At 73.6% G+C, this 113,996-nt stretch carries 91 protein-coding genes, 1 other RNA gene and 6 pseudogenes (2 of these 98 only partly in view); 49 read left to right on the top strand and 49 right to left on the bottom strand.

Going from position 1 to position 113,996, the window contains the following annotated elements; translation table 11 throughout:
- Positions 1 to 1,132, top strand: partial view of an NAD+ synthase gene (locus Sm713_RS17675; RefSeq protein ID WP_212910564.1) — the 3' portion only. 623 nt of this gene lie to the left of the window's left edge; 1,132 of the gene's 1,755 nt are visible here — the last part of the coding sequence; the start codon falls outside the window, past its left edge; its stop codon occupies positions 1,130 to 1,132.
- A gap of 417 nt (positions 1,133 to 1,549) precedes the next feature.
- On the opposite strand, the gene Sm713_RS17670 is transcribed toward Sm713_RS17675, so the two are convergent.
- Positions 1,550 to 2,632, bottom strand: coding sequence for an aldo/keto reductase (locus tag Sm713_RS17670; RefSeq protein ID WP_212910563.1), 1,083 nt, complete (start codon positions 2,630 to 2,632; stop codon positions 1,550 to 1,552).
- A gap of 162 nt (positions 2,633 to 2,794) precedes the next feature.
- Here Sm713_RS17670 and Sm713_RS17665 point away from each other — a divergent pair, with 162 nt between their 5' ends.
- Entirely contained in the window at positions 2,795 to 3,784 is a 990-nt protein-coding gene (locus tag Sm713_RS17665) for an AraC family transcriptional regulator (protein ID WP_249416348.1), read from the top strand.
- A 130-nt stretch (positions 3,785 to 3,914) separates the two neighbouring features.
- Here Sm713_RS17665 and panB read toward each other — a convergent pair whose 3' ends face one another.
- Positions 3,915 to 4,799, bottom strand: a complete 885-nt coding sequence (gene panB / locus Sm713_RS17660; protein ID WP_212910561.1) for a 3-methyl-2-oxobutanoate hydroxymethyltransferase — start codon at positions 4,797 to 4,799, stop codon at positions 3,915 to 3,917.
- Positions 4,800 to 5,129: 330 nt separating this feature from the next.
- On the opposite strand from panB, the pseudogene Sm713_RS17655 reads away from it, so the two are divergent.
- From Sm713_RS17655 to Sm713_RS17640, 4 genes and pseudogenes are all read left to right on the top strand, one after another.
- Positions 5,130 to 5,477: pseudogene (locus tag Sm713_RS17655) on the top strand (MFS transporter); the annotation flags it as partial.
- Between the two features lie 502 nt (positions 5,478 to 5,979).
- Positions 5,980 to 6,914 (top strand): annotated as a pseudogene (locus tag Sm713_RS17650) (endonuclease/exonuclease/phosphatase family protein); the annotation flags it as partial.
- A gap of 416 nt (positions 6,915 to 7,330) precedes the next feature.
- A complete protein-coding gene (locus tag Sm713_RS17645) occupies positions 7,331 to 8,350 on the top strand; it encodes an ATP-binding cassette domain-containing protein (protein ID WP_212910559.1) in 1,020 nt (339 codons plus the stop codon).
- On the top strand, positions 8,347 to 9,162 hold the full coding sequence (locus tag Sm713_RS17640) for an ABC transporter permease (protein WP_212910558.1): 816 nt from the start codon (positions 8,347 to 8,349) through the stop codon (positions 9,160 to 9,162). Before Sm713_RS17645 ends, Sm713_RS17640 begins: the two co-directional genes overlap by 4 nt.
- Before the next feature lie 103 nt (positions 9,163 to 9,265).
- On the opposite strand, the gene Sm713_RS17635 is transcribed toward Sm713_RS17640, so the two are convergent.
- Entirely contained in the window at positions 9,266 to 12,769 is a 3,504-nt protein-coding gene (locus Sm713_RS17635) for a BTAD domain-containing putative transcriptional regulator (protein ID WP_249416347.1), read from the bottom strand.
- 301 nt (positions 12,770 to 13,070) lie between these two features.
- Here Sm713_RS17635 and Sm713_RS17630 point away from each other — a divergent pair, with 301 nt between their 5' ends.
- A complete protein-coding gene (locus Sm713_RS17630) occupies positions 13,071 to 13,880 on the top strand; it encodes a site-2 protease family protein (RefSeq protein ID WP_212910556.1) in 810 nt (269 codons plus the stop codon).
- A gap of 52 nt (positions 13,881 to 13,932) precedes the next feature.
- Here Sm713_RS17630 and Sm713_RS17625 read toward each other — a convergent pair whose 3' ends face one another.
- The 3 genes from Sm713_RS17625 to Sm713_RS17615 all read right to left on the bottom strand — a co-directional run bounded on the left by Sm713_RS17625 (position 13,933) and on the right by Sm713_RS17615 (position 15,487).
- Positions 13,933 to 14,139: a hypothetical protein gene (locus tag Sm713_RS17625; protein ID WP_212910555.1), complete on the bottom strand. Its 207-nt coding sequence runs from the start codon at positions 14,137 to 14,139 to the stop codon at positions 13,933 to 13,935.
- Positions 14,140 to 14,278: 139 nt separating this feature from the next.
- Positions 14,279 to 15,007 (bottom strand): NADPH-dependent F420 reductase, encoded by a 729-nt coding sequence (gene npdG / locus Sm713_RS17620; protein ID WP_212910554.1) that lies wholly within the window; start codon positions 15,005 to 15,007, stop codon positions 14,279 to 14,281.
- Between the two features lie 270 nt (positions 15,008 to 15,277).
- Positions 15,278 to 15,487 carry a hypothetical protein gene (locus tag Sm713_RS17615; RefSeq protein WP_212910553.1) on the bottom strand — a complete coding sequence of 70 codons (210 nt, stop codon included), beginning with the start codon at positions 15,485 to 15,487 and terminating at the stop codon, positions 15,278 to 15,280.
- A 103-nt stretch (positions 15,488 to 15,590) separates the two neighbouring features.
- Here Sm713_RS17615 and map point away from each other — a divergent pair, with 103 nt between their 5' ends.
- On the top strand, positions 15,591 to 16,448 hold the full coding sequence (gene map / locus Sm713_RS17610; RefSeq protein WP_212910552.1) for a type I methionyl aminopeptidase: 858 nt from the start codon (positions 15,591 to 15,593) through the stop codon (positions 16,446 to 16,448).
- Positions 16,449 to 16,790: 342 nt separating this feature from the next.
- Here the strand turns inward: map and Sm713_RS17605 are convergent, their stop codons facing one another.
- The 4 genes from Sm713_RS17605 to Sm713_RS17590 all read right to left on the bottom strand — a co-directional run bounded on the left by Sm713_RS17605 (position 16,791) and on the right by Sm713_RS17590 (position 20,139).
- On the bottom strand, positions 16,791 to 18,248 hold the full coding sequence (locus Sm713_RS17605) for a SulP family inorganic anion transporter (RefSeq protein WP_212910551.1): 1,458 nt from the start codon (positions 18,246 to 18,248) through the stop codon (positions 16,791 to 16,793).
- Positions 18,245 to 18,430, bottom strand: coding sequence for a hypothetical protein (locus tag Sm713_RS17600; RefSeq protein WP_212910550.1), 186 nt, complete (start codon positions 18,428 to 18,430; stop codon positions 18,245 to 18,247). The genes Sm713_RS17605 and Sm713_RS17600 overlap by 4 nt, the downstream gene beginning before the upstream one ends.
- 321 nt (positions 18,431 to 18,751) lie before the next feature.
- The gene (locus tag Sm713_RS17595; RefSeq protein WP_212910549.1) at positions 18,752 to 19,285 is read right to left on the bottom strand and encodes a hypothetical protein; all 534 of its coding nucleotides are present in this window, start codon (positions 19,283 to 19,285) and stop codon (positions 18,752 to 18,754) included.
- A gap of 74 nt (positions 19,286 to 19,359) precedes the next feature.
- On the bottom strand, positions 19,360 to 20,139 hold the full coding sequence (locus Sm713_RS17590; protein WP_249416346.1) for a PhzF family phenazine biosynthesis protein: 780 nt from the start codon (positions 20,137 to 20,139) through the stop codon (positions 19,360 to 19,362).
- 326 nt (positions 20,140 to 20,465) lie between these two features.
- Between Sm713_RS17590 and efeO the strand changes: the two genes are divergently transcribed.
- From efeO to Sm713_RS17570, 4 genes are all read left to right on the top strand, one after another.
- Positions 20,466 to 21,611, top strand: coding sequence for an iron uptake system protein EfeO (gene efeO / locus Sm713_RS17585; RefSeq protein ID WP_212910547.1), 1,146 nt, complete (start codon positions 20,466 to 20,468; stop codon positions 21,609 to 21,611).
- Between the two features lie 104 nt (positions 21,612 to 21,715).
- Positions 21,716 to 23,056 (top strand): iron uptake transporter deferrochelatase/peroxidase subunit, encoded by a 1,341-nt coding sequence (gene efeB / locus Sm713_RS17580; protein WP_212910546.1) that lies wholly within the window; start codon positions 21,716 to 21,718, stop codon positions 23,054 to 23,056.
- A 19-nt stretch (positions 23,057 to 23,075) separates the two neighbouring features.
- A complete protein-coding gene (efeU, locus tag Sm713_RS17575; protein ID WP_212910545.1) occupies positions 23,076 to 24,059 on the top strand; it encodes an iron uptake transporter permease EfeU in 984 nt (327 codons plus the stop codon).
- Positions 24,010 to 24,924, top strand: a complete 915-nt coding sequence (locus tag Sm713_RS17570) for a hypothetical protein (protein ID WP_308293168.1) — start codon at positions 24,010 to 24,012, stop codon at positions 24,922 to 24,924. The genes efeU and Sm713_RS17570 overlap by 50 nt, the downstream gene beginning before the upstream one ends.
- Positions 24,925 to 25,264: 340 nt before the next feature.
- On the opposite strand, the gene Sm713_RS17565 is transcribed toward Sm713_RS17570, so the two are convergent.
- The 4 genes from Sm713_RS17565 to Sm713_RS17550 form a co-directional block, all read right to left on the bottom strand.
- Positions 25,265 to 25,981 (bottom strand): bifunctional DNA primase/polymerase, encoded by a 717-nt coding sequence (locus tag Sm713_RS17565; protein ID WP_212910543.1) that lies wholly within the window; start codon positions 25,979 to 25,981, stop codon positions 25,265 to 25,267.
- Between the two features lie 149 nt (positions 25,982 to 26,130).
- Positions 26,131 to 26,832, bottom strand: coding sequence for a TetR/AcrR family transcriptional regulator (locus tag Sm713_RS17560; RefSeq protein WP_212910542.1), 702 nt, complete (start codon positions 26,830 to 26,832; stop codon positions 26,131 to 26,133).
- A 236-nt stretch (positions 26,833 to 27,068) separates the two neighbouring features.
- On the bottom strand, positions 27,069 to 28,142 hold the full coding sequence (locus tag Sm713_RS17555) for a B12-binding domain-containing protein (RefSeq protein WP_212910541.1): 1,074 nt from the start codon (positions 28,140 to 28,142) through the stop codon (positions 27,069 to 27,071).
- The gene (locus Sm713_RS17550) at positions 28,139 to 29,863 is read right to left on the bottom strand and encodes a PP2C family protein-serine/threonine phosphatase (protein ID WP_212910540.1); all 1,725 of its coding nucleotides are present in this window, start codon (positions 29,861 to 29,863) and stop codon (positions 28,139 to 28,141) included. Before Sm713_RS17550 ends, Sm713_RS17555 begins: the two co-directional genes overlap by 4 nt.
- A 248-nt stretch (positions 29,864 to 30,111) precedes the next feature.
- Here Sm713_RS17550 and ddaH point away from each other — a divergent pair, with 248 nt between their 5' ends.
- Positions 30,112 to 30,966 (top strand): dimethylargininase, encoded by an 855-nt coding sequence (gene ddaH, locus Sm713_RS17545; RefSeq protein ID WP_374195997.1) that lies wholly within the window; start codon positions 30,112 to 30,114, stop codon positions 30,964 to 30,966.
- A gap of 311 nt (positions 30,967 to 31,277) precedes the next feature.
- Here the strand turns inward: ddaH and Sm713_RS17540 are convergent, their stop codons facing one another.
- The 3 genes from Sm713_RS17540 to Sm713_RS17530 all read right to left on the bottom strand — a co-directional run bounded on the left by Sm713_RS17540 (position 31,278) and on the right by Sm713_RS17530 (position 35,035).
- The gene (locus Sm713_RS17540; RefSeq protein ID WP_212910539.1) at positions 31,278 to 32,276 is read right to left on the bottom strand and encodes a small ribosomal subunit Rsm22 family protein; all 999 of its coding nucleotides are present in this window, start codon (positions 32,274 to 32,276) and stop codon (positions 31,278 to 31,280) included.
- A gap of 120 nt (positions 32,277 to 32,396) precedes the next feature.
- Positions 32,397 to 33,458, bottom strand: a complete 1,062-nt coding sequence (locus Sm713_RS17535) for a serine hydrolase (protein ID WP_212910538.1) — start codon at positions 33,456 to 33,458, stop codon at positions 32,397 to 32,399.
- 65 nt (positions 33,459 to 33,523) lie between these two features.
- The gene (locus Sm713_RS17530; RefSeq protein WP_212910537.1) at positions 33,524 to 35,035 is read right to left on the bottom strand and encodes a multidrug effflux MFS transporter; all 1,512 of its coding nucleotides are present in this window, start codon (positions 35,033 to 35,035) and stop codon (positions 33,524 to 33,526) included.
- Between the two features lie 192 nt (positions 35,036 to 35,227).
- Between Sm713_RS17530 and Sm713_RS17525 the strand changes: the two genes are divergently transcribed.
- The 3 genes from Sm713_RS17525 to Sm713_RS17515 all read left to right on the top strand — a co-directional run bounded on the left by Sm713_RS17525 (position 35,228) and on the right by Sm713_RS17515 (position 37,908).
- Entirely contained in the window at positions 35,228 to 36,226 is a 999-nt protein-coding gene (locus tag Sm713_RS17525) for a Gfo/Idh/MocA family protein (RefSeq protein ID WP_249416345.1), read from the top strand.
- 219 nt (positions 36,227 to 36,445) lie between these two features.
- On the top strand, positions 36,446 to 37,210 hold the full coding sequence (locus tag Sm713_RS17520; RefSeq protein WP_212910535.1) for an SDR family oxidoreductase: 765 nt from the start codon (positions 36,446 to 36,448) through the stop codon (positions 37,208 to 37,210).
- Between the two features lie 149 nt (positions 37,211 to 37,359).
- Positions 37,360 to 37,908, top strand: a complete 549-nt coding sequence (locus Sm713_RS17515; protein WP_212910534.1) for a DoxX family protein — start codon at positions 37,360 to 37,362, stop codon at positions 37,906 to 37,908.
- 205 nt (positions 37,909 to 38,113) lie between these two features.
- Here the strand turns inward: Sm713_RS17515 and Sm713_RS17510 are convergent, their stop codons facing one another.
- Together Sm713_RS17510 and Sm713_RS17505 are read right to left on the bottom strand one after the other, a co-directional pair.
- Positions 38,114 to 38,665 (bottom strand): GNAT family N-acetyltransferase, encoded by a 552-nt coding sequence (locus Sm713_RS17510; protein WP_212910533.1) that lies wholly within the window; start codon positions 38,663 to 38,665, stop codon positions 38,114 to 38,116.
- Between the two features lie 100 nt (positions 38,666 to 38,765).
- On the bottom strand, positions 38,766 to 39,200 hold the full coding sequence (locus Sm713_RS17505) for an NUDIX domain-containing protein (protein ID WP_212910532.1): 435 nt from the start codon (positions 39,198 to 39,200) through the stop codon (positions 38,766 to 38,768).
- 467 nt (positions 39,201 to 39,667) lie between these two features.
- On the opposite strand from Sm713_RS17505, the gene Sm713_RS17500 reads away from it, so the two are divergent.
- From Sm713_RS17500 to Sm713_RS17490, 3 genes are all read left to right on the top strand, one after another.
- Entirely contained in the window at positions 39,668 to 40,354 is a 687-nt protein-coding gene (locus Sm713_RS17500; protein WP_212912074.1) for a response regulator, read from the top strand.
- A gap of 139 nt (positions 40,355 to 40,493) precedes the next feature.
- The gene (locus Sm713_RS17495; protein WP_212910531.1) at positions 40,494 to 43,037 is read left to right on the top strand and encodes an ATP-binding protein; all 2,544 of its coding nucleotides are present in this window, start codon (positions 40,494 to 40,496) and stop codon (positions 43,035 to 43,037) included.
- Between the two features lie 388 nt (positions 43,038 to 43,425).
- Positions 43,426 to 46,059 carry a glycoside hydrolase family 3 C-terminal domain-containing protein gene (locus Sm713_RS17490; protein WP_212910530.1) on the top strand — a complete coding sequence of 878 codons (2,634 nt, stop codon included), beginning with the start codon at positions 43,426 to 43,428 and terminating at the stop codon, positions 46,057 to 46,059.
- Between the two features lie 213 nt (positions 46,060 to 46,272).
- Here the strand turns inward: Sm713_RS17490 and Sm713_RS17485 are convergent, their stop codons facing one another.
- The 5 genes from Sm713_RS17485 to Sm713_RS17465 all read right to left on the bottom strand — a co-directional run bounded on the left by Sm713_RS17485 (position 46,273) and on the right by Sm713_RS17465 (position 51,005).
- Positions 46,273 to 46,623, bottom strand: a complete 351-nt coding sequence (locus Sm713_RS17485; protein ID WP_212910529.1) for a VOC family protein — start codon at positions 46,621 to 46,623, stop codon at positions 46,273 to 46,275.
- A 213-nt stretch (positions 46,624 to 46,836) separates the two neighbouring features.
- Positions 46,837 to 47,220 (bottom strand): DUF6256 family protein, encoded by a 384-nt coding sequence (locus tag Sm713_RS17480; protein ID WP_212910528.1) that lies wholly within the window; start codon positions 47,218 to 47,220, stop codon positions 46,837 to 46,839.
- A 40-nt stretch (positions 47,221 to 47,260) separates the two neighbouring features.
- Positions 47,261 to 47,488 carry a DUF6186 family protein gene (locus Sm713_RS17475; RefSeq protein WP_212910527.1) on the bottom strand — a complete coding sequence of 76 codons (228 nt, stop codon included), beginning with the start codon at positions 47,486 to 47,488 and terminating at the stop codon, positions 47,261 to 47,263.
- Between the two features lie 417 nt (positions 47,489 to 47,905).
- A complete protein-coding gene (locus Sm713_RS17470) occupies positions 47,906 to 49,663 on the bottom strand; it encodes a discoidin domain-containing protein (protein WP_212910526.1) in 1,758 nt (585 codons plus the stop codon).
- Positions 49,664 to 49,880: 217 nt separating this feature from the next.
- Positions 49,881 to 51,005, bottom strand: a complete 1,125-nt coding sequence (locus Sm713_RS17465; protein WP_212910525.1) for a DUF1996 domain-containing protein — start codon at positions 51,003 to 51,005, stop codon at positions 49,881 to 49,883.
- Between the two features lie 277 nt (positions 51,006 to 51,282).
- Here Sm713_RS17465 and Sm713_RS17460 point away from each other — a divergent pair, with 277 nt between their 5' ends.
- A complete protein-coding gene (locus Sm713_RS17460; protein ID WP_212910524.1) occupies positions 51,283 to 52,209 on the top strand; it encodes an aminoglycoside phosphotransferase family protein in 927 nt (308 codons plus the stop codon).
- Between the two features lie 107 nt (positions 52,210 to 52,316).
- On the opposite strand, the gene Sm713_RS17455 is transcribed toward Sm713_RS17460, so the two are convergent.
- Positions 52,317 to 53,246, bottom strand: a complete 930-nt coding sequence (locus Sm713_RS17455; protein ID WP_212910523.1) for a DMT family transporter — start codon at positions 53,244 to 53,246, stop codon at positions 52,317 to 52,319.
- Between the two features lie 98 nt (positions 53,247 to 53,344).
- Between Sm713_RS17455 and Sm713_RS17450 the strand changes: the two genes are divergently transcribed.
- Positions 53,345 to 54,175, top strand: a complete 831-nt coding sequence (locus Sm713_RS17450; protein WP_212910522.1) for a LysR family transcriptional regulator — start codon at positions 53,345 to 53,347, stop codon at positions 54,173 to 54,175.
- Positions 54,176 to 54,369: 194 nt separating this feature from the next.
- Here the strand turns inward: Sm713_RS17450 and Sm713_RS17445 are convergent, their stop codons facing one another.
- Positions 54,370 to 55,443 carry an alkene reductase gene (locus Sm713_RS17445; protein WP_212910521.1) on the bottom strand — a complete coding sequence of 358 codons (1,074 nt, stop codon included), beginning with the start codon at positions 55,441 to 55,443 and terminating at the stop codon, positions 54,370 to 54,372.
- Between the two features lie 116 nt (positions 55,444 to 55,559).
- Here Sm713_RS17445 and Sm713_RS17440 point away from each other — a divergent pair, with 116 nt between their 5' ends.
- A complete protein-coding gene (locus Sm713_RS17440) occupies positions 55,560 to 55,937 on the top strand; it encodes a MerR family transcriptional regulator (RefSeq protein WP_212910520.1) in 378 nt (125 codons plus the stop codon).
- Between the two features lie 154 nt (positions 55,938 to 56,091).
- On the opposite strand, the gene Sm713_RS17435 is transcribed toward Sm713_RS17440, so the two are convergent.
- From Sm713_RS17435 to Sm713_RS17425, 3 genes are all read right to left on the bottom strand, one after another.
- Positions 56,092 to 56,988, bottom strand: coding sequence for a virginiamycin B lyase (locus Sm713_RS17435; RefSeq protein ID WP_212910519.1), 897 nt, complete (start codon positions 56,986 to 56,988; stop codon positions 56,092 to 56,094).
- 131 nt (positions 56,989 to 57,119) lie between these two features.
- Positions 57,120 to 57,698, bottom strand: a complete 579-nt coding sequence (locus Sm713_RS17430) for a TIGR03086 family metal-binding protein (protein ID WP_212910518.1) — start codon at positions 57,696 to 57,698, stop codon at positions 57,120 to 57,122.
- 58 nt (positions 57,699 to 57,756) lie between these two features.
- Entirely contained in the window at positions 57,757 to 58,482 is a 726-nt protein-coding gene (locus Sm713_RS17425) for an SDR family oxidoreductase (RefSeq protein WP_212910517.1), read from the bottom strand.
- A 104-nt stretch (positions 58,483 to 58,586) separates the two neighbouring features.
- Between Sm713_RS17425 and Sm713_RS17420 the strand changes: the two genes are divergently transcribed.
- From Sm713_RS17420 to Sm713_RS17410, 3 genes and pseudogenes are all read left to right on the top strand, one after another.
- Complete coding sequence (locus Sm713_RS17420) at positions 58,587 to 59,177, top strand: TetR/AcrR family transcriptional regulator (RefSeq protein WP_212910516.1); 591 nt, start codon at positions 58,587 to 58,589, stop codon at positions 59,175 to 59,177.
- Positions 59,178 to 59,283: 106 nt separating this feature from the next.
- Positions 59,284 to 59,679 (top strand): annotated as a pseudogene (locus Sm713_RS17415) (transposase family protein); the annotation flags it as partial.
- Position 59,680: 1 nt separating this feature from the next.
- A pseudogene (locus Sm713_RS17410) lies at positions 59,681 to 59,863 on the top strand (TerD family protein); the annotation flags it as partial.
- Positions 59,864 to 60,159: 296 nt separating this feature from the next.
- On the opposite strand, the gene Sm713_RS17405 reads toward Sm713_RS17410, so the two are convergent.
- From Sm713_RS17405 to Sm713_RS17395, 3 genes are read right to left on the bottom strand one after another with little or no spacing between them, the layout of a single operon-like run.
- Complete coding sequence (locus Sm713_RS17405) at positions 60,160 to 62,367, bottom strand: xanthine dehydrogenase family protein molybdopterin-binding subunit (RefSeq protein ID WP_212910515.1); 2,208 nt, start codon at positions 62,365 to 62,367, stop codon at positions 60,160 to 60,162.
- Positions 62,364 to 63,377, bottom strand: a complete 1,014-nt coding sequence (locus Sm713_RS17400) for a xanthine dehydrogenase family protein subunit M (RefSeq protein WP_212910514.1) — start codon at positions 63,375 to 63,377, stop codon at positions 62,364 to 62,366. The genes Sm713_RS17405 and Sm713_RS17400 overlap by 4 nt, the downstream gene beginning before the upstream one ends.
- On the bottom strand, positions 63,374 to 63,871 hold the full coding sequence (locus tag Sm713_RS17395; RefSeq protein ID WP_212910513.1) for a (2Fe-2S)-binding protein: 498 nt from the start codon (positions 63,869 to 63,871) through the stop codon (positions 63,374 to 63,376). Before Sm713_RS17395 ends, Sm713_RS17400 begins: the two co-directional genes overlap by 4 nt.
- Positions 63,872 to 64,195: 324 nt before the next feature.
- On the opposite strand from Sm713_RS17395, the gene Sm713_RS17390 reads away from it, so the two are divergent.
- Complete coding sequence (locus Sm713_RS17390) at positions 64,196 to 64,864, top strand: dienelactone hydrolase family protein (protein WP_212910512.1); 669 nt, start codon at positions 64,196 to 64,198, stop codon at positions 64,862 to 64,864.
- Positions 64,865 to 65,013: 149 nt separating this feature from the next.
- Here Sm713_RS17390 and Sm713_RS17385 read toward each other — a convergent pair whose 3' ends face one another.
- Positions 65,014 to 65,328, bottom strand: a complete 315-nt coding sequence (locus tag Sm713_RS17385; RefSeq protein WP_212910511.1) for a hypothetical protein — start codon at positions 65,326 to 65,328, stop codon at positions 65,014 to 65,016.
- Between the two features lie 159 nt (positions 65,329 to 65,487).
- On the opposite strand from Sm713_RS17385, the gene Sm713_RS17380 reads away from it, so the two are divergent.
- Together Sm713_RS17380 and Sm713_RS17375 are read left to right on the top strand one after the other, a co-directional pair.
- Entirely contained in the window at positions 65,488 to 66,363 is an 876-nt protein-coding gene (locus Sm713_RS17380) for a helix-turn-helix transcriptional regulator (RefSeq protein WP_212910510.1), read from the top strand.
- A gap of 199 nt (positions 66,364 to 66,562) precedes the next feature.
- Positions 66,563 to 67,390, top strand: coding sequence for an SAM-dependent methyltransferase (locus tag Sm713_RS17375; RefSeq protein WP_212910509.1), 828 nt, complete (start codon positions 66,563 to 66,565; stop codon positions 67,388 to 67,390).
- A gap of 234 nt (positions 67,391 to 67,624) precedes the next feature.
- On the opposite strand, the pseudogene Sm713_RS17370 reads toward Sm713_RS17375, so the two are convergent.
- Positions 67,625 to 69,653: pseudogene (locus Sm713_RS17370) on the bottom strand (glycoside hydrolase family 6 protein).
- 486 nt (positions 69,654 to 70,139) lie between these two features.
- Here Sm713_RS17370 and htpG point away from each other — a divergent pair.
- From htpG to Sm713_RS17355, 3 genes are all read left to right on the top strand, one after another.
- Complete coding sequence (gene htpG, locus Sm713_RS17365; RefSeq protein ID WP_212912073.1) at positions 70,140 to 72,074, top strand: molecular chaperone HtpG; 1,935 nt, start codon at positions 70,140 to 70,142, stop codon at positions 72,072 to 72,074.
- 741 nt (positions 72,075 to 72,815) lie between these two features.
- Positions 72,816 to 74,024: a cell wall metabolism sensor histidine kinase WalK gene (locus Sm713_RS17360; protein ID WP_212910508.1), complete on the top strand. Its 1,209-nt coding sequence runs from the start codon at positions 72,816 to 72,818 to the stop codon at positions 74,022 to 74,024.
- A 251-nt stretch (positions 74,025 to 74,275) separates the two neighbouring features.
- Complete coding sequence (locus Sm713_RS17355) at positions 74,276 to 74,482, top strand: hypothetical protein (protein ID WP_212910507.1); 207 nt, start codon at positions 74,276 to 74,278, stop codon at positions 74,480 to 74,482.
- Between the two features lie 123 nt (positions 74,483 to 74,605).
- Here Sm713_RS17355 and Sm713_RS17350 read toward each other — a convergent pair whose 3' ends face one another.
- Both Sm713_RS17350 and Sm713_RS17345 read right to left on the bottom strand, forming a co-directional pair.
- Positions 74,606 to 74,848: a hypothetical protein gene (locus tag Sm713_RS17350; protein WP_212910506.1), complete on the bottom strand. Its 243-nt coding sequence runs from the start codon at positions 74,846 to 74,848 to the stop codon at positions 74,606 to 74,608.
- Between the two features lie 86 nt (positions 74,849 to 74,934).
- Positions 74,935 to 75,186, bottom strand: a complete 252-nt coding sequence (locus tag Sm713_RS17345) for a DUF397 domain-containing protein (protein WP_212910505.1) — start codon at positions 75,184 to 75,186, stop codon at positions 74,935 to 74,937.
- Positions 75,187 to 75,699: 513 nt separating this feature from the next.
- Between Sm713_RS17345 and Sm713_RS17340 the strand changes: the two genes are divergently transcribed.
- The 5 genes from Sm713_RS17340 to rnpB all read left to right on the top strand — a co-directional run bounded on the left by Sm713_RS17340 (position 75,700) and on the right by rnpB (position 81,414).
- Entirely contained in the window at positions 75,700 to 76,179 is a 480-nt protein-coding gene (locus Sm713_RS17340; protein ID WP_212910504.1) for an ATP-binding protein, read from the top strand.
- A gap of 415 nt (positions 76,180 to 76,594) precedes the next feature.
- On the top strand, positions 76,595 to 77,707 hold the full coding sequence (locus tag Sm713_RS17335; RefSeq protein WP_212910503.1) for an NAD(P)/FAD-dependent oxidoreductase: 1,113 nt from the start codon (positions 76,595 to 76,597) through the stop codon (positions 77,705 to 77,707).
- Between the two features lie 362 nt (positions 77,708 to 78,069).
- Positions 78,070 to 79,875, top strand: a complete 1,806-nt coding sequence (locus Sm713_RS40465) for an ABC-F family ATP-binding cassette domain-containing protein (RefSeq protein ID WP_249416344.1) — start codon at positions 78,070 to 78,072, stop codon at positions 79,873 to 79,875.
- Positions 79,876 to 79,983: 108 nt separating this feature from the next.
- Positions 79,984 to 80,985: a DMT family transporter gene (locus Sm713_RS17325; protein WP_212910502.1), complete on the top strand. Its 1,002-nt coding sequence runs from the start codon at positions 79,984 to 79,986 to the stop codon at positions 80,983 to 80,985.
- An 18-nt stretch (positions 80,986 to 81,003) separates the two neighbouring features.
- Positions 81,004 to 81,414: RNase P RNA component class A (gene rnpB, locus Sm713_RS17320), an RNA gene on the top strand.
- A 165-nt stretch (positions 81,415 to 81,579) separates the two neighbouring features.
- Here rnpB and Sm713_RS17315 read toward each other — a convergent pair.
- Genes Sm713_RS17315 through Sm713_RS17305 form a run of 3 tightly spaced genes read right to left on the bottom strand, consistent with a single transcriptional unit; the run spans position 81,580 to position 87,277 of the window.
- Positions 81,580 to 85,956: a trypsin-like peptidase domain-containing protein gene (locus Sm713_RS17315; protein WP_212910501.1), complete on the bottom strand. Its 4,377-nt coding sequence runs from the start codon at positions 85,954 to 85,956 to the stop codon at positions 81,580 to 81,582.
- On the bottom strand, positions 85,953 to 86,258 hold the full coding sequence (locus Sm713_RS17310; protein ID WP_212910500.1) for a trypco2 family protein: 306 nt from the start codon (positions 86,256 to 86,258) through the stop codon (positions 85,953 to 85,955). The genes Sm713_RS17315 and Sm713_RS17310 overlap by 4 nt, the downstream gene beginning before the upstream one ends.
- Complete coding sequence (locus Sm713_RS17305; protein WP_212910499.1) at positions 86,255 to 87,277, bottom strand: MFS transporter; 1,023 nt, start codon at positions 87,275 to 87,277, stop codon at positions 86,255 to 86,257. Before Sm713_RS17305 ends, Sm713_RS17310 begins: the two co-directional genes overlap by 4 nt.
- Here Sm713_RS17305 and Sm713_RS17300 point away from each other — a divergent pair.
- Positions 87,225 to 88,871 (top strand): CocE/NonD family hydrolase, encoded by a 1,647-nt coding sequence (locus tag Sm713_RS17300; RefSeq protein ID WP_212910498.1) that lies wholly within the window; start codon positions 87,225 to 87,227, stop codon positions 88,869 to 88,871. The two genes, Sm713_RS17305 and Sm713_RS17300, sit on opposite strands and share 53 nt — an antisense overlap.
- 216 nt (positions 88,872 to 89,087) lie before the next feature.
- On the opposite strand, the gene merB is transcribed toward Sm713_RS17300, so the two are convergent.
- The gene (gene merB, locus Sm713_RS17295; protein WP_212910497.1) at positions 89,088 to 89,795 is read right to left on the bottom strand and encodes an organomercurial lyase; all 708 of its coding nucleotides are present in this window, start codon (positions 89,793 to 89,795) and stop codon (positions 89,088 to 89,090) included.
- Positions 89,796 to 89,906: 111 nt separating this feature from the next.
- Here merB and Sm713_RS17290 point away from each other — a divergent pair, with 111 nt between their 5' ends.
- Positions 89,907 to 90,752, top strand: coding sequence for an AraC family transcriptional regulator (locus Sm713_RS17290; RefSeq protein WP_212910496.1), 846 nt, complete (start codon positions 89,907 to 89,909; stop codon positions 90,750 to 90,752).
- 310 nt (positions 90,753 to 91,062) lie between these two features.
- Here Sm713_RS17290 and Sm713_RS17285 read toward each other — a convergent pair whose 3' ends face one another.
- A complete protein-coding gene (locus Sm713_RS17285) occupies positions 91,063 to 91,506 on the bottom strand; it encodes a hypothetical protein (protein ID WP_212910495.1) in 444 nt (147 codons plus the stop codon).
- A gap of 191 nt (positions 91,507 to 91,697) precedes the next feature.
- Here Sm713_RS17285 and Sm713_RS17280 point away from each other — a divergent pair, with 191 nt between their 5' ends.
- On the top strand, positions 91,698 to 96,149 hold the full coding sequence (locus Sm713_RS17280) for a cation-translocating P-type ATPase (RefSeq protein WP_212910494.1): 4,452 nt from the start codon (positions 91,698 to 91,700) through the stop codon (positions 96,147 to 96,149).
- Between the two features lie 45 nt (positions 96,150 to 96,194).
- Here the strand turns inward: Sm713_RS17280 and Sm713_RS17275 are convergent, their stop codons facing one another.
- Complete coding sequence (locus Sm713_RS17275; protein WP_212912072.1) at positions 96,195 to 97,112, bottom strand: AraC family transcriptional regulator; 918 nt, start codon at positions 97,110 to 97,112, stop codon at positions 96,195 to 96,197.
- A 327-nt stretch (positions 97,113 to 97,439) separates the two neighbouring features.
- The gene (locus Sm713_RS17270; protein WP_212910493.1) at positions 97,440 to 98,018 is read right to left on the bottom strand and encodes a Uma2 family endonuclease; all 579 of its coding nucleotides are present in this window, start codon (positions 98,016 to 98,018) and stop codon (positions 97,440 to 97,442) included.
- 227 nt (positions 98,019 to 98,245) lie between these two features.
- Here Sm713_RS17270 and yaaA point away from each other — a divergent pair, with 227 nt between their 5' ends.
- The gene (gene yaaA, locus Sm713_RS17265) at positions 98,246 to 99,046 is read left to right on the top strand and encodes a peroxide stress protein YaaA (protein ID WP_212910492.1); all 801 of its coding nucleotides are present in this window, start codon (positions 98,246 to 98,248) and stop codon (positions 99,044 to 99,046) included.
- A 469-nt stretch (positions 99,047 to 99,515) separates the two neighbouring features.
- A complete protein-coding gene (locus Sm713_RS17260; RefSeq protein ID WP_212910491.1) occupies positions 99,516 to 100,244 on the top strand; it encodes a hypothetical protein in 729 nt (242 codons plus the stop codon).
- Positions 100,245 to 100,332: 88 nt separating this feature from the next.
- Here the strand turns inward: Sm713_RS17260 and Sm713_RS17255 are convergent, their stop codons facing one another.
- Positions 100,333 to 100,974, bottom strand: a complete 642-nt coding sequence (locus tag Sm713_RS17255) for a bifunctional 4-hydroxy-2-oxoglutarate aldolase/2-dehydro-3-deoxy-phosphogluconate aldolase (protein WP_212910490.1) — start codon at positions 100,972 to 100,974, stop codon at positions 100,333 to 100,335.
- Positions 100,975 to 101,078: 104 nt separating this feature from the next.
- Entirely contained in the window at positions 101,079 to 101,651 is a 573-nt protein-coding gene (locus Sm713_RS17250) for a TetR/AcrR family transcriptional regulator (protein ID WP_212910489.1), read from the bottom strand.
- A 265-nt stretch (positions 101,652 to 101,916) separates the two neighbouring features.
- On the opposite strand from Sm713_RS17250, the gene Sm713_RS17245 reads away from it, so the two are divergent.
- Entirely contained in the window at positions 101,917 to 103,032 is a 1,116-nt protein-coding gene (locus Sm713_RS17245; RefSeq protein WP_249416343.1) for a LacI family DNA-binding transcriptional regulator, read from the top strand.
- Positions 103,033 to 103,253: 221 nt separating this feature from the next.
- On the opposite strand, the gene Sm713_RS17240 is transcribed toward Sm713_RS17245, so the two are convergent.
- Positions 103,254 to 104,162 (bottom strand): SDR family oxidoreductase, encoded by a 909-nt coding sequence (locus Sm713_RS17240; RefSeq protein WP_212910488.1) that lies wholly within the window; start codon positions 104,160 to 104,162, stop codon positions 103,254 to 103,256.
- 110 nt (positions 104,163 to 104,272) lie between these two features.
- Between Sm713_RS17240 and Sm713_RS17235 the strand changes: the two genes are divergently transcribed.
- Positions 104,273 to 104,905, top strand: a complete 633-nt coding sequence (locus Sm713_RS17235) for a TetR/AcrR family transcriptional regulator (protein WP_212910487.1) — start codon at positions 104,273 to 104,275, stop codon at positions 104,903 to 104,905.
- Between the two features lie 102 nt (positions 104,906 to 105,007).
- Here the strand turns inward: Sm713_RS17235 and Sm713_RS17230 are convergent, their stop codons facing one another.
- From Sm713_RS17230 to Sm713_RS17220, 3 genes are all read right to left on the bottom strand, one after another.
- Complete coding sequence (locus Sm713_RS17230) at positions 105,008 to 106,417, bottom strand: bifunctional RNase H/acid phosphatase (RefSeq protein ID WP_212910486.1); 1,410 nt, start codon at positions 106,415 to 106,417, stop codon at positions 105,008 to 105,010.
- A gap of 85 nt (positions 106,418 to 106,502) precedes the next feature.
- Complete coding sequence (locus tag Sm713_RS17225; protein WP_212912071.1) at positions 106,503 to 107,246, bottom strand: zinc ribbon domain-containing protein; 744 nt, start codon at positions 107,244 to 107,246, stop codon at positions 106,503 to 106,505.
- Complete coding sequence (locus Sm713_RS17220; protein ID WP_212910485.1) at positions 107,243 to 108,154, bottom strand: Nif3-like dinuclear metal center hexameric protein; 912 nt, start codon at positions 108,152 to 108,154, stop codon at positions 107,243 to 107,245. The genes Sm713_RS17225 and Sm713_RS17220 overlap by 4 nt, the downstream gene beginning before the upstream one ends.
- Positions 108,155 to 108,416: 262 nt before the next feature.
- Here Sm713_RS17220 and Sm713_RS41695 point away from each other — a divergent pair, with 262 nt between their 5' ends.
- The 6 genes and pseudogenes from Sm713_RS41695 to Sm713_RS17190 all read left to right on the top strand — a co-directional run.
- Positions 108,417 to 110,237 carry a hypothetical protein gene (locus Sm713_RS41695; RefSeq protein ID WP_212910484.1) on the top strand — a complete coding sequence of 607 codons (1,821 nt, stop codon included), beginning with the start codon at positions 108,417 to 108,419 and terminating at the stop codon, positions 110,235 to 110,237.
- Between the two features lie 47 nt (positions 110,238 to 110,284).
- Positions 110,285 to 110,461, top strand: coding sequence for a hypothetical protein (locus Sm713_RS17210; protein ID WP_212910483.1), 177 nt, complete (start codon positions 110,285 to 110,287; stop codon positions 110,459 to 110,461).
- Positions 110,462 to 110,680: 219 nt separating this feature from the next.
- Positions 110,681 to 111,541: pseudogene (locus Sm713_RS17205) on the top strand (ATP-binding cassette domain-containing protein); the annotation flags it as partial.
- 257 nt (positions 111,542 to 111,798) lie between these two features.
- A complete protein-coding gene (locus Sm713_RS17200; protein ID WP_212910482.1) occupies positions 111,799 to 112,518 on the top strand; it encodes an ABC transporter permease in 720 nt (239 codons plus the stop codon).
- Positions 112,519 to 112,651: 133 nt separating this feature from the next.
- Positions 112,652 to 113,929, top strand: a complete 1,278-nt coding sequence (locus tag Sm713_RS17195; RefSeq protein ID WP_249416342.1) for a sensor histidine kinase — start codon at positions 112,652 to 112,654, stop codon at positions 113,927 to 113,929.
- On the top strand, positions 113,926 to 113,996 hold the 5' end (the start) of the coding sequence (locus tag Sm713_RS17190) for a DUF1990 family protein (RefSeq protein WP_249416341.1). 718 nt of this gene lie beyond the right edge of the window; the window shows 71 of its 789 coding nt (coding positions 1–71); its start codon is at positions 113,926 to 113,928; its stop codon lies beyond the right edge, outside the window. Before Sm713_RS17195 ends, Sm713_RS17190 begins: the two co-directional genes overlap by 4 nt.

Below are 113,996 nucleotides of genomic sequence, written 5' to 3'. Positions count from 1 at the left end.
GGAGGCCGGCTGCACCACGGCGTACCTGGCCATGATCGGCGGGCAGGACGAGCTGGTCTACGACGGCGACTCGATCGTCGTGGACCGCGACGGCTCGGTGATCGCCCGTGCCCCGCAGTTCGCGGAGGGCTGCGTGGTGCTCGACCTGGACCTGCCGGCCGCGGCCCCGGAGCCGCCGTCGGGCGTCGTCGACGACGGTCTGCGCATCGACCACGTCACGCTGTCGGCCGACCCCCTCCCGCCGTACCCGGCCGAGCTGGACGGCGGGTACGCCGAGCGGCTCGACGACGACGAGGAGGTGTACTCGGCCCTGGTGGTCGGGCTGCGCGCGTATGTCGCGAAGAACGGCTTCCGGTCCGTGCTGATCGGGCTCTCCGGCGGCATCGACTCGGCGCTCACCGCGGCCATCGCCTGCGACGCGCTCGGTGCGGAGCACGTGTACGGGGTGTCGATGCCGTCGAAGTACTCCTCGGAGCACTCGCGCGCCGACGCGGCCGAGCTGGCGCGGCGGACCGGGCTCGACTTCCGCACGGTCTCGATCGAGCCGATGTTCGACGCGTACATGTCGTCGGTGGAGCTGTCCGGTCTCGCCGAGGAGAACCTCCAGGCGCGGCTGCGCGGCACGCTCCTGATGTCGATCTCCAACCAGGAGGGCCAGATCGTGCTGGCCCCCGGCAACAAGTCCGAGCTGGCCGTCGGCTACTCCACGCTGTACGGCGACGCGGTGGGGGCGTACGGGCCGATCAAGGACGTCTACAAGACCGCGGTGTTCCGGCTGGCCGAGTGGCGCAACCGCGCGGCACGGGAGCGGGGCCAGACGCCGCCGATCCCGGAGAACTCGATCAGCAAGCCGCCGAGCGCGGAGCTGCGGCCCGGGCAGGTCGACACGGACTCGCTGCCGGACTACCCCGTGCTGGACGCGATCCTGGACCTCTACGTGGACCACGACCGGGGGGCGGACGAGATCGTGGCGGCCGGGTTCGAGGCGGAGCTGGTGGAGCGGACGCTGCGGATGGTGGATCGGGCCGAGTACAAGCGGCGGCAGTATCCGCCGGGTACGAAGATCTCCGCGAAGGGATTCGGGAAGGATCGGCGGCTGCCGATCACCAGCCACTGGCGAGAGTCCGCGTAGCGGTCCAGCCGGAACGGCCCGGGGTGCCCCCGGGGTCGGCGTCGGCCAGGCCGCGGCTCGGGCTTTTCGCGCAGCTCCCCGCGCCCCTGTTCTCGGGCGCTTCGCGCCACCACGGGGGGCTACTCCCGGCGGCACACCTCAGGCACGTCGTGGCTGGTCGCGCAGTTCCCCGCGCCCCTTATAGGGCGGGGCTGCGCCCCGATAGGGGCGCGGGGAACTGCGCGAGCAACCAGCACCCACCGGTGGCCAGGCGAAGCACCGCAAGGGGCAGACGCCGATGGCCCGCCGCAGGCGAGTCTTCAAGGGGCGCGGGGAACCGCGCGAGCAACCACCACCCACCGGTGGCCAGGCGAAGGACCGCAACGGGTAGGCGCCGGTGGCCCGCCGCAGGCGAATTGCGGCGTGCCCCCGGCGGGCTCAGTACCGGACGTCGCTCTGGAGGAGCGGTGGATACACGCCCGACCCCACCCCGTCCACCGTCGCCCCGGCGAACTGCAACATCGCGCGCTGCGCACCATGCATCGGCGCCGGATAGTCCAGCTCCGGCGCCGACACCTCGTCGAGCCGCCGCAGGTGCTCGGGCCCGAGGGTCACCTCCAGCGCCGCGAGGTTGCCCTCCAGGTGCGCCACGCGCCGCGCGCCGAGGATGGGCACGACCGTGCCGGGCCGGGCGCGCAGCCACGCGAGGGCCACGGCCGCGGAGGTGGTGCCCAGCTCGCCGGCGACCGCGTCGAGCTCCTCGATGACGGCGAACTCCGCCTCGTTCGGTCCGCCGACGAACGCCGTCCGGGCGGAGTCGGCGACCTCGGCACCGCGCCGGTACTTGCCGGACAGGAAGCCGTTCTTCAGCGGGCTCCACGGCACCAGCGCCATGCCCTGGTCGAGGGCGAGGGGCGCGAGCTCGCCCTCGACGGTGCGGGCTAGCAGCGAGTACTCGACCTGGAGCGCGATCAGCGGTGTCCAGCCCTTCAGGAGCGCCGTCGTCTGGGCCTGGGCGGTGAACCAGGCGGGCGTGTTCGAGAACCCCACGTAGCGGATCTTGCCGGCCGTGACGAGGTCGTCGAGGGTGCGCAGGGTCTCCTCCACGGGCGTGTGGCGGTCCCAGTTGTGCAGCCAGTACAGGTCCAGGTGGTCGGTGCGCAGCCGGCGCAGGCTCTCGTGGAGCTGGGCGATGATCGAGCCGCGCCCGGCGCCGCCGCCGTTGGGGTCGCCGGGGAAGAGGTTGAAGAAGAACTTCGACGCCAGCACCACGCGGTCCCGCAGTCCGGGGCGGGCGGTGAAGTAGTCGCCGAGGATGCTCTCGGAGTGGCCGTTGGTGTAGAAGTTGGCGGTGTCGACGAAGTTCCCGCCCTGGTCCAGGTAGGTGCCGAGGATCTTCTCCGACTCCGCCACGCTGCACCCGGCGCCCCCGGGGTCCTCCCCGAAGGTCATCGCGCCGAGGGCGAACGGGCTGACCCGCAGCCCCGACCTGCCCAGGGTGACGTAGTGATCGAGTGGCATGAGCCCGCCTTCCGGATGTCCTGTGCCGTAGCCGTCCCCGCCATGCAAACGCGGGCGGGGCCCCGGGAGGTAGGCCGATCCGCGCCGGCTCTTGCACGATCCTGCCGCACCCGCCCGGATCGGACTTGCCGGAGAGGCCCCGCGAGTGCTTCCGTGAGGTGTGTGGACACCACGGACCGGCACACCACCGACCGGCACGCAGCCGACCGGCTCCTCGGCGAGCTCCGCGCTCTGATCGCGGCGCATGCCCGCCCGGACCTGACGACGCCCGTCGAGGGCCTGCTCCTGTCGAGGGTGGAGACCTCGGAGCCGGACCACTCACTGACCGATCCCCTGCTGGTCGTGATGGCCCAGGGGGCCAAGCACCTGATGCTCGGCGCCCAGGCGTACGAGTACCGGGCGGGGCAGTGCCTCGTCGTCACCACCGGCCTGCCGGTCACCGGCAACTTCGTCGGCGCCGCCCCCGAGCACCCGGCGCTGGGCCTGGGCCTCGTGCTGCGCCCGGCCGCCATCGCCCCGCTGCTGCTCCAGGCGCCCCCGGACCGGGCCGCGGGAGCGTCACGCCCGGCCACCGGGCTGCCCGCGATCGCCACCGGGCAGGCCGAGCCCGACCTGCTCGACGCCGTGACCCGCTTGGTGCGGCTGCTCGACCACCCCGCCGACGCCCCCGTGCTGGCGCCGATGATCGAGCGCGAGATCCTCTGGCGGCTGCTCACGGGACCGTACGGCGGCATGGTCCGCCAGATCGGCCTGGCCGACAGCAATCTGACCCACGTCAGCCGGGCCATCGGGTGGATCCGCGAGAACTACGCCGAGCCGGTGCGCATCGAGGACCTCGCCTCCCTCGCGGCGATGAGCACGTCGGCGTTCCACCGGCACTTCCGGGCCGTCACCACCCTGAGCCCGTTGCAGTTCGTCAAGCAGATCCGCCTCCAGGAGGCCCGCTCGCTCCTCGTCGCCCGGGCGGACGACGTCGCCGGTGTCGGGCACCTCGTCGGATACGACAACCCGTCGCAGTTCACCCGCGAGTACCGCCGCCTGTTCGGCGCCCCGCCGGGCCGCGACGCCGCCCGCCTGCGCGCCGCGGGCCTGGAGGCGTCTCCGGCGCCCTCAGGGCCGTGGGGAGCGGGCACCGTCCGGCGGCTGCCCTGAGCCGTGGGCACGGCCGCACGCGCCGCGGCCGCGAACGGCGCCCGGAGAGCCGAGACGGCGGCAGCCCGCCGACGGGGGAAGATCGACGGGCTGCCGTGGTACCGCAGTGGCTTGCCGGAAGGGCGGTGCGTCAGTGCACGGCGTGTTCCTCCGCCGGGAACGCCCCACCCACCACATCCTCGGCGAAGGCCTGGGCCGCGTTCGACATGACACCCCGCAGATCCGCGTACTGCTTCACGAACCGCGGCATCTTCCCGGGCGTCAGGCCGAGCATGTCGGTCCATACCAGGACCTGCGCGTCGCACTCGGCCCCGGCCCCGATGCCCACCGTGGGAATGTGCAGCACGCGGGTCACCTCGGCCGCCAGCTCGGCCGGCACCAGCTCCAGCACGACCGCGAACGCGCCCGCGTCCTGTACGGCCTTGGCGTCCCGGAGCAGTTGCTGCGCCGCTTCCTCGCCGCGGCCCTGCACGCGGTAGCCCATGGTGTTGACGGACTGGGGGGTCAGCCCGACGTGTGCCATGACCGGGATGCCGGACTCGACCAGCAGCTCGATCTGGCGGTGCGAGCGCTCGCCGCCCTCCAGCTTCACGGCGCCCACGCCGGCCTCCTTCACCAGCCGCATGGCGCTGCGCAGGGCCTGCGTCGGCCCCTCCTGGTAGGTGCCGAAGGGCAGGTCGGCGACGATCATGGCGCGGCTGGTGCCGCGCACCACGGCGGCCGAGAGCATGGTCATCTCGTCGAGGGTGACCGGGACGGTCGTCTCGTAGCCGAGGTGGCAGTTGCCCATCGAGTCGCCGACGAGCATGACCGGGATGCCGGCCTCGTCGAAGACGGACGCGGTCATCGCGTCGTAGGCGGTGAGCATCGGCCACTTCTCGCCGCGCTCCTTGGCCGTGGTGATGTCGCGCACGGTGATACGGCGTGTGCCCTTGCCGCCGTACAGCGCCTTGCTGCTGTCGGACTTCGGCCCGTCGACCGGGCCGGGCTTCTGGGCAGCCGGATTCTGCGTCATCGCAACTGCTCCTTCTGTCATCTCGAAGCGCCCTTTCGGCGTCTCCGGACCACCACCATGGTGGCACCTCGTGCCGACGGCCGACCAGACCCCGGCCCCGTCCCACGGAGGGACACGTGTCACATCCGGCTCACGGGCCGAACGACCCTGATCCACCGGTGGGCCGAAGCCCGCCGGCACAAGCCGGAAAAGCGCCGAAAACAGAACGGAGCCGGTCGCGAAAGTCCATAATCTGACCGCATGACGACTCCTTCCGGTCCTGCTCCTTCCGGTGCCGCCCCTGGCATACCGGAAGCCGTGCACCGGCGGCGCTGGGCGATCCTGGCCGTCCGCCAGGTCGGCGGGGCCCTCGGCATCGCGGTGCTGGGCTCGGTGCTGTCCACCGTCTACCGGTCGGGCATCGACGGCAGGCTCACCGTGCTGCCGGCCGGGATGCGGCACGCGGCGGGCGAGCCCATCGAGGCGACGCTCGGCGCCGCCGCGGCCCTCGGGCCGCGCGGCAGGGCGCTGGTCGGCCCCGCGGACGACTCGTTCCTGCACGCCATGCACACCACGGCGATGTGCGGGGCGGGCGTGGCACTGCTCGGCGCCCTGGTCACCGCGCTCTTCCTGCCCCGCCGGGGCACCGCGAGCCCCGGCGGCCGGCCCGCGCCGGAACCCGTCACCGCGGAGCAGTGAGGACCCGGTGGGACGCCGACCGGGCGGGGCCAGGCGCACGGCGGGACCGGACGCCGCCGCGTCCGCCGCGGCGCCGCCCGGCCGCGCCGGCCCCTCGTCTCACCCGCCCGGAGGAGCGCGCTCGGAGCGTCTCGGTCCCGTGCGGGACCGGTGCGCGTCGCGTCACGGACCATCCGTCCGAGCCCGCCCCGGAACCCCGTCCTGGGGCGGGCTCGTCCTGGATCCCGTACGGACGTTTGCCTCCCGTGCCCGACACCGCTGCCCCGGGCGGGACATGGCGCGCGGGACGGGGTGGGCGAAACGGTCCGGAACAGGACCCCGGCGATGGGCACCACAGGGCGGAAGCGGCCCCGGTGATCGCCTAGGGTCGTGGAAGCAGGATGGTCTGCAAGCAGGTAGTGAGGCGAGGGAATGGCGCGGGCGTACGTGACGGAGACGGGCAGAGAAGCGGCGGACGGACGGCACGGGTCACGCATCCGGCGCGTGGCCGGCGGCTGGCGACTCGGCGGCCCGGCCGGCATGTGGCGCCGCGGGCTGGTCCTCGCCGCGCTGGCGGTGGTCCTCGCGCTGGTGATGCTGCTGCACTCGCGCATCCCCAACACCATCGGCAACTTCGGCAGCCTCACGGAGACGTTCCTGCCGTGGTTCGGCCTCATCGTGCTGCTGCTGCTCGCCGGCGCGCTCGTCCGCAGGTCGGTGACCGCGCTGATCGCGCTGGCGCTGCCGGTGGCGGTGTGGCTCCACCTGTTCGGCGGCCTGCTCCCCCACCGGACCGGTACCGGCGGCGATCTGACGGTGGCCACGCACAACGTCAACGCCGGCAACCCCGACCCGTCCGGCACCGCCCGCGACGTGGCCGCCTCCGGTGCGGACGTGGTGGCCCTGGAGGAGCTGACGACGACCGCCCTTCCGGTGTACGAGAAGGCGCTCTCCCGGACGTACCCGCACCACGTCGTGCAGGGCACCGTCGCGCTGTGGAGCAAGTACCCGCTGAGCGGCACCGAGCCGGTGGACATCAAGCTCGGCTGGACGCGGGCACTGCGCACGACCATCGCCTCGCCCGCGGGGCCGGTCGCCGTCTACGTGGCCCACCTGCCGTCGGTGCGGGTCAAGGTGAACTCCGGTTTCACCGCGAGCGAGCGGGACCAGAGCGCGAACGCGCTCGGCGAGGCCATCGCCCACGAGCCGCTGAAACGGGTGGTGCTGCTCGGGGACCTCAACGGCACCATGAACGACCGGGCCCTGACGGGCGTGACCGCCCAGATGCGCTCCACCCAGGGCGCCGCCGGGGACGGCTTCGGCTTCAGCTGGCCGTCGTCGTTCCCGATGGCCCGGATCGACCAGATCATGGTCAAGGACGTCACCCCGGTCCGCTCCTGGACCCTCCCCCGCACGCCCAGCGACCACTTGCCCATCGCGGCGACGCTGGAGCTCTGAGCCCGGCGCCCGGCGCCCTCAAGAGAGGCGCGAAGCGCCTGCAAAGGGGCGCGGGGAACTGCGCGAACAGCCACGACGAAACCCGCGGCGAACGAACCACAGCCTCGGGCACGACGCGTAAAAGGGGCGCGAAGCGCCTGATCAGGGGCGCGGGGAACTGCGCGAGCAACCACGACGAAACCCGCGGCGAACGAACCACAGACCGGGGCACAACCCGCAAAGGGGCGCGGAGCTGTGTCCAGATGCCGCTCCGCCGCGTGGGCGCAAAGAACCACCACGAAACCCGCACCGAACCACCGACCCGAACCACCCTCCGTCGCCGGCAGGCCGCAGGCCATAGGCGAACTGTCGGCAACCCGCACCGCCTGTCGGTGCGATGTAGGTGTTCTGTCGGCGCCGGATGGCACCTTGACCGCATGACACCCAACGACACAAGCCCGGGCGGCCGCAACGCCGTCATCACCGTGCGGGGGCTGGTCAAGCACTACGGCGAGACCAAGGCCCTGGACGGCGTGGACCTGGACGTCGCCGAGGGCACCGTCCTCGGCGTGCTCGGCCCGAACGGCGCCGGCAAGACCACCCTCGTACGCGTCCTGTCCACCCTGATCGTGCCGGACGCCGGCACCGCCACCGTCGCCGGCCTCGACGCCGTGCACCAGCCCCGCCGGCTCCGCCGGGTGATCGGCCTCACCGGCCAGTACGCCTCGGTGGACGAGAAGCTCTCCGGCCGCGAGAACCTCTACATGATCGGCCGCCTGCTCGACCTGTCCCGGGCCGCGGCCCGGCAGCGCGCGGAGGAGCTGCTGGAGCGCTTCTCCCTCACCGAGGCCGCCAAGCGCCCCGCGGGGACCTACTCCGGCGGCATGCGCCGCCGTCTCGACCTGGCCGCCTCCATGATCGGCCGGCCCGCGGTGCTCTACCTGGACGAGCCCACCACCGGCCTCGACCCGCGCACCCGGAACGAGGTCTGGGCGGAGGTGAAGCGGATGGTCGGCACCGGCGTCACCGTGCTGCTCACCACCCAGTACATGGAGGAGGCCGAGCAACTGGCCGGCGAGCTCGCCGTGATGGACCGCGGCCGGGTCGTCGCCGGCGGCCGGATCGACGACCTCAAGGCCAAGGTGGGCGGCCGCACCCTGCGGATCAGGCCCGCCGACCCGCTCCAGCTGCGCCCGATGGCCCAGGAGCTGGACGAGTTCGGTCTGACCGGCCCCGGCCGGGCCACCGTGGACACCGACACGGGCACGGTGCTCGTGCCGATCCTCAGCGACGACCAGCTCACCGCCGTCGTCGGCTCGCTCTCCGAACGGGGCATCGCGCTGGCCTCGATCAACACCGAACTCCCCACCCTGGACGAGGTGTTCCTCTCCCTCACCGGTCACAAGGCCACCGTGGCCGAGGACCCCGCGCCCGCCCTTCTGGAGGCCGCCGTATGACCACCGCAGTGCTCACCTCCCCCGCCCAGCCCGAGGGCCGCATCGGGCTCCGCGCCCACCTGCGCCACACCGGCGCCCTGGTCCGCCGGAACCTGCTGTGGATCCGGCAGGACCCGGAGTCGATGTTCGACGCCGTGCTCATGCCGATCGTCTTCACGCTCCTCTTCGTCTTCGTCTTCGGCGGCGCGATCGCCGGCAAGGGCAACCAGGACGAGTACGTCAGATACGTGGTGCCGGGCCTGATGGCCATGATGGGCATGAACCTCGCCATGGGCGTGGGCACCGGCTTCAACCAGGACTTCCAGACCGGTGTGATGGACCGCTTCCGGTCGCTGCCGATCGCCCGCTCCTCGGTGCTGATCGCCAAGATCGTCGTCGAGATCGGCCGGATGCTGGTGGCCACGGCCATCCTGCTGGCCGTCGGCTTCATCCTGGGACTCTCGGTCTCCAGCGTGCCGGGGCTGTTCGCGGCGATCGGCCTCGCCCTGGTCTTCGGCTCCTCCATCATGTGGATCTTCCTCACCATGGGCGTGGTGATGAAGAACGCCCAGGCCATCCAGGGAATGGGATTCCTCGTCCTGATGCCTCTCCAGTTCGGTTCCTCGATCTTCGCGCCGACGGCGTCCATGCCGGGCTGGCTCCAGGCGTTCACCGACTACAACCCGCTGTCGTCGCTGGCCGACGCCGCGCGGGGCCTGATGAACAGCGGCGCGCCCGTCGGCCACGACGTGCTGGTGACCCTGATCTGGTCGGTGGTCATCACGGTGGTGGCGGCGCCGATCGCCATCCACAAGTTCCGCACCAAGAGCTGACGCCGCCGTGTCCGGCACCCGCGCGGCCCGTCGCCGCCCCGGCCGCCGGGGCCCTGGCCGGGGCACCGGCACGGCCGGCGCCCTCAGCGTCCCCCGGCGGAACTCAGAGCAGGGCGGTGGCCTCCTCCAGCGAGAGGCCGCCGCCCTCGGCGTACGCCGCCTCGTACTCCTCGTCACCGAGCAGGGCGCGCACCCCGGTCTCGACCCGTGCCGTGGCCTCCCGCTCCAGCGCGGACGGCCGGTGACCGGGCGGCAGCTGCCGGCCGGCGGCACCCAGCAGCCGGGCGGCGTCCCGGGCGCGGGCACCGCCGTCCAGCTCCGAGAGTGCGACGGCGCCGTTGGTCAGGAAGGCCGAGGGCATCTGCGGCGCCACCATGAGCGACAGCGGGTCGAGGCAGCGGTCGATGGTCTGCCGGGTGATGCGCAGGCCCTCCGCGTAGTTGCCGTCCTGCATCTCCAGCCAGGCATGGATGGCCGCCATCAGCCCGTCGAAGACCACCATCCCCGTGATGCCGAAGCTCTCGCGCAGCAGCCGCATCAGCTCGCGTGCCTCGGCGACCCGGCCGGTGCGGCCCAGCAGCGTGGCGAGGAAGAGCCGCGCCGCCGGTAGCGCGTCGCGCCCCCCGTGGTGGCCGAGGTCGGCCACCCCCCGCAGCAGTTCCTCGCCGCGGTCCTCCTCGCCCAGCTCGATCAGCGCGTTGGCGATCCGCACGTCGAGCACCAGGCTCTGCGAGCGGGCGCCGAGCTGCTCCGTGCGGGACTTCGCCGCCTGGTAGTCCTCGACGGCGCCGGCGAAGTCGCCGATGCGCTCCCGGGCCTCCGCACGCGCGGAGAGCGCCTCGGCCGTGCCCCAGGAGTCGCCGAGATCGGCGAAGACGGCCAGCGCCTCGTCGGCGTCGCGGGAGGCGACGCCGGCCAGGTCGCCGCGGTTGGCCCGCAGGTTGGCCCGCATCTGGAGGGCCATCGCCAGCTCCCACCGGTAGCCGAGATCGCGGCAGGTGCGGACCATCTCGTCGAGCACCTGGTGCAGCTTCTCCACGTCCTTGGTGAGGATCACCGCGTAGAACCAGAGACTGCCGGGCGGGCGGCACACCTGCGGGAGTCCGGGTCGGTACACCTTTCCGATGGCACTCAGCTTCGCCCTCGCCTCGGGCGTCTGCCAGCTCTGCATCTCCATGTCCATACAGGCCATGTGGATCAGGTGCGCCTCGCGCCGGGCCTCCTGGAGGACCTCGCCGGACATCGGCGGCGGGGCGTCGGTGCACCGTTCGGCGACCGGCGGGGCGGGCTCGGCCGGCTCGGCGAACGGGTCGGGCCCGAGGCCGATCACGGCCAGGGACCAGTTCCGGGCCTCGTGCCGCAGGTCCTGTATCTGCCAGTACCAGCAGAGCGACAGCACCAGGCAGAGCGCCTCCTGCTCGTCCCGGGCCGCGACGGTGGTGCGCAGGGCGGTGCGGAGGTTCTCGTAGTCGTCGGTGAGCGCCCGGATCGCGGCCATCTGGCCGGAGCCGCGTAGCAACGGGTCGGTGGTGCGGGCCAGTTCGCGGAAGTGCACGAGGTGGGCGCGCTCGGCGGCGGCCCTGTCGCCCGCCTCCTCCAGGCGCTCCGCGGCGTACTCGGCGACGGTCTCCAGCAGCCGGTAGCGCATGGCCCCGTCCTGCGCGGGGGCCGCCACGACCAGCGACTTGTCGACGAGGGAGCCCAGCGCCTCCAGGGCGTCGGGGCCGCAGACCGCCTCGGCGGCGACCAGGTCGCATCCGCCCGCGAAGACGGCGAGCCGGCGCAGCACGGCGCGCTCGGCCCCGTCCAGCAGGCCCCAGGACCAGTCGACCACCGCGCGCAGGGTCTGCTGGCGGGGCAGCACGGTGCGGGCGCCGCTGGTGAGCAGCTTGAAGCGGTCGTCGAGGCGGTCCGCGATCTGCCGGGGGCTGAGGAGCCTCAGCCGCGCGGCGGCCAGCTCGATCGCCAGCGGCAGGCCGTCCAGGCGGCGGCAGATCTCGGCCACCGCGTCGGGGTCGTCCGCGACCCGGAAGCCGGGCCGCGCCGCCGCGCCCCGCTCCGCCATCAGCCGGACCGCCACCGGCTCCGGCAGCGGCTCCACCGGGAAGAGCCGCTCCCCCGGCACGCCCAGCGGCGCACGGCTGGTGGCGAGCACCGTCAGCCCCGGGCAGCGCTCCAGCAGCTGCGCGACCAGCCGGGCCGCGGCCTCCACGACGTGCTCGCAGTTGTCCAGGATGAGCAGCATCCGGCGCGGGGCGCAGTGCTCGGCGAGCCGCACGAACGCGTCGTCGCCGTGCCGCTCCGAGGCCGCCCGCAGCTCCTCGGCACCGGCGCCGCGGAGCACGGTCTCGCGGGCGCCGAGCGCGGTGACCACGGCCTCCGTCACGGCCTCGGGGTCGGCGGTGTGCTCCACGGGTGCCAGTTCCGCCAGCCAGACGCCGTCCGGGAGGGCGCCGGCGATCCCCTCGGCGGCCTCCTGCGACAGCCGCGTCTTGCCGGCGCCGCCGGGTCCCAGCAGCGTGATCAACCGGGTGCGGCCGAGCTCAGCCCGGATCGCCCCGATGTCCTTTTCGCGGCCGACGAAGGAGGTCAGACGCGCACGGAGGTTGCCGGGACCCGGGGCGGGCGGCAGGCCGGGCCCGGCGCCCGGAGCCGCGGCGGCCGTGGCTCCTGGCGAAGCGGCCGGCTCGTCGCTCCGGGGCGGCGGGACGGGCTCGGGGCCGGTGGCCGCGGGGGCGGTGGGCGGGAGGAGGGCGGAGGCCGCGGCGGGGACGGCGGTGGGGGCCGTGGCTGCGGCGGTCGGCGCCGGAGAGTGAGCCGTCGGAGCCGTTACTCGGGCGCCCGGAGCGTGTGCGGGGGCCGGCACGTGGTCCCGCGGGCCGGCCACCGGCTGGAGCAGTTCGGCGTGGAGTTGCCGGAGCGCGGGGCCCGGGTCGGTGCCCAGGCGGGCGGACAGGGTGCGGCGCACGTCCTCGTAGGCGGCCAGCGCCTCGGCGGGCCGGCCCGCGTCGCGCAGGGCGCGCAGCCTGAGCGCCTGCAACGGCTCGTCGAGCGGGTGCGCGTCGCACAGGGCGGTCAGCTCGGGCAGGGCCTCCTCGGCCCGGCCGAGGGCGAGGGCCGCCGTCAGGCGGGCCCTGCGGGCGTCATGGCGGCGGGTCTCCCAGCGGGACGCCTCGGAGGTGCCCTCGGGCAGGTCGGCCAGCGCGGGTCCGTGCCAGAGCGCGAGGGCGTCGTCGAGCACGGCGGCGGCCTTCCGCGCGTCGCCGTCGGCCAGCGCCCTGGCGCCCTCCGCGGCCAGCCGCTCGAAGCGGTAGGCGTCGACGTCGTCGGGGCTCGCGCAGAGCCGGTAGCCGCCTTCGGCCGAGGCCAGCGCCGTCGCGCCGATCGCCTTGCGCAGCCTGCCCACGAGGGCCTGGAGCGCCCCGGTGGCGTCGGCGGGCGGCCGGTCCCCCGCCCACACCTCGTCCACGAGGACGGACGCGGGCACGGTGCGCCCCGGCCGCAGTGCGAGCACGGTGAGCAGGGCACGCAGGCGCGCCCCGCCGACCGGAGCGGCCGTGCCGTCCGGGTGCAAGGCCTGGGTGGTGCCGAGAATGCGGTAGCGCACGGGCCCATTGTCGCCGGTCCCCGCTGTGGTCTTCGTCACTGCCCTCCCCCTGTCCGTGCCGGACGGCGCCGTCCGCCGCCGCGCCCCGCCCGCCTCGGTCCCGAGACCATCACGGACGGCCCGCGACCGGAAACCGGCACGCCCCCGAGCGCCGCCCGGAACCGTCATCGTGCCGCGGGACGTTTCCGCTACGGCGGGCACCTCGTTCCGCCGCCGGCCGATACCTGTAGCTTCGGACACCGTCCCGACGCCGCGAATCCGCGCCGCCTCTCATGCCCCTCCCCCACTGGAGACCTGCCTCATGACGACCGCCACCACCCGCCGCCCGGGCGAGCGGAGGATCAGCCCCGTCTTCCTCGGCATCGTGGCCGTCATGGCGGTCGCGGGCTGGGCCGCCTGGACGGGCTCCGGCAGCGGCAACGCCGCGGGCGTCGCCGTCTTCGTCTTCGTCACCGCGGCCTGGGTCGTCTCCCTGTGCCTGCACGAGTACGCGCACGCCCGCACCGCCCTGCACAGCGGCGACATCTCCGTCGGCTCCAAGGGCTACCTCACGCTCAACCCCATGAAGTACACCCACGCGGTGCTCAGCATCGTCCTGCCGGTGCTCTTTCTGATCATGGGCGGGATCGGGCTGCCCGGCGGTGCGGTGTTCATCGAGCGGGGCCGGATCCGGGGCCGCTGGCGGCACAGCCTGATCTCGGCCGCGGGCCCGCTGACGAACGTCCTCTTCGCGATCGTCTGCACGGCCCCCTTCTGGCTCGGCGCACTCGACGGCGTGCCGGACACCTTCCGCTACGCCCTCGGCTTCCTCGCCCTGCTCCAGGTGACGGCCGCGATCCTCAACTTCCTCCCGGTGCCCGGCCTGGACGGCTACGGGGTGCTGGAGCCCTGGCTGTCGTACGGGGTGCGCAGGCAGGTGGAGCCGTTCGCGCCGTTCGGGATGCTCGCCGTCTTCGCCCTGCTCTGGATCCCCTCGATCAACGGCGTCTTCTTCGACGCGGTCGACGCCGTGCTGCGGGCGCTGGGCGTCCACCCGTGGGACACCTACTGGGGCCAGCAGCTCTACCGCTTCTGGCAGGGCACGTCGGTCATCCCGCCGCTGAACGGCTGACGCCGCCCCGGCCGCGGGAACGCCTGCGGCAGGAACGCGGGATGACGGGGGATCAGGCCGCCGGCGCGCCGCCGCGGCCGGTCCCCGCCCCGCCGCGGCCGGCCTTCGTGCGCCGCATGTAGTACCAGGCCATGTTCGAGCAGACCCCGGCCAGCAGCACCCAGACCACGCCGATCCAGCTCCCCTTCGCGAAGGAGACCACGGCTGCGGCGACGGCGAGGGCACAGACGACGAGGGCGTAGCGGGCGAGGCGGGGCATGGCGGTGGACTCCTGTCCGGTGCGGGGTCGGGCACGGGATGCCGGGTCCGACCAGTGTCCCCCATGACCCGCCGCCACCCGCCCGCCGGGCCGGTGGCGGCGCGGCGGGGAAGGGTGGCCGTGCACCGGGGTCGCGCGCCTAGACGTCCGTCACGCGCAGGCCCGCGTGGGCCTTGTAACGGCGGTTGACGGAGATCAGGTTGGCGACCAGCGACTCGACCTGGTGGGCGTTGCGCAGCCGCCCGGCGAAGACGCCGCGCATGCCGGGGATCCGGGCCGCCAGTGCCTGCACGAGGTCGGTGTCGGCGCGGGACTCGCCCAGCACCATCACGTCCGTGTCGATGCTCTCCACGGCCGGGTCCTGGAGCAGCACCGCCGAGAGGTGGTGGAAGGCGGCCGTGACGCGCGAGTCGGGCAGCAGGGCGGCGGCCTGCTCGGCGGCGCTGCCCTCTTCGGGGACGATGGCGTAGGCGCCCTTCTTGTCGAAGCCGAGCGGGTTGACGCAGTCCACGACGAGCTTGCCGGCGAGTTCCTCGCGGAGCGATTCGATGGTCTTGGCGTGACCGTCCCACGGGACGGCGACGATCACGATGTCGCTGCGCCGCGCGCACTCGGCGTTCTCCGCGCCCTGTACTCCGGAGCCCAGCTCCTGGGCCGCGGCCGCGGCCCGGTCCGCGGACCGGGATCCGATGATCACCTGCTGCCCGGCGCGCGCCAGCCGGTAGGCGAGTCCGCGACCCTGGTCTCCGGTGCCGCCGAGCACCCCGACCACCAGGCCGGACACGTCGGGCAGGTCCCACGGGTCCTTGGCGGCGGGCTTGGGCGCGGGAGCGTCGGCTGGGGGCGTCGAGGCGTCGGGGGAAGTCATGAGGTGAGCCTAAGCGCTGGCGGGTCGGGTGGCAGCGGGGACCCTCGGCATCCCCGGCCCCTGCCCGTCCCGATTCGTCCACGGGTGCGAGCGGTGCCCGTAACGGGCGACCCGTCCGCCGAACGCCCGCTGTGACGGCGGACACGGCGGCACCCTACGGAGCCATGGATGCCGTACGGGTCGCATTGCCGCGGGAGGCGCGGATCACCTGACGCCGCCGCAGCAGCAGCCCTGGTGACCCGCGCCCGCCGCGACAGGGCGCGAAGACCGTCAGGACTCGTCGCCCCACCGGGGATCCGTGTCCCACTCGCGGTTCCGGTCGGACACCGTCTCAAGGGCCCGAGCGGCCTCCTCGCGCGTGGCATAGGGCCCCAGCCGGTTCTTGGCCGGGCACTCGGGACCCTCCTCCACCTTGTGATGCTTGATGCAGTAGTACCACTCGCCCGGCTTTCCCGTCGGGCGCTTCCTGAACACGGCCATCCCAGGCTCCTCATCCTCGGTCCACCCGTACTCGGCTCGATCCCGCTTCGACGTCACGTCCAGCCGCCATGGTGCCCCCGAACCGCTGGATACACTCGCTGACATGTCTGGCCAGTCACTGCTCGTACCAGGGGAGCTCTCTCCCACCCGTTCCGTCCCGGGAAGCATCCGCCGCCCCGAGTACGTGGGCAAGCCCGCCCCCACGCCGTACACCGGTTCCGAGGTCCAGGACGACGAGACGGTCGAGCTCATGCGGACCGCGAGCCGGATCGCCGCCCGGGCCATGGCGGAGGCCGCCAAGGCCATCGCGCCGGGGGTGACCACCGACGAGCTGGACCGCATCGGTCACGAGTACATGTGCGACCACGGCGCCTACCCGTCCACGCTCGGCTACCGCGGCTTCCCCAAGTCCCTGTGCACGTCGGTCAACGAGGTCATCTGCCACGGCATCCCCGACTCGACGGTGCTGCGGGACGGCGACATCGTGAACCTGGACGTCACGGCGTACATCGGCGGCGTGCACGGCGACACCAACGCGACCTACCTCGTCGGGGACGTCGACGAGCCCTCCCGGCTGCTGGTGGAGCGCACCAGGGAGGCGCTGAGCCGCGCGATCAAGGCGGTCAAGCCCGGCCGGCAGATCAACGTGATCGGCCGCGTCATCGAGTCGTACGCGAAGCGCTTCGGGTACGGGGTGGTGCGGGACTTCACCGGGCACGGCATCAACAGCTCGTTCCACTCCGGGCTGATCATCCCGCACTACGACCACCCCGGCGCGACGACGGTGATACAGCCCGGGATGACCTTCACCATCGAGCCGATGCTGACGCTCGGCACGTACGAGTACGAGACCTGGGACGACGGGTGGACGGTCGTCACCAAGGACCGCGAGCGCACGGCGCAGTTCGAGCACACGCTCGTCGTCACGGGGGCGGGGGCGGAGATCCTTACGCTGCCGTGAGCGCGCGCCCCGCCGGGGGCGCCGGCCCCGGTGCGGCTCCGTCGCATGGGCGGTACCGGTCTCGCGGCGGCTTGTCGCGCCCACGCGGCGGAGCCTCCCCCACTGCCTCAAGAGCGTGGGAGGTACCCCCAGGACACGGCCCCCGCCCCTGATCGGCCCCGCCTTCAAGGGGCGCGGGAACTGCGCGACAAGCCACGACGAGACGGTCGGGTCGTCACCGTCCCGAGGGGGCAGATGCGGTCGCAGCCGGACCACCGGCAGGTGGCTGGTTGCTCGCGCAGTTCCCCGCGCCCCTGTCGGGGCGCGAGGAACCTCGCGTGCATCTGCCGGCCGGGGTGGCCGCTAGGTGATCGTCACCGGCACCGTGCCCGCCGCGCCGTGTCGCTGGGCCCATGCCTCCAGTGCCGTGCGGCAGGCGTGGTCCAGGTGGTGCAGGCCCGACAGGTCGAGGTCGACCGGGCGGTCCGCTGGCAGTGCCTCCAGGCCCTCAAGGAGTTTCGGCAGCCGCAGGAACGTCGCGTTGCCCAGCAGCCGCACCTGGATCGGCCCGGCGCCCTTGTCGGTGACCTCCAGGCGGACCTGCGAGGCCTCCCAGGCCGACTTGGCCACGGCCAGCCCGAGGCCGATGAGCACGCCCTCGAACATGTTCACCATCACGATGGACACCGCGGTGACGGCCAGGATCAGCAGCTCGCCGCGGCGCTCCCGCCACAGGCGCGCCACCTGCCTCAGCGGGATCAGCTTGAACCCGGCGTGCACGAGGACGCCCGCGAGCGCCGGCAGCGGGATCAGGGTGAGCGCCGACGGCAGCAGCACCGCGAACAGCAGCAGCCAGACGCCGTGCAGCACGCGCGAGGCCTTGGTGCGCGCCCCCGCCCGCACGTTGGCCGAGCTGCGGACGATCACCGCGGTCATCGGCAGCGCGCCCAGCAGCCCGCAGACCGTGTTGCCGGCGCCCTGGGCCATCAGTTCGCGGTTGTAGTGGGTGCGCGGCCCGTGGTGCATCCGGTCCACGGCCGCCGCGCTGAACAGGCTCTCCGCCGAGGCGATCAGCGTGAAGGCGAGGACGGTGCCGAGCAGGGCCGGGTCCGCGAACCTGCCGAGGTCGGCGAGGCCGGGCGGCTGCACGGCGTCGAGCAGCTCGCCCACCCGTACCTCGGCCACCGGCAGGCCGAGGGCGAGCGAGGCGACCGTCGCCAGGGCGACGGCGGCCAGCGGACCGGGCACCGCGCGCACCCTGGCGGGCAGCCGGTCCCAGAGCACCAGCACCGCGATGGTGGCCACGCCGAGCAGCAGGGAGGCCGTGGCGGGTGCGGAGCCCACCGCGCCGGCGATCATCCCGGGCAGCCCGAGGATCTTGCCGGGGCCGGAGTCCGGGGCCTTGGCGCCCGTCATGGAGTAGAGCTGCCCGGCGATCAGCACGAGCCCGATGCCGGCGAGCATGCCCTCGACCACCGACACCGAGATCGCCCGGAACCAGCGGCCCCAGCCGAGAGCGCCCAGCAGCAGCTGGAGCAGCCCGGTGGCGAGGACCACGGCGCCGAGCACGGACAGGCCGTGGGAGTGCACGGCCTCGAAGACCAGGACGGTCAGGCCCGCCGCCGGCCCCGACACCTGGAGGCTGCTGCCGGGCAGCAGGCCGGTGACGAGGCCGCCCACGATCCCGGTGATCAGGCCGAGCTCGGCCGGCACCCCGGAGGCGACCGCGACGCCCACGCAGAGCGGCAGGGCCACCAGGAAGACCACCCACGACGCGGCGAAGTCCTGCCGCCAGAACGCGGCGTTCGGCCGGCGCGTCACGGCGCCCCGCCCAGGTCGGCGTCCGGCGTGCGGGCCGGGGCGGTGCGGACGGGGGTCCCGGCCGCGAGCACCGCGGCGGCACGGGGGCGGGGCCGGGGCCCGCGGCGACCTGGCGCGCCGGAGCGGTCCCCGAGGTGGGCGAGGCGGTCTCCGGGCCGGACCCCGTCGGCCGGGCCGGACATGGCCCGAGTGCGGGGCGCCGCCCCGGGCCGGAACGTGGTTCCGGGCCGGCCCGCGGCCCCGGAGTGGAGGGAACGGGCACGCCCGTGTGGGCGTGCGTGAGCGAGGGGTGGCTGCATGGTGTGTGCCTCCAGCGCGCACCGCCGTGCGGCGGGCGCCTCGTTACGGGAGAGACGGGAGAGACGGGAAAGGTGTCGCCAGAGGGCGGACGGGCACACGCGCACGGTGGACCGGGGCGTCGTCGGACCGGTCCTGGCGGGCGGGCACGCCGGCCCGTGTGCGGCCGTGGGCGTCGTGCGGGGCGCCCGGCCGGCAGGGGGCCGTCAGCGGCGGAAGACCTGGAGAAGGGTGGCGCGTTGCGCCGCTGGCGTGCCGCGGGACGGGGCCGTGCGGTGGCGCGGAAGGGGCCGCTGCGCGTCGCCCCCGTGTTCGTCGGCGCCGCGCGCCTGGAAGCCGCGGCCGGGGGCGTGGGGGGCGTCCGAGCCGTCCCGGCGGCGTGCGGGGCTGCCGGTGCGGACGGCGTCGTCCTTGACCAGCTCGCCCTCGGCGCCGGAGCGGCTCGCGCCGCCCCCGGCTCCGCCGCCGCTTCCTCCGCTCGCGGGACCCTGGGTGGTGGTGGCCGTGGCGGCTCCCGCCGTGGCCGCGCCGGTGGCGCAGCCGGCGATCAGCAGCAGTAGCGCGCTCGCCACCGCGAGGAGGACGCGGGCAGCCGCGGTCCTGGCCATGCCGTCATACCCCCGATGTGCGTGCCCGACGATGCGATGGGCGTACCCGACGATGTCCGGTGACGGCGTGGCTCCGCGCTTCCGCGGGCCCTTGCCGGTCGCCCGGCCGCCGCCGCTGCGCACACCTTGCATGACACCAAGTCATCACAACCAGAGGCGCCGTCGCAATCGCGCCACGACCGGCGCCTGGTCCTCACCGTCCCAGGTCAGGGGGCGTGAGACGGCGCGGCACCGGGGCGCTCAAGGACCACCCGTCCGCCCATCTCGATCCACCCTTCGGGCCCCGGCGCCGTGAGGATCTGGGAGCCGCGGCCCTGCCGTATGTTGAGGGCGCGGCCCAGTTCCGCGGTGAGCAGCAGGGCCGCGGTGCCGGTCGCCTCGTGTTCCTCGTAGGCGGTGTCCTCCCCGTGGAGGGCGTCGCCGGCGCGGCCGGCGAAGCCACGGGCGCGTACCAGTCCCGCGGGCTCGTCCTCCCAGGCCCAGGCGTACACCCAGCCGCCGGCTCGTGGGGCGGGCGGGGGCTCCGGGACGGGCAGCGCGTCCACGTCGGCGGCGGACGGGCAGGTGTGCAGCGTGCTCCCCGCGTGCTCCGGGCGCAGGGGCGGCGCCCCGAAGGCCCATTCGGGGCGGGCCTCGATCCAGCTGAACTCGCCGTCGGCCCTGGCGCCGACCACGCCCGCGGAGGTGACGAGTTCGGGCAGATCGAGGAGCCAGGCCGCGCCGACGCAGGGATGGACGGCGAACGGCAGCCGGACGGTGGGGGTGTAGATGTCGATGGTGCCCCGCTCGGGGTCGTCGACGAAGACCGTCTCGCCGAAGCCCAGCCGTGCGGCCATCTCCTGCCGCTCGGCGGGCAGGGACACGGCCGAGCCGTCCCGGACGATCGCGAGGCGGTTGCCGTGGCGGCCGTCGGGCCCGCAGAAGACCCGCAGCACGTCGAGGACGCCGGCGCCGCGGACGGCGTCCAGCAGGCGGTGTTCGCTCACCGGGGCATTGAAGCACCCGTGTGGCACGGCCCTCGCGCCCCGGTCCGCGCTTGCGGGGCCGGCGCGGAGCGTGCGCGCGGGGGCGCCGGCAAGGCTGACCGAATCACGATCGTTTGACCTTCCCATAACCACTCTTTGGGGTGACCTTGACCTGAGGGCGATCCAAGGGCATCCATCCGGCCTTCATGAGAGGTGAATCACTGCACCCCCTGGTGTTACTCAGGTAAGCCTCAGATAACTTAGGTATGCCTCACTATCCGTCCGGATACCGTCCATCGTCGAGCGGTCCGCCGCTGAGCGGTCACCAACCCGCCCCAGGAGCCCGTATGCGAGCCGTCAGAGTCTCCGTCGTCACCGCCGCAACCGCCGCAGTGGCGCTGGCCTGCGCCACGGGATGCACGGCGAAGAGCGATGCCGACAGCGGCAACGCCATCAAGGTCACGGCCGCGGACAGCAGCTGCGACACCTCCGCCAAGCAGGCCCCGGCGGGCCAGGTCACGCTCTCGATCGACAACAAGGGCTCCAAGTCGACCGAGGTGGAGATCCTCTTCCCGGACGACCGGATCGTCTCCGAGAAGGAGAACATAGGCCCCGGCACCCACTACACCCTGACCGCGGAGATCAAGCCCGGCTCGTACGAGATCGCCTGCCGGCCAGGGATGAAGGGCCACGGCGTCCGGCAGAAGTTCACCGTGACCGGCGGCGCCGGCAGCGCCAAGCGCGACCCGCAGGCGGACGGGGCGGTCGCCGCGTACCGCGAGTACGCCCAGGACCAGGCGGACCAGACGCTGCCCAAGGTGAAGGTGTTCACGGACGCGATCAAGCGGGGCGACCTGGAGGCGGCGAAGAAGGCGTACGCGCCCTCGCGCATCGGCTGGGAGCGCACCGAGCCGGTCGCCGAGTCCTTCGGCGACATCGACCCGAAGGTGGACACCCGCGCGGACGGCCTGGAGTCCGGCCAGAAGTGGACCGGCTGGCACCGCCTGGAGAAGGCCCTCTGGCAGGACAAGAAGATCGGCCCCGCCGAGAAGGCGCTCGCCGGCCAGCTGGTGACCGACCTGACGGACTGGCAGCAGCGCGTCGGCAAGGCCGTGATCAGCCCGACCTCGATGGCCAACGGCGCCAAGGAACTCCTCGACGAGGTGGCCACCGGCAAGGTCACCGGCGAGGAGGACCGCTACTCGCACACCGACCTGGTCGACTTCAAGGCCAACGTGGAGGGCGCCCAGAAGGCGTACGAGCTGCTGAAGCCGGTGGCCGCCAAGCACGACGCGGCGCTCACCAAGGAGCTGGACAAGCAGTTCGCGTCGCTGAACGAGCTGCTCGACGGCTACCGGACGGGGGCCCCGGGTTCGTACGCGTACAAGTCGTACGACAAGGTGGGCGAGTCGGACCGCAAGCAGCTGTCCGACTCGGTGAACGCCCTGGCGGAGCCGCTGTCCAAGCTGGCCGCCACGGTCGTCGCCTCGTAGCGTGCGGCGCCGCGTGCCCGCGCCGGCGGGTGGCCGCCCGCCGGCGCCCGCGCGAAGGGCCCCCACACCGAGCAGGAACCGAGTTCATCAGGCAGGAGCCGGCCATGACGGAACATGTCGCGGCAAGCGACGGTGAGCAGGGCGCCGGGGCGGCACACCCCGGCCGGGACGAGACCGCCGGGACCGGGCCGGGGTCCGGGTCGGGGTCCGGGTCGGGCGCCCCCTCGCGGCGCTCCCTGCTCGGCTGGGGCGGCGCGGGCCTCGCCCTGGGGGCCGCGGCGGCGGGCGGTGCCGCGGCGGCGGTGACCTCCGGCGACTCCGGGGGCCGCGGCTCGTCCGAGGCCGCGGCCGTCGCGTTCCACGGGACGCACCAGGCCGGCGTCTCCACCCCCGTCCAGGACCGGCTGCACTTCGCGGCGTTCGACGTGAAGACCGACGACAGGGAAGAGTTCGTCCAGCTGCTCAAGGACTGGACGGCCGCGGCGGCCCGGATGACGGGCGGGCGCACGGTGGGCCACGGGGCGGCCGGCCTGCCCGAGGCGCCCCCGGACGACACCGGGGAGGCGGTCGGGCTCAAGCCGTCCCGGCTCACCCTGACGCTGGGCTTCGGGCCCTCGCTGTTCGAACGGTTCGGCCTCAAGGACCGGCGCCCCGAGGCGCTGGTCGACCTGCCGAAGTTCCCCGGGGACAACCTGGACCCGGCGCGCAGCGGCGGCGACCTGTGCGTCCAGGCCTGCGCGGACGACCCCCAGGTGGCGGTGCACGCGATCCGCAACCTCGCGAGGATCGGCTTCGGCACGGTGGCGATCCGCTGGTCCCAGCTCGGCTTCGGCAAGACCTCCTCGACGACGCCCGGGGCGCAGACCCCGCGCAACCTGATGGGCTTCAAGGACGGCACCCGCAACATCGCGAGCGACGAGACCAAGCGGCTCGACGAGCACGTCTGGGTGGGCGCCAAGGACGGCACGGACTGGATGGCCGGCGGCTCCTACCTGGTGGCGCGCCGGATCCGGATGAACATCGAGACCTGGGACCGCACCTCGCTCCAGGAGCAGGAGGACGTCTTCGGCCGGGACAAGCGCGAGGGCGCCCCGGTGGGCAAGCCCAAGGAGCACGACGAACCGTTCCTGCCGGCGATGAAGCCCACCGCGCACGTACGGCTCGCGCACCCGGACTCCAACAACGGGGCGACGATCCTGCGCCGCGGCTACTCCTTCACGGACGGCACCGACGGCCTGGGCCGGCTGGAGGCGGGCCTGTTCTTCCTCGCCTACCAGCGGGACGTGCGCAAGGGCTTCATCACGGTGCAGCGGCACCTGGCGCGGCAGGACGCGCTGAACGAGTACATCCAGCATGTCGGCTCCGCCGTCTTCGCGATCCCGCCGGGCGTGCGGGACGCCGGGGACTGGTGGGGCAGCACGCTGTTCGGCAACGCCGGCAACTGAGCGACTGAGGGGACGTGCCATGTTCGGCAACTATCTGATCGGCCTGCGGGAGGGCCTGGAGGCCAGCCTCGTCGTCTGCATCCTCATCGCGTACCTGGTCAAGACCGGGCGCCGGGACGCCCTGCGACCGGTGTGGACCGGCATCGCGGCGGCCATCCTGCTGGCGCTCGGCTTCGGATGCGCGCTGACGTTCGGCTCCCAGGAGCTGACGTTCGAGGCGCAGGAGGGCCTGGGCGGCTCGCTGTCGATCGTCGCGGTCGGCCTGGTGACCTGGATGGTCTTCTGGATGCGCCGCACCGCCCGGCACCTGCGCGCGGAGCTGCACGGCAAGCTGGACAGCGCGCTCCAGATGGGCACCGCGGCCCTGGTCGTCACCGCCTTCCTCGCGGTGGGCCGGGAGGGCCTGGAGACGGCGCTGTTCGTCTGGGCGTCGGTGCGCGCCTCCAGCGACGGCACGCACGGCCCGCTGATCGGCGTGGTGCTCGGCCTGCTGACCGCCGTCCTGCTCGGCTGGCTGTTCTACCGGGGCGCGATCCGCATCAACCTCGCCAAGTTCTTCACCTGGACCGGCGGCATGCTGGTGATCGTGGCGGCCGGCGTGCTGGCCTACGGTTTCCACGACCTCCAGGAGGCGAACGTCCTCCCCGGCCTGAACAGCCTGGCCTTCGACATCAGCGGCACCGTCCCGCCGGACAGCTGGTACGGCACGCTGCTGAAGGGCGTGTTCAACTTCCAGCCGGACCCGACGGTCCTTCAGGCCTGGATCTGGCTGGTGTATCTGGTCCCCACACTCGCGGTGTTCCTCAGCCCGGTAGGGTTCGGGCCCGGGAAGGGCGAGGTGAAGGGTTCCGATGCACACTCTGCGGGCGCCGGCGAGGCGCGGGTTGCGGCTGGTGAAGCGGCCGGCGATGGCGGCGGCGCTGGGACTGGCGCTGTGGACGACGACCGGGTGCGTGACGGTGCACGGGGAGCGGGAGGTCATTCCGTCCGCGACCAGGGCTGACGCGAGCGGCGCCCTGAAGGCGTTCGTGACGGCCTACAACAAGGCCGACAAGGCCTACGACCCGGCTCTCGACGCGGACCGCGTCACGGGCGCGCTGGGCGCCATCAACCAGGCCGGGCTGAAGGCCAAGCACGTCAACAACCCCCAGGGCAACCCGGACCACACCGACCTGGAGCTCACCGACCCCCACTACACCATCCCGAAGATGGCGGGCTGGCCGAAGTTCTTCGTGGTGGAGGCGGACACCAACGGCGACCAGGACGGCGACCCCGCGCAGGACTCCAGCTGGCTGCTGGTCTTCACCCGCAGCGGCCCGCACGCGCTCTGGCAGGCGTCCTACCTGACCGTCCTCGCGCCCTCCCGCGTCCCCGAGTTCGCCGTCGGCAAGGACGGCCTGGCCGAGGCCGTGAAGAGCGACGCCCCGGACCTCGCGACGGCACCCGGGCAGCTCAGCAAGGCCTACACGACCTACCTCCAGCAGGGCGGCGACGGCTTCGCGCCCGGCGCCCAGACCAGCGGTTGGCGCGCCCAGCGCGAGAAGGACGCCAGCCGTCCCGGCGTGTCACGCCAGTACATCGACCAGCCGGTGGCGGACGGGGACTTCGCCCCGGTCGGGCTGCGCACCAAGGACGGGGGCGCGGTGATCTTCTTCGCCAGCCGCCACTACGAGAAGGAGACCGCCGCCAAGACCCTGACCCTGAACGTCCCTCCGGACGTGAAGGCCCTCACGACGGGCGACGTCAAGCAGTCCATCACCCTGGAGCGGATCTCCAACCAGATGGTGCTCGACCCGAAGAAGGGCGGGGACGCGCAGATCCGGATCCTCAGCCGGATCCAGGGCCTGACGGCGGCAAAGGGCGAGTAGCGGTTCCAGCGCACCAAGCGGCTCCCGGCGCCCTATAGGGGCGCGGGGATGGGGGTACCCCCACGCCCTCGAGGCAGTGGGGGAGCGAGCAACGAATCACGACCGGGTGATCCCGAGACCACGGAAAGGCCCCCTTGGGAGGGCGCCGGACCGCAAGTCCGCACAGGGGCGCGGGGAACTGCGCGAACAACCACCCACGACCGTACGTTCCCAAGACGATGGACAGCCCACGCATGGAGGGGTGCCGGACCGCAGGTCCGGCAGGGAAAGGGCCGACCGCAGGTCCGAGGCGAGATGGCCAACCGCGACCACGTTCCGGCTGACCGCACCGGAACACCCTCTAGCCCCTCAAGGGCCACCCCACCGACATCGGGTCCCCCGAGAACCGCGCCGCCTCGTCGGTCAACACCTCAAGCAGCGAGAGCGGATCGGGCAGCGGATGCTCGGGCCCCCGCACCCAGCCGACGGAGTTCCCCTCGGGCAGCCGGGCCGGCGGCACGAGCACGTACGAGCCGCGGCAGTGCCAGCGCAGCCCCGGATGCTCGTCCGCGGTCTCGGGGTGGCAGTCGAGCTCGCACGGCCACCACTCGTCCTCGTCCTCGGGCGTGCCGCGGGTCAGGGTGAAGAACAGCATCCGCCCGTCCCCGGAGTCCGCGACCGGGCCCACCTCGACCCCGGCGCCGAGCAGCCGGTCCAGCGCCGCGCGGCCGGCCTCCACCGGGACGTCGAGGACGTCGTGGACCATGCCGGTGGCGGTGATGAAATTGGCCTCCGGCTGGCTCTCGATCCACCGCTCGACCTGCGCCAGGTCCATCGTGGACTGGGTCTGCCAGGCGAACGAGACGGGGTGCCGGGCGGGCGTCGGGCATCCGACGCGGTCGCAGGAACACCGGTAGCCGTAGGGATGGGCGGCGGGCGCGAGCGGCAGGCCGGCCCCGGCGGCGGCGAGCAGCAGGGCGGCGCGTCCGACGTCGTCCCCGGTGTCCTTGGGGCGGCGCCGCAACCACTGGGAGATCCTGCCCTGCCCGCCGGACCTGCGGCCGAACTCAGCGCCCATGTATCCCCTCGCTCACCCTCTTGCCGGCCGGCGCCCGCCGCCCTCGTGCGCACGGACGTGCCGGCAGGTTCCTCTTCATCGTCCCATCATCCTGCGCCGCGCGTGGCCCAAGCCCGCATCCGGGGTGCGGTCGGCCCCGGCCGGGCGGGTCACCGGGGCACCAGCCCGTACAGTGCGTAGTCGACGAGGGTGTCGGCGTAGTCGTGGGTGAGCGGTCCGGTGTGCTGCAGCCAGCGCTGGGCGAGCGGCGAGACGAACAGCTCCAGGGCGATCCTCGGGTCCAGGTCGGGGCGTACGTCGCCGGCCTCCCGGGCGGCCTCCAGCCGCTGCACATGGCGTTGCAGCTGCGGTTCGAGCACGCGGGCGACGAGGGCCCGGCCGAGCTGCTCGTTGACGAGGCCCTCGGCGGCCAGGGCGCGCGCCGGCGGCTCGAAGCGCGGGTCGAGCAGCCCGTCCACGGTGGCCCGCAGCACGGTCTTCAGGTCCGCCGCGAGATCGCCGGTGTCCGGCAGGGGGCCGGACCCCTGCCCGGCTTCCCCCGCCTCCTCGGCGGCCTGCGCGCCGAACTCCACGAACGCCTCGAAGAGCACCTCCGCCTTCGACGACCACCACCGGTAGATGGTCTGCTTGCCCACCCCGGCGCGGGCGGCGATGCCCTCGATGGTGGTCCTGGCATAGCCGAGCTCGGCGACGAGCGAGAGGGCGGCGGCGTGGATGGCGCGCCGGGACCGCTCGCTGCGGCGCGCGGCATCGGGCTCGCCGCGGCGCCCGGCGTCGGAGGCGGGCGCGTGGGCGAGCGCGGGAGCGGGGGCTGACGTGCCGGTGGCGGGCTCTTTCGGGGCGGAGGCCATACGGCGAATCTACAGCGGACGAGCCGAGACGGTCCGTCTCCGGGCGTGCGGTACGGGGCGTGCGCGGGAGACGGCCGGGGGCACGCGGGGAGACGACTGAGGGGCGCGCCGGAAGACGGGCCGGGGGCACGCGGGGAGGCGGCTGGAGGGCACGCGGGGAGGCGGTTGGAGGGCACGCGGGAAGACGGCTGGGGGTACGCCGTGGAGGCGCGCGCACGCCCACGGTCCCACCGGTCTCAGGCGGCGTCCCGCCCGTCGAGTGCCCGGCGGGCCGCACCGAGCACGGCGGGCGCCCGGGCGCGGCCGGCGAGCTGCTCGCCCAGCAGGTCGACGGCCGCGGGCACCAGGCCCGCGGGCGCCCCGCGAGCGGCGAGGATGTCCACCAGCCAGGCGGTGAACTCCGTGAACACGGGGTCGTCGCCGGTGTAGACCGCGGCGGCCAGGAAGTCGACGGTACGGGCGACGTCCTCGGCCAGGGACTGCTGCTGCGGGGAACCGGTGCGCTCGCCCAGGGCGGGGAAGCGGTCCCGCAGGCCGCCGAGGGTCCGGCGCACGAGGTCCGCGCGGTCCCGGACGAGCAGGGCGTGCTCCCGGCGGGCGGCCTCCGGCAGGTCGTCGACGGGCCGGTGGGCGTCGAGCGGGTGCAGCCGCGGCGGTCCCCCGGCCAGCCGGTCCGCCGCGGCCCGCGCGTCGGGCGCCCAGACGTCGGCACCGAGCAGCCGCGCGAAGCGTCCGTCGGCCCCGAACCCTGCACCGCCGGCCAGCACCGGGACGCCGGCGGCCTGGCAGCCGACGACGGTGGCGTGGGCGGTGGGCAGCCGCACGGGCAGGGAGGAGGAGAGGGCGACGGCGTCGGGGCCGGTGCGGTGCAGATGGTCGAGGAGGTGCCGCACGGGAACCTGGCTCCCGATGTCGTCGACGTGCCAGCCGCGCAGCCGCAGCACCTCGGCCAGCAGCCGGGCGGGCAGCGCGTGCCACTCGCCGTCCACGCAGGTGACCGTGATCCGGCCGCGCCGCTCCTCCGGGACGGCTGCCGCCGGGTGGGCGGCGACGGCGCTGACCACGTGGTCGTCGATCGCGGTCGCCGCGTGCTCCTGCGCCACCGTCATCCGGTTGGCGGCCCACTCGGCGCCGATCGTGCGCTGGACGGCGGCCACCACGTCCAGCAGCACGTCCTCCGCGGATGCTCCGCCGTCCAGGGCCGTCAGGGCGGCTCCGCGCGCGGCACGCTCGTCGCCGTGCCGCACCGCGTGCCACAGCGCCTCGCGCGCGGCGGCCAGCTCCCCCGCGGGACCTTCCACGGCGCTCACCCGCCGCTCGCCTCCGACCGGGGCGCGGCCGTGCCGGCCCCGGCCCCGGCCGCGCAGGCGGGGAGCGGGGGCGCCGTGACGGCGAGGACGGCCATGTCGTCGTGCCGGCTCTCGCCGACCCACTCGGCGGCCAGCATCTGGATGTGCTCGACGACGGCCTCGGCGGGCATCCCGGCACAGGCGCCGAGCCCGGCGGCCAGCCGCTCGCTGCCGAACATGGCGCCCCCGAGCGGGCCGCCCCGTGCCTCGGTGATGCCGTCGCTGAAGAGCAGGCAGGTCTCCCCCGGCGCCAGGTCGACCTCGTCCGGTTCGGCCTCGATGTCGTCGAGGACCCCGATCAGGGTGCCCCGCGTCCGGGTCTCCCGCACGGCGCCGTCCGCCCATACCACCAGTGGCGGAGGGTGGCCGCCGCTGGTCAGCCGCAGGTGCACGCGCCGGCCGCGGCGGGCCACCGAGGCCAGGACGAGCGTGGCGAAGGAGGTGTCCGGGGTGCCGAGCAGGGTGCGGTTGATGGTGCGCAGCATGCGCATGTGGTCGCCTGCCATCGGCAGCAGGGCCTCCACGGTGGTCCGGATCCTGCTGGTGAGGACGGCGGCGTCCAGGCCCTTGCCGCAGACGTCGCCGAGCACGGCGAGCGTCTCGCTGCCCGCCCCGCTTCCGGGATGCACGTCGTAGAAGTCGCCGCCGACGCGTTCGGTCCGGTGCGCGGCGCGGTAGCCGCCCGCGAAGTCCACGCCCCGGACCGGGCCGAGCCGCGGCGGCAGGATCTCGCGCATCAGCGTGCTGGTCACCGCGGCCTGCTCGGCGTAGGCACCGGCCACGGCGAGCGCGGCGCCGGCGCGGGCCGCGAACAGCCCGACGAGCGTCGTCTCCTCCTCCGTGAAGGGCGGCCGGTCCGCCCGGCGCAGCAGGAGCAGGGCGCCCGCGGTGCCGCCGTGCCCGGGCATGGGCGTGAGCAGGGCGGGACCCGCGGGGCCCGGGAATCCGGGCGGTACGGCCCACCCGGGCAGGGCCGCGTCATCGATCCGGCGGGCGGGCGCCGGCGGGAAGGCGGACAGCGCCTCGCTCAGGCCGGGTACCTGGTCCGCCGGCGCCCCGGTCTCGTCGCGGCGCGCGGCCCGCCCCGCGCTGCCGTACGCCAGCAGCAGGCTCCGGCCGCCGGAGGCGATCACCACGGCGGCATCGGCGAGGTGGTCGGCGGCGAGCTGCGCGGTGACCTCCATGCAGCGGTCGGCATTCAGGACGGTGGCCAGGGCCTGCGACGAACAGGCGAGGAACGCGGTGCGGTCCCGCTCGCGGCGCAGGGCGCGCTCGGAGCGTTCCAGGGCCTCCTCGGCGCGGTGCCGGGCGGTGTCGTCCAGCAGCCACCAGACCGTGCCCCCGTCGCCGGCCGGGGCGGGGCGGGCCTCGAAGAACCGGCCGGCCAGTTCTCCCCGGGCGGCGGGGTCGGCGATGAGCACGGCGGGGGCGGTCCGGGCGGGGTCGGCCGTTTCCGACGTGCTCCGCAGGGCGTGGTGTGCCACGGCCAGCCACCTGGGCGCGATCGCGTCGAGTCGCACGCCGGGAACCGCGTCCGGCATCAGACGGGCGGCTGCCGCGTTCAGCGCGGTGACGGTGCCGGAGGCGGCGACGACCAGGGCGGGGCAGGGCGCCGACTCCCACGCGGACGCAGGGCGGCCGCCGCTCGTGCCGCTCGGGTGCGGGTGGAGGGGAGAGCGCATGGCGGTGTCCCACTGGCCGGGGCGCCGACGAGGAGTTCTATCGGCTTTGTCCTATTTTAACCGTGCGGGGCTCCCGGTTTTAACCGTGCGGGGCTCCCGGCTCCCTCCCCGCGGTGAACCTCCGGGATCAGCACCAGAGCGACGATCGCGGATATGTCTGTCATCCGTTCGGCAGACCCACCTGCGCATCAGCGCTCCGCGCCCCACCATGGTCCTCACACGTCCCTGCGGTACATGAGGAGCTCTCGTTGAGCCGACCGCCCCGGCGCGCCACACCCCGGCGCTATCTGATGTGCCCACCGGCACACTTCAAGGTCACCTACTCCATCAACCCCTGGATGGATCCGGCGAAGCCGGTCGACGTCCCGCTCGCGCTCACCCAGTGGGGGGACCTGCGCGACCGCTACCTCTCCCTCGGCCACACCGTGGAGGTGCTGGAGCCCGTCCCCGGCCTGCCCGACATGGTCTTCGCGGCGAACGGCGCGACCGTCGTGGACGGCCGGGTGCTCGGCGCCCGGTTCGCCTTCCGGCAGCGCAGCCTGGAGGCGGCGGCGCACCTGGCGTGGTTCCGGGCGCACGGGTACGCGGAGGTCCGCGAGCCGGAGCACATCAACGAGGGCGAGGGCGACTTCGCCGTGACCGCCTCCTACCTCCTCGCGGGGCGCGGCTTCAGGGCGAGCCCGCTCTCCCACGGCGAGGCACAGGAGTTCTTCGGCCGGCCGGTGATCGGGCTCGACCTGATCGACCCGCGCTACTACCACCTCGACACCGCGCTCGCCGTACTCGACGAGGCGGCCGACGAGATCATGTACTACCCCGGGGCCTTCTCGGCGGGCAGCCGGGAGGTGCTGCGCCGGCTCTTCCCCGACGCGCTCGTGGCGTCGGACGCGGACGCCGCCGCGCTCGGTCTCAACGCTGTCTCGGACGGGCTGCACGTGCTGCTTCCGCAGGCCGCGGTAGGGCTCGCGGAGGCGTTGCGGGAGCGGGGGTATCTCCCTGTCGGGGTCGACCTGAGCGAGTTGCTGAAGGGTGGGGGCAGCGTGAAGTGCTGCACCCTGGAGTTGCGCCCTGACGGGTGCGGTTGGCCGGGGGTGCGGCCCTAGCCTCTCGCCACCTGGCGGTGGCCTTGCGGCTCTCCACGGTTGCTTTCGGCCGGTGGCCACCCTGGGGTTCGTCGTGGTTGCTCGCTCCCCCACTGCCTTCAGGGCGTGGGAGGTACCCCCATCCCCGCGCCCCTGGGGTCCGCCGTGGTGCACCCAGCCGTAAGCGGACTCCACACACCGTGGTGGCCCTGCCACCTGCCGGTGGCCACCCTGGCGGTTCGTCGTGGTTACTCGCGCAGTTCCCGCGCCCCTGGGGTCCGCCGTGGTGCACCCCAGCCGTAAGCGGACCCCACAGCGCTTGGGCGGCCCGGCTACGTGGTCTCCGGTGGCTCCCACGCATCCCCCCACGACGCGTCCCGCGCGGCGCGGTAAGCGGGGCCCTGCCGTTTGGTGACCGTCGTTCTGGTCAGGGTGCCGTCCTCGGTGCACAGGTCCAGGAGTACGTGGCCCTTGCGGATCTGCGGCCTGCGCAGCACCCGGGCCGGGGCCGGGGTGGGTGCGAGTGGTGGCCGTACCGCCGCGACGAAGCTGAACTTCTCGTCCTCGTACGGCAGCGAGCCGCCCTTGACCTGCCGGTGCAGGGCCGACCTGCTGACCCGCACCGAGAAGTGGCACCAGTCGGTGCCGGGGGCGATGGGGCAGTCTGCGCCGTGCGGGCAGGGTGCCGCGACGCGCATGCCGGCTCGGATCAGCCCCTCCCGCGCGGCGAGCACCCGTTCGTAGCCGTCCGGAGTGCCCGGCTCCACGACCACCACCGCCTGCCCGGCTCCGGCAGCGGCGGTCACGGCGGCGTCGCGGTCCCGCTCGGTCAGCTCGCCCAGTACGTAGGAGAGCGTGACCAGGCCCGCGGCGGGCAGCGGAGCCGTGCCGCCGAGGCGGGCGCGGCGCCAGTCGGCGGACGTCAGGTGCGGGTGGGCGGCCGCCAGCTCGCGGCCCAGGGCGAGGGCGGGCTCCGCCCAGTCGAGCACGGTGACGGGCCGCGCGGCGCCCCACGTGTCGTTCGCCGCCCAGATCGCGGCGCCGGTGCCGCCGCCGAGGTCGAGGTGGCTGTCCGGGGCCCAGTCTCCGGGCAGTGCGGAGGCGAGAGCGCCGAGCGCGGCACGGGCCGCGGCGGAGGTGGCCGGCATGCGGTAGGCGGCGTAGGCGACGACGTCCGCACGGTCACGGAGCACCGGGGCGCCGGTCGGGGTCTGACCCCGGTACTGGGCGATCAGCCGCCCGACGGCCGCCGCGGCACTGCGCGGCGCGAGGCCGTCGAGGGCACCGTCCAATGCGACCCGCAGCCCGTCGTCGACCGTGTTCGCGTTCATCGGCCGCATTCTACGGGCGCGGCCCGCGGCACCCCGCCGCCCAGGTCCGGGGGCGGCGGGAGAGGCGCGGGGAGGAGGCGCGGAACGGCCGCCCACCCGAAAGCGCCCCTCCCGCCGCCCTCAGCCGGGGACCACCGCCCGCGCGAGCCACGTGCCGACCGTGGCGCGCGGGGCGCTGTCGGGTGGGCGGCGGCACGGGTGGACGGTGTTGGCGAGCAGGACGGCGAAGGTGTCGGTGGCGCGGTCCAGGACCAGCGACGTGCCGGTGAACCCGGTGTGCCCCGCCGCGCCCCGTCCGGAGAGCTCGCCCATGAACCAGGGCTGGTCGGTGCGGAACCCTAGTCCGGGCGGTGCCAGCATCAGGTCGACGGAGTCGGGGGCGAGGATCCGCGCCGTCCCGTAGGCGCCCCCGGCGAGGATCGCGCGGCAGAACACCGCGAGGTCGCGGCCCGTCGAGAACAGCCCGGCGTGGCCGGCGACCCCGCCGAGCGCCCAGGCGTTCTCGTCGTGCACCTCGCCGCTCAGCATCCCCCGGTCCGCCTTGGCCCACGGCCGCCGCTGGTCCTCGGTGGCCGCGGCGCCGGGGCAGGGCCCGAACCCGGTGGCCGTCATGCCGAGCGGCCGGGTGATGCCCTCCCGGACCAGCACGTCCAGCGGGCGCCGGGTGACCCGCTCCAGAGCGTGCTGTAACAGCAGCATGTTGACGTCCGAGTAGAGGTACCGGCCGGGCTCGGCCACCGGTTCCTGGGCGCGCAGGGCCGCGAGCCGGGCCGTGTCGTCCGGCAGGTCGTACAGCGGCAGTTCCGGGGGCAGCCCGGAGGTGTGCAGTAACAGCTGCCGCACGGTGATGCGGTGTTCGGCGGCGGCCCGGAACTCCGGCAGGTACGTGCCGACGCGTGCGTCGACGCCGAGCGCGCCCCGTTCGATCTGCTGCATCACGGCGACCGTCGTGAACAGCTTGGTGAGCGAGGCCAGGTCGAACGGAGTGCCGGTGCGCATCGGACGCCACCGGCCGGCAGGCAGCTCGACGCCCCTGTCCGTCCGCGGGTCGTAGGCGCGGTACCGCTCGGCCCAGCCGAACGCCTCCTCGACCGCGATCACCGGCCCGCGTCCCGCCAGCAGCACGGCGCCCGCACACCAGGGCCGGTCCCCGGTGTGCAGGTCGCGTACCCCGTGCACCATCCGGCGCAGCGCGCCGGGGTCGAGCCCGGCGCGCTCGGGCGGTGCCAGGCGTAGCCGAGGCGTGCTCAGCGCTCCACCTCCCCGGGGCCGGCGACCGACGGGACCTCACCCGCCGCCCGCGCCACCTGCCGGGCAGCCCGCGGTTCGTGCACCGCGGGCGCGGACGGCGTCCCTTCCGGGGCGCCCACCGGCCGCGTCCACAGGGACCGGCGCACCGGGCGGGTCACCTGTGCGGGTTCCCGGCCCGCCGCGAAGTGCCGCCAGGGCCGGCACAGGCCGAGGAAGCAGCCGAAGGCCACCAGCGAGGCGGCCACCTGGACGACGGCCATCGGCACGGCGGTGCGCTCGCCCGCCACCCCGACCAGCGGCGAGGCCACCGCGCCGATGAGGAACTGCGAGGTGCCCAGCAGCGCGGAGGCGGAGCCCGCCGCGTGCGGGGTGCGCATCAGCGCGAGGGCGTTGGTGTTCGGCAGGGCCAGGCCCATCGCGGACATCAGCACGAAGAGCGCGGCGGCGATCGGCACCAGGCCGACGGGTCCGAGGACGCCGCTGGTCATCAGCAGCAGCGCCGCCGCCGCGAGCGTGATCAGGGTGAGCCCCACGCCCAGCACCTTGTCCAGGCTGACCCGGCCGACGAGGACCTTGCCGTTGAGCTGCCCCATGGCGACGAGCCCGATCGAGTTGAGGCAGAAGACGAGTGAGTACGTCTGCGCGGAGGCCCCGTAGATCTCCTGGATCACGTAGGGCGAGGCGCTGATGTAGGCGAACAGCGCCGCGAACGCGAACCCGCCCGCGATCATGTAGCCGCTGAAGACCCGGTCGGCGATGAGCCCCCGCATGGTGCGCAGCGCCCCGCCGACCCCGCCGCCCTGGCGCCGTTCCGGGTCGAGGGTCTCCGGGAGCCTGAACCAGACGACGGCGGTGAGCAGGGTGCCGACCACGGTGAGGATGTAGAAGACGCCCCGCCAGTCCGTCACCCGCAGCACCTGGGCGCCGATGATCGGGGCGACGATGGGCGCGACCCCCGATATCAGCATCAGGGTGGAGAAGAACCGCGCCATGGCCACCCCGTCGTAGAGGTCGCGGACCACGGCGCGTGCGATGACGATGCCGGCGGCGCCCGCCAGGCCCTGGGCGAGCCGGAAGGTGACGAGCAGCTCGATGGTGGGCGCGAACGCGCAGGCGGCGGTGGCGAGGATGTAGACGAGGAGGCCGACCAGGAGGGGGCGCCTGCGGCCCCACTTGTCGCTCATCGGCCCCACCACGAGCTGGCCCAGGGCCATTCCGGCGAGGCAGGTGGTGAGCGTGAGCTGCACGGTGGCGGCGGGCGCGTGCAGCGAGTCGGTGACCTCCGGGAGCGACGGGAGGTACATGTCCATGGACAGCGCCGGTACGGCGGTCAGCCCGCCGAGGATGAGGGTGACCAGCAGGCCGGTGCGGCGCAGTGCCGCGGGCGCGATGCCGCCTCGGGCGGCTTGCCGGGGTGCGGGCGCCGGACGCGGATGCGCGTCCTGCGCGGTGGGTATGTGGCCTTGCGGCCCGTGGTCGTCCCGCGTGGTGCGGCCACGCTCGGACATGGGTCCTCCCCTTCGTCGAATAGGGCTCCATGTTCTCAGTTCGAGCATGCGGGCGGGGAACGAGTTCTTCGCGGTGGAGGCCGTCGTTCGTGGGCCGGGCGAGGGGTGGACGGTCCGTGCGGGTGGGGCCGTCGTAGGCTCAGGCGACCGGACCGCACGGTTCCGGCGGCACGCAGAGGGAGAGGCACGGCTGTGGAGCAGGTGCGGTGGGGTGTGCTGGCGACCGGCGGGATCGCGGCGAAGTTCGCCCAGGACCTCGTGGAGATGCCGGACGCGGACGTGGTGGCGGTGGCCTCGCGCAGCGAGGGGCCTGCCCGGGAGTTCGCCGAGCGGTTCGGGATACCGAAGGCGTACGGCGACTGGGCGTCGCTCGCCAAGGACGACGAGGTGGACGTGGTCTACGTCGCCACCCCGCACTCGGCGCACCGGGCGGCCGCCGGGCTCTGCCTGGAGGCGGGCCGGGCGGTCCTGTGTGAGAAACCCCTCACGATGAACGAGCGGGAGGCGGCCGAGCTGGTCGCGCTGGCCCGCCGGCACCGCACCTTCCTGATGGAGGGGATGTGGACGTACCTCAACCCCCTGATCCGCCGGGCGAGACTGCTCGTCGACGACGGGGCGATCGGCGAGGTCCACGCGGTGCACGCCGACTTCGGGATCACCGGCGACTTCGCGCCGGAGCACCGGATGCGCAACCCCGAGCTGGGCGGCGGGGCACTCCTCGACCTGGGCGTCTACCCGGTGTCGTTCGCGCATCTGCTGCTGGGTGAGCCCGCGGATCTGGTGGCGAGCGCGACGCTCTCGGACGAGGGCGTCGACCTGCGGACCACGGCGGTGCTCGGGTACGAGAGCGGTGCCCAGGCCGTGGTGCACTGCGCGCTCGACGCGAGCAGCCCGGTGAGCGCCGTGATCTCCGGCGACCGGGGCCGCATCGAGATCCCGCACGGCTTCTTCCACCCCGACCGGTTCGTGCTCTACCGCGACGGCCACGACCCCGAGGAGCACACCCTCGACCCGGCGGACGGCCACCGCTCCACGTTCCGGCACGAGGCGGCCGAGGTGATGCGCTGCCTGCGGGCGGGCGAGACCGAGTCCCCGCTCGTGCCGCTGGAGGGCTCCCTCGCGGTGATGCGCACGCTCGACGCGATACGGGAGCGGATCGGGGTCGTCTACCCGGGCGAGGCGGCGCGCTGACGCGCGGGTCGGCCGGCACGTCTGTTGGGGGCTTGTGCGGGTGCCGCTAACGCGGCCCTGCGGGTCGCCACCACCTGAAGTGGGTGGTTCCCGTCGCGCCTGGACCATCGGTGAGTGGGGCTTCTCGCTCCCCCACTGCCTTGAAGGCGTGGGAGGTACCCCCATCCCCGCGCCCCTTCTGGGTGGCCCCCAACGGGACACCACGTACTCTCCGTTCCCATGGACGAGAGGCCGAGCAGGACCGCGGTGATCACAGGCGCCGGTTCCGGGATCGGGCGCGCGGTCGCCCTGGAGTTGCTGGCCGGTGGCTGGTCGGTGGCGCTGGCCGGGCGGCGGCCCGAGGCCCTGGAGGAGACGGCGGCGCTGGCCGGTGGGAACGCTCCGGCCGTGCTGTGCGTCCGCACGGACGTGACACGCCCCGCCGAGGTGGACGCGCTGTTCGCCGCGGCGCGGGACGGGTTCGGCCGGCTCGACCTGCTCTTCAACAACGCGGGCACCTTCGGCCCGGCCGGCGTCGCCACCGAGGAGCTGTCCTACGACGCCTGGCGGCACGTCGTCGACACCAACCTGAACGGCGCGTTCCTCTGCGCCCAGGCGGCGTTCCGGCAGATGAAGGAGCAGGACCCGCAGGGCGGCCGGATCATCAACAACGGTTCCGTCTCCGCGCACGCTCCCCGCCCGCGGTCGATCGCCTACACGGCGACCAAGCACGCGCTGACGGGGCTCACCAAGTCGCTCTCCCTGGACGGCCGCCCGTACCGGATCGCGTGCGGCCAGATAGACATCGGAAACGCCGCGACCGAGATGACCGAGCGGATGCAGCGGGGGGTGCCCCAGGCGAACGGGCAGGTGGCCGCCGAGCCGGTGATGGACGTCCGCGACGTGGCCCGCACCGTCCGGCACATGGCGGAACTGCCCCTGGAGGCCAACGTGCAGTTCGCGACGGTGCTGGCGACGGCCATGCCGTACGTGGGCCGGGGCTGACGCCCGCGCCGCCCGCCGCGCCCGCCACCCGTACGGCCGAGACGGCACGGTGCGGGGGCCGGGACCGTGCGACGGTTGAGGCGCATGCACCAGAGGCACCCGGCGCATGGCGGTGCCGCGTGCGCCGTCAGGAGGAGGTACCGCGAGCGATGTGTGTCGACAGACGTGACGTGGGACTGCTGATGCTGCGCCTCGGGACCGGTGCCGTGCTGATGTCCCACGGCACGCAGAAGCTCTTCGGCTGGTTCGGCGGCGGGGGTGTCGAGGGCACGGCGCAGTTCATGGAATCGATCCAGTACAAGCCGGGCACGGTCAGCGCGCTGGCGTCGGGCGTCGCGGAGACCGGCGGCGGGGCGCTGCTGGCGATGGGGCTCGCCACCCCGGCCGCGGGTGCGGCGGCGGCGGGCGGCATGGCCGGCGCGGCCGCGGTCCACGCGCCCAACGGCTTCTTCAACACGTCCGGGGGTCTGGAGCTCCCGGCCGTCATGGGCCTGATCACCACGAGTCTGGCGGTGATGGGACCCGGCCGGCTCTCCCTGGACCACGTCATCGGCCACACCCTCAACCGCGACTGGATGGTCCCCGCCGCCCTCGGCGTCGTCTCGGCCGCGGCGGCCGTGGTGGTGGGCGCGCGCCAGCGGCGGCTGGCGGCGGCCCAGGCGGAGGAGAGCGCGGGGGACTCCGGCGACGGCGAGTGAGCGGCTTCCCCGGGACGCGGGATCGGGCGCGTCCCGGCGTCCCGGCGTCCCGAGCAACGCCTTGTCCGATGTCCCGGGCGGACCGGGGAGCGCCTCGCCTCGGACGGAGGCACATCCCGGACGGGGGTACATCCCGGACGGGGGTACATCCCGGACAGGAGCCCGCCGCGACGCAAGCGCGCCGTGACGCGGGCGCCCGGGAGGATCAGGCCTGCCCCGGCTCCACCAGCTCGCCGGCGAGCATGTCCATCAGCAGGCCGTCGCGCACCGTCCCGTCGTCCCTGCGCTCGTACTCGCGCATCACGCCCACCGGGCGGAATCCGAGCTTCTGGTAGAGGCTGATGGCGGGTTCGTTGTCCGTCGCGGGGTCGATCGTCAGGCGGTGGTGGCCGTCCACCTCGAAGAGGTAGTGGGCGAGGACGTAGAGGGCGGCGCTGCCGATGCCCTTGCGGTGCCAGTCGGGGTGGACGGCGATGTCCAGGCCGGCGTGCCGGAAGTCCCGGGTGGTCTCCTCCCATGCCTGCACGATGCCGACGACGGGCGATTCCGTGCCGTTCTCGGACGCGCCGTTCTCGGGGCGCTGCTCGATGGCGTAGCTGCGCACGCCGGCGGGGGGCGCGCAGGCCTCGTCGGCCTCCTCCTCGGGATCGCCCCACCAGCGGGCGACCTCCGGGCAGCCCAGGATCTCCAGGAAGCGCTCCCGGTCCCCCGCCCTGGCCGGGCGCAACCGTACGCCAAGCCCCTCGATCATGTGCATCGCCGACACCCTCCGCCTAGCCGATGCGACGATCCTAATGTCCTGCGGCCACCGTCCCCCGCCGGGTCCTTGACGGCCCGTCAGCAGTTCGGGGGACCGTCTACCAGCCGTGCACGGAGAACGGCTCGCCCTTGAGATAGTGGGCGATACCGAGGGCGTTGTACGGCATCGTGTGGGCGGGGAGCTGGTCCGCACGGTGCCAGGCGAGGCCGGCGCACTTGTGGGGCTCGGCGTTGACGGGCTCGCCGAGCCACTGGGACGTGGCGAAGAACCAGCCGACGCGGACGTCGTCGGCGGTGTTGCGGTGCTGCATCACATGGACGAGGCGCAGGGCCGGCTCGTCGATGCGGATCCCCGTCTCCTCGCGGGCCTCGCGGACGGCGGCCTCAAGGACGCTCTCCCCGGGCTCGACCTTGCCGCTGGGGAGGTTCAGCATGCCGTCCCCGAATCCTGTGCCGGAGCGCTCGGCGAGCAGGATGCTGCCGTCGCTGCGCTCCAGAATGATCATGACATCGATGACGGTGTGCGGCGCCACATATCCCTCCGGCGATTGCGTGCCGTACGACCCTAACGGCCACCGCCCCGTGCCTCTCGACGCCTCCGAGGACACCGCCCTGTGACCTGACCCACACCTGCGTCAGGCGAGCGTCAAGAGTCGGACCACCCCCGTATAGGACGCATCAAGAGCCCTTAACCAGGCAGAGGCGGCGATGTTTGCTCTTCTGGGCCAGACGGCCTGATATCACCCTCTCTTCCCCCACTCCCGCGACCCGGCGAAGGGCTGATCGCATGCCCGACCGCACCACCCCGGCGCCCGGCCCGCGTCCGTCGCCGGCGAACCCGGCTCCGGCGCGCCCCGGGTCCGCTCCCGGCCACCACGCCCCGCCCGGCGGCGGCCCCGTCCTGTACGGGCGCCCCCGGCCGCAGGGCGGCGCGATCCCGTACCCGCGCGGCACGAGCAGTGCGGGTCTGCACGCCCACGGCAGGAAAGGCGGCACACCGATGCCCCGGGTACTGGTGGTGGAGGACGACCCGCAGCTCGTGCGCGCGCTGCGGATCAATCTCCAGGTGCGCACCTTCGAGGTCCAGGAGGCCCGCGACGGGCGCACCGCGCTGCGGCTGGCCGCGGCCCACGAGCCCGACGTGATCGTCCTCGACCTGGGACTGCCGGACATGGACGGCGTCGACGTGATCAGGGGCCTGCGGCGCTCGCCGAGCCAGGTGCCGATCCTGGTGCTCTCCGCGCGGCACACCTCGGAGGACAAGGTGCGCGCCCTGGACGCGGGCGCCGACGACTACGTCACCAAGCCGTTCAGCATGGACGAGCTGCTGGCCAGGCTCCGCGCCGCCACCCGGCGGCGCCAGTCCCCGGCCGAGAGCGACGAGGCGGTCACGGTGACCACCGACGAGTTCACGATCGACCTGGCGGCGAAGAAGGTGCACCGCGGGGGCCGCACCGTGCGGCTCACCCCCACCGAGTGGCACCTGCTGGAGATCCTCGTCGACAACCCCGGACGGCTGGTCACCCAGCGCCGGCTGCTCCAGGAGGTGTGGGGGCCCACCTACGCCGCGCACAGCAACTACCTGCGGGTCTACATGGCCCAGCTGCGACGCAAGCTGGAGCGCGACCCCGCACGCCCCCGGTACCTGATCACCGAGCCGGGCATGGGGTACCGCTTCGAGCCCTGACGGGCCGGAGGGGGCGCGCCCCCGAGTGGGCTCTCACGGGCTTCTGGCGGGCGTCTGGCGGGCTTCGAAACTGGCCTCTGACTGGCTTCTGACTGGCCTCTGACTGGCTTCTGACAGGGGGAACGGAAAGGCGGCACCCATGGGACGCGGCAGGCTTCGGATCTATCTCGGTGCGGCGCCGGGTGTGGGGAAGACGTACGCGATGTTGGCGGAGGCGCACCGTCGGCTGGAGCGTGGCACGGATGTGGTGGTGGGGGTGGTGGAGCACCATGGGCGGCCGCGTACCGAGGTGATGGTGCAGGGCCTGGAGGCGGTGCCGCGTCGGGAGGTGGCCTACCGGGACTGCTCGTTCGCGGAGTTGGATGTGGATGCGGTGCTGGCGCGGGATCCGGCCGTGGTGTTGGTGGATGAGTTGGCGCACGGCAATGTGCCGGGCTCTGCTCGTGCCAAGCGGTGGCAGGACGTGGAGGTGTTGCTGGGGGCGGGGGTGGATGTGATCTCCACGGTGAATATCCAGCATCTGGAGTCGCTGGGTGATGTGGTGGAGTCGATCACGGGGGTGCGTCAGTTGGAGACGGTGCCTGATGAGGTGGTGCGGCGGGCGGATCAGATCGAGTTGGTGGATATGGATCCGCAGGCGCTGCGGCGGCGTATGGCGCACGGCAACATCTACCGGCCTGATCGTGTGGATGCGGCGTTGTCGCATTATTTTCGGCCGGGGAATCTGACGGCGTTGCGTGAGTTGGCGTTGTTGTGGGTGGCGGATCGGGTGGATGAGTGTCTCCAGCGGTATCGCGGGGAGCATGGCATCCGTTCGACGTGGGGGGCGCGTGAGCGGATCGTGGTGGGTCTGACGGGTGGTCCCGAGGGGCGGACGTTGATCCGGCGTGCGGTGCGGCTGGCGGAGAAGGGGGCCGGTGGGGAGGTCCTGGCGGTGCACGTCTCGCACAGTGACGGGTTGACGGCTGCTTCGCCGAAGGAGCTGGTGGTGCAGCGGGCGCTGGTGGAGGAGCTGGGGGGCACGTTCCATCATGTGATCGGCGAGGACGTGCCCGAAGCCCTCCTCGCCTTCGCCCGCGGACACAACGCCACCCAGATCGTCCTCGGCGTCAGCAGGCGCAAGCCCTGGCACCACCTGCTGGGCCCCGGCGCCAGCGCCACCGTCGCGCGGGAGTGCGGACCCGACCTGGACGTGCACATGGTCACCCACGCGGAGGCGGCCAAGGGCCGGGGGCTGCCGGTGCCGCGCGGGACGCGGCTCGGCCGCTCCCGCACCATCTGGGGGTGGGTGGCCGGTGTCGCGATGCCCGTGCTGCTCACCCTTGTGCTGCGGGACGGGGCGCCCGGCCTCGGGCTCGCCAACGACATGCTGCTCTTCCTCACCTGCACCGTCGCCGCCGCCCTGCTCGGCGGGCTGCTGCCCGCACTGGCGTCGGCGGCGTTCGGCTCGCTGCTGCTGAACTACTGGTTCACACCGCCGCTGCACCAGCTGACGGTGGCGGATCCCAAGAACATCGTCGCCATCGCGATCTTCGTCGGGGTGGGGGTGTCCGTGGCCTCGGTGGTGGACCTGGCGGCCCGGCGGACCCAGCAGGCGGCGAGACTGCGCGCCGAGTCGCAGGTGCTGTCCTCCCTGGCCGGGAACGTGCTGCGCGGCGAGGACTCGCTCCACGCGCTGATGGAGCGGCTGCGGGAGACGTTCGCCATGGACGGCGTGACGCTGCTGGAGCGGGCCGGCGAGAAGGCGGCGTGGTCGGCGGTGTCCTCGGTCGGCACCGGCCCCGTGGGGCGCCCCGAGGACGCGGACGTGGACCTGCCCGTGGGGGAGCACCTGGCACTCGCGCTCTCCGGCCGGGTGCTGCCCGCCGAGGACCGCCGCGTGCTCGCCGCGTTCGCCGCCCAGGCCGCCGTCGTGCTGGACCGCCAGCGGCTGGCCGGCGAGGCCGCGCAGGCCCGCACCCTCGCCGAGGGCAACCGCATCCGCACCGCCCTGCTCGCCGCCGTCAGCCACGACCTGCGCACCCCGCTCGCCGGCATCAAGGCGTCGGTGACCTCCCTGCGCTCCGGGGACGTCGAGTGGTCGCCCCGCGACCGTGCCGAACTGCTCGCCGGGATCGAGGACGGCGCGGACCGGCTCGACCACCTCGTGGGCAACCTCCTCGACATGTCCCGCCTGCAGACCGGCACCGTCACGCCGCTGATCGGCTCGGCGGGGCTCGACGAGGTGGTCCCGATGGCGCTGGGAGGGGTGCCGCCCGGCAGCGTCCGGCTCGACATCCCCGAGATCCTGCCGATGGTGTCCGTGGACCGGGGCCTGCTGGAGCGCGCGGTCGCCAACGTCGTGGAGAACGCGGTCAAGTACAGCCCGCCGGACCGTCCCGTGCACGTCTCGGCCAGCGCGCTCGGCGACCGGGTCGAGCTGCGGGTGGTCGACCGCGGCCCCGGTGTGCCCGATGACGCCAAGGACCGCATCTTCGAGCCGTTCCAGCGGCACGGCGACGCCCCCCGCGGCGAGGGCGTGGGCCTCGGCCTCGCGGTGGCCCGCGGCTTCACGGAGGCCAACGCCGGCACGCTCACCGCCGAGGACACCCCCGGCGGCGGCCTCACGATGGTCCTCACCCTCCCCTCCACGACGGACACCCCGCAGAAACGGGCACCACTTCGGGAGTCGGCGGTGAGCTGAGCATGGCGGCGGTCGCCTGCGGTGCGGGCTCCCCTGTGAGGGAACGCGCCGCAGGCGCGCCCTGAAGGGGCGCGGGGAACTGCGCGAGCAACCACTACGGGCGGAGAGCCGCGACTGAAACCGCAGCGGGCTCCCCCGTAGCGGAACGCGCCGCAGGCGCGCCTGAAGGGGCGCGGGGCCGTATCGATCCCCGGCTCCGCCGCGCGGGCGCGAGCAACCAGGACGCACCTGCACGGCCCCACCGGGCGAACCCCCATGGCGCAGAGAACCATACGAACCCCCGGTTGACACACCCTCACCCACGGCGAATCCTGGAGGCTTGGAGAGCGCTCTCCAGCCACAGCAGCTCCCCAACCACAGCAGCTCCCCCAGGACGGCAGGAGGCCGGATGACGGACGCAGAGCCGGAGCAGCTGCTGGAGCGGCTACTGGAGAAGCTCGACCTGACGCAGAAGGTCGCGCTCCTCACCGGCGCGACAACGTGGCGCACCGCCCCGGAACCGTCCATCGGCCTGGCCGAGATGACCTTCTCGGACGGCCCCGCCGGAGTCCGCGGCGAGGAGTGGGACGAGCGCCGCACCTCCGTCCTCCTCCCCTCCCCCACCGCCCTCGCCGCAACCTGGCACCCCCCACTCGCCACCGAACTGGGCGCCCTGCTGGCCGCCGAGGCCCGCCGCAAGGGCGTCGACGCCGTACTCGCCCCGACACTCAACCTGCACCGCTCCCCGCTGGGCGGCCGGCACTTCGAGTGCTTCTCCGAGGACCCGCTGCTGACGGGCGCGATCGGGGCGGCACTGGTCCGCGGCCTCCAGGACGCGGGAGTGGCCGCCACGGCGAAGCACTTCGTGGCCAACGACTCCGAGGCGGACCGGCTCACCGTCGACGTACGGGTCCCGGAACGCGTGCTCCGGGAGGTGTACCTGGCACCGTTCGAGGCCGCGGTGGAGGCCGGCGTCTGGCTGGTGATGTCCGCCTACAACCGGGTGAACGGCACCACGATGTCGGCCAGTCCGCTGCTCGCCGACCCGCTCAAACAGGAGTGGGGCTTCGACGGTGTCGCCGTCTCCGACTGGGGCGCCGTGCGCAGCACCGCCGGCCCGGCCGCCGCCGCTCTCGACCTCGCCATGCCGGGCCCCGAAGGCCCCTGGGGCGACGCGCTGGCCACCGCGGTCAGGGACGGGCGGGTGCCCGAGGAAGCGGTCGACGAGAAGGTCCGGCGCCTGCTCCGGCTCGCCCGCCGGGTGGGCGCCCTCGGGGCGCTCCGACCCACCGGAGGGGAAGCCGCACACATGGCGGCCGGCACGGCACCGGTCACCAGGCCCGTGGTAGCGCCGAACCCCGCGACCACAGCACCGACCGCAACCGCAACCACGCCCGACGCCGCGGCACCGGAAGCCGCACCGGAAGCCCCGGCTCCGGAACCCCCGGCACCGGAGGCTCCCGCTCGCCCGGCCACCCCCGGGGCGCACGCCCCGGTCCGCGCGCTGCTGCGGCGTGCCGCGAGCGCCGGCACCGTGCTGCTGCGCAACACCGGCCTGCTCCCGCTCGATCCCGCCGGCATCCGGGCGCTCGCCGTCATCGGGCGGCACGCGGCGAGCCCGCGCGCCCAGGGCGGCGGCAGCGCGGAGGTGTTCCCCGACCGGGTGGTGGCCCCGCTGGACGGCATCCGCTCGGCCCTGCCCGCCGCCACGTGCATCGTGCACGCCCCGGGACCCGAACTCGGCGCGCCCCCGGCTCCCCTGGACGGCACGCTCGCCCGCGACCCGCTGACCGGCGGGCCCGGCGTGCGGCTGCGGGTCCTGGACGCCGCGGGCCGGGCGCTGTTCTCCGAGCACCGGCTCTCCGGGAGGATCCTGGAACCCCACCTGGTGCCCGGCGCCCGCACCGTGGAACTGTCCGCCCGCTGCACACCTCTCCGGGCGGGCGAGTGGACGTTCGGCGTGGCCGGGTTCGGGCGGATGACGCTCACCGTGGACGGTGTGCCCCTCGTCGACGGCGACTTCCCCCGGGAGACCGACGACCCGTCACAGGTGCACGTCCGCCCGCCCAGGCAGCAGGGCCGGATCGCCCTGGCGGCGGGCCGCCCGGTCACCGTCGTCGCCCGCCGCGAGTTGGCCGAGGACACCGGGCGGGCCACGGTCCTGTCCGCCGCGCCGCCCCCGGCGGACGACACGGCGGCCCTGGACGCCGCGGTCTGTGCCGCGCGGCGCGCCGACGCCGCCGTGCTGGTCGTCGGCACCACCGAGGAGAGCGAGGCGGAGGGCCGCGACCGCACCGGGCTCGACCTGCCCGGCCGCCAGGACGAGCTGGTCCGCGCGGTGCTGGAAGCCCAGCCGCGCACCGTGGTCTGCGTCAACTCCGGTGGCCCGCTCGCCCTGCCCTGGCACGCCGCGGCCCCCGCGCTGATGCTCACCTGGTTCCCCGGCGGCGAGGGCGGGCACGCGCTCGCGGACGTGCTGTTCGGCCGGGTGGAGCCAGGCGGCCGGCTCCCCACCACCTGGGGCACCGCCCTGGCCGACGTCCCCGTGCACGGCACCCGCCCCTCCCCCGGCGGCGTCCTCGCCTACACCGAGGGCCTGCACATCGGCCACCGCGCCTGGCTCCGCTCGAAAGCCGCCCCGGCCTACTGGTTCGGGCACGGCCTCGGCTACACCACCTGGGCGTACGAGGCGCTGGTGACGCCGGACGGGCCGGTGGCGGACGGCACGCAGGCACGGGTACCGGTCCGGGTACGGGTCCGCGTGCGCAACACCGGACGGCGGGCCGGGCGCGAGGTGGTGCAGGTGTACCTGGCCAGGCACGGTTCCGCGGTGGAGCGCCCGGTGCGCTGGCTCGCCGGGTTCACGGAGGTCACCGCGGCACCCGGCGAGGCGGTGACGGCGGAGGTGCCGGTGCCCCACCGCGCGCTGCGGCACTGGTCGCAGGAGGAACAGGGGTGGCGGGTGGAGCCGGGCACGTTCACCGTCCTGGTGGGGCGGTCGGCGGGGGACATCCTGCTGAGGGGAGAGCTGGTCGTACGCTAGCGGCTCGTCACGCAGCCTTGGCCGAGAAAGCGGTCCGGATGCGGAACGGATGCGGTCCGGATGCGGATCGGCGAATCGCGGGCGAAGCCGGCGTTCGGTTCGGCGAGGGCGCCGTGCCGGTGGGCGTAGGCGCCGATGGCGTCAGCCTGCCGGCAGCAGACGGTGGATCGGCTACCGGGCCTACCGTTCAGAGAGGTCCGGTGCCGGGGTGCCTCACAGGTCGGTGGCCCGCTCATGCCGGGGCTCGTACAGGCCCACCTCGCCGCCACCCGGCAGGCGGAACCTGGTCAGCCGTCCCCAGCGCGCGTCAGTGACCGGCTGCGTGAACTCGACGCCCCTCGCAGCCAGGTCCGTCACGGTCGCGTCGACGTCGTCGCACATCAGATAGAGCTCCTGCGTCTCCGGGCCCTCCGTGGGATGCACGGCGACCTCGGCCGGCGGAAGCCTGAAGATCAGCCAGCCGCCTCCCACGTCGACATGCGGATACTCCAGGACATCCCTGAAGAAGGCCCGGTCCGCTTCCGCATCACGGCTGTAGATGATGACGTGCCCACCATTGATCACGCGGCCAGGGTAAGTCCGCCCAGGGGCGACGCGGCGATGTCACGTCATGCAGAGTGTTGCGGACCGGTTGCCGGTCAAACCATCCGGCTGGGCCACCAGGTCGGCATCCGGCGGCCATCGAAGCCGTCACTGATGGCCATCAGACGGCGCACTATCCGGCACGGTAGCCGCAAGAGGTCAGGGAGGTGCCTCTGCCTTCACTACGTGGCCCGCTCACCGTCGCGGCCTTCGGCCCCACCGCCGCCGAACGGCCGGCATCGCCCACGAAACGAGAAAGAACACCGGCAAGGTGATCGCCACCAGCGCCGCAGCACCCTCGAAGGCACTTACGGTGAACTCGACGCCCTCGCCTGCCACGCCGTCGTAATAGCCGATCATCACGACCATGAGAAGCACGTACCCGCCGACCGCGGTACCCGCCACCTGACGAATCAGGCCGAGCCACCCTCGCCTCATGGAGGCGGGCGTGAGCCTCTTGGACGGATGCCAGGACCGGGACCGATGCCTGCGCAGGATGCACAGGCCAAGGGCTAGATAACCCATCGTCAGCAGGTATCCGGCCAGCATGATCGCAATGTTCAGCGATGCCGGCAGCACCGAAGAATCACCCCATCCCCGCTGCGGACCACCGCAAGGGTCACCTGAGCATGAACTGCCAGCCGCGCACGAAGGTGTGCCAGCCGAACCACAGCCACAACGCGAAGAGAGTCCACCGCCCCGCTGAATAGCGCATAACGCCGTCCAAGGCCTCGCTCAGGGTGGGGAAGCTATCACCGATGCGTACCAGGCTGATGCCTTCCCACGCGAAGATGCCGCCGAATAGGACTGCCCAGACGGCATATCCGATCACCGGATGCTCTGTCACCACGACCTCCCGCGTTCACATGTGCGCGCTGCCCGGCACTTCGTCGGCGAGCAGATACGCCGATCATCCGCCACTCCCTCCAGCGGAGCGGGAAGCGACGCAGCTTGGCGTGCTGTCACGGACTTCTCTGCTTCGAGATCAGCTCGGCCTGCCGGTAGCGAGGCCGGTCCGCGTCACCGGCTCCCGCTGGGCACTCCAACTCGCTACGCTCAGCAACAGGCTCCTGACCAGCAGGAATAGCGAACTGCAACTGGAGCACCAGTCCGGCATGACATGGCAGGCGGTACGAACGGCTCCGGCCGCCCACCCCGGTGAAGGAGCGGGCGGCCGTGCTGGCCCGTGGACCGATGAGCGCCGCCTGACCAGGTCCCACCCGTGGTCAGGCGGGCCCGTGGCCCGGTGTGCCGTCGGGCGTGGTCAGCGGTACACGCCGAACTCGTAGAGGGAGTAGCCGTAGCCGGTGCCGCGCTGGGTGCCCGTGAGGCGCACGTACCGGCCCGTGCCCGAGACGTCGAAGTCGTCGATGCTGCCGTCGCCGTTGTCGACGGACTTCACCGTGGTCCAGTTCTGCCCGTCCCCCGAGGTCTCGATCCGGTACGCCCTCGCGTACGCGGCCTCCCAGGACAGCTGGACGTGCTTGAACGTCGTCGAGGCGCCGAGGTCCACCTGAACCCACTGCGGGTCGCTCCAGTCGCTGGCCCAGCGGGTGCCGGAGTTGCCGTCCACGGCGTTCCCGGCGGGGCAGGGGCAGCCGCCGGTGGGGTCGGTCTGGGCCGACGACGCGGTGGCCGGCCTGCCCTGCGCCACGTTGGTGCCGTTCACGGGCGGCGGCACCACGCGCAGCGACCTGGCCTCGATCCCCGCGTTCCCGTGGCCGTCCGTGGCCTGGACGTACACCTTGTAGACGCCGACCTTGCCGGGCACCCTCGCGGTGAGCGACCCGTCGCCGTTCACGGTGGTGTCCGCGGCCACCAGCGCCTTGTTCTGGTCGATGTAGTTGCTGCTGAACAGCACCTGGTAGGTGATCGGGTCGCCGTTCGGGTCGGTGGTCCTGGTGGCGATGTGCACCTGCCCGCCGGCGGGCACCCCGTCGGTGGCGTGGTCGACCGTCATCGACGAGATCACCGGCGGCGTGTTGTCCCGGGACGTGTCGCCGCCGTACGCCTTCTTGACCGAGTAGTACGACAGCCGCTTCAGGCCGCCCGGCAGCAGGTTGAACCAGATGCCGCCGAAGTCGTTCTCGACGCCGTAGTGGAACATCGTGGCGCCCAGCGCCACGCCCTGGTGCCCGGTGATGCAGCCCCACGCCTTGGTGTAGCCGTCCGCCTTCTGCACGTCGGTGGGCTCGTCCGGCACGCCGTTGGCGTCGTCCGGAACCTCCCACTCGCCCGCGGGCCCGGTCTCGGTGACGATGTACGGCTTGGTGTAGCCGCCCTGCTCCCAGTCGGACCTGATGGTGCAGACGGCGTTGTAGGCGTTGACCGCGTAGAGGTCGAGGTCGGGCGCGTTCCTCTTGTAGTACGGCCAGGCCCCGGTCCAGGCGTCGGTGGAGGTCACCGGGTGGTTGGGGTCGATCTGGTGGATCTTCTTGGCGACGTCGTTGACGAAGGTGGTGTAGGCGTTGCGCTGGGCCTCCAGCTCGCTGCCGCTGAAGCAGTTCTGGAGGCCGAGGGTGGACTCGTTGCCGACGTTCCACATCAGCACGCCGGGGTTGTCCTTGTAGGTGTCGACCCACTTCGGGAACTCCGCCAGCATCTGGTTCTTGTAGGCGGTGTCCGTCACGTAGTTGACGCAGCCTCCGGAGCCCGGCCCGCCGCCCGGTTGCAGCCAGAAGCCGGCGATCACCTTGACGCCGTTGGCCGCCGCCGCGTCGAAGAGCGGCTTGCTGGTGGCGTCGGTGCCCCAGGTGCGGACGGTGTTGACGCCCATCGACGCCAGGTCGGGCATGTACCTCGTCGCGTCCCCGACCGCGGGCCCCCAGGTCAGGCCCTTGATCTGGTACGGCGCGCCGTTCACGGTGAGCTGCCAGGAGCCCTGCGCTCCGGTGACCTTGACGACGCTTCCCGCGGCCTCGGCGGCCGGCGTCTGAAGGCCGATCAGGGTTCCGGTGAGCAGCGCCGCCGCGCCGAGCGGCGCCAGGGCGCGTTTCAGCGCCCGGCTGGGGGGATGGGGCATGGGTGCGCTCCTTCTGGGTGCGGGGGTGCGGGTGTGTGGGTGTGTGGGTGTGTGGGTGTGCGGGTGGCTGTGAGGGGCGGCCGCGGACGGAAGGAGCGCGGGGAGGTCAGGCAGGGAGAGCGCTCTCCGTCCGCGGCCGAAGAAACCCGGGTCCGCGGCGGACCCGGCAGGGCGGGTGTACGGCGGTCCCGACGGACCTACGACGGTCCCGGACGGTCTACGGCAGTTCGTAGTCGTCGTTGAGGACCGGCCCGTCCTGCGGGTTGTTCTGGTCGTAACCGCGGTCGTCGCACTGGAGGCCGTGGTTGATGCAGTGGGTGACCATGGCCTGGAGCGTGGCCGCGTCCCAGCCGTTCATGAAGTCGTAGTGGAAGGAGAACCCGGCACCGCTGGCCAGCCTCACCTTCGACATGTCGCCGTTGACCGGCCAGGCCATCTTGAACTCGATCATCGGCAGGGCGACCGGGTGGTCGGCCGGGCAGGCGTTCAGGTTCGCGCCCGAGGCGACCGGGTAGGCCATGTGGCTCTGGTGGTCGGGGGTGTCGAGGTGGATGCCGTCCCAGCAACTCGGAGCCTGCAACCGGAGGTTGAGCTGGGTGGACTGGGTCGTCGGGCAGGTCGCCGGGAAGTCCCAGTTGTGGTAGCTCTCCCCGCACTCGTAGCCCTCGACGGTCCCCTTGAGATGCTGGAACTCGTCCTTGCTCTGCATGGGGTTGCCCACCACGAACCTGAGCCCCTTGGGGAAGGGCCGCACGCTCGTGTAGTCGGTCACGCCCGTCTTGTAGTAGATCGTCTGCGGCCCGATCGGCATGATCTTCTGGTCGCCGTTGTACAGGCTGGGCATCCAGTAGGCGGACTTGTCGCCGACGGCGTTGCAGGAGGTCCCGCCCTGGTCGAGCGAGCCCATCGTGGTGTTGGCGTTGGTGAGGGTGTTGCCCATGAACGTGTGGTCGTGGGACTTGCCGGGCTGCGCGGGGAAGACGATCGGGTCGTCAGGCGCCGAGTGGTTCGGCGCGCACTTGGCCTGGAACTCGTGGAAGTACCGGTGCGGCGGGTCCTGGGTGGACGGCACCACGCCGGTGACCGGCGGGTCGGCCATGATGTAGCCGTCGCCGTCCGGGTCGTCGCCGTATCCCTTGACGGACGGGGACGACGACATGGAGTGCGACATGGCCGCGGCGTGCGCGTCCGGAGCGCCGTGTCCGGCGCCCGCCGCGGCACTCACGACCGCCGGACGCTCCGTGGTGCCGCCCGCCGCGGCCACTTGGCCGATGCCGACCGTGGTCAGGGCCAGCGCGGTGGACAGGAGCAGTCCGGAGAGGGCTTTGGACCTCCAGGGCATGGAGAGCCTCCTGCTGCTGTAGGGGGTGTGAGCGGGGGAACGTGTCCGGCGGAATGGCCGGGAGAGCGCTCTCCCATCTAGCTCTGGAGTGTTCCGCTCTGGGCAAGAGCATGTCAATACACGGGGTGAGGAATCCGTGCCGGATCGTGGGGTGGGGGCGGGCGGCGGGAGCGGCCTGGGACTGACGGCCGGGGCAGGGGCCCGCTGCCGGAACGGGGCGGCGGGCATTGCGGAGAGTGAGTGTCCACTCCGCCTGTCTCACGTACCGTGGCTTCGCATGACCGACCCCGAGATCGAGATCACCGCAGAGCTGGTGCACGCTCTTCTCAAGGACCAGCATCCGGACCTTGCGGGGCTGCCCATCCGCGAGGTACCCGGCGGCTGGGGCAACCAGATGTGGCGCCTTGGGGACGAGTTGGCCGTGCGCATGCCGCGCACGGAAGGTGCCCCGGATGGCCTGCGCAAGGAGTGCCGGTGGCTGCCCGTCCTGGCCCCGCGTCTTCCGCTCCCGATTCCGACGCCCGTGCGGATCGGCGAACCGTCAGCGCGCTTTCCGGGGCCATGGAGCGTTATGACCTGGGTTCACGGCGAGCCGCTGGACTACACCTCGATCAGCCGGGGCGACCACGCGGCCGACACTCTGGCGGGCTTCCTCAGGGCGCTCCACGTGGAGGCGCCCGCTGAGGCGCCGGCCAGTTCGGACCGCGGCGGTCACCCCAAGAAGTGCACGGGCGGCTTCGAGAAGTCCTTGCAAGCCATCGCCCCGGGCGGTCTTGCCGCCGACGTCCGGGCCGTCTGGAACGTCTGGGACGATGCTGTCGCGGCCCCCGACTGGGAGGGCCCGCCGGTATGGCTGCACGGTGACCTCCACCCCGCGAATGTCGTCGTCTCGGACGGGACGCTCTCGGGCGTGGTTGATTTCGATGCCATGTTCGCCGGCGATCCGGCATGGGACCTCGCGGCCGCGTGGGTGCTGCTTCCCGCGGGCGCGGACTCACGGTTCTTCGAGGCCTACGCGCGTGCGGACGAGGCGACGGTCCGGCGCGCCCGAGGGTTGGCAGCTCTGAAGAGCCTCTTCCTCATCCTCATGGGCCAGAGCGGGGACCGGGGCCTGCCTGGCGGCAAGCCGACGTGGGGACCCGCGGGCCGGGCGGCGCTCGACCGTGTTCTGACATCCCTCGTGCACTGGCCCTCTCCTGCATAGGTCCCGCTCCCGTCTCGGGTCGAGACAGACCATTTTTCAGGACGCGAGTGTGCTGTTGCGCTTGCCGGGCCAGTGCGGGAAGGCGGTCGCCTGGGCGGCACGCGGCCTCAGTGCCTGCGGTCCGCCGAAGCCGTCGGCCGATGGAGCGGACCGTCCCGCGGGTGCTCCGGGGCGGCCGGAGGCGTGGTGCGCGCTGATCGGGTCTGGGCGATGCAGGCGAGCGCGCCGCAGGCGAGGGCGAGGGCGGTGGTGATGTCGATGGGCGTGCCCTGCAGGCACCAGGCCGCGACCACGGCGACCGCGGGGATCAGGGCGAACAGGATCGACGCTCCTCTGGCTCCCATGCGCCGGACGCAGGCGGCGTAGCACACCAGGGCAAGCGCGCTGGTGAACACCAGTACGATGAGCATCCCGGCGGCGGGCGCCGGATCGGAGACGTGCCGCGGGGTGGTGAGGGCGAGGGCGGCGGCCGGCGGGATCGAACCGGTGACGCCGATGGCGGTGAACGCGAAGGGGTCCACTCCGCGCAGTTTCCGTCCTTGCAGGAGGGAGCCGGCGGACAGACCCCCGAGGGCGATGAGGACCGTGATCAGCCCCGGGCCCACCGCAGGGTCGGACAGCAGCCGCGGCAGGCAGGCCGCGACCACGCCCACCGCGCCGCAGGCGAGCGCGAGCAGCCCCCATCGGTTCTCCCGCTGGTGCAGCAGGAGCCGGGCGAGGACAGCGGTGGCGATCGGGTTCATCGCGATCACCAGGGACGCGACGCCGGCACCGACGCCGTGGGCCATGCCCCAGTACAGACCCAGGAACTGCACCCCCTGCACCAGCACCCCGCCGGCAGCGGTCCAGGCGAGCACACGCCCGCGCGGCAGCGGGACGCGCCGGACGGCCACGATGGCCCACATCAGCACGGCGCTGAGCACGAAGCGCAGCAGGATCAGCAGGAACGGCGTGATGAAGCCGAGGGTGAGCGCACCGAGCGGATAACTCACGGCGTAGAGCAGGACGGTCACGGCCGGCAGAAGACGCTGGTTCATGACATCGACTCCAGCATCACCGGCCGGGCACGGGCATGACCGATCACGAATCGCGATCGATACTCCGCCGGCAGCCGGTCACCGGCCACAATGCGAACGTGGCAACCCTCGACATCACCTGCCTGCGCAGCCTGGTCACCGTGGCCTCCTTCGGCGGAGTGCGCAGGGCCGCCGACTCCCTGCACCTCTCGCAGGCGGCCGTCAGCGGGCACCTGCGCCGCCTGGAGTCAGAGCTGGGGTTCCCCATCGTGGCGCGCCAGGGCCGCAGCATCGCCTTCACCTCCCGCGGCGAGGACGTGCTGCGCGAGGCATACCGGCTGCTCGGCGAGCACGACATCGCCCTGAGCCGCCTGCTGGGACCCGAGACCGGGGATCTCGTCGTCGTCTCCACGGAGCACACCACCGAGCCAGAGCTCCGCGCCGTCGCCCGGGTGCTTTCCCGCGACTACCCGGACCGGTCGATCCGGTTCCGGTTCCACCGCAGTGCGCGCGTGCGCGAGTCCGTTCACGACCGCTCAGCGGACGTCGCGCTCGGGTTCGGCGACCTCGGCCATGGCACCACCCACATCGCCGACCTCCCCCTGACGTGGATCGGCCCCGCCGACCGGGCGCCGGAGACGGGCAAGCTCATCACCTTCACCGCCCCCTGCGCCATCCGGGAACGCATCCTCACCTCCGCGGCGGCATCAGGCCGGCACCTGGCCCGCGAATGCATCGACCTCATCAGCCTTCTCACCGCCGTCAGGACCACCGGCGGTATCACCGCCCTCCCTCAGGTCCCGGACCGGGAACCGGGCCTGCGGCGGCTCGACACCCTCCCGCCCCTTCCGACGATCCCCCTGAGCCTGGCCACCAGTCGCCGGCTCGCCGCCGGAACCCGGGATGCCATCGCGTCCGCGCTTCAGGAGACATGGTGCGCCCACCTGTGAGCCGCTGAACGCTCCGCTGCCCCGGAAGCCCGGGGCGACGCCTCCCTGGCCAAGTCCTGGGGGTGGCGCGGGCGGACGAGCAGGGCGAGCCGGTCTCCGGCCTCCGCGCGGAGGGAGGCGAAGGGTTTCGTTCCGGTTGACGGGGCCTCGGTCCGCTGCCCCGTCACCGAGCGGCTCGCCGCCGCTCGCCCCCCTCACGCCGTGTGCTGGTAGGACGCGTACGTCAGGTATCCCGCGTCGCCGCCCTGGTAGTACGTGGCGTGGTCGGCGGGGGCGATCGGGAGCCCGGTGCGCAGCCGCTCGACCAGGTCGGGGTTGGCGATGAAGCCGCGGCCGAAGCTGATCAGGTCGGCCCCGAGCCCGAGCCAGCGGTCGGCGCCGGTGCGGTCGGCCTGCTTCGGGGCGCCCGGGAACGCCGGGTTCACGATGAGGGTGCCCGGCCACGCCCGGCGCAGGCCGACGAGCACGTCCTCGTCGGCGGTGGCCTCAAGGTGGACGTAGGCGGGTTCGAGGCGGGCCAGTTCGGCCAGCAGGGCCGAGTAGAGCGCGGCGACGTCGGCCTCCGCGACACCCCACAGCGTCGTGCCCGGCGAGAGGCGGATGCCGGTCCTCGCCGCTCCCACCGCCTCGACGGCGGCGGACACCGCCTCCACGGCGAACCGGATCCGGCCCGGCACCGAGCCTCCGTACCGGTCCGTGCGCAGGTTGGCGTTGGAGGACAGGAACTGCGAGATCAGGTAACCGTTGGCGCCGTGCAGTTCGACGCCGTCGAAGCCCGCGTCCACGGCGCGGCGGGCGGCCAGGGCGTACGACCGGGCGTGCTCGGGCACCTCGGCGGTGTCCAGTGGGCGCGGCACCGGTGCCGGCTGCGGCCCGCCGGGGGTGAACACGTAGCCCGTGGCGGGGACGGCCGAGGGGCCGACGGGCCACGCCCCGCTGGTGTCCGGGTGAGAGACGCGTCCGGCGTGCATGAGCTGGGCGAAGATCCGGCCGCCGTTGGCGTGCACGGCCCCGGTGACCTGGCGCCACGAGGTGGCCTGCGCGTCGTCGTGCAGCCCCGGCGTGCCCGGGTTGGACTGCCCGATCAGGCTGGGCTGGACGCCCTCGGTGACGATCAGTCCGGCGGTCGCGCGCTGCGCGTAGTACGTGGCCATCGACGGCGTCGCCAGCCCGCCGGCGGCGGCACGGGCCCGGGTCATGGGGGCCATCACCACCCGGTTGGGCAGTGCCAGGCCGGCCAGGGAGTAGCTGTCGAAGAGGGTCGTCACGTCGGGACTCCATCGTGATCCGCGGCGCCCGGACCTCGGGCACGGCGGCTACGCTAAAAGCTCACATTGATGTCAGAGGCAAGTACTGTGTCGCAGGTCACAGCCGGGGGGACGTCATGCGTATCGGGGAGTTGGCGGCGCGGGCCGGGGTCAGCGTCCGCTCGCTGCGCTACTACGAGGAGCAGGGGCTGCTCACCAGCAACCGCAGCGCCAGCGGGCAGCGCCACTACACGGAGGACGAGGTCGAGCGGGTCAGGTTCATCCAACGGCTGTACGCCGCGGGGCTGTCCAGCCGCGCCATCGCCGAAATGCTGCCGTGCGTCGACACCCCGAGCGAGCAGACCACGGACACCGCGCTGGAGCGGATGGAGCAGGAGCGCGAACGGCTCTCCACGCACATCGCCGAACTCGAACGCACCCGTGACGCGCTGGACATGCTGATGGCCATGGCGCGTACGTACCGGGAGCGGATGGGGCTGACCGCGGCCGAGTGACGGCGATGGCGGTGGCACCGGCCCGGCTGAGCCCGCCACTCGGGGTGGGAACGGCGCACCGCGTACCGGCGGGCACGGTTCAAGGTGACGCGTCGTCCTCCAACCGGGGACGAGCCGCGTCGTTCCCGCCGGAAGGCGGCACGGGCACCCGGCGCTACCGCTCCAGCCGCGCCACCGCACCGCTCTCCAGAGCCGCGTACACGGCTCCGTCCGGGCCGACGGTCAGCCCGTGGGGCTCCGCGGCCGGGTCCGGAAGGGGGTGTTCGGCGATGTGTCCTTCGGGGGTGATGGACCCCAGGCAGCCGGTGCCCCACTCCGTGAACCAGCAGACGCCGGCCGCCGGGTCGGCCGTGATCGCGTGCGGGCGGCAGCCGCGGTCCGGGAGGGGGAACTCCCGGATGGCGCCGTCCGTGCCGATCCTGCCGATCTGGCCGGCGCCGATCTCCACGAACCACAGCGCGCCGTCCACACCCTCCGTGATGCCGACGGGCGCGGCCTGGTCGGTGGGCAGTTCGTGCAGGGTGACGGTTCCGTCGAGGGTGATGCGGCCGATCGCGTCGGCCTGGTTCAGGGTGAACCACAGCGCGCCGTCCGGGCCCGCCGTGATGGCCGACGGGAAGCCGCCGGTGACGGGCAGCGGGAACTCGCTCACCCGGCCGTCCGGGGTGATGCGGCCGATCCGGTCGCCGCTCGTCTGGGTGAACCAGAGCGCCCCGTCGGGGCCGGCGGCGAGCCCGAACGGCCCGCTGTCCGGGCTCGGAAGGGGATACGAGGACGCCTGCCCGGTCACGGTGATCCGGCCGATGCGGTGGTCCCGGTACCGGGTGAACCACAGCGCGCCGTCCGGACCCGGGGCGACGATCGACGGCCCGCAGTCCGCGGAGTCAAGGCGGTACAGGGCCACATGGCCACCGGGCGTGAGGCGCGCGATCCCGCCCGCGTGCACCAGCGTGATCCACAGCGCGCCGTCGGGGCCGGCCGCGACGGCGTAGGGCCCTGACGCGGCGTCACCGACCGGGAACTGCCGGACCGTGCCGGTGCGATGGGACATCGGGACCGCTCCTCCACGCCTGCGACATCTGTGGCCCCAGACGCTCGCACGCCGGCTTCCCGCGGAGCAACCGGATTCCCCCGGCCGGCGTAGCTGTCACCTGCCCAGCAGCACCTTTGCCAACGGGTCGTTCAAGCGGACACTTTCCGACCGAGAAGGGCAGCGAGGCGGTCGATGGCCGGTGCATCAGGGGCGACGGGCTGCGGGTCGTCGAAGCGGCGCAGGGCCGGGGGCACCTTCGGGCTCATTTGCTGGGCGAAGTCGATGGTCCGTTTCACCACCTCCTCGTCGAACGCCGGAGGGCGGGCCAGCGCTTGCCCCAGATCCCAACCGTGCGCCAGATGCTCCATCATGAGGATCCTCAGAAGCGTGAGACCGGTGATCTCGCCCAAGCGGTCCGGAACAAGTCGTTCTAGGGCGCCCTCTTCCGAGAACGCGCTCACCAACAGCTGAGTGTTCTCTCCGAAGCCGGGCTGCGTTCGGACAGGTTGCGCGGTCAGGTTGGCGAGGAACCGCTGCTGCACGTCGAGGAGGTGCTCGACGACGCCCCGCACATCCCACTCCTCGCACGGCGACGGCGCCGACCATTCCTGCTCGTCGACAGAGTCGACCAGCGCTACGACCTGATCGAGGACTGCGGCCAGCTCCGACACTGCGTTCATGTACTGCTCCTTTGCGGTGGGGGGGGCGAGCCAGCGGGTGAAGTTCACGACAGCCCCTTTGGCCCCGTTGTAGGCGGTGAGTGGACCGAGCCGGACCGTGAGCGGGCTAACTCCCGGCGAGGAGGGCACCTCCGTCGACGGTGAGCACGGTTCCGGTGACGAAGCGGTTCTCCATCAGGTACAGGTGCGCCGCGGCGATCTGGTCCGCCTCCCCCATCAACTTGGTGAGCGTCCTGTCAGCGAGGGCGGCGAACAGCGCCGCACGCTGCGGCTCCGGAACCGGGGCCCACAGCGGCGTGCGAATCGCTCCCGGCCGGACCGCGTTGACGCGGATCGGGGCGAACTCGGCAGCCAGCCCTCGCGTCAGGCCCTCTACGGCAGCGGCGCTGCCTGCCGCGAGCGCGGTACCAGGCGTAGGGCGGACAGCGACCGTTCCTGACGTCAGCACGATCGAGCCTCCCGGCCGCACGCGCCGTGCGCCGTGCTTGACCGCGGCGACTGCTCCCCAGAAGCGGACCTCGAACAGCTCACGGGCGGCGTCGAGCGGCAGGTCCGCCAGCGGCCGCGGGCGCACCGCGTCCCCCGCTGTGTAAAGCAGGTGGTCGAGCTCACCCACGCGGTCGAACAGGGCAGCCACGTCACCCTCGTCGCGGGTGTTGACGACGGCCCCGTCACACGTGTCCGGCAACTGAGCGAGCGCGGCCTTCAGCCGCCTCTGGCTGCTCGACGCGATGGTGACTGCCGCCCCTGCCGCCGAGGCGGCGCGGGCCGCGGCCAGCCCCATCCCCGAAGTGCCGCCGATGACGACGATGCGCTGGCCTGAAAGAGCCATGATGCCCACCCCTATGCCTCTATGCCTCGAACAGTGATGACTCACTGAGCCGTCAGCTTAGCACCAGTGACGACGCGTTGAGTCATCACTGCTAGGGTGTGGCCATGCCGCGATGGGACCCGAATGCCGAAGACCGGCTCCGAGAGGCAGCGGTGGAGCTGTTCCTCGAGCGTGGGTACGAGAACGTCACGGTCGCGGAGATCACCGAGCGGGCCGGCCTGACCCGGCGTTCGTTCTCCCGCTACTTCGGGGACAAGCGGGACGTGTTGTTTGCCGGATCGGAGCAACTTCCGGTCGCCCTCGCCCGCTCCGTCCGTCAGGCTGAGGACACCCTCTCGCCCTACGCGGCCCTCCTGACCGCTCTCATGGACGTCGCCGGCGGGCTGGCCGACCAAGCCGCGCTCGCCGCACAACGGCGCGCGGTCGTGCGGACCAGCCCGGAGCTGCAGGAACGAGGGCGGACCAAGCTTGCCGCCGCGACCGACGCGGTTGCGGACGCGTTGCGGGAACGAGGTACCGCCGAATCGCAGGCGGCGCTGCTCGCGGAGGTCGGTGTCGCAATCTTCCGCACCGCGTTCGAGCGCTGGACCGACCAGCCAGACCACGTGGGCCTGCCGGACCGCATCCGGGAGGCGGCCGCCGACCTCGCCGCCAGCCTGGGCGCGGTGGACTACACCGCACTGTCCCGTCAGTGAGCCTTCACCAACCTGGGGATGAGGCCTGGCAGTTGGGGTGACAAGGTGGTGAAGCCCTGATAGATGGGTTTTCGACCAGGAGAACCGTCTCCACCAGAGGCTTCAGGTGGTTGTTCACCCGTCGGGCGTCGACCTGTCCAACTCTGCCCTGCGCTCCCTCACCCAGCAGTTGCGGCGGCACCGTCGCGACATCGGCTCACGTTGGCGGCGTCTGGGCACCGGCCGCCGAACGTTGCTCACGCTCGCCCACCTGCGGGTGGGCCACACGTGTGCCCATCTCGCCGCAGGATTCGGCATCGGAACCACGACGGCCTACCGCTACGTCACCGAAGCTGTCGAGCCCCTGGCCACCCTCGCCCGCAGCCTGGCCGACGCGGTGCAAACCGCATCGATGACGGACCGCCCGTTCTACTCCGGCAAGCAGAAGAAGCAAAGGATGAACGTACAGGTCATCGCAGTTCCCTTCGACCGGCAGCTATGGGCTTCACCGGCGCTGCCCGGCGATGCTCGACTTGGGCTGGGGGAGCTCAACCGGCGAAGGTGACGCGGACGTCTCCGTCTTGTTGCTGGACGCGAATGGCAAGGTTCGCAGCGACACCGACTTCTACAACTACCCGGTCGCCGCTGACGGAAGCGTGCAGCTTCCAGGTAAGACGCCAACGGCGGAGGACAACGAGGACCGGATCGGTGGTCCATCTGTATCAGGTGGCACCCCGCCGAGCGGCGTCGAAGTAGCGACGGTTGAGACCACGCAGAACAGGGTCTCGGCCTGGTCCGCCTTACACGGCGCAGAAGGATGCCCTGATCGCTCACGTGCCAACCCACGTGTGTGACTCGTGGATCGGGAACACGTAGGAGCGGGGCCCGGTGAGGCTGGGAACCGCTCTCCCGTACCGGCAGCCGCCCCAGTCAGCGCTTGAATCCTGCTGATCCTCGGCGAGCGCACCCGGAGAGCCCCGGGAACCACGCCACGCGCCCGCCCCTACAACAGCCTGTCCAGCGTGATCGGCAGCGACCTGATGCGCCGCCCCGTCGCGTGGTACACGGCGTTGGCGATGGCCGCGGGGGCACCCGCGATGCCCACCTCTCCGATGCCCTTGACGCCGACGGCGTTGAAGCGGTCGGGGCCGCCGACGAAGGTGACGTCGAGGTCGGGCACGTCGGCGTGGACGGGGATGAGGTAGTCGCCGAGCGTGGCGTTGGTGATGCGGCCGCTGACCGAGTCGAACGCCGTCTCCTCCAGCAGGGCCATCCCGATGCCCATCACCATGGCGCCGGCGACCTGGCTGCGCGCCGTCTTCTCGTTGAGCACCCGGCCCGCGTCGACCGCCGCGGACATCCTGCTGACGCGTACGGTGCCCAGTTCCTCGTGGACCCGGACCTCCGCGAACTGAGCGGCGAACGCGCCCGCCGGCGCCATGTCCAGGCCCTCAGGGGGGCTCGGGTCCCTCTCGCCGTCGGCGACCAGCTCGTCCAGGCCGTGCCGGGCGAGGATCGCGGTGTACGTCTCGCCGGCGGAGGGGTCGCTCGCCAGGTGGATCCGGCCGCCGGCCACGGCGATCTCGTCGAGGGACCTGCCGGCGAGCGGCGAGTCGGTGTCGTCGCGCACGGTCGTGAGGAAGGTGCGCAGGAGGTTGCGGGCGGCGTCCTCCACGGCGCCGCTGAGCGCCAGGGCGAGGCCGGAGCCGCCGGACTGCGGGGCGAGCGGCAGGTCGCTGTCGCCCAGTTCGACCCGCACCTGCTCCACGTCGAGGCCGAGGAGGTCGGCGACGAGCTGGGCGGTGATCGTGTAGGTGCCCGTGCCGATGTCGGTGGAGGCGCTGCGCACCAGCGCGGTGCCGTCCCGGTCGACGGACATCCTGGCCCGGCAGAGGGTGGCCCACCGGGTGAAGGTGACGCCGGCCATGCCCTGGCCGACGAGCCAGGCGCCGTCCCGCTGGGAGCGCGGCTCGGGCGGCCTGGCGCTCCAGCCGAACCGTTCGGCCCCCACCCGGTAGCAGTCGCGCAGGGCGTTGCTCGACCAGGGCAGGCCGGTGGGAGGGTGTACCGCCGCGTAGTTGCGCAGGCGCAGTTCCACCGGGTCGACGCCGACCCGGTAGGAGAGTTCGTCGAGCGCCGATTCGAGCGCGAAGCCGCCCTCCGCGTGCCCGGGGGCGCGCATGGCTCCGGGGCTCGGGATGTTGAGCGCCACCAGCCGGTCGTGGGTGGAGACGTTGGGGCAGGCGTAGGCGTCCGGGGTGGCCAGGGTGATGGGTTCGGGGCTCATCTCCTCGACGCCGCGGGTGGCGGTGCCCTCGTGGTCGACGGCGACCAGCCTGCCGTCGGCGGTGGCGCCGATCCGCAGCCGCTGCACGGACTCGGGGCGGTGGCCCACGGAGGTGAACATCTGGGGCCGGGTCAGGACCAGCTTCACCGGGCGCCGGAGCATCCGGGCGGCGAGCGCCGCCAGGATCGTGTGGCCCCAGGTCCGCAGGCCGGCGCCGAATCCGCCGCCGAGGTAGGGCACGAGGACGCGCACGCTCTCCTCGGGCACCTCGAAGACGGCGGCCAGGTTCTGCCGGGCGTTGACGGGCCACTGGGAGCAGTCGTGGACGGTCAGCCTGCCGTCCTCCCAGCGGGCGACGGTGCCGAAGAGGCCCAGCGGGTTGTTGGTCTCGGGCGCCATGATGAACGTCTCGTCGTACTGGACCTCGGCCGCGGCCAGCGCCGCCTCCACGTCACCGCGGCCGGACTCCATCCCGTACGGGTCGGTGAGCACCGGGGCGTCGAGGTTGCGCACCCCCAGCACGGGCGCGGCCTCGTCGTACTCGACCCGGACCAGCCGGGTGGCGTCCCGGGCCTGCTCGGGGGTCTCGGCGACCACGACGGCCACGTGCTGGCCGTGGTGCAGGACGCGGTCGTCCTTGAGCGGGAAGCGCGGGGCGGGCCCGAGGAGCGACATCGGGGCCTCGGCGAGTCGCGGGGCGTTCTCGTGGGTGATCACGGTCAGCACGCCCGGCGCCACCAGGGCCTCGCCGGTGTCGATGGAGGCGATGGTGCCCGCGGCGACGGTGGACTGCACCAGCGCGGCGTGTGCCATGTCGGGGTAGGAGAAGTCCGAGGGGTAGGGGGCGGCGCCGGTCACCTTGAGCAGGCCGTCGACGCGGTCGACGGGCTCGCCGAGCAGCTTCCCGCCGGAGACGGCGGTCATGACGCGGCCGCCGTGACGCCGGCGAGGCCCGCCAGGTCTTCGAGGACGCTGACCAGGGTGCGCTGGGCCAGCTCCACCTTGAACGCGGTGCCGGGCACCGTGTACGGATCGCGCAGGGCGGCGCGGGCCGCGGCCTGGAACATCTCCGTGGTCGCCGGCACGTCGCGCAGCATGTCCTCCGCGTCGTGCGCCCGCCACGGCACCGTCGCCACACCGCCGAGGGCGAGCCGGGCACGGGTGACCGTGCCGTCCTCGATCACCAGGGCCGCCGCGGCGGAGGCGAGGGCGAACTCGTAGGACGCCCGGTCGCGCACCTTGAGATAACGGGAGCGGGTGCCCCGCGGCGGCAGCGGCACGTCCACGTGCGTGATCATCTCGCCGTGCCCGAGGACGTTCTCGATGTCGGGGCGCTCGCCCGGCAGCACGTAGAACTCGGTGAGGGGCACGGTGCGCCGGCCGTCGGGACCCTGGATCCTGACCACCGCGTCCAGGGCCACCAGGGGCACGCAGAGGTCGGAGGCGTGCAGGGCGATGCAGTGCTGGCCGGCGCCGAGGACGGCGTGCATCCGCGCCGGTCCGGTGATCGCCGCGCAGCCGGTGCCGGGGCTGCGCTTGTTGCAGGAGGGGACGGTGCGGTCGCGGAAGTAGCGGCAGCGGGTGCGCTGGAGGAGGTTCCCGCCGATGGTCGCCATGTTCCGCAGCTGGATGGAGGCGCCCGCGAGCAGCGCTTCCCGCACGAAGGGCAGCCGCTCGGTCACTACCGCGTCCTCGGCGAGGTCGGCCATGGTGGTCAGGGCGCCGACGCGCAGGATGTCGCCGTCGAGCACGGTGGTGCCGGTGAGCGGGAGGCGGCCGATGTCCACCAGCGTGGTGGTGTCGATGACCTGGTCCTTGAGGAGCAGGTCGAGCTGGGTGGTGCCGCCGGCGAGGAACGCGGCGCCCGGGTCGCCGCTGACCAGCGCGACGGCCTCGTCGACGCCCTCGGGGCGCACGTAGGCGAGGGCGCTCACCGCGCGTTCCCGTTCCGCTCGGCGACGTCGCGGATCGCGGCGACGATGCCGGGGTAGGCGCCGCAGCGGCAGAGGTTGCCGCTCATCGCCTCGCGGATCTCGTCGGCGGAGGGCGCCGGCCGCTCCTCCAGCAGCGCGGTCGCCGACATCAGCTGGCCGGGCGTGCAGAAGCCGCACTGGAAGCCGTCGTGCCGCACGAACGCGTCCTGGAGCGGGTGGAGCCGTCCGCCGGACGCCAGGCCCTCCACGGTGCTCACCTCCCGGCCGTCGCACTGCGCGGCGAGGACCAGGCAGGACACCACGGGCCTGCCGTCGAGGCGGACCGTGCAGGCACCGCACGCCCCCTGGTCGCAGCCCTTCTTGGTGCCGGTCAGGCCGAGGTGGTCGCGGAGCATGTCGAGGAGCGTGACGCGGCTGTCCAGGTCCAGGTGCCGCACCTGCCCGTTGACCCGCACCTCCCCGGTGGTCCTGTCAGTGGTACTGCTGGTCGCCATCGCCCCGATCCCTCTGTCCTACGGCCTGCGGCCTGCGGCTCGCACCGAAGGCCACGGTATGTCCGCCGGGGGGGTCGCGCACGGTGTCCGGAGAGGGACGCGCCGTGCGGGGTGGGGCGGGTTGGGCCGGGTGGGTCAGGCCGCCTTGTACAGGCGAGCCGGCGGACGCGTCGGGCCCCCCTTGTCCGGAAGGGCCCGGCGGGTGTGCCGGCGGCGGCGGCACGGGGATCCGCGGGAGCGGTCCCGCGCCCCGGTGCCCGGCTGCATAGCCCGCTCCGGCCGGGCTACTCGCGCCGCAGGCGACGGGACGTAAGCAAGGAGGCGATGAGGGTGCAGTCCGAAGCGGTGTCGGTGACCGACGAGGGTTCCCAGATCGCCGGTGACCTGGTGATTCCCCCGGGAGCCGGAGAGATCGTGCTGTTCGCGCACGGCAGCGGCAGCTCGCGGCACAGCCCGCGCAACAGGTCGGTGGCCTCGGCCCTCCAGGACGCCGGCCTGGGCACGCTCCTGATGGACCTGCTCACCGAGCACGAGGACGCGATGGACGCGATGACCGGCGAGCACCGGTTCGACATCGGGCTGCTCAGCGGGCGGGTGACAGCAGCGATCGACTGGCTCGGCGCGCACCCGGCGACGGCGGACCTCCCGGTGGGCCTCTTCGGCGCGAGCACGGGCGCCGCCGCCGCGCTGTCCGCCGCGGCGGAGCGGCCCGAGCGGGTGGTGACCGTGGTCTCCCGGGGCGGTCGTCCCGACCTGGCGGGCGACGCGCTGCGGCTGGTGCGGTCCCCCGTGCTGCTGATCGTGGGCGGCGACGACCCGGAGGTGCTGCAACTCAACCGGGAGGCCGCCGACCTCCTGGCGGTCCCCCACCGCATCCACATCGTGCCCGGCGCGACCCACCTCTTCGAGGAGCCCGGCGCCCTGGACGAGGTGGCCGAGGAGGCACGCGACTGGTTCGTCAGCGCGGTGGAGGGGCCCGGAACGCCTTCGTAGCGGCACCCACCAGAGGCAGAACGGAACCCACCGGACGCAGAGCGGAACCCGCCGGGGGCAGAGGCGGAGGAGAACCGGAGCGAGATGTGGCCGACCCGGCCCGCCGGCCGGGGCTCGAACCTCCGGCCGTCACCGCACCTGCGCCGCGCCTACGGCAACTTCCAGCGCAGGCTGCGGACCTGGGCCCACCAGCCTGGTCTGTTCGAGTCCACCGACCGCAGGCGGACCCGCTCGGCCCGCAGCGTGGACTCGGTGCACACCTCGCGGTCCGCGCTCTGCAGGAACTGGACGACACCGGTGCGGCCGGTGTCGATGTCCAGCGCACGCGCGCCGACGGACAGCCACGCGGGACATTCGAACCCGGATGCTGCCGCGGACCCGGACACACGGTCGTCCGCGAACCCGGCGACACCGGGCTCCCGTATCGGACCTATGAGGCCCTCGGCGTTCATGGAACTGCTCACCCCCACACTATGATCACCGTCACCGCCATCCTGCAAGCTACTCCCTGATAATTTCAGCGAGTTGATATCGACCTGGTGGTGAGCAGGAAGCGGAAGGCATGGCACACTCGTCCCGGTGACGGGAACTCAGGTAGTTGACGGACACTCAGGGGGTGGGCTGTGAAGGAGAGCCGTGCGGGCGGCGCCGGATCCAGCGCGCCCACCGTGCTGCGCATGATCCTCGGCAAACGACTCCAGGAGCTGCGCCAGCGTGCGGGGGCATCGCTGGACGACGCGGCCAAGGCGCTCGACGTCACGTCGTTGACGATCCGCCGGATGGAGAAGGCGGAGGTGGGGCTCAGGCTCATCTACGTCCGTACCCTGCTGGCGCTGTACGGGGCCGATGAGCAGGAGATCGACGAGTTCGTGGACATGGCCGAGCAGGCCAACAAGCCGGGCTGGTGGCACCGGTACCGCGACGTGCTGCCCGAGTGGTTCACCGCCTACGTGAGCCTGGAGAGCAGCGCCAAGGTCCTGCGCACCTACGAGCCCCACTACGTGGCGGGCCTGTTGCAGACGCCCGACTATGCGCGGGAGACCCTCAGGGCGGGCTTCCCCAACGACTCCGCGGAGGACCTCGACCGCCGGGTTGACCTGCGCCTGCGGCGCCAGAGCCTGCTGACGAAGTCCGACGCGCCCACCCTGTGGGTGGTGATGGAGGAGGCGGTCCTGCACCGCGTCGTCGGCGGGCCGAAGGTGATGCGGGAGCAGATCGACCGCCTGCTGGAGGCGTCGCAACTCGACCACGTGAACCTCGACGTGGTGCCCTTCAGCGCCGGTGCCCACATCGGCGCGTTCGCACCGTTCACCTATTTCCGCTTCGAGGAGCCCGAGCTGCCCGACGTCGTCTACTGCGAGATCCTCTCGGGGTCGATGTACCTGGACCAGCGCTCGGACGTCATCACGCACCTCGAAGCCCACAACCGTATGTCCCTGCTGACGTCGCACGACGGAAGTTCGGCTCTTCTGAACCGGATGCGCAAGGAGTACGCATGACCGCCCTCGGCAGCACCGCGCGGAAAGTCGCGTGGCCGAGGCGGGCAAGGGGGGAGTTCAACGCATGCGTCACCGGGGTGAGACACGCTCTCGCCGGGGCCCCGGTGACCGACCGCAACACTGCCCTCGGACGCATGTCCGGGCAGGCCGGGGCCACCCGGCGCGCCACCACCGCACACACTGAATTGGGGTCCCCACGATGACGAACTCCCCCGCTGCGCGGGACATCGACACCAGCAGGCCGCACTCGGCCCGCATGTACGACTACTACCTCGGCGGCAAGGACAACTTCGACGTCGACAAGGAAGCGGCCGAGAAGGTCGTGGAGACCTGGCCCTCGATCATCACGTGCGCGCGGGAGAACCGGGCCTTCATGCACCGCGCCACCCGGACCCTCGTCGACCGGGGAATCCGGCAGTGGCTGGACATCGGCACCGGCATCCCGACCGAGCCCAACCTCCACCAGGTCGCCCAGGGCCTGGCCCCCGAGGCCCGGGTGGTCTACGCCGACCACGACCCGCTGGTGCTGAAGTACGCGGAGACCCTCATGCGCAGCACCAAGGAGGGCCGCACCGCCTACATCCAGGCGGACTTCAACGACCCCGACGCGATCCTGAACGCCCCGCAGCTGGAGCAGGTCCTCGACCTGTCGAAGCCCGTCGCGCTGTCCCTCAACGCCCTGCTGCACTTCGTCACCGACGCCCAGAAGCCGTACGAGATCGTGAGCCACCTGCTGGAGGCCCTGCCGGCCGGCAGCGCGCTGGCGATCACACACTGCACCCCGGACTTCGACGCGGAGGGCTGGGAGAAGATCACCCAGATCTACTACGACGGCGGCACGCCGTTCCGGGTCCGCAACAAGGCTGAGGTCACGCAGTTCTTCGACGGCCTCGACGTCCTGGAGCCCGGCATCGAGGTGGCCCACCGCTGGCACCCCGAGATCGAGGACTCCGCGGCCCGTGAGGAGGGCGCGACGCCCACGGACGCCCAGGTCAGCCTCTGGGCCGGTGTGGGCATCAAGCACTGAGGCGGGTGGCAGGACGAGGGATGGCGCATCGCACGCGTAGGTTCGGCTTCCGCCGCGCTGCGAGCGCCACACCCGGAGAAGTACCCGGCCCGTGCCGTCCCGTCCCGGTCCGGCTTCGGCTTCGGCTTCGGCTTCGGCTTCGGCTTCGGCTTCGGCTTCGGCTTCGGGAGATGTACGGCGCCGGTGAGACCCGGCCATGGCCTACCTGCGCAGTGGCCACGGCCGGGTGGAGTGTCACCGATCCTTGAGCGCGCCCGTGCCGGTGCGAACGGCTCCGGTCAGGGGCTCCCGGCCACCCCCGGTCAGCTCGTGGTGCAGCTGAGGGAGGGCGCGGTGTTGCTGCCGCTGTAGCCGCCCTGGAATCCGAAACGAGGCGCTGGCGCCCGGTGCGACGGTGCCGTTGTGGGCGGCGTTCAGCGCGGTCACCGCCCGGCCCGGCTGCGTGACGGTGGCGTTCCAGGAGTTGCTGACCTGCTGGTTGCCCGCCCAGCTCCACGCCACCCGCCAGGACGGCAGAGCGGCCGTCGAGGTGTTGGTGACGGTCACGGTCGCGGTGAAGCCGCTGCCCCAGTCGTTGTCGACGTGGTAGGCGGCCGTGCAGGCGCCGCCGCCCCCGCCGCCCGAGGACGCGGTCGTGGCGGTGACCGATCCGGAGGCCGACGAGGTGTTGCCGGCCGCGTCACGCGCCCTGACGGTGTACGTGTAGGCGGTGGACGCCGTGAGGCCCGTGTCCGTGAACGTGGTGGAGGTGGCCGTTCCCACCTGCGTGCCGCCGCGGTACACGAGGTAGTCGGAGACGCCGACGTCGTCGCTCGCCGCCGTCCAGGACAGCGACGCGCTGGAGGCGGTGGTGCCGGTGACCCGCAGCCCGGCCGGTGCGGTGGGTGCCTGGGTGTCCGTGCCGCCACCGCCGCCGCTCACCGGCGGGTAGGCGTTGGCCAGGAGCTGGCGGAACTGCGCGGAGAACCAGTGCCCGGCCAGCGGGGAGTCGGCGAGTGCGCCGGTCAGGTTGTTGCCGTTGCGCCCGTTGCCCGTGTAGGTCGGGTCGCACATCCGGTCGAAGCCCTTGCCCTCGTCGTTGTCGATGGCCTGGCTCGCGCCGTCGGACTCCCCCGGCGGCTTGATCCACACGTAGGCGTCGATGCCCGACGCGGGCGCCACGGCCGGCCGCTCGCCGAGGCCGGCGCCGGACTGGTTGCACCAGTTGCCGGGGGGGGATCCGGCGGTCGATGCGGCCGCCGTTCACGTACGTGTCGACGCTGGTGGACGCGCCGGGCCCGGTGGGCCGCGCGGAGCCGCCCCAGCCGTTGCGCGAGGTGTCGATCAGCATGCCGGAGTCGAAGCCCGCGGAGACCGCGGCCTGCCGCAGGCCCTGGGCGAAGGACTGCTCGTCGACGTACTGGTTCCAGTCCACCCACTTCGACTGCCGCACGCTCGCCCCGGCCACCGTGTCGGTGACGCTGAAGTACGGCTCGTGCAGGGCGCTGTAGTTGGCGGTGTGGACGGCGAACCCGGCGACGTCGGCCGGTGTGGCGCCGGACGTGGTGGCCGCCTCGTACGCCGTCTGGGCGAACGGCACGAGGTTCGTGTCCCAGCCGAGCCAGCCGTGGTGGCCGGCGTCGACGTAGTTGTAGACGTTGGAGAGGGCGCCGAGCGTGGCCAGCGCGTAGCCCACGCCCTTGACGTAGTTGCCGTTCTGGAGCATCTCGGCGCACGCGTCGGTGCCGCCCGCCTGGCCGCCCGCGTTGGTCACCAGGTTCGGCAGCGAGTCGGGCTCGATGACCGCCGCGATCCGCAGGCTCGCGTACGCCGGGTCGGAGAGGATGTCGGCGATCGGGTCGATGTAGTCGCTCTCGTAGGCGGCGAGGTCGTCCTGGCCCAGCTCACCGTTGGACGCGAGCGCGGCGCAGTCGCGGCCGGGCAGGTCGTGGACGACGATCTGCACGAGGTCGGCGCCCTGGGCCTTGGCGGCGTCCAGGTGGTCGCGCAGGCCCATGGCGCCGCCCACGCCGTCGATCGCGGCGATGCGGTCCAGCCAGACGTAGGTGGCCTCGTCGGAGACCGCGCTGCCACCGGGCTCCGCGGCCGCGTGCGCCGACCACTCCGGGTTCACATAGGGATGGGCCCCTGCGTACGGGTTGTCCACGCGGGCCGCGGCGGCGCTCTGTGCCGCGTTCGCCGGTCCCGACGCCACGGTGAGCGCCGCTCCGGCGAAGAGCGCCGACCCGAGGGCCAGCGCCTGCCAACGTCTCTTCCAGTGCATGGTGGTGTCCTTTCTCGCCCGGCGGGTCAGGCCGGAGAAGGATCGATTCTTCAACCGCACTGACGACCGCACCCACGACAGATCGGCGCGACGTCGGTGCGGGTGAACCGGGCCTTGAACGCAGGCCCGCACAGGAGGGCGCCCCCAGAGCCGAGAGGGGGATCCACGGCTTGGGAGCGCTCCCACGTGGGAGCTAACAGCCCGACGGGTGCACGGATAGAGTGCTGTTCACACTTTCCCCACCGCGTTCACACCCGGGCCGGACGGCCGCGGCGGACGGGGACGGGGCTGCCCGCGGGGCGGGCGCGGCGGACGGGACGGGTCCGCCCGCGGTGGCCGTGGCGGACCCCGGAGGCCGGGCGCATCCGCGGTGGAGCGGCGGCGCGGCGGCGCACTCAGGGCGGGAACTGGGCGTGTCCGGCTGACCGTTGCCCTACAGTTCCCAAGACCACATCACCATCGGGTGACATGAGAGGAATCGACGGTATGCCCGCGGAGACGTTCGAGTTCCAGGTAGAGGCGCGCCAGCTCCTGCAGATGATGATCCATTCGATCTATTCGAACAAGGACGTCTTCCTGCGCGAGCTCATCTCCAACGCCTCCGACGCGCTGGACAAGCTGCGCCTCGAAGCGCTCCGCGACGAGGCTCCGGACGCGGACGTGTCCGACCTCCACATCGCCGTCGAGACCGACAAGGAGGCCCGCACCCTGACCGTGCGGGACAACGGCGTCGGGATGTCACGCGACGAGGTGGTCGCGCTCATCGGGACCATCGCGAACTCCGGCACGGCCGCCTTCCTCCAGGAGCTGCGGGAGGCCAGGGACGCGGCGTCGGCCGAGGGCCTGATCGGGCAGTTCGGCGTCGGCTTCTACGCCAGCTTCATGGTGGCCGACGAGGTCACCCTGCTGACCCGCCGCGCGGGCGAGAGCGGCGGCACGCGCTGGACGTCCGGCGGCGAGGGCACGTACACGATCGAGGATGCCGACGACCTCCCGCAGGGCACGTCCGTCGTCCTCAAGCTCAAGCCCGTGGACGCCGAGGACCAGCTCTTCGACTACACCTCCCCCTGGAAGCTCCGGGAGATCGTCAAGCGCTACTCGGACTTCATCACCTGGCCCATCAGGATGGCCGCGGAGTCCACCGGGGCCGCGGACGGCGAGGACGGGGAGGACGGCGGGGAGAGCGCCGCGCCGGAGCCCGAGACGGTCAACTCCATGAAGGCCCTGTGGGCGCGTCCCAAGGACGAGGTCGGCGAGGGCGAGTACCACGAGCTGTACAAGCACATCAGCCACGACTGGAACGACCCGCTCGAGACGATCCGCATGCAGGCGGAGGGCACCTTCGAGTACCAGGCGCTGCTCTTCCTGCCCTCCCGGGCGCCCGGCGACCTCTTCTCGCGGGGCCACAAGCGCGGCGTCCAGCTCTACGTGAAGCGCGTCTTCATCATGGACGACTGCGAAGCGCTGATGCCGGAGTACCTGCGCTTCGTGAAGGGCGTCGTGGACGCCGCGGACCTCTCGCTGAACGTGTCCCGGGAGATCCTCCAGCAGGACCGCCAGATCGAGCTGATGCGCCGGCGGCTGGCGAAGAAGGTGCTGTCCACCGTCAAGGACATGATGTCCGCGCGCCCGGAGCAGTACGAGACGTTCTGGGGGGAGTTCGGGCGGGTGCTCAAGGAGGGGCTCCTCAGCGACTTCGAGAACAAGGACGCGATCCTCGCGGTCTCCTCGTTCGCCACGACCCACGACGCCGAGAAGCCGACCACGCTCTCGGACTACGTGTCCCGGATGAAGGACGGGCAGGAGCACGTCTACTTCATGACGGGCGAGTCCCGCGGCGCCATCGAGAGCTCGCCGCACATGGAGGTGTTCCGGGACCGGGGCCTGGAGGTGCTGCTGCTGACGGACCCGGTCGACGAGGTCTGGGTGGAGGCCGTTCCCGAGTTCGACGGCAAGCAGCTGCGGTCCATCGCCAAGGGCGAGGCGGACCTCGGCGCCGGTGACGAGGCGGACGACGTCAAGGCCGAGCGGGAGCGGCAGCTGCAGGAGTACGCGGAGCTGCTGTCCTGGATGACCAAGCAGCTCGCGGACGAGGTCAAGGAGGTCCGCCTGTCCACGCGGCTCACGGTCTCCCCGGCCTGCATCGTCTCCGACACGCACGACGTGACGCCCGCGTTGCAGCAGATGTACCGCGCGATGGGCCAGGAGATGCCCGACGTCAAGCGCATCCTGGAGATCAACCCCGGGCACGCCCTGGTCACCGGCCTGCGCAAGGCCCACGCGGAGCGGGCCGAGGACCCGTCGGTCGGCGAGACGGCGGAGTTGCTGCACGCGCTGGCGATCCTCGCGGAGGGTGGGGAGCTGGCGGATCGGGGGCGGTTCACGAAGCTGGTGGCGGAGCGGCTGGAGCGGACGCTGTAGCGCCCTCCGGCGCGCCCGGGTCCGGGCTTGCGCCCGGAGGCCCCTGTCCGGGACCGGAGGCCGGGAGGCCCGGGGGCCCGGGGGCCGGGGCTCGGGGGCCGGGGCTCGGGGGCCGGGAACCCGGGGGCCCGGGGGCCCGGGGGCCCAGGGGCTCGGGGGCCCGTCCACGGGGCGGCGTTTCGCCGAGGATGCGGGTGGGGGTGCGGGGGGCCTGCTTGCGGGTGGTCGGTGCCGGGGGTCCGGCGCCACGGCAGGGGGTGCCCTGCGGCACGGCAAGGGGTCTCCTGCCGCCACGGCAGGGGGTGCCCTCTGTTGTGTGGCGCCTCACGACGCCCCAGGGCGCTCCACCGTCCAGAGGGGGCGGTGCAGGTCGCGTCCGGACCACCTGCCGGTCGGCGGTCGCTCGCGCAGTTCCCCGCGCCCCTGAGGAACCCGGGGCTCCCACCCCCGAGAGTTCCGGGTTCCACTCCCCAGAAGCCGGGACCCCCTGCCCCGACCGGCCGCCCGGGCCGTACCGAGTCCAGAGGCAGTGGCGCAGATCACGTCCGGACCACCCACCGGTCGGCGGTCGCTCGCGCAGTCCCCCGCGCCCCCGAGGAACCCGGGGCTCCCACCCCCGAGAAGCCGGGGTCCCCTGCCCCCGCCTGGTGGCCCCGGCCGTACCGGGTCGCTCCCCGGTACGCTGGTTCGCTGCGGCCCCCCGGCACGTCGTGGCCGCTCGCTAAGGAGGGCCGAGCCAGCGTGCACGATCTGTTGCACATCGCGTTCGTGGCCTTCCTGGGGGCCGCGGCCGCCGGGCTGATCGGGGCCGTGGCGCTGTGGCTGCTGCGCAGGCGGTCCGTCGCGGTGGCGATGAACGTCGTGGTCGTGGTGCCGGTCGCCGCGATGCTCGGCGGCACCCTCGTCGTCACCCGGGCGATGCTGCTCTCCGACTACGACCTCTCGGTCGTCACGACCGTCCTGCTCTCGGCCGCCGTCGTCTCCCTCGTCCCGGCCATGCTGCTCGGGCGCTGGGTGGTCGCGCGCAGCCGGGACCTGGCCAGGGCCGCCCAGACCGTCGGCGACGAGGGCGGCTTCTCGCCGCCCGGGGGCGCGTCGACGGCGGAGCTGACCTCGCTGGCCGGCGAGCTCTCCTCGGTCAGCGCGAAACTCGCCGCGTCCCGGCAGCGTGAGCGCGCCCTGGAGGCCGCACGCCGCGACATGGTCGCCTGGATCTCCCACGACCTGCGCACCCCGCTGGCCGGGCTGCGGGCCATGTCGGAAGCCCTGGAGGACGGGGTGGCGGCGGAACCGGAGCGGTACTTCCGGCAGATCGGCGCCGAGGTCCACCGGCTCGACTCGATGGTCGGCGACCTCTTCACGCTCTCCCGGATCCAGGCCGGCGCGCTCGCCCTGGACCGCACCCGGATGTCCGTGGAGGATCTCGCCGACGAGGCACTCACCAGCGCGCAGGCACTGGCGAAGGAGCACGGCGTACGGCTCGTGGGGGACCCCGTCGAGGCGGTGCCCGTCGAGGTGGACGGCCGGGAGATGTCCCGGGTACTCGCCAACCTCCTCGTCAACGCCATCCAGCGGACCCCCGCCGAGGGCACCGTCACGCTGTCCGCCCGGCGCGGCGACGGAGGTGTTGTGATCTCCGTCACCGACGGCTGCGGCGGCATCCCTCCGCAGGACCTGCCGCACGTCTTCGACATGGGCTGGCGCGGCACCCCCGCCCGCACGCGCACGCCCTCGTCGAGCGCCGGCCTCGGCCTCGCCATCGTCCACGGCATCGTCACGGCACACGCCGGCAGCGCGGACGTACGGAATGTGGTGGGGGGCTGCTGCTTCGCGATCACCCTGCCGGCCGGCGCCCCGCCCGCCGGTCCCCCACCGGCTCCTGCCCCACTGGCTCCTGCCCCACCGGCCGCGGACCGGCCGGGCGCACCCTCACCGGAACCGGGCACCTGACCCGGCGCACCCAGCCACCCGGCGCACCCGGCCGCCCGGCCCCGCACGCCCGGTCGGCCGACGAGGCTCGGCCCGCCCGACCGGGCTCCGCTCGGGGCACGGCAGACGGTCACGTCAGGCATCGGTAAGGATTTCGCGCCCGGTTCGCCATGGTTTGCACCCCGATCCCCGCAGTACGCTTCCGACCAGCGGAGCACCGGTGGAAAGCAGCGGATCGCCGGCGCGAACCGGACGGAACGGCGGGAGAAGCCATGGAAGCGCGCAAGGTGGAGAAGGTTCGCGCCGAAGGTGTCGAGCCGCGTGACGAGGCGGCCGCGATCAGGGCGGCGCGGTTCGGGAAGCTGCCGGAGCGGGTGGCACCCGCGGACCTGGTCGAGGAGAAGCCGGCGGAGGCCCCGAACGACCCGGAGTTCGGCCGCAATCCCGAGAACGACTGGATGATCCGCTACTCGGCGTAGGGCACGGCCGCCCCTGACGGCGTGGCCTGCTCCTGCCCCTTGATGGCGGCGGCCCGCCGTTCCCCCAAGAGGGACCGCGCGGTACCCGGCCGGTGCGGAGCCGGGTACCGCGCGGTATTGGGGTTATGGCTTGTTGGCCACGCCCGGCCTGAGTCCGAGCGCGGCGCCGGCGGGCAATCCGGCCGGTACGCCGCCCGAGGCCGCGTCCGCCGCGGTCTCGGGGCGCCGGCGGTGGCCGACGGAGACGCCCGGCTTCCCGTAGGAGTCCTGGTCGCCGGGGGCGAAGTGCGGCACGTGGGAGTCGTGCATCCGGGCCGAGCGCGGTCTGCTGGTGGCGGTGTCCCGCGCCGTGAGCGAGTCGGTCATCGGTGTCCCCTCCGGTGCTTGCCGTGGTGTGCCGTGCAGGCCGCCCTCGGCCCGGTGTCCGCCGGTACCGTCCGAACGGCGGCGGGTCAGCCGGCCGTCAGGTGGTCGGCGAGCCCGTTCTTGACTCCGGTGACGAACGCGGTCATCTCCTGCGGCGTGTAGATCAGGGCTGGACCACCGGGGTCCGTCGACTGCCGCACCGCCACCCGCCCGTCGGGGAGCCGCTTCGTCTCCACGCACTGCCCTCCGGTGGGTCCGCTCCAGGGGCACTCCCAGCCGTGTTCGCCGAGGTCGGTGGCCGGCATGCCGTTGTATATACCGGCGTTGTCGATCGTCATGAGTACTCCTTGCACGTGCGGTTCAAGAGGGCCTTGCTGCGAAGCGGTCGAAGTCAGGAGGACGTCCGGCGGCGGGCCGGCACGGTTGGCGTCCCTCCTCGCGGCCCCACGGGCACCCCACAGGAAGCGCGCCGGGGCGGGGTCCGCGCGCAGGCTCGCGCAGACCCCGCTCAGAGCCCTGCGTCCTGAGCGGCTGTCACCCGAACGAGTCTGTCAGGTACTTGATGATCGCACCAGACCGATACGGGCTTGTTGAAATTATCAGGAAGGAGCTTGCAGCATGATTGCGGCAGCAAGCATAGTGGCGGTGTGACCGATCTCTTCGAGCGCCACGTCAGCGGCAACTACCCGCCCGCAAGCGGAATTCGATGCGCCGTCAGGACAGGCACGCCGGAGGCCGGGCACCCGCTCCCCCCGCTCCACCAGAGCCCAGCGCCGGGTCACGACCCCGCCCGCGCCGCTCACTCCCCACTCCCCCTCGCACCCCCCGTCCCCCGGCGGAAGGCGACCACCATGCCCCCACTCACCTTCCCGCTCTGCCCCCAACTCCTGGGCGGAGAGCGCACGGACCAGGCCCACTGGCTCGAACTCCCCGCCGTCCAGGCCGGAGTCCGTGAGGCCCGCCGTGCCATAGCCGACAGGCTGCGCGCCTGGCGGCTGCCCGACTCGGTGCTCGACGACGCGATCCTGATCGTCTCCGAACTGGTCACCAACGCCGTCTGCCACACCCCGAGCGCCCGCATCCTCTGCTGCGTCGGGCTCACCACCGACCAGCTCGTCCACCTGGAGGTGCACGACCACGGCAGCTCGCCGCGCAGCGTGCTCCCGTGCAGCCCCGGCTTCGACGAGGAAAACGGACGCGGCCTGATGCTCGTGGAGAACATCGCCAAGGAATGGGGCGTCGAGCGCTCCGTGTTCACGCGCGGGAACACCGTGTGGGCGGCCCTGGCGAGCGGTATGACCCACCTCGGCGTCGAACCGCCCCCGTACTGAGCAGTGACGCCCGAACGCCAGAGCGGGGCCACCGCCGGAACCGGCCCGGCCCCACCACAGCCGACGCGCCCCGGCACACCCCACTCCGGCACGGCGGACGCGCCCCGGCGCCCTCACCCCCACCACGGCCGAAGCGACCCTGTCCCGGCCGGAGCGGCGCTCCCCCGGCCGATGCGACCCGCGGCCCCGGCAGCCCGCACATGACGGCGCGCCCCACCTTGTGCCGCCCCGCCGAAGGGCGGATTCTGGACAGCCTCGTGAAGACTTCGGCTCCACGTGAAGGCTTTGTACAACGACACGCTCGGTGCGCCCGAATCTGGGAAGAAAAACGCTCCGTCCAGTGATGATTCACGTGGTAACGCCACCGCGCACAGGCCCGGCCGGCCCGCGCGCAGCGTCGATGGAGGAGCGGAATATGGACACGGCCAAACGGAGAGTCGTCGTCATAGGCGGCGGCTACGCGGGGGTGAAGGTCGCCCGGGAGCTGGACGACCACGCGGACGTCACGCTGATCGACGGCAAGGAGGTCTTCTTCCACCGGATCGCCTCCCTGCGGGCGAGCGTCGACGAGAACTGGACGACGGCTCCGTTCATCCCGTACAGCTCCCTCCTCCGAAACGGCCGAACGGTGCTCAACAAGGCCGTCGGCATCCGCACCGCCGAGCGTCTCGTGATGCTCCAGAGCGGTCACCAACTCCCCTACGACGCCCTCGTCATCTCCACCGGCGCCGACTACCAGGAGCCCGCCCGGTTCACCGGGACGACGGTGGAGCAGGCCTCGGAGTCCTTCCACGCCCACCAGCTCCGCGCCGCCCGGGCCCGCAGCGTCCTGATCGTCGGCGGCGGCCCCTCCGGGGTGGAACTCGCCGCGGAGCTGCGCCGGGTCAGGCCCGACGCGCGGGTGACGCTCGCGCACTCCGGCTCGTACCTGCTCTCCAGGACCCAGAGCCGCAGGCTCGGCCGCCGGGCGCTGGCCTGGCTGCGGTCCCACGACGTGGACGTCCGCCTGGATACGACGATCTCCTCCACCGGCGGAGGGTCGAGCAGCCTGCGGGGCCAGGACGGGACGCCGTACGACGCCGAGGTCGTCTTCTGGACCACCGGCACGACCCCCAACACCCTGTGGCTGCGGCTGGCCGGCCGCGGCGACTGGCTGGACGCCGACGGGCACGTGAAGGTGGACGGCCACCTGAGGGTCCTCGGCCGGCAGGACGTCTTCGCCGTCGGCGACGTCAACGACGTCTCCGAGGCGAAGCTCTCCCCCACCGCCATGGCGCAGGGTTCCGCGGCCGCGCACAACATCCGCACGTTCCTCGACCGCGGCGCGCACGTCGGCGAGTACCGCGCCTACAAGCCCGCCCCGCTGCGGGCCTTCGCGGTGCCGTTCGGCCCGGAGGCCGGGGCCACCCTCTTCCCGATCCTGGGGCGCGGCACGGCCATCCTCGGCGACCGCGCGACGGCCGCCATCAAGAGCAGGCACCTCGCGCTGCCGTACGCGAACGACCTCCTGAACCGGCCGCGTTCGTGAGAGCAGACCCCGTTCCCCTACCTGGCACCGCCTCCGGGTACCACGTCCCTGACATCGCCTACGTGAACCGTCGGCCTGCCGGAAGACCGGCCCGCGGGTGCGGTCCGCTCGGTTAGGCTTTCCGTCGGCCCCGGTGCCGTACCGGCGCAGTGGCCGTCAGCGGCCCTCAGGGCCGGATGTGAGCGAGGGAGATCCGAACGTGGCGGGTGACGACGACATCTCCGGGTGATCCCGGAAGGTGATCAGCCACCGGCGGCCGCCCATGAGCGGCAGCGCCGTGGCCATGTCGTCGTTCCCTGATCCGCCTTCCGGCGGGACGCGGCCCCGTCGTGGCGCGCCCGCCCGACTCCGAGGTCTCCGCCATGTCTCACGCGTTTCCGCCTCCCCGGCACGAATCCGCCCTGATCGCCCACGACCTCGTGCGCACCCTCGGCAGCCGCCGGGTGCTCGACGGGGTCTCGCTCACCGCCGCCCCCGGTCACCGGATCGGTCTGATCGGCGAGAACGGCGCGGGCAAGACCACCCTGCTCCGGCTGCTCGCCGGCGCCGACCAGCCGGACGCCGGCACCGTCAGCCGCCCGGCCGATCTGGGCCATCTGCACCAGGAGATGCCCTACGACGGCACGTCGACGCTCGCGGACGTGCTCGACGACGCGCTGCGCGAAGCCCGCGACGACCTCGCCGAGTTGGAGCGGCTCTCCCGAGCGCTGGCCGGGACCCCGCAGGACTCGCCGGCCCACCCCGCCCTGCTCGACGCCTACGGCACCCGGCTCGAACAGGCCCAGGCCCGCGAGTCCTGGGACGCGGACCGGCGTGCGGAGATCGTCCTCGCCGGGCTCGGCCTCGGCGGCCTCCCGGGCGCCCGGACGCTCGGCTCGCTCTCCGGCGGGCAGCGCGGCCGGCTGGCGCTGGGGGCCCTGCTGGTACGGCGGCCCGCGGCCCTGCTGCTCGACGAGCCCACCAACCACCTGGACGACGCCGCGGCGGCCTTCCTGGAGGAGGAGCTGCGCGCCATGCCCGGGGTCGTCGTGGTGGCCAGCCACGACCGGGCGCTCCTCGACGCCGTCTGCACGGACGTCGTCGACCTCGACCCCGCGGTGGACGGCCCCGTCCGCTACGGCGGCGCCTACACCGCCTACCAGGCCCACAAGCGTGCCGAACGGGAGCGCTGGGAGCGGCGTTTCGCCGAGGAGCAGGAGGAACTGGCGGCGCTGCGGCGCTCGGTGGCCGTGACCGCACGCCGGCTCGCGCCGGACCGGGAGCGGCGGGACAACGAGAAGATGGGCTACGGCCACCGCGGCGGACGGGTGCAGCAGCAGATCTCGCGGCGCGTGCGGAACGCCGCGCGGAGGCTGGCGGAGCTGGAGCGCAGCCGGGTTCCGGCGCCGCCCCCGCCGCTGCGGTTCCGGCCCACGACGCTCACGGCGCACTCGACTGCGGTGCCGTCAGCGGCTGTTGTCGCGCCCGGCGCCGGGGACTCCGCGGACGAGGCGGGCTCGGCCCTGGAGTCCCCCGCACGACCCTCGTCCGCGGCAGGCTCCACCGAGGGGCCCTCCCCCGCCGTACCGTCCCCCACCGCGCCCTCCCCCACCGCCCCGTCCGCCGACCGGCTTCTGCTGTCCCTGCGGGACGTGCGCGTGCGGGGCCGGCTCGCCGTCGGGCGCGTCGACGTGTCGGACACCGACCGGTTGCTCGTCACCGGACCGAACGGCACCGGCAAGTCCACCCTCCTCGCGGTGCTCGCCGGGGAGTTGGAGGCGGAGGGCACGGTGGACCGCAGGAGCCCGGCGCCGACGGTGGGCCTGCTGACCCAGGACACGGTGTTCGCCAGGCCGGAGCGGACGGTCAGGGGCACCTACGAGCGGGCCCTCGGCGCCGAGCGCGCGGAGCTGGTGCCCCTGGCCTCCCTGGGGCTCATGGCGGGGGGCGACCTGGACAAGCGCGTCGGGGAACTGTCGGTCGGCCAGCGCCGCCGGCTCGCCCTGGCCCTGCTCGTCGCCCGCCCGCCGGAGTTGCTGCTCCTGGACGAGCCCACCAACCACCTGTCCCCCCGGCTCTGCGACGAACTGGAGGAGGCCCTGGGCCCCGGCCCCGGCGCGATCGTCCTGGCCAGCCACGACCGCTGGCTGCGGCGCCGGTGGCGGGGGCGGGAGCTGCGGCTGTCGTGACGCCCGGAGCCGCCGCCCCGCGGCACGATCCCCGCAACACGTCCCGCCGGCACCGTCCCCGCAACCGCGTTCAAGACACCCTGCCGCCACGCCCCGCAGGCTGACCGTATGACTGCACGTGCCTGGTCGCTGTTCGCCCTGATGAGCGTCCTCTGGGGAATCCCGTATCTGATGATCAAAGTGGCGGTCGAGGGGATCTCCCCCTCGGGCGTCGTCTTCGCGCGCTGCGCCCTGGGGGCCGCGCTGCTGCTGCCGTTCGCGCTCCGCCAGGGCGGGCTGGCCCGCGTTCTCCGCACCCACTGGCGGCCCATGGCGGCCTTCGCCTGCACGGAGATCATCGTGCCATGGTGGACGCTGACCGACGCGGAACGCCGGCTCTCCAGCTCCACCGCCGGCCTGCTGATCGCGGCCGTGCCGATCCTGGGCGTCGCCCTCGCCCGCCTCTTCGGCGAGCGGGAGCGCCTGGGCGCCCGCCGGCTCACCGGTCTCGGCCTCGGCCTGGCCGGCGTCGCCGTGCTGACCGCGCCCCACCTGACCGTCGCCGACGCCCGCTCCCTCGCCGAGGTGCTGGTCACGATCGTGGGCTACGCCGTCGCCCCGCTGATCGTCGCCCGCCACCTCAAGCCGGTGCCGACGCTCCAGCTCATCGCGCCCTGCCTGACCCTGGCGGCCGTCGTCTACGCCCCGGCCGCGCTCCTCGACCGCCCGGCCACGGCGCCCGGAGCCGCCGTGTGGGCCTCGCTCGCGGGCCTGGGCGTCATCTGCACCGCGGTCGCCTTCGTGGGCTTCCTGGAGCTGATACGGGAGGCGGGGCCGACGCGTGCGGTGGTGTTCACCTACGTGAACCCTGCCGTGGCCGTCGCCGCGGGCGTCGCCTTCCTCGACGAGCCGCTCACCGCCGGGGTCCTCGCCGCCTTCGCCCTCATCCTGCTGGGCTCCGTCCTGGCGACGGCCACGGCGGGACGCCGCCGTGGCAGCACGGTGGCGGCGTCCGGCCCGCTGGGCTCGGGCGGCGCCCCGGCCGTGGCGGCGTCCGGCACGCCCCCGGTGACGGCGCCCGCGGCACCCCGCAGCCCCAGGTCGGAGGATGTGGACCGGCACGGCGGGTAACATGGACGGCACGGCAGACGAGCCGGGCGGACGGCCGCGTGGAGCCACCCCTCACGGGGCGACTCCCCGAGGAACGTCCGGGCTCCACAGGGCAGGGTGGTGGCTAACGACCACCCGGGGTGACCCGCGGGACAGTGCCACAGAAAACAGACCGCCGGGGATCTCGGTCCCCGGTAAGGGTGAAACGGTGGTGTAAGAGACCACCAGCGCCTGGGGTGACCCAGGCGGCTAGGTAAACCCCACCTGGAGCAAGGTCAAGAGGGGTGGCCCGCAAGGGCGGCCCTGCGCGGACGATCGAGGGCGGCCCGCCCGAGTCCGCGGGTAGACCGCTTGAGGCCGGTGGCAACACCGGTCCTAGATGGATGGCCGTCGCCCCGACGACCGCGAGGTCCCGGGGCACAGAACCCGGCGTACGTCCCGACTCGTCTGCCTTTCTCCTGTTTTCGCGGGTTATGGCCACTTTGAACGCCTCTGCGTGTCTCCGGTGGGGTCGATTCGGGTGCGGCCCCCAACAGGGCCTCCCTCAAGGGAAAACGCCGCCGTCGGGCCGGTGGCCCCTCACACCGCCGGCCGGGCGCAGGCCGGGTACACGGGTCACCCTCCGGCTTCGAGCAGGGCGTCGACGCAGCGCGGGTCCACCCGCACGGCGAGCGTGAGCGGCCCCGTACCGTCCTGGAACTTCCAGTGGATCTCCGTCCAGACCTCGGCGGCCAGGGCCTGCGCCGCACGCCTGGTCGCGCGCCGTGCGTGCCGGTCCCGCTCCTCCGGCTCGGTGCAGCGGTCCCGCATCGCCAGATCGGATTCCACCAGTCCCGTCAACGCCCGCGCTCGATCACCGGTCGAGTGCAGCCGGGACACGAACTCGTCGGCCCTGTCGTGGTCGCCGATCCGGTCCGCGGCCTTCGCCAGGGCCTGGAGCGCGCCGGACGGGTTCGGCACCGCCCCGGTGCCGAAGGTGGTGACGGCCCGCACGAAGACGGCCCGGGCGCGGTCGGCGGCACCGGCGTCCGCCAGGGCCGCCGCGATCTCGGCCAGCGCCTGCGCCCTGCCGTCGGAGCCGCTCACGGATCCGGCCAGGCTCTCCACGAGGTCGTGGTCCCGGGCGTCGTGCGCCACCTCGCGGACGAGCAGGGTCAGCGCGTGGTCCCGGTCGCCCTGGCTCCAGTGCCAGACGGCGTCCTCGGCGTGCTCGATCATCGACTGGATCTCGTCGCGGTCGCAGACCGGGGCGGCGACGTGCAGGATCTCTCGCACGTTCGACGCCAGGGTCGGCCCGTTCTCCTCCCGCAGCGCCAGCTCCTGCGCCCGGAGGACGGCCGAGCGCGCGAGTTCGCGGTCGTCGAGCTCGATCGCCGCCTTGATCACCATTTCCAGGACGATCAGGATCTGGTGTCTCTTGGGGCAGGACGCCGCGATGCCCGGTACCTCGCGCAGCAGTCGCCCCGCGTGCTCGCGAGCGCCCGCCCGGGCCGCCATCAGCGCCAGGTCGGTGAGCGCGCACGCCCGGTAGTAGGGTTCGGCGATCCCCCGCGCGAGCGGCTCCACGTGGGCGGGGTCGGCGTCGTCGGTGCCCTGGGTGAGCAGGTTCAGCGCTCTGAGCTGGTCGGCCGGGTCACCGATGCCGTGCAGCACCGTGGCCGCCTCGTCCTGTTCGCCGATCAACGTGGCGGCGCGGACGAGCAGTCCGAGGCCGTGCCGGTAGCCGGGGGAGACCGGCGCCGCGCGCATGACCGGGGAGGCCGACCGGAGCAGGGCCGCCGCCCGGACCCGGTCGCCCTTCCTGGCTGCCTCGTCCGCCAGGACGCACTGTCCCCACGCCGGGTCGGTCGGCACGTGCGAGGACCGCAGCATGGAGTCGGCCCTCGGGGCGTGGCCGGTCGTGGAGATCACCATGACGAGACGTTCGAAGACGTGCCGCCGCCATCCCGGCTCCCCGATCTGGTGGATCTTCGCCTTGGCCATCCTGATCAAGGGACGCGCACGGTCGCGGTCCTCGGGCACGGTGGACCTCCCCACCGCCTCCAGGACGGCGATGAGCCCGTCGGCCTGGATCCTGGCGCAGTCCGTCGAGCCCATCGCACCCTCGCACCCGGCGATGAACCGCCGGGCCCTGTCCTGCCCGTCCGCGCCGGCGGCGACCCAGGCCAACCGGGCGAAGGCCTCTGCGGTGTCCAACGCCCTGGGCAGCGATCTGGTGAGGTGCTCGGCCCGCTGGTAGTCCCCCTTCTCGGCCATGACCTCGACGAGCCGGATGGGATTCCAGGCCGGCGAGCCACCCGCGGGCATCAGCCGGGCGACGCCTTCCGCCCGGTCGTACTCGCCGGCCCGCGCCATGCGCTCCACGAGCCACTCGAACCGGTAGACGTCGAACTCGTCCGCCTCGTGCACCAGGTCCTCGACGCGATCCCAGTCGCCGTCGAAGGCCGCCAACCGGGCGAGTACCTGCTGGTGGCCCACGGGGTCGGTCATCGTGCGCGCGAGTTCCCCCGCGGCTGCGGTGAGTTCCCGCGCCCGCGCGTGCTCACCCCGCTCGGCCGCGACCTCGGCCACGCCGACCAGGGTCTCGGCCCGCTCGACGAGGGCGTCGTCACCGTCGTACCAGCGGGCGTGCACGTCGTCGCCGGCGCCGGCGACACCCACGGACCGGGCCAGCGACCCGGCCCGCGCGAAGTCACCGCACCGCGCCGCGGCCAGGGCCCGGCGCGCCGTGAGCGAGGGGTAGCCGCAGGCGCGCGCGAGCAGCTCGGCCCGTTCGTGGTCGCCGGCCTCCTCGGCCGCCACCGAAAGACGGCCGAGCAGGTCACTGTCCTGCCGGGTCGGGTCCAGGGCGATCCGGTCGGCCCGCTCGTGGTCGCCGACCGCCTCGGCGACCACGGCGAGCGTCGCGTGGTCGTCGAGCCACCCGGCGACGGCCTCGGCGCGCTGCCGGTCGCCGTTCTCCGCGATGGTCTCGGCGACCTGCCGGATCGCCCAGTACCGCGACACCCCGCCGTGCAACCGGGCGAGCGACTCGGCCTGTTCGTACGCGCCGAGCCTGGCCCACACGGCCGGCAGGATGCTGGGCATGTGCTCGTACCGGCGGGCCAGCTCGTCGCGGCACAGGGCCAGGCGCAGCGCCAGCGGCAGATCGGTGGCGTGCTGCCTGACGTTGAGCTGGTAGGCCATGTCGATCTCGGCGATGGCCAGGAAGTCGTTGCCGGTGCGCCGGCGCAGCATGTCCTGCCGCGCCCGGTCGGTGGCGCACCGGGCGAGACCGGCGAGGTCCCTGGTGGCCACGAGCAGGTTGGGATAGTCGTACAGGAGGTAGGCGGGGGTGCCGTCCGGCCAGTCGCGCCGCCGGTAGCCGTCCGCCCAGCGGTGCAGCCGGTCGCGCAGGTCGTCGATCTCCGTGCTGAGGCTCTGCTCGGTCGCGGTCTGCAGCGTGTCGTGGCTGAGGAAGTAGGCGAGCTGCCCGGTCGCCGACGACCGGCCGGTGACGCTGTGCCCGAGGTCGGCCCGGAGCAGGGCGTCGATGTCGTCCGGTTCGTGTCCGGTGAGTTCGCCCAGGTCGGTGCCGGTCAGCCCGCCACGGGCCGCGGCGACGAACCCGAGCACCTGACGCCGCACGCCGGTGTCCCGCAGCGTGTGCGCCAGCTCCGTCGAGGCGTCGTGCTCCAGCCGGCGTGCGTGCGGGGACGCGGCGAGTTCGCGCACCGGGCACGCCCGCAGGGGGTGGTCGCCCGGCACGTCGGCCGGCAGGCGGAGGTCCGGTCGGCTGGACACCAGTACCCGCATGTTGTCCGGCGGGTGCCGGGGCAGCAGTGCCGCGATGCTGGCGGCGTCGCCCCCGAGGGCGCCGCTGTCCTCGTCGAGTCCATCGACGACGAGCAGCAGCACCTTGCCGTTCCCGCGCGCCCGTGACGCCGCGGACTCGAACAGCGAGGCGAGCCAGCCGCGCCGGTGGGACGCGGCCCCGCTGCCGGACTCGCCGTCCGCCGACGCGGAGAGCTGCCGCGCGACCGTGGCCGTGAACGCGTCGCCGTCGGCCGCGCCGGGCAGGCGCCGGGTGACGAAGAACGACGCGACCTCCACCCCGGGCGGCGGGTTCAGCACGAACCACGAGAGCAGCGCCGTCTTCCCGGCCCAGGCCTCGCCCTGCACCCACGCGTAGGGCTGCCGGCCCGCGCAGAACGCCGCCAGGTCGGACAGCTCCTCCTCGCGGTCCCGCAGTCGCAGGGGCGCGAAGTCCTCGCGGACGGCCGCCTGGTGGACCCGCCTGACCACGTCGTGCCTGGTCGGCGGAAGGACGGGGGGCAGCGGCCCCGACCGCGGTGTCCCGGCCAGCTCCGCGAGGCGGAGGCGCTCGTCGGTGCCGAGGGCCGCGACGCAGCGGTCCACCCGAAAGGCCGTCAGGCTGCCGTCGCCCTCCTTCCCGTAGTGCCGCGCCAGCACGCCGACGATCCGGTCGCGGCACCACAGCGCGGCCCCTGACATGCCCTCCCACGGCGAGACGGCGCCGTCCGGCTCGGCGCGCGGCGCCGCCACCCTGACCTCCAGGGTGCCCTGCATCCGGTTGGACGCCGTCCCGATCGAGCCGTCCGCCTGGTGGGTGTCGCGGTACCACGTCCGGCCGTCGTCGTCCGACCGCAGTTTGAACCGCGGGAAACCGATCGCCAAGGCCTTCAGCCGCAGGACCCTGTCGTCGGGGATCCCGCCCAACGGTGTCTCGGGCAGGGCCCCGGCGCGGCCCTCCATGGCCAGGACGGCGATGTCGTGCTCCGGGCACGACCAGGCCACGGTGGCGTCGGCGGCCCACTCGGTCCTGAGGCCACCGTCGAACTGCACGCGGATCGAGCGTGCGCCGTTCACCACGTGCGCGGCCGTCAGGACCGCCGTCGGGCGGATCCGGTAACCGGAGCCGCGCTGCGGGGTACGGCCCCCGGCATCGACGATGATCTCGGCGACGCGGCGGACGTCCACCCCCGACGTCACCGTTCACCCGGCAGCGAGTCGCCCGTGATCATCATGCGGGAGTCCGGGGCGCCTGCCCGGCGCGGTTCGAGACTCAGCCTTATCCGCTGGGTCGACTGCGTCGAGAGCTTCGCGTCGGCCCCCATCTCGACCACCCAGAACTTCACCTTCGCGGAGGGGCCCGCGTCCCTGGACACCGCCAGGGTCAGCTCCAGTTCCACCGGGCCGAGTTCGAAACGCAGCTCCTCGCCGTCGCCGGCGTGCATCGCCGCCGAGAGCTCGGCCCGGAGCTCGGCGATGACCTCTGATAACTCGACCCTCATGCCACACCCCTCGTCACCCGTAATCTAGCGGCATCCGTGGGGACGGGTCCCGGATACCGCCGGTCACAGCGCGCGGCGCATGAGGTGCAGCCCGGCGTGGCCCTCCGTCCGGACGGTGAACTCGTCGTGCCGCACGCGGGACCCCGGGCGGTGCCCCGCCCGGGGCCCCGGGGTCCGTCGGCTACGCCGGTCGCCAGGTCCGTACGCTGTCGATCTTCGCGTCGTCGAGTTCGATTCCGAAGCCGGGTTCGGACGGCAGGGGGAACGCGCCGTCCACCGGTACGGGCGGATCCGCCTCGAAGTGGTGGCGGGCGGGGATGTGCCGGAACAGGTACTCCACCATGGGGCAGGTGCCCGGGCCACCAGCACGGCGGCGAGTGGGGGATGGAGGTGAGCAGGCTGACCTCGGTCGGCGAGTAGGTGTGGTGGGCGTTGGCCTCGAACAGCACGATCATCTGCGGCATGAAGAAGGTCAGCCCGTACTGCCCGACGCTCTTGCAGAAGTAGATGGCCGACAGCATCGCCACCCGGATGTCCTTGATCATGCGGAAGCTTCCGGCCTGGGCGTTGTGGCCGTGCACGCCCGAGCGCTCGGCCGACAGCTCCCCGGTGAGCCAGGTCCGTTCCCGTTCGCCGAGCCAGGCGGCGTCTGCGGGGTGGTCGCGCAGCACGAAGAACGCCACCATGCCGATGACGATTGCCGGCAGGCCCTCCAGGACGAACATCATCCGCCAACCGGAGAGGCCGAGGAAGCCGTCGGTGTGGTCGAGGATCAGCCCGGTCAACGGGTTGCCGAACACTCCGGAGAGGGAGCCGCCGAGCACGAAGAAGGCGAGCATGCGCCCTCGGTAGCGGGTGGGGAACCAGAGCATCAGGTAGAGCAGCACACCGGGGTAGAAGCCCGCCTCGGCGATGCCGAGCAGCACGCGCACGGCGTACAGGCCCCCGCTGCCCTGGACGAGAGCCGTGGCCGCGGAGACCAGACCCCAGCTCGCCTTCCAGGAGGGCTTCCCGGGCATGTGGGGGCCGCTGGCCCGCAAGTACCCGGACGCCGTGGCGGGTTCGAGCAACGCCTACCAGAACTGGGAGACCGCGGACCCGGAGAAGTGGGTCCCGGACGGGTACGTGTGCGTGCGCGTCGACTCGCGGGGCTCCGGCCGCTCGCCGGGCCGGCTGGACATCTTCTCGCCGCGGGAGACCCGGGACTACTACGAGTGCATCGAGTGGGCGGGCGTGCAGCCGTGGAGCAACGGCAAGGTGGGGCTGCTCGGCATCTCCTACTACGCCGCCAACCAGTGGCAGGTGGCCGCCCTGAACCCGCCCCACCTCGCCGCCATCTGCCCGTGGGAGGGCGCGAGCGACTACTACCGGGAGTTCACCCACCACGCGGGCATCCTCAACGTCTTCACCTCGATCTGGTACCCGGTGCAGGTCTCCTCCGTGCAGCACGGCGTCGGCGACCGGGGCACACGCAACCCCGTCACCGGCCTGCCGGTCGCCGGACCGGCGACCCTGACCGCTGAGGAACTGGAGCGGAACCGGGAGGACTCACCGGCCGGGCTGCTCGCCCACCCCTTCGACGACGCCTACTACCGCGACCGCTCCCCCGAGTTGGAGAAGATCACCGTGCCGGTGCTGTCGGCCGGCAACTGGGCGCACCACCTGCACACCCGCGGGAACACCGAGGGCTACGTGCGCGCCTCGTCGGCCGGCAAGTGGCTGGAGATCCACGGCCTCGAACACTTCGCCGAGTTCTACACGGACTACGGTGTCGCGCTCCAGAAGCGCTTCTTCGGCCACCTGCTCAAGGCTGAGGACACCGGCTGGGACACGCAGCCGCCCGTCGTGCTCAACGTGCGCCATGTGGACGGCAGTTTCGAGCCGCGGGCGGAGCAGGAGTGGCCCCTCGCGAGGACCCGGTGGACCAGGCTCTACCTGGACCTGGAGGCCGGCGCGCTGACCGGCGAGCCGCCGGCACGCGGCGCGCGGGCGGACTTCGAGGCGCTCGGCGACGGCCTGACCTTCCTCACCGAACCGCTGGAGGAGGAGACCGAGATCACCGGGCCGGCCGCCGCGCGGCTGGTGATCTCGTCGACGACGGCCGACGCGGACGTCTTCCTGACGCTGCGCGTCCTCGATCCGGACGGCGCCGACGTCACCTTCGTCTCGGCGCTCGACCCGGCCGGGGTGATCGGGGCGGGGTGGCTGCGCGCCTCGCACCGCGCGACGGACCCGGAGCGCAGCCTCCCGTACCGGCCCTGGCACCCGCACGACGTGGCGGCACCGCTGACGCCGGGAGAGGCCGTGCCGCTGGACGTGGAGATCTGGCCGACGTCGGTGGTGGTCCCGGCCGGGTACCGGATCGCGGTCACCGTCCAGGGCCGGGACTTCGAGATGCCCGGCGACGGCCCCTGGCCCAGCACGTACGGGGTGCCGATGAAGGGCCACGGCATGTTCCTCCACACCGACCAGGCCGATCGGCCCGCGGACGTCTTCGGCGGCACCACCACGCTCCACGCGGCGCCCGGCGAGGAGCCGTACCTGCTCCTGCCGTTCGTGCCCCGGCCGCCCGAGGGCGAGGCGGGGCCGCGGCGCGGGCCGTTCCCCCGCTGACCGGACCGACCGTGGGAGGACATCGTGACGACCGAGCCGCTGCCGCGTTCCAGCATCACCCGCAGGAACGCCTGGATGGTGAGGAACGCGGAGGCCGGGTCGGAGTCGACGGCCTGACGCCGGCGCCGCTCGGTGTGCCCTCCGCGCGCCCGGTAACTCGCCAGGCCCGCGGATCCGGGCCTCAGTCGGGCAGTCCCCAGAAGGGTCCGTCGGGCCTCAGTCGGGCAGCCCCCAGAAGGGTCCGTGCAGGCCGACCTCGGCGAAGTAGGCGGCGGAGGAGGCGGGGTCGCGGCGGGCGTAGCCGGGGTCCAGGCGTCCGGCGTACCAGCCGCGGGCCAGGCGCCACAGGGTGCCCAGATCCATGACGTAGCCGCGCTCACGGCCCGTCCGCCGCAGCCAGGCGTCGACGCAGGCGGTGGAGCAGAACAGCCGCTGGTTGCCGCAGGCGTGGACGACGTCGTCCCAGACCCGGTGCATGGGGGTGAGGAAGTGGGCCACCTGGTCGCCGGGCGGGGGCGCGCCCCGGCCGACCACCCAGGCGTGCGGGGTGTCGCAGGCCGGACAGCGGGTGGCGACGACGGCGTCGGCGTCCTCCCGGAGCACGTGGGGGATGGCGAACGAGTCCCAGGCGCAGCCGCCCCACCACAGCGTGCGCGCCCCCATGACGGAGAAGCCGAACGGCACGGACGCGAAGGGGTGGGCCATCACGATCCGGTCCGCGTCCTTCGGGTCCAGGACCACGTCATGACGTTCGTGGAGGGTGCCCAGCCCCTCACGCACCTGGTCCGGGTCGAGTCCGGTGAGCGCGGCGAGGTCCGGCACGCCAGGAGCGCGGCCCGTGTCCGCGAATCCGGTGTAGACGGCCAGGCGGACCCGCTCGGTCCCGTACGGGCTCGCCGCCGCCGTCGAGTCGTTCCCGATCATTGCTGTGATGCCTCCGCTGGTCGAGGTTGTCTCCGCTGGTCGAGCTGACGGTGTCCAGAGTGCGCATCAAGGACGCCGGAGGCTTGAACGCTCGTGCGGCACCATGGGCAGATGACGTCTTCCGCGGAGCGCGCGGCCTACTGGCGGGTCCCCGGGCTCGCGCTGGAGGCCATGCACGCCCGCTTCAAGCGGTACGCCTATCCGATGCACGCCCACGACACGTACTCCTTCGGGGTCACCGACGACGGTGCCCAGTCCTTCGTGTGCAGGGGAGAGCGGCACGTCAGCCCGGCGGGACTGGTCATGGCGTTCAATCCGGACGACCCGCACGACGGGCAGTCGGCCGCGGGCCGCGGATACCGCTACCGGATGCTCCATCTCGGCGAGGATCTGCTCCGGGAGGTTCTCGCGGACGCCTCCGCCGGCAGAGCCGGGCTGCCGCTCTTCGACGCCCCGGTGGTGGACAGGCCCTCCCTGGCCCGCGCCGTCGCCCGCCTCCACACCGCCGTGGCCGGCAACGCGCCCCGGCTGGTCGTCGAGGAGCGCCTCACCGCCGCCGTGCTGGCCCTGACCCGTGACGCCGCCATGCGCCCGGCACGCCCGCCCGAGCCGCGCGGACGCGTGGACGCGGGCGCCATGGCACGGGCCCGCGGTCTGCTGCGCCGGCGGTTCGCCGAGAACGTCACCGCCGACGAGCTGGCCCAGGTGGCCGGTTGCAGCCGCTTCGCGTTGTACCGGGGCTTCCGCTCGGCGTACGGCTTCGCGCCCAGCGACTACCAGCGCGATCTGCGGTTGCGCCGCGCCCGTGCGCTCCTGGCCCAGGGCGTGGCGCCGTCGACCGCGGCCGCCGAGACCGGCTTCGCGGACCAGGCCCACCTCACCCGGTGGTTCGCCCGGACCTACGGCGTCACCCCGGCTGCTTACCGTGCGGCGCTGCACATGGGCGGCGGGCGATAATGGCGCACGCCGCCAGGGGCGGCGCCGGGCATGACCGGCAGCGGGCCCACCAGCCCCCTCAGCCCCTGAGCGCGCAGACCGGCAGCGGTCCAGCCCCTGGCGTGCACGACCGGCAGCATCCCGGCCCGTGGCCGCGCATGACGGGCAGCGGCCCAGCTCCCGCCCGGTGGCCCGTGCTCCGGTGCGCGAAGATGCCCGGCTCCCGTGGGCCCGACAGGCCGCGCCCGCGCACGCCTCTGCGCGCACGGGCACGTTCCGCTCACGTCCTGATGCCGGTGTGCGGCCCCCCGCTCACGCCCACCGGCCGGCCTCACTCGCTGGAGCGGCGCCCCCGCCGGGCGACCACGGTCGCCACGCCGATGGCCGCGGCCACCGGCCATTCGACCGCTCCGACGACGGCGAGCGCGCCGAGACCGCCGTAGAAGGCCAGCCGCTCGGGCGGTGGCAGCTTGACGCCCGGCATGCCCGACCGGGCCGCCTGCATGCCCGCGGTCAGGTCCTCCCTGGTCAGGTACGGGACGGGGACCGAGGGGTGTGCCATGTGCACGTGCGGCCCCTGCTCCTCGGGCTCCTTGCTCCGGGCCCGGGCCCGGGCGCTCGTGGCGCGGGCGCTGGTGCTGCGGGCGCTCGTGCTGCGGGCGGTGGCCTTGGACTTCTCGCGCGTGGCGGGTGCGGACTTCCGGGGGCCGCTCGTGCGCGTCCGGGCCTCGCCCCTCGCCTTCTTCTTCCCTGATGTGCTCGCGGTGCTCGTCATACGGCTCGCCTCCTCCTGTCGCGTCTCCCCCGTCTCCCCCGCGTGGACCGGGCAACATCCCTCCCCATGGTCCGGGCAACGCCTCACTTTCTCGCGTACCGGAGCCAAACGGGTGCAAACAGGCATATAAAATTACATAGAGTTCATGTGCCGGTACGCTTCGCTTGTCGGCGAGGTGTGGGTGGTGATCCATGAAGGTCCCGGGAATCGGGGTGCTGAACGGGTTGCTCACGGGCGCCGCACGGAACGCCCGACCGCCTGCGGCCACCGCCGGATCCGCGGCCACCGCACGCTCCCGCGTGCTGAGCTTCACGGGCGGCCGCCTGCACATCCTGGTGCGCGGCCTGCGAGGGCCGCGGGCGCGCGGGATCGCGAAGGAGCTCGAACGGCGGCTGGCCGCCCACCCCGCCGTCGAGTGGGCCGCCGTCAACGGCGTGCTCCAGGCCGTCGTGATCGCCACCGGCGGCGGCGCCGAGGAAGAGGCCGATCTGCTGGAGGAGCTGCTCGCCGTCGTGGAGGACGTCGAGCACGCGCACGAAGCCGGCGGGGAGCCGCTGCCGGCCGGTCACCCGGGCGCGCCCAGGCCGGCCGGCAAGATCGTCTGGTCCCTCGCCTTCCAGGCCGCAGCCCTGCCCGTCGCCGCCGCCGGCCGTCTCGTCCGCTTCGTCCCGCTGCCGTACGAGGTGGCGGCCGTCATCTCGGAGATCGACTACGAGCCCCGGCTGCGCCGCCTGGCCGACGCCGCCCTCGGCCGCGACAACGCCGGAGTGGTGCTCGCCGCGCTCAACGCCGTCTTCCAGGCGGGCGCGGGCGGGATCCTGGGCCTGACCGTGGACGCCGCCCGGCACGGGCTGCTGGTCGCCGAGATGAGGAGCGCGCGTGCCGCCTGGCACGAGGCGGAGCCCGGCATGGCCGGGACGAGGGAGCGCGCGGCGGCCGGCGCGCTGCCGGAGGTGCCGCCGCGGGTGACGCCGTTGCGCAACGGCCCGGTCGAGCGGTACACGGCACGGTCGGCCCACGTCGCCGGTGCCTCCTTCGCCGGGGTCCTCGGCGTCCGCCGCCGCCCGCGCGCCGCGGTGGCCGCCGCCCTCGCGACGATCCCCAAGGCGCCGGTGCTGGCCCGAGAGGCCTTCGTCTGCATCCTCGGCGGCGCTCTGAACACGCGCGGCACGCCGGTGCACGCCCCCGGCTCGCTGCGCCTGCTGGACCGGATCGGCACGCTCGTCCTGGACACCGGCGGCCTGTCCGAGGGCACCTACCGGCTCGCCGACCTCGTGCCCCTGGACAAGGACGCGCAGGCCGGAAAGCTCGCGGCGACCGGGCACCGGCTGTTCGACCCGGGCGATCCGGACCGGCTCGCCACCGCCCGCGGCTGGCGGCTCGGCCCCCTGGAGGACCTGCGGGTACGGGGGCGCACCGGCCGCCGCGCCGCCGCGGCGCTCGCCGAGCAGGACGCCCGGCTCCTCGGGCTCGCCGAGGGCGACCGGCTGATGGCCGTCATCAAGGCCGTCCCCGAAGTGCCGGACGCGGCACGCCTCCTGGTGGCCGCGGCCCACCGCTCGCGGCTCCGCGTCGTCGCCCGCGGACCCCGGGCCGGGGCCGTCGTGCCCGATGCCGACGAGATCGCGCCGGACGGCGAGGAGGCCGTCGCCACGGTCCGGCGGCTCCAGGCCGGCGGGCGCGGGGTGCTGCTGGTCTCCGCCGACCGTGCCGCCCTCGCCTGCGCCGACATCGGCGTCGGCGTCGCACGCGCGGACGGTGTCCCCGCCTGGGGAGCCCACGTGTACGCGCTGTCCGCCACCGCCGCCCTGCCCCTCGCCGAGGCGTGCGGCCCGGCGCGGACCGTCTCCCGGCGCGGCGTACGGCTCGCCCAGGCCGCCGCCGGGGCCGGCGCCGTGACGGCGCTGACCGGTCCGGACCGCCGCCCCGCCGTCCGCAGCATGGCCGCCGTCAACGGCGCGGCGGCGCTCGGCATGGTGTACGGCGCGTGGAGCGCCGTCCGGTTGCTGCGCCGCCCGCCCGATCCGGTGCCGGCCCGGGAGCCCTGGCACGCGATGCCCGTCGACACGGTGCTGGCCCGCACCGGCAGCCGGCCCGAAGGGCTGGCGGACGCGGAGGCCGCGCGCCGCGCCGCCCCCGGCCAGGTGGGCCCCCGGCAGCCGTCCCTCATCCGGTCCGTCGCCATCGAACTGGCCAATCCGCTCACCCCCGTGCTGCTCGGCGGGGGCGTGCTGTCCGCGGCGGTCGGCGGCGTCGTGGACGCGGCCATCGTCGTCGGTGTGACGGTGCTGTCCGGCGTGGTCGGCGGCGTACAGCGTCATCTGACGGAGCGTGAGGTGCGCCGGCTGCACGAGGGGGCAGAGACGACCGCCTTCGTCGTGCGGGACGGGCGGAAGCGCAGGATCCCCGCCGGGGAACTCGTCGTCGGCGACATCGTCCACCTCTCCGGCGGCGACGTGGTGCCCGCCGACTGCCGGCTGACGGACGGTGAGGGACTGGAGGTGGACGAGTCCGCGCTCACCGGCGAGTCCATGCCGGTCGCCAAGAGCCCGGACCCCGTCCTGGCCGCGGACGTCGCCGACCGCACCTGCATGGTCTACGAGGGCACCACCCTCGCCACCGGGCACGGCACCGCCGTCGTCGTCGCCACGGGTACCGACACCGAGGCCGGGCAGAGCGCGCTGACGGCCCGCGGTGCCTCACCGGCCGTGGGCGTCGAACGGCGGCTCGCCCGCATCACCCGCACCGCGCTGCCGGTCGCGCTGGGCTCGGCGGGCGCCGTGATGGCCGCGGGGCTGCTGCACCGCCACCCGCTGCGCGACAGCATCGGCGCCGGTGTGGCACTCGCCGTCGCCAGCGTCCCCGAGGGCCTGCCGTTCCTGGTCTCCGCCGCCCAACTCGCCGCCTCCCGGCGGCTCGCCGCGCAGGGCGTGCTGGTGCGCGACCCGCGCACCATCGAGGCGGCCGGCCGCGCCGACGTGCTGTGCTTCGACAAGACCGGCACCCTCACCCGGGGCCGCATCGAACTCTCCGGCGTCGACGCGGGCGGAGCCGAACGGCCCCTGGGGCGCCTCGCGTCCGCGCAGCGCGCGGTGCTCGCCGCCGGTCTGCGCGCCACGCCCCGGGCGCGGGCCGACCGGCCGCAGGAGCACGTCACCGACCGTGCCGTCACCGAAGGGGGGAGGCGCGCGGGGGTGCGCGCCTCCGAGGGCGCGTCCCACTGGCGCCCGGACGCCCACCTGGCGTTCGAGCCCAGCCGCGGCTACCACGCCACCCGCGGCCGTGCCGGGCGGATCCGGATGCTGTCGGTCAAGGGTGCCCCGGAGGAGGTCGTCCAGCGCTGCGCCACCCACCGAGGCCGGCGCGTCGACGCCGCCGAACTGCTGGCCCGCGCCGACAAGCTGGCCTCGGCGGGCTACCGGGTCCTTGCGGTCGCCGAACGCCGGGACGCGGCCGGCGGCGAACTCGACGACGACGCCGTGGCCGGACTCGACTTCCTCGGCTTCCTGCTGCTCAGCGAGGAGGTCCGCAGTGACGCGGCCCGCTCGGTGCGCCAGCTCGCGGACGCCGGCGTGCAGATCGTCATGATCACCGGTGACCATCCGCAGACCGCCGAGGCCATCGCGCGCGAGCTGAAGGTCCTCGACGGCCACCGCGTCGTCACCGGCGCCGAGCTCGACGAGCTGGACGACGGCGCCCTGGACGCGCTGCTGCCCTCCGTCGGCGTCGTGGCCCGGGGCACCCCCGCGCACAAGGTCCGGGTCGTGCAGGGCTTCCAACGGCTGGGCCGCACGGTCGCGATGACCGGCGACGGCTCCAACGACGCCCCGGCGATCCGGCTCGCCGACGTCGGCATCGCACTCGGCAGGCGCGGCACGCCCGCCGCGCGCGCCGCCGCCGACCTCGTCGTCACGGACGACCGCCTGGAGACGATCCTGGCCGCGCTCGTCGAGGGCCGCGCCATGTGGGCCTCGGTCCGCCGGGCGCTCGCCATCCTCGTCGGCGGCAACTTCGGCGAGATCGGCTTCACCCTGCTCGGCTCGGCCCTGAGCGGCTCCTCGCCGCTGACGGCCCGTCAACTCCTGCTGGTCAACCTCTTCACCGACCTCGCCCCCGCCATCGCCGTCGCCCTGCGCAGGCCGGCGGCCAGTACCGAGGAACGGCTGCTGGAGGAGGGTCCGGAGGCCTCGCTCGGCGCCGCGCTCACGCGCGAGATGACGGTGCGGGCCGTCACCACCGCCGCCGGCGCGGGCGCGGCCTGGATGGCGGGACGGGTCACGGGCCGGCCGGCGCGCGCCCGCACGATCGCGCTCGCCGCGCTCGTGGGCGCCCAGCTCGGCCAGACCCTGGTCGCCGGCAGGGGCAGCCCCCTCGTCGTCGGCTGCGTGGCCGCCTCCGCGCTCACGCTCGTGGGCATCGTCCAGACGCCTGGCGTCAGCCACTTCTTCGGCTGCGTCCCGCTCGGCCCCGTCGCCTGGTCGACGGCCGTGGCCTGCGCCGCGGTCGCCACGGCTGCGTCCGTCCTGTTCTCCCCCGCGACCGGAGGACCGGGCCGGACGGAGCCGGCGCCCTCCCGGACGGCCGCGGGGGAGCGGGCCCCGGACCGCGGTGCGGCCAGGACCGCGGAGCCGTCGCTCGGCTGACGGGCATCGGCCTCAGCGGGGTGGGTCCACCGCGCGGTGCGGGGTCTACCGCGCGGCGACGACGGCCGCGCGGTAGGCCGCCGGCGTCACGCCCATGACGCGCCGGAACCAGCGGGTCAGGTGGGCCTGGTCGGCGAACCCGACCAGGCCGGCGGCCTCGGCGGGACGGTGCCCGGCGTCCAGCAGCGTCCGGGCGCGCGCGACCCGGTGCTGGGCGAGCCAGGCGTACGGCGGCATGCCCAGGGTGTCGCGGAAGGCGCGCAGCACCTGGTAGCGGGAGAGGCCGAAGAGGGCGGCGAGCTCCGCGAGCGAGGGGGGCGCGAGGAGTTCTTCGGCGAGCCGGTCCCGGACGGCGAGGGCGATACGGCGCGCGCCGGGCACCACGTCGTCCACCGGGCGCGCGCTGCCGTGCCGCCGTGCCAGCACCGTCAGCAGCCACGGCACCCGGCACTCGGCCTCCAGGGGGTCGGGACGGGCGGCCGTGTGGAGGGCCACGGGGGTGGCCGCGTGGCCGGCGGGTGCCCCGTCCGGCCGGCCGCCACCGAGCCGGGGGTGGCCCGGCTCCGTCCGCCAGATGCTTCCCGTCCCGGCGCCGCCGCTCAGCTCGATGTGGGCCGTGCTCAGCGCCGCCGCCAGTTCGGGGTCGTCGAGGACGGGTTCACGGAAGTGCGGGAGGTCCCGGGTGCCCTCGGCGAGCAGCGGGAGCGCCGGATACATGGCCCGGTAGGCGTACCCGGCGCCGGCTCCGGGGCCTCCGGTGTGCGCCTCGCCCGGTCCGAGCACCACGACCGTGCCCGGGCCGACGTGCAGCTTCCCGCCGCGGTAGTCGATGATCTCGCTGCCCCCGACGCAGACCCCGACGGCGAACTCGGCGTGGCTGTGCGGCGCGTAGCGGTGCTGGTCGAAGCGCGCGGTCAGCAGGTCGAGGCGCTGGTCGCCACCGAGGTCGGCCCTGCTCCACACGGCGAGCTCCCGCGGCGCCTTTCGGCGTCCCTGGCGCGGTACGCCGGGGACGCTCGCCTGCGGCGTCCACTCGCCCTGCGCGCGCGGTCCGCTCTCGGGCGCCCCCTGCCGGACGCTCTCGCCCGGCACCCGGCGCTCTGCCTCCCCGGCTCTGCCCACTCCCCCACCTCGCTCGTTCGTCCTTGCGAGGGTGCAACGCCGGACGGGGGTCTGTCATGCCCGTGGCGGCGGATTACTGGTGGCCGGGTTCCTGGCGGCGCGTGCGGTAGCGTTCGTCACGGGTGATCGGGAGGCGCGGCGCGGGGGTGCGGGTGAAGGAGCGAACGGTCAGAGGAAGTCCGTGGTCTCCAACTCGAAGCCGAAGGGCTCGGGGAGCGGCAGTGCCTTCCCGAACGGGACGGTGCAGAGCTGGCGGTAATCGTCGCCCTCTGGCTCGCTGAAGAGCGTCAGGGAGGCCGCTTCGCGGTCCACCAGGAGGTAGAGCGGGATTTCACCGCGGGCATAGCAACGACGCTTGTCCTCCCTGTCACGCTGTGGCTTGGCCGAGGTGACCTCAAGCACCAGGGCGACCCCATTGGGCGGCATCCACGCTTCGGCCCCTCGGAAGAGTCGCATGTCACGCGGGGCAAAGGTCGCGTCCGGGATGACGTGAGCAATTGGTTTGGCCGTCCCGCTCGGGAGTTTCAGCCCCTTGTTCCCGGCGAATTGCATACGGGTCCGGGACCTCCTGCTCACCTCGTCGGCGATCAGGCCGATGTAGTCCTCGTGATCCCCGTCCGGCGGCGGCGTCACAACGATGTCCCCCTCGATCAGTTCGGCCCGGAAGCCTTCTGGCGTGTCGAGCGCCAGGAAGCCGTCCAAAAGGACCTCCGCTTCCGTGAGCGGTTCGTGCGGCATGGCCGTCATGTCGCGCTCCTCCCTTGGTCGCTCGCCAGACTCGGGCATCGATGATCAACCGTCCACCGGATCGAGGGGTCTTACCTCGATCGTGTCACAGGGCGGGGTGCCTGTGCCCGCCTTCCGACGTGTGGCGGCAGGGAACCCGACCGGCCCCCGCCACCCCGTACGCTGGCCCCGGGCCATGCCCCCATCCGCACCTGGACCGCCCCCTGGACCGACGAGGAGACCTGATCGTGCTCGTGCTGTTGCCGCCGTCCGAAGGCAAGGCCTCCGCCGGGCGGGGGGCGCCCGTGAAGGTGGACGGGCTGTCGTTGCCGGGACTGGCGGGTGCGCGGGCCGCGGTGCTCGACGCGCTGGTGGCGCTCTGCGCGGGAGACGGCGAGAAGGCCCGGGAGGTGCTCGGGCTGAGCGAGGGGCAGCGGGGCGAGGTGGCCAAGAACGCCGAGCTGCGGACCGCGGGCACCCGGCCCGCGGGCGCCCTGTACACCGGCGTCCTCTACGACGCGCTGGACCTGGCGTCCCTGGACGCGGCGGCGAAGCGGCGGGCGACACGGTCGCTGCTGGTCTTCTCCGGGCTGTGGGGCGCGGTCCGGGTGACCGACCGGATCCCGCCCTACCGGTGCGCGATGAACGTCAGGCTGCCGGGGCTCGGTGCGCTCGGGACGTACTGGCGGCCGGTCATGGCCGAGGTGCTGCCCGAGGCCGCGGACAGCGGGCTGGTGCTCGACCTGCGGTCGTCGGCCTACGCGGCGGCCTGGCGACCGAAGGGGCAGGTGGCGGAGCGCACGGCGACGGTGCGGGTGCTCCAGTCCGAGATCGTGGACGGGGTGGAGCGGCGCTCCGTGGTCAGCCACTTCAACAAGGCCACGAAGGGCCGGCTGGTGCGGAGCCTGCTCTCCTCGGGCGCCGCGCCCAGGACCCCGGCCGATCTCGCCGGGACGCTGCGGGACCTCGGTTTCACCGTGGAGGTGGCCACGACCGGCGGGCCGGGCCGGCCATGGGCCCTGGACGTGGTGGTGACGGAGATCCACTGACCCGCTGATCCGTTCACCGGCTGACCGGCCGGACGGAGCCCCGACCGCCCGGCTCCCCCTCGGCCGCCCTCCCTTGTGCGCGCACGCACCGTCCTCTACCCTCGTCCGCGGCTTTCGAAGCGCTTCGATCGAGGGATCGAGTCGAACGGCTTCACGCGGCCACGGAGACGCACTCCGCACGCCGGGGCACGCACGCTCGCGCACGTACGCACACGCCAGGCCGCACCGCACCCGAACCACACCCGCACCGCAGCGGCACCGTCGAAGCTCATCCGCACCGTCGAAGCGCATCGAAAACCGAGCCCGGTACGCCGGGTGAGCCGCCCGGTGCCGGAACCGCGCCAGTGCCCCATGCGCGCCTCCCCGGCGCGCCGATCAGCGCTCGGACCCGTACGGCCAGCACCTCCGCACCCCACCGCGGCCATGGACGGGGTGCGGCGCCATCCCCCACACCATGGAAGGGACAACCATGGAACGTCGCACGCTGAGCAGGTTCTTACTCGCCCCCGCCGTCGCGGGGACCGCCTTGTTCGGCCTCTCCATCGCTCCCGTCCAGGCCGCCCCGGCGCCCGCGCCCGCCGCGCACGCCTGGACCTCGTCCGACCAGTGGGGCACCTGGACGAGCCCCGACGGCTACACCCTCTACAACGACATCTGGGGCTCCGGAGCGGGCAGCCAGACGATCTGGGCCGACTCCTCAAGCACCTGGGGAGTGACGGCGAACCACCCGGCGACCGGCGGCGTCAAGGCGTACCCGAACGCCAAGAAGGTCGTCGACAAGCCGCTGTCCTCGCTCGCCTCGCTCACCAGCAGCTACAACGTGACGGTGCCGTCCGGCGGCGCGTACAACACCTCGTACGACATCTGGGACACCGACTACGACTACGAGGTGATGCTCTGGGTCAACTACAACGGTGCCGTGGGCCCGATCGGCAGCCAGCAGGCTACGGTGTCGCTGGGCGGCAGCCAATGGGCGGTCTACAAGGGCGACAACGGCTCCAACCAGGTCTTCTCGTTCCTGCGCACCTCGGACTCGGCGTCCGGCACGGTCGACATCCTGCCGATCCTGAAGTGGATCGAGCAGCAGGGCTGGTGGCGGGGCGAGACGATCGGCGACGTGCAGTTCGGCTACGAGATCACCTCGTCGCCCGGCGGCATGGACTTCACCACGAACAGGTACAGCGTCTCCTCGCGCTGACCGGGCACCACCGGCCCCGGCGGGGCCGGGCGGCGCGTCGGAGCCGGGGCACCCCGGCCGCTCGCCCCGGTCCCGCCGTCGCCTGCTCTCAGCCGGTGCCCTCGGCCGTCAGCGCCGCCGCGTCCCGGGAGAGGGAGGTGACCCGCTGCCAGTCCCCGGCGGCCACGGCGTCCTTGGGCAGCATCCAGGAGCCGCCCACGCAGCGGACGTTCGGCAGGGCGAGGTACTCGGGCGCCGAGGCGTGCGTGACGCCGCCGGTCGGGCAGAACCGGGCCGCCGGCAGCGGTCCCGCCAGGGACTTCAGGAAGGGCGCGCCGCCGGCGGCCTCGGCCGGGAAGAACTTCATGTCCCGCACCTCGCGGTCCAGCAGCGCCATCACCTCGGAGGCCGTCGAGACCCCCGGCAGGAACGGCGCGCCGGACGCCTCCATCGCGTCCAGCAGCGCGGGCGTGGCGCCGGGGCTGACCAGGAAGCGCGCTCCGGCCGCCACCGCGTCCTCCGCGTGCCGGGGCGAGACCACCGTGCCCGCGCCGACCACCGCCTCCGGCACCTCCTCGGCGATCGTCCGGATCGCCTGGAGCGCGACCGGGGTGCGCAGCGTCACCTCGATCGCCGTGAGCCCGCCCTCGACCAGCGCCCTCGCCAGCGGCACGGCGTCGTCGGCGCGGTCCACGACGACGACCGGGATGACGGGGGCGAGGTCGAGCACGGAGGGCGGCAGAGAAGTCATGGAGCCATCCTGCCCCTGATCGCACACGGTCTGCAAAGACCGTTGCAGTTCACGCAATGCGAGGGCACGGCGCCCTCGCTCCGGCGCGCCCGCCGGGGCCGACGTCAAGTGGTCGCGGGCAACGCGGCGTCGACGCCTGCCTGGACGGCCGCGGTCATGGCCGCCCGGTGCCGGGCGAGCCGGGCGGCCTCGTCGGCACCGTCCGGGTTGCGGATCTCCGGCGCCGTGGTGGCCCAGGCCTGGGCGGCCGCGACGACGAGCATCAGGATGTCCATCCCGGCCTCGACGCCGACGCCGTGGACCTCCGCGATCGCGGTGGCCTTGACGACGTGCGCTTCGCGCTCCAGCTGCGAGGCGCCGGGGCGTTCCAGCGCCTTCCACTGCGTGAGGCGCAGCAGTCCGGTGTCGGCGGTCAGCGCGTCGAGCAGGGCCCCGGTGTAGCCGGGCAGGTCCGCGGGGGTGAAGGGCACCATGTCGGCGAGAACCGTCAGCCGGTCGGCGAGCACGGCGTCGAACAGCGCGTCCTTGGAGCCGAAGTAGGCGTAGATGGCCTGCTTGTTCGCGGAGGCGGAGGCGGCGATGCGGTCCACCCGCGCTCCGGCCAGCCCGACGCGGACGAACTCGTCGAAGGCGGCGTCGAGCAGCCGGGCCCGGGTGGCGGCGGAGTCGTATCCCATCCCACAAGAGTAAACCAACCAGGCGGTTGCATTCCTGGGGCGGGCGGCCGGCGGCCATAGGTGGGCGGCCGGGCGGCCATAACGGCCACGGTGCCGATCGGCGCGATGGCTCCGCACCCTCGGCCCGGTGCACGCTCAAAAATCCCCGGACTCGCGCACTCCGGGCCGGGCCCGCCCCGGGCTCCGGCGGCCCGAGCGGGGGCGAGGGCCGCCCGGCAGGTACGTTTCGGTTGGTCCCGCCGCCCTGCCTGCACTGGAGACGCACATGGTCACTCTCGCCGAGGTCGCTCAGCATGCCGGTGTCTCGGCGAGCACGGTGAGCTATGTCCTCAGCGGCAAACGGTCCATCTCGGCGGCCACGCGGGCGAGGGTGGAGCAGAGCATCCGCAAGCTCGGCTACCACCCGAACGCGGGAGCGCGCGCCCTGGCCAGCAGCCGTTCGAACATCATCGCGCTGATGGTCCCCCTCCGCACCGACCTCTACGTGCCCGTCATGATGGAGATCGCCATCGCGGTCGCCACCACCGCCCGCGCACACGGCTACGACGTGCTCTTCCTCACCGGCGAGGAGGGGCCCGAGGCGGTGCGGCGGGTCTCGGGCAGTTCACTGGCGGACGCCATGATCCTCATGGACGTGGAGCTGGAGGACGAGCGGCTGCCGCTGCTGCGGGAGAGCGACCGGCCCGCCGTGCTCATCGGACTGCCCGCCGACACGGACCGGCTGACCTGCGTGGACCTCGACTTCCACGCCACCGGCGCGCTCTGCGTGACCCACCTGGCCGCCCTGGGCCACCGCGAGCTGGCGGTGATCGGCGAGGCGCCGGCGGTGTACGAGCGGCACACCGGCTTCGCCGTGCGGACCCTGGAGGGGGTGCGGGCGCGCGCCGCCGAGCTGGGCGTGCGGGTGCTGCACCGGCCGTGCGAGGCCGGGTACGCCGCGATGGCGGCCACCCTCGCCCGGATCTTCGACGAGCGGCCCGGCACGAGCGGGTTCGTCGTGCAGAACGAGTACGCGGTCGAACCCCTGCTGACGCTGCTGCGGCAGCAGGGCCGCGCGGTGCCCGAGGACGTGTCGGTGGTGGCCGTCTGCCCCGAGCAGGTGGCGGTGCAGGCGTCGGTCCGGCTCACTTCGGTCGCCATCCCCGCGCAGGAGATGGGGCGGCGGGCGGTCGAGCTGGTGGTGGCCAAGCTCGCGGGCCGCCGGGCGGACGAGATCGGCCTGCTGGCCCCGGAACTGACGGTACGGGCGAGTACGGGGCCGGTGGGGGGCGTGCCTGTGGAGCCGGGCGAGGGCATGGGGCCGGGCGAGGACACGGGGCCGGACATGGGCCCGGAGCCGGTCACGGGGCCGGGCGCCGGCACCGGGCCCGCGGCCGGCTGACGGAGGCGGGCGCCCCGCGGGAGAAGTCCCGCGGGGCGCCCGGGGCGGGGTGGGGTGCGGGCGGCGTACGCCCCCACCTGCGGATCCGGACAGCGGGATCCCGATCAGTGCGGTCCAGATCAGCGGGTCCGGATCAGCGCGGTCCAGATCAGCGGGTCCTGATCAGCGGGAAGCCGATCAGCTGGAACCCGATCAGCAGGAACCGGACCGTGAGACCCGGATCAGCGAGAACCGGCCCCGGAGCCACCCGTGAAGTAGTGCCCCTTGTCCAGGTCCTCGATGAGACCGGGGCCGACCGGGCGCCAGCCCAGCAGCTCACCGGTCACCGCGGCGGAGGCCGGCTGGTCGAGGGAGAGGATCCCGCCCAAGAAGCCGAACTCCTCGGCGGGGCGGGCGGCCGTCGGCAGGCCGAGGTGACGCCCGACCACCTCGGCGATGTCGCGGATCGGCACCCCCTCGTCGCCGACCGCGTGCAGCATCGACCCCGCCGGGGCCTGCTCCACGGCCAGCCGGAACAGCCGGCCGGCGTCCGACAGGTGCACCGCGGGCCAGCGGTTGGAGCCGTCGCCGACGTAACCGGCCACTCCCTTCTCCCGTGCGCCCGCGACGAGCCAGGCGACGAAGCCCTTGTCCCCTTCGCCGTGCACGGTCCGTGGCAGCCCCACGACGGACGAGCGGACGCCGCGCGACGCGAGGTCGAGGGTCGCCCGGGCGTTCGCGGCCCGCCCCGCCGCGGGAGAGCCCGGCGGGTACTCGGGATGGTCGCGCTCGGTCGCGACCCGGCCCGGAAGCGCGGGCGTACCCGAGGCGACGGCCAGGGGCTTTCCGGTGCCCTCCAGCGCCGCGCCGAGGGTCTCGACGGCGCGCGCATCCGCCTGCACCGAGGCGTCGAACCGTGAGAAGTCGTGGCCGAACGCGAGGTGGACGACCCCGTCGCTCCCGGTCGCGGCGGCGCGCAGGGTGTCCAGGTCGTCGAGACCGCCGCGGACCACCTCCGCCCCTCTCGCGGCGACGGTGCCGGCCGACGCGTCCGACCTGGCCAGCCCCAGGACCTCGTGCCCCGCTCCGATGAGCTCGGGGACGACGGCCGAGCCGACCCAGCCGGACGCGCCCGTGACGAATATCCGCATGGAAACCTCCCTGATGTCAGGAACTGCCATCAGCATAGCGCGATGATGTCAGGGACTGTCATCAGCAAAGGATGATGATGTCAGTGACCGTCATCACGTATGATCGCGTCATGGGCAGATGGGAGCCGAACGCGCGAGGCCGGCTGGCGGAGGCGGCCCTGAAGCTCTACGCGGAGCAGGGTTTCGAGCGGACCACGGTCGCCGAGATCGCCGAGGCGGCGGGGCTGACCGAGCGGACCTTCTTCCGGCACTTCACCGACAAGCGCGAAGTGCTGTTCTACGGAACCGACATGGCCCGGGACCTGCTCACGCGCACCATCGCCGAGTCACCGGCCTCGGCGTCCCCGATGGACGCGGTGGGTGCGGCGCTGGAGTCCTTCGGCGCCTTCTTCCAGGAGGACCCCGAGCGCGTCCGGCAGCGGCACGCCATCGTCTCGTCCAGCACGGAGCTGCGCGAACGCGAGCTCGTCAAGCTGGACGTCTTCGCCTCGGGGATGGCCGCCACGCTGCGCGAACGCGGCACCCCGGAGCCGGCCGCCAGCCTGGCCGCCGAAGTGGGAATGGCGGCCTTCAAGGTCGCCTACGCGCGCTGGGTCGCCGCCGGGCCCGCCGAGTCAGGCGAGGCGGACACAGCAGGCGACGCGCGGCCGGCGGGCGGGACGGACGAGCAGGATCTGCTGCGGCTCTTCCGCGGGTCACTGGCGGAGCTGCGGGAGATCCTCGCGGACCGCGCGCCCGCATAGCCGCCCGGCCGCGGCCCGAACCGGCCGCCCCGCCGCCAGGGCCCGCGCCCGGCGCCCCGCGGCCGGCCGGTGGCCGATACCCCCGAACGCGCCCGGCGGCCCTCAGCGCAGGTGGGAGGTGTCGTTGAACAGCCGCATGCTGGCGTTTCCGTCCGTGTAGTAGGCGACGGCGGACAGCGAGGCCGGGGAGAGTTCCATGCGGAACACCGACTCGGACGGGGCGCCGAGGGCGAGCCGTACCAGGGTCTTCACCGGGGTGACGTGGCTGACCAGCAGCACGGTGCGGCCCGCGTAGGCGGCGACCAGCTTGTCGCGGGCCGCGGCGACCCGCAGGGCGACGGCCTCGAAGCTCTCGCCGCCGCCGCTCGGGGCCGCGGCGGGCGAGGCGAGCCACGCGTCCAGGTCGGCGGGGTGGCGCTCGCGGACCTCGGCGAACGTCAGGCCCTCCCAGTCGGCGAAGTCCGTCTCGCGCAGGCCCTCCTCGACGGTGACCGGCAGGTCAAGACGGGCCGCGACGGCGGCGGCGGTCTCGCGGCACCGCGTCATGGGGGAGCTGACGATGGCCTGGATGGTGCCGCGGGCGGCCAGCGCCGCGGCGGCGCGCTCCGCCTGCTCCCGGCCCACGGGTGACAGCGACGGGTCGGTTCCGGTGCTGCCGGAGAAGCGCTTCTGGGGGGTCAGGTGGGTCTCGCCGTGCCGCAGCAGCACGAAGGTGGCCGGTGCGCCGAGGTCCGCGGGCCCCCATCCCACGGAGGGCGTGGCCGCCGGTTCGGCGGTATCCCGGCCGGCCTCCGCGACACTGCGTGCGGCGCGCTCGTCGGAAGCGGCGGCCGGGGCCCCCGGCGTGGTCCGTGCCCCGACCGCGGCCTCGGCTATCGGGTCGGACTCCACCGAGCCGCGCAAACCTGCGGGCGGGGTGCCGGGCGCGCGGCCGGAGGCCGAGCCTCCGTCAGAAGGGCGTTCGGTCCGGCGGGCCGAGGTGCGGGTCGACGAGATGGCGGCACGCGCCCGCGCCGCCCCAGCCGACGCGTCACCGGGGGCGGCCTCACGGGGCTTGGCCGCCCGGGACGGCGTCGACGCGGCCCTGGGGGCCCACGCCTTTCCCTGCTTGCCCGCGTCCATGGCCTCGTTGGCCAGCCGGTCCGCGTGCTTGTTCCGCTCCCGCGGCATCCACTCGTAGCTCACCTGGCCGGCCGGGAACACCGCTGCCGCGCGGGTCGCGAGCGGCCTCATGTCGGGGTGCTTGATCTTCCAGCGGCCCGACATCTGCTCGACGACCAGTTTCGAGTCCATCCGCACGTGCACCCGCGCTCCGGGGTCGATGGCGTGGGCGGCCTGGAGCCCGGCGAGCAACCCCCGGTACTCGGCGACGTTGTTGGTGGCCACCCCGATGTACTCGGCGGTCTCGGTCAGGATGTCGCCGGTGGCCGCGTCCACGACCACGGCACCGTATCCGGCGGGCCCGGGGTTGCCCCGGGAACCGCCGTCGGCCTCGACGATGAACTCGCGCATGATCAGGACTCCAGCCTGAAGTTCGACCGGTGCGGGCGGGGCCCGCACCGTTGGGGGTGGTCGCCGGCGGCGGACGTGAGGCGGGTCAGAGGCCGGACTCTGCGGTGCGGACCAGGATGCGGCGGCAGTTCTCGCACCGCAGCACCGCGTCCGGGGCCGCGGCCCGCACGTCGTTCATCTCCGTGATGTTCAGCTCCAGGCGGCAGCCCTCGCAGCGCCGCTGGTACAGCTTGGCCGCGCCGATGCCGCCCTGCTGCTCGCGCAGCTTGTCGTAGAGGGTCAGCAGGTCGGCGGGGACGGAGCCGGCCACCACCTCGCGCTCCTTGGTGACGGAGCCGGCCTCGGTGTCCAGCTCCTGCTGGGCGCTGTCGCGGCGGGCGGTCGCCTCGTCGATCCTGGCCTCCACCGAGGAGACGCGGTCGGTCAGCTCGACGACCCTGGCCTGCGCGGACTCGCGGCGCTCCATGACGTCCAGGACGACGTCCTCCAGGTCGCCCTGCCGCTTGGCGAGCGAGGCGATCTCGTGCTGGAGGTTCTCCAGGTCCTTCGGGGAGGTGACCACGCCGGAGTCCAGCCGCTGCTGGTCCCGGACGGCGCGCTGGCGCACCTGGTCGACATCCTGCTCGGCCTTGGTCTGCTCGCGGGCGCAGTCGCTCTCCTCGGTCTGCGCCGCGATCAGCAGGTCGCGCACCTGCGCGAGGTCCTTCTGCAGCGTCTGGAGCTCTTCGAGCTCGGGCAGCGACCTTCGCCGGTGGGCCAGTTGCTGGAGGCGCACGTCGAGCGCCTGGACGTCGAGGAGTCGCTTCTGGTCGGCTGGCTCGGCTTTCAGTTGGGGGCTCCAGATGCATCGTCGGAAGCGGCGGCGGCAGAGGCCGCGCCGGGGACAGGGACGGTTTCCCCGGGCGCGGCGCCCGCCTGCGCGGCGTGCGCGGTCCAGGGATCGGTGACGGTGGTCGAGACGTGCGTGCGCAGACCCCAGCCCCGCTGCTCGGAGACCGTGTCGAGCTGGGCGGCGGCCACCTGGCACCACGGCCACTCGGTGGCCCAGTGCGCGGCGTCGAGCAGCGCGGGCGGGCCCTGCTCGCGGGCCTCGGAGGCGGGATGGTGGCGCAGGTCCGCGGTGAGGTAGGCGTCCACGCCCGCGGCCCGTACCTCGTCGAAGAGGCCGTCGCCCGAGCCGCCGCAGACCGCGACCGACCGCACCGGGGCGTCCGGGTCGCCGGCGACGCGGATGCCCTGGGCCGTGGCGGGCAGCCGTTCCGCGGCGAGCGCGGCCAGTTCGCGCACGGTCAGCGCGGTGTCCGGCTCGCAGATCCGGCCGAGGCCGCGGCGCCCGCCCGGGTCGGTGGGGGCGGGCACCAGGGGGCCGGTGATCCGCAGCCCGAGGGCGCCCGCGAGGGCGTCCGAGACGCCCGGATCGACGTGGTCGGCGTTGGTGTGGGCGACGTGCAGGGCGATGTCGTTCTTGATCAGGGTGTGCACGACACGGCCCTTGAACGTGCCCGCGTACACGGTGCTCGTGCCGCGCAGGTAGAGGGGGTGGTGCGTGACGAGCAGGTCGGCGCCGAGCCGGATCGCCTCGTCGGCGATCTCCTGCACGGGGTCGACGGCGAACAGCACCCGCTCGACGCGTGCGGCCGGGTCGCCGCAGACCGTGCCGACCGCGTCCCACTTCTCCGCGTGCTCCGGTGGCCAGAGCGTGTCGAGGGCGGTGAGGACTTCAGACAGACGGGGCACGGGGGAAAGGCTACCTGGCCGGTGGAGAGGGCCAAACCGTCCGCGGTTCCCCGCGTTCCGGGGCCGCCCGCGCGCCCGCTCCCGAGCCCGCACCCGGCCCCGCCGCGCTCCGGCCCGAGGACCGGGGCGTCGTGCAGCACAGGAATGAGGGCCTTTGCCCAGGAAACATGAGACTCCCACCCGTCCGTGTGAAAGGACCTCGGTCGAGCGGCCCGGCGGCGGCGAGAAAAACGTAGCTTCTGTCACCGGAGGTGACCGAGCAATGACTATCTGTGCCACCGAGGCCTCGGCCGGGAGCGACGACAAACCGTTCCGCCGGCCGTCCGTGGAGTGCACGCTCTCCGCGGACGGGACCTACGCGGCGCGGCTCGTACGGGGCGGTCCCGTACGGGACGGCTTCCAGCGGATCGAGGTCGCGCGGGACGGATACACGCGCGGCGGACCGGAGCGGCGCCCGAGCGCGCTCGCGCCGGACGGGCGGGCGCCCGGTGCGGGCGCGCCCGGCAGCGGGAGCGGACCGCAGTGGTTCCCGGAGCGCTGGACACTGGACGGCCCCGAGCCGTACCGGGTGGCGCTGCCCGCCCGCAGGCCCGAGCAGCAGACCAGCGAGGTGCTGCCCATGGGGGACGGACGGGTGCTCATCCACCGCACCCACGGCCACCGGCACGTCTTCGCCCTGCTGCATCCCACCAGCCCCGGCACGCGCGAGATCCCGCTGGGCTCGATGGACTGCCCGGTGGCCCCGGACGCTCCCGGGGACCTGGGCTGCGCCGCGGTACGGCTGCTGCCGCCGCCGCCCGGCGGGCGGCGCGCGTACGCGCTGGCCGTCGGGGCGCGCTCGACGGCGGTCTGGCTGGTCGCGGGCGGCTTCTCCTCGCCTCGGGCGGTCGCCGAACTGCCCGGCCGGTGCACGGGCGGTGCCTGGCTGGAGCGCACCGGCCGGCTGCTCGCCGTCGACCAGGAGCACGAGGGGCGGACCAAGACCGTGACGGTGGACCTCAGGCGCGGCGGCGAGGTGTCGCCGCTGCTGGAGATCACCGAGGGCAGCACCGACCGGCTGCTGCTCGCCGACCCGGACAGCGGCCTGCTGCTGATCCGCTCGGACGCGCCGTCGCCGGGCCACGAGCGGCTGGCCTGGGGAGTGCTGGGCGGCACGCTCCCGGTGCGCTTCCCCGAGTGCCTGCGGCTGCCGGACTGCGCGATCACGCCGTTCGCCATCCAGCCCGGTCTCGCGCTGACCCCGGAGCGGTGCGCCGTCGCGCTGCGCATCGACGGGGCCGCGGGCACCTGGCTCGGCATGTGGCGCCCCGGGGAGCGCACCCTGCACCACGTCCCGGCCCCCGAGGGCTGGCTGACCGGATGCGGGGCCTGGACCCGCGAGGGCATGCTGCACCTGCCGTATGCCACGGGCACGGTGCCGTGCGGCCTCGCGCGGCTCCCCGCTCCCCCGCCGGGCCCCGGCCCGGGCCGGCCGCCGTCCCGCACGGCACGCGGCACGGCGGCCGACACCAGGACGGGCGCGCGGGCCGTGGCCGGCGCGTGGGTACGGGCCGTCCCGGCATCGGCGCCGGACGGCGCCAGGCCGGCCGCGGTACCCGGCGCCGTCCCCGGGGCGCTGCCCGGACCGCGGTTCGGCGGGGGACGGCCGGCGGCCGGGAGCGGGCCGCTCCCGGCTCCGAGCAGGCCGCCGGCGGGTGCGCGCAGGCCACTGGCGGGTCGGGGCGAGCCGGTGCCGGACGGAACCGGCACGCTCCCAGGCGCTCCGTCAGTCGGGCGCGGACCGCTGCCCGATGGAGTCGGATCGCTCGCAAGCGGGGGCGGACCGCTGGCGGGCGGGGGCGGACCGCTGGCAGGCGGGATCGGACCGCGTCCGGTGTACCGCGACGTTCCGGGCGGCACGGCGGATGCGGCCGCGCCCCCGGAGCGGAACCGGCTGGGCGTGCCCGGGGGCGTGCCGAGCCCGCGCGGCGCGTTCCGTCCGGTCCCGTTGCAGGAGGCCCCCTTGCAAAGTGGCCCGCAGTATGCCCGGCAAGGAACCCCTTTGGGGGAGGCCCCTTCTCTCGGCCGGAGAGCCGCTGGTTAGACTCTTCCGGCTACACCGTAAGGATCTTGTGACGGGGTGACCTTCCGATGACCGAAGCCAGTACGGACGCCACTTCCCGGCCGACGGCCTGGCCCCGCGAAGCCGACCAGCCCACCGGGCCGGGCAGGCATCGCGGCCAGGTGTCCGCACACGACGAGGAGGCGGCCCCCCACGGCCGTCACCGCAAGCAGTCCGGCCAGGAGGACACGGCCAACGCGGCCTGACCTCCGCCCACGGCAGCGAAGGCCCGGCACCATGCAGATGGTGCCGGGCCTCCGCGTTTTCCGCCCTCCGTCCCCCGCTCCCGGACCCGGGACATTTGTCCTATGGGAATCGGTACGTGCGCATCTACTCGACGCCGGCACCCGCTTTCTACAGTCATGGGCATGATGACGACATCAGGCACCGCCGGCGCCGCCGCCTCCCGAGGCGCGGCTCCCGCGGTGTCCTTCACGGGGGCGGTCAAGACCTTCGGCGCCATACGGGCGGTCGACGGCATCGACCTGGAGATCGGACGCGGCGAGACCGTGGCACTGCTCGGCCGCAACGGCGCCGGCAAGTCCACCGCCATCTCGCTGCTGCTCGGGCTGAACGACCCTGACACGGGCACCGTGCTTCTCTTCGGCGATCGGCCCGAGCGCGCCGTGCAGTCCGGGCTGGTGGGGGCGATGCTCCAGGACGGGCGGCCGGTGCGCCGGGTCACCGTCCGGGAGCTGCTCACCTTCGTCGGCCGGCAGTACCCGGCGCCGATGCCCGTCGCCGAGGCCCTGGGGCTCGCGGGCATCACCGAGCTGGCCGGGCGGCGCGTGGACCGGCTGTCGGGGGGACAGACGCAGCGGGTCAGGTTCGCCGTGGCCCTGGTCGGCGATCCCGCGCTGATCGTGCTCGACGAGCCGACGGCCGCACTGGACGTGGAGGCCAGGCGGGCGTTCTGGACGTCGATGCGGGCCTACGCGCGGCGCGGCCACACCGTGCTCTTCTCCACGCACTACCTGGAGGAGGCCGACGAGCACGCCGACCGGATCGTGGTCATCGACCACGGCCGGATCGTGGCGGACGGCTCCGGCGAGGAGCTGAAGCGGGCCGCGGGCGGCAACCTCGTCTCGTTCGACCTGGCGGGCGCCGGCACCGAGGGCCTGGCGGAGCTGCCCGGCGTGACGGCCTCGGAGGTCCGCGACGGGCGGGCGCACCTGCGCTCCGACGACTCCGACGCCACGGTGATCGCACTGGCCGAACGGGGCGCGATACGCGGTCTGGAGGTCACCGCCGCCTCCCTGGAAACCGCGTTCCTCGCGCTCACCTCCTCCGGCGGGAGCGGCACGGACGGCGCCGTGCCGTCCGCCGGGCAGCGCCCGGCCGGGAGCCCGGCCCACACGGTGGCGGACCCGGCCGCCGAAGCCGATGCGGACGCGGACGCGGACGCTGACGCGGTCTCCGCCGCCGAAGCCGATGCGGATGCTGACGCCGATGCGGTCTCCGCCGCCGCAACCGATACCGATGCGGCCCCCGCCGCCACAGCCGATGCCGCAGCCGCAGCCGGTACCGCGAAGGAGACGGTGTGATGCTCGACTACCTGGTCCTGGAGATCCGCAGAGCCATGCGCGACACCGGATTCGTGATCTTCGGCATCGGCATGCCGGTGCTGATGTACCTGCTCTTCACCAACATCGGCGACGGCTCCGACGGCACGTGGAAGACGGCGTCGATGGTCGGCATGGCGGCGTACGGCGCGCTCGGCGCGGCGCTGAGCACCGGCACCGGCGTCGCCGAGGACAAGTCGATCGGGTGGCTGCGGCAACTGCGGGTCACGCCGATGCGGCCGCGGAGCGTGGTGGTCGGCCGGGCGCTGACCGGTTCGGTCATCGTGCTGCCCGCGATCGTCGCGGTGCTGCTGGCGGGCGGCCTGGTCAACGGGGTGCGGATGGCGGCCTGGCAGTGGGCGCTGGTCACCGCGCTGCTCTGGCTCGGAGCCTTCCCGTTCACCCTGCTCGGGATCGCCAACGGCTACCGGCTGACGGCGCAGACCACGGGCGTGGTGAACGTGGCGTGCAACCTGGGGCTCTCCATCGTGGGGGGCCTGTGGTTCCCGGTGGACGAGTTCCCCGGCTGGCTGCGCTCGCTGTCCTCGTTCACCCCGACCAACCGGTTCGCGGCGCTCGGGGTGTCGGCGACGGACGGGACCGCGCCCACGTTCGGGACGGTCGCCGTGCTGGCCCTCTGGCTGCTGGCCTTCGGCTCGTACGCTGTGCTTGCCTACCGCAAGTCCGCCCGCACGGTGTGAACGCAGGGGTCGGGGGCCCGGACCAGCGCGTCCGGCACGTCCGGCGGGCCCGCGACGGTGTGCGTACACCGGGCCGGGGCCCGCCGGGCCGCCCACCCGATCCCAGCGGTGTGACAGGTGACAGGAGACCTCGATGTCCTGGAAGAACGACATGACCTCCGCGGCCCGCTCGGCCGCCGCGGGGGTCAAGGCCGCCGGGCGGCTGCGCCGCCGGCGGGAGCGGCGGGCATGGGGCGGGGACGGCCAGCCGGGCCCGCCCAACGGGTTCGCGCTGCTGCCGTGGCTGCTGGTGGGGCTGGGGTCGGTGTCGAGCCTGGTGCACGGCGGCACTCCCCTGCCGTGGCTCGCCGGGCTGGGTCTGGCCGTCTTCAACTCGCTCTACTCGGTCGTGGTCTTCCGTGCCTTCGACAAGGCCAAGCGGGAGGCGCGGTGCACCCGCTGGATGCTGGCCGTGATGGCCGTGGCCGCCTTCGGTCTCGCGGCCGGGTACGGCGGTAGCTGGCTGGTGTTCCTCCCGCTCCTCGCCCTGGCCGGCGGCGCGGTGCTGCGCGGCCGGGCCATGGCACGGGTGGTCTTCGGCATCACCGTCCTCGCCGGTGCGACCGCGGCGGTCAGGATCGGCTGGGACGCCATCGAGTACGCCTACGGCACGTTCATCTCGGGGATGGTGACCGCGGCGATCCTGGCGCTCTCCGAGACCGTCAAGGAGCTGCGCGCCACCCGTGAGGAGCTGGCGCGCACGGCGGTGGAGCGCGAACGCCTGCGGTTCTCGCGCGACCTGCACGACCTGCTGGGCCACACGCTCTCGGTCGTCGTGGTCAAGGCGGAGGCGGCGCGCCGGGTCGCACCGCGCGACCTGGACGCGGCGCTGGCCCATGTCACCGACATCGAGTCGGTGGGCCGCCAGGCGCTCACGGAGATCCGCGAGGCCGTCACCGGCTACCGGGAGGGCAGCCTCAGCACGGAGCTGGACCGCGCGCGCTCCGCCCTGGGGGCCGCCGGTGTCGAACCCGTGGTCACCAGGTCGGGCCCCCCGCTCACCGCCCAGCAGGAGGCCCTGCTCGGCTGGGTGGTGCGCGAGGCGGTCACCAACGTGGTCCGGCACAGCCGCGCGGACCGCTGCGAGATCACCGTGGCCGGCAGCGGGGAGCGGCTGCGCCTGGGCGTCCTGGACAACGGCCGGGGTCCCGCGGCCGCCGTGGTGCCGGACGGGACCACCGGGCGGACGGTCGGCGGCACCGGGCTGAAGGGGCTCACCGAGCGGCTGGCGGCCGCGGGCGGCTCCCTGACTGCGGGCCGCGGCCCGCGCGGCGGTTTCCTGGTGACCGCCGAACTCCCCGTCGAGCCGGCGTCCGATCCCGCTCCGGCCGCCGGGCGGGATCCGGGGACCGGTGTCATCCTGAAGGCGTGAGCGCACCGCGCGCCGCCCGGCCGCGGCCCCAGGAGGCTTTCCACGCTCCCCGGACCCGGCGGCCCCG

It is taken from the genome of Streptomyces sp. TS71-3, assembly GCF_018327685.1.
GTDB lineage: Bacteria > Actinomycetota > Actinomycetes > Streptomycetales > Streptomycetaceae > Streptomyces.
The sequence above is the reverse complement of the archived record's forward strand: the minus strand, read 5'-3'. Positions and strand labels throughout refer to the sequence as shown.

Coding starts and splice junctions, on each gene's coding strand:
- Sm713_RS17670 (WP_212910563.1), bottom strand. CDS start 2,632: ATGCCACTCGATCACTACGTCACCCTGGGCAGGTCGGGGCTGCGGGTC.
- panB (WP_212910561.1), bottom strand. CDS start 4,799: ATGACGCAGAATCCGGCTGCCCAGAAGCCCGGCCCGGTCGACGGGCCG.
- Sm713_RS17645 (WP_212910559.1), top strand. CDS start 7,331: ATGACACCCAACGACACAAGCCCGGGCGGCCGCAACGCCGTCATCACC.
- Sm713_RS17640 (WP_212910558.1), top strand. CDS start 8,347: ATGACCACCGCAGTGCTCACCTCCCCCGCCCAGCCCGAGGGCCGCATC.
- Sm713_RS17630 (WP_212910556.1), top strand. CDS start 13,071: ATGACGACCGCCACCACCCGCCGCCCGGGCGAGCGGAGGATCAGCCCC.
- Sm713_RS17625 (WP_212910555.1), bottom strand. CDS start 14,139: ATGCCCCGCCTCGCCCGCTACGCCCTCGTCGTCTGTGCCCTCGCCGTC.
- npdG (WP_212910554.1), bottom strand. CDS start 15,007: ATGACTTCCCCCGACGCCTCGACGCCCCCAGCCGACGCTCCCGCGCCC.
- Sm713_RS17615 (WP_212910553.1), bottom strand. CDS start 15,487: ATGGCCGTGTTCAGGAAGCGCCCGACGGGAAAGCCGGGCGAGTGGTAC.
- map (WP_212910552.1), top strand. CDS start 15,591: ATGTCTGGCCAGTCACTGCTCGTACCAGGGGAGCTCTCTCCCACCCGT.
- Sm713_RS17600 (WP_212910550.1), bottom strand. CDS start 18,430: ATGTCCGGCCCGGCCGACGGGGTCCGGCCCGGAGACCGCCTCGCCCAC.
- Sm713_RS17595 (WP_212910549.1), bottom strand. CDS start 19,285: ATGCAAGGTGTGCGCAGCGGCGGCGGCCGGGCGACCGGCAAGGGCCCG.
- efeO (WP_212910547.1), top strand. CDS start 20,466: ATGCGAGCCGTCAGAGTCTCCGTCGTCACCGCCGCAACCGCCGCAGTG.
- efeB (WP_212910546.1), top strand. CDS start 21,716: ATGACGGAACATGTCGCGGCAAGCGACGGTGAGCAGGGCGCCGGGGCG.
- efeU (WP_212910545.1), top strand. CDS start 23,076: ATGTTCGGCAACTATCTGATCGGCCTGCGGGAGGGCCTGGAGGCCAGC.
- Sm713_RS17565 (WP_212910543.1), bottom strand. CDS start 25,981: ATGGGCGCTGAGTTCGGCCGCAGGTCCGGCGGGCAGGGCAGGATCTCC.
- Sm713_RS17560 (WP_212910542.1), bottom strand. CDS start 26,832: ATGGCCTCCGCCCCGAAAGAGCCCGCCACCGGCACGTCAGCCCCCGCT.
- Sm713_RS17550 (WP_212910540.1), bottom strand. CDS start 29,863: ATGCGCTCTCCCCTCCACCCGCACCCGAGCGGCACGAGCGGCGGCCGC.
- Sm713_RS17540 (WP_212910539.1), bottom strand. CDS start 32,276: ATGAACGCGAACACGGTCGACGACGGGCTGCGGGTCGCATTGGACGGT.
- Sm713_RS17535 (WP_212910538.1), bottom strand. CDS start 33,458: ATGGTGCACGGGGTACGCGACCTGCACACCGGGGACCGGCCCTGGTGT.
- Sm713_RS17530 (WP_212910537.1), bottom strand. CDS start 35,035: ATGTCCGAGCGTGGCCGCACCACGCGGGACGACCACGGGCCGCAAGGC.
- Sm713_RS17520 (WP_212910535.1), top strand. CDS start 36,446: ATGGACGAGAGGCCGAGCAGGACCGCGGTGATCACAGGCGCCGGTTCC.
- Sm713_RS17515 (WP_212910534.1), top strand. CDS start 37,360: ATGTGTGTCGACAGACGTGACGTGGGACTGCTGATGCTGCGCCTCGGG.
- Sm713_RS17510 (WP_212910533.1), bottom strand. CDS start 38,665: ATGCACATGATCGAGGGGCTTGGCGTACGGTTGCGCCCGGCCAGGGCG.
- Sm713_RS17500 (WP_212912074.1), top strand. CDS start 39,668: ATGCCCCGGGTACTGGTGGTGGAGGACGACCCGCAGCTCGTGCGCGCG.
- Sm713_RS17495 (WP_212910531.1), top strand. CDS start 40,494: ATGGGACGCGGCAGGCTTCGGATCTATCTCGGTGCGGCGCCGGGTGTG.
- Sm713_RS17490 (WP_212910530.1), top strand. CDS start 43,426: ATGACGGACGCAGAGCCGGAGCAGCTGCTGGAGCGGCTACTGGAGAAG.
- Sm713_RS17470 (WP_212910526.1), bottom strand. CDS start 49,663: ATGCCCCATCCCCCCAGCCGGGCGCTGAAACGCGCCCTGGCGCCGCTC.
- Sm713_RS17465 (WP_212910525.1), bottom strand. CDS start 51,005: ATGCCCTGGAGGTCCAAAGCCCTCTCCGGACTGCTCCTGTCCACCGCG.
- Sm713_RS17460 (WP_212910524.1), top strand. CDS start 51,283: ATGACCGACCCCGAGATCGAGATCACCGCAGAGCTGGTGCACGCTCTT.
- Sm713_RS17455 (WP_212910523.1), bottom strand. CDS start 53,246: ATGAACCAGCGTCTTCTGCCGGCCGTGACCGTCCTGCTCTACGCCGTG.
- Sm713_RS17440 (WP_212910520.1), top strand. CDS start 55,560: ATGCGTATCGGGGAGTTGGCGGCGCGGGCCGGGGTCAGCGTCCGCTCG.
- Sm713_RS17435 (WP_212910519.1), bottom strand. CDS start 56,988: ATGTCCCATCGCACCGGCACGGTCCGGCAGTTCCCGGTCGGTGACGCC.
- Sm713_RS17425 (WP_212910517.1), bottom strand. CDS start 58,482: ATGGCTCTTTCAGGCCAGCGCATCGTCGTCATCGGCGGCACTTCGGGG.
- Sm713_RS17420 (WP_212910516.1), top strand. CDS start 58,587: ATGCCGCGATGGGACCCGAATGCCGAAGACCGGCTCCGAGAGGCAGCG.
- Sm713_RS17405 (WP_212910515.1), bottom strand. CDS start 62,367: ATGACCGCCGTCTCCGGCGGGAAGCTGCTCGGCGAGCCCGTCGACCGC.
- Sm713_RS17395 (WP_212910513.1), bottom strand. CDS start 63,871: ATGGCGACCAGCAGTACCACTGACAGGACCACCGGGGAGGTGCGGGTC.
- Sm713_RS17390 (WP_212910512.1), top strand. CDS start 64,196: ATGAGGGTGCAGTCCGAAGCGGTGTCGGTGACCGACGAGGGTTCCCAG.
- Sm713_RS17375 (WP_212910509.1), top strand. CDS start 66,563: ATGACGAACTCCCCCGCTGCGCGGGACATCGACACCAGCAGGCCGCAC.
- htpG (WP_212912073.1), top strand. CDS start 70,140: ATGCCCGCGGAGACGTTCGAGTTCCAGGTAGAGGCGCGCCAGCTCCTG.
- Sm713_RS17355 (WP_212910507.1), top strand. CDS start 74,276: ATGGAAGCGCGCAAGGTGGAGAAGGTTCGCGCCGAAGGTGTCGAGCCG.
- Sm713_RS17350 (WP_212910506.1), bottom strand. CDS start 74,848: ATGACCGACTCGCTCACGGCGCGGGACACCGCCACCAGCAGACCGCGC.
- Sm713_RS17345 (WP_212910505.1), bottom strand. CDS start 75,186: ATGACGATCGACAACGCCGGTATATACAACGGCATGCCGGCCACCGAC.
- Sm713_RS17340 (WP_212910504.1), top strand. CDS start 75,700: ATGCCCCCACTCACCTTCCCGCTCTGCCCCCAACTCCTGGGCGGAGAG.
- Sm713_RS17335 (WP_212910503.1), top strand. CDS start 76,595: ATGGACACGGCCAAACGGAGAGTCGTCGTCATAGGCGGCGGCTACGCG.
- Sm713_RS40465 (WP_249416344.1), top strand. CDS start 78,070: ATGTCTCACGCGTTTCCGCCTCCCCGGCACGAATCCGCCCTGATCGCC.
- Sm713_RS17325 (WP_212910502.1), top strand. CDS start 79,984: ATGACTGCACGTGCCTGGTCGCTGTTCGCCCTGATGAGCGTCCTCTGG.
- Sm713_RS17310 (WP_212910500.1), bottom strand. CDS start 86,258: ATGAGGGTCGAGTTATCAGAGGTCATCGCCGAGCTCCGGGCCGAGCTC.
- Sm713_RS17305 (WP_212910499.1), bottom strand. CDS start 87,277: ATGCCCGGGAAGCCCTCCTGGAAGGCGAGCTGGGGTCTGGTCTCCGCG.
- merB (WP_212910497.1), bottom strand. CDS start 89,795: ATGATCGGGAACGACTCGACGGCGGCGGCGAGCCCGTACGGGACCGAG.
- Sm713_RS17290 (WP_212910496.1), top strand. CDS start 89,907: ATGACGTCTTCCGCGGAGCGCGCGGCCTACTGGCGGGTCCCCGGGCTC.
- Sm713_RS17285 (WP_212910495.1), bottom strand. CDS start 91,506: ATGACGAGCACCGCGAGCACATCAGGGAAGAAGAAGGCGAGGGGCGAG.
- Sm713_RS17280 (WP_212910494.1), top strand. CDS start 91,698: ATGAAGGTCCCGGGAATCGGGGTGCTGAACGGGTTGCTCACGGGCGCC.
- Sm713_RS17270 (WP_212910493.1), bottom strand. CDS start 98,018: ATGACGGCCATGCCGCACGAACCGCTCACGGAAGCGGAGGTCCTTTTG.
- Sm713_RS17260 (WP_212910491.1), top strand. CDS start 99,516: ATGGAACGTCGCACGCTGAGCAGGTTCTTACTCGCCCCCGCCGTCGCG.
- Sm713_RS17255 (WP_212910490.1), bottom strand. CDS start 100,974: ATGACTTCTCTGCCGCCCTCCGTGCTCGACCTCGCCCCCGTCATCCCG.
- Sm713_RS17250 (WP_212910489.1), bottom strand. CDS start 101,651: ATGGGATACGACTCCGCCGCCACCCGGGCCCGGCTGCTCGACGCCGCC.
- Sm713_RS17245 (WP_249416343.1), top strand. CDS start 101,917: ATGGTCACTCTCGCCGAGGTCGCTCAGCATGCCGGTGTCTCGGCGAGC.
- Sm713_RS17240 (WP_212910488.1), bottom strand. CDS start 104,162: ATGCGGATATTCGTCACGGGCGCGTCCGGCTGGGTCGGCTCGGCCGTC.
- Sm713_RS17235 (WP_212910487.1), top strand. CDS start 104,273: ATGGGCAGATGGGAGCCGAACGCGCGAGGCCGGCTGGCGGAGGCGGCC.
- Sm713_RS17230 (WP_212910486.1), bottom strand. CDS start 106,417: ATGCGCGAGTTCATCGTCGAGGCCGACGGCGGTTCCCGGGGCAACCCC.
- Sm713_RS41695 (WP_212910484.1), top strand. CDS start 108,417: ATGACTATCTGTGCCACCGAGGCCTCGGCCGGGAGCGACGACAAACCG.
- Sm713_RS17210 (WP_212910483.1), top strand. CDS start 110,285: ATGACCGAAGCCAGTACGGACGCCACTTCCCGGCCGACGGCCTGGCCC.
- Sm713_RS17200 (WP_212910482.1), top strand. CDS start 111,799: ATGCTCGACTACCTGGTCCTGGAGATCCGCAGAGCCATGCGCGACACC.
- Sm713_RS17195 (WP_249416342.1), top strand. CDS start 112,652: ATGTCCTGGAAGAACGACATGACCTCCGCGGCCCGCTCGGCCGCCGCG.